The organism is Akkermansia sp. KLE1798 (genome assembly GCF_001580195.1).
GTDB classification, from domain to species: Bacteria; Verrucomicrobiota; Verrucomicrobiia; order Verrucomicrobiales; family Akkermansiaceae; genus Akkermansia; species Akkermansia biwaensis.
Map to the genome: position 1 here is coordinate 1 of NZ_KQ971081.1, position 115,343 is coordinate 115,343.

Here is a 115,343-nt window from a genome sequence, read left to right on the forward strand (position 1 = left end):
TGCTGTTGGCAAGAAGCGTGTCACGGGAGATCAGCTTCCTGACTTCCGACATGTCGCCACCGGACCCCGACGGCATCAATGAAGTCATATTGAGGGTGTCCAGATCCGGGCCGGGGGTGTCCCAGGTGGAACGCAGCACGGTCAGCGGGTCGGTGCTTTCCTGGGAAGCATGAGGCATCAGATTGATGCGCGCCTTCTGGTTTTCCGGCGTAATCCACCAGGCAATGTACTTGCGGGTGTTGGCATTCTTTTTCAGCCCCGTATTCTTTGAAGAATCGTCCACGCGTACAGGGCGGACATGGATTTCCTTTTTATCCTGGTTCCGGGCCCCCGCCGGGGTTCCTACGGTGCCGGGGCCCAGCAGGCAGACGCTGCGGAAACTGCGGTTGGAAGCAGACTTTTGCCCCAGAAGGTTTTTTCCGGCTTCCAGGGTGCTGAGCCTGCGCAGGTCGGGGTCGGAAATCAGCCAGCGGCGGAACATGGAGCTTCTGCCCGTATCGTAGGTGGAAGCGATGTCCATGCCTGAGGAATTATTCCTGTTGAGCCAGGTGTCCCAGCTGTTCCAGGCGCCCAGAATATAGGGGGAACTTCCTTCGCTGGTGCCGGAAGAAAGAATGCCGGAGTTGGCGGAAACGCGCTGGTCGGGTCCCAGCTCGCACTGGAGCTGTCCCAGGGAAACTTCCAGGGAGAATCTGGCCAGGGACTTGGCCTCAGCAGCGAAGAGCTGTTTCTCAGAGATGCGCACCTGTGATGATGCGATGGTAAGAAGGCCGACGCTCAGGAGGGCCAGGAGCATCATCAAGGTGATGGTGGCAATGAGTGCGAATCCCTTGCTGACGTGTCGGACAGAGCGTTTCGTAGAAGGTTTTGTGTTCATGGATATTGGTGGAAGATTGGAAAATCCTCGGGAAAAAATGCCATGCACGGCTTCTGGCAACTCCCCTGTTTTTACCAGTCTAGGGCTGCCATATAGGGAAACAAGGAATAACCCTATCTCTGTTGAAAAGACCAAATAATTTATTTTTAGTCTGTTGTATTAATTTACTCTGTTGATTGAAAACCAACGGATTCCAAATCCGGTGAACGTTGCGGGAAATGGGCCAAGAAGGCCAGGTTAAGAAATCGTCACAATCCCTGGATGGTCATTGCGGGGGGAATTTGCGATACCATGCGGGCAGCGGTGATGAGCCGCGCCATGGTCAGAGATATGAGCCTACCGCCTGCAATACCCGATCAAACCGCCGTGGAGGTGGATTCCCTGGATTTCTGTTACGGCAGCAAACAGTCGCTTTTTAACGTCAACATATTGATTCCGAAAAACCGTGTCACGGCGTTTATCGGGCCGTCCGGCTGCGGAAAATCCACACTGTTGCGCTGCATCAACCGGATGAATGACCGCATTCCGGAGGCCCGCGTCACGGGGGGGGCCATCCGCATTGACGGGGTGGACGTGACTTCCCCCACCCTGGACCCGATCCGCCTGCGCCGGGAAGTGGGCATGGTTTTCCAGAAGTCCAATCCCTTCCCCATGAGCATTTACGAGAATGTTTCCTACGGCTTGAAGCTGGCGGGAGTAAGGGACAGGGCCGTTCTGGATGAAGCCGTGGAGGAGAGCCTGAGCCATGCCGCCCTGTGGGACGAAGTGAAGGACAGGCTCCACACTTCCGCCAACGGACTTTCCGGCGGCCAGCAGCAGCGCCTCTGCATCGCCCGTTCCATCGCCGTCAAGCCGCGTATTTTACTGATGGATGAACCTTGTTCCGCCCTGGACCCCATCGCCACGGTGCGCGTGGAGGAATTGATGCACCGCCTCAAGGAGAAATTCACCATCGTCGTGGTGACGCACAACATGCAGCAGGCCACCCGCGTTTCCGACCTGACGGGGTTTTTCATGCTGGGAAGGCTGGTGGAGTTTGATTCCACGGAGAAGATTTTTTCCCATCCGTCCATGAAGGAGACGGAAGATTATATTACGGGAAGATTCAGTTAACAATAGAAGACGATTTATGATTCCATCAATATGTTCAGGCAGGGCCGGTTCCCGCCGCTTTTCCGGAGTCTCCTGTTCCGCTCGGCGTTTTGCCGCTTCCGCGAGGAAGACCGGCGGCCTGCGCAGGCTGCATATTTTTTACCATGCCGCCAGGGCGGCTTCCTCCGACAATCGAACCAACATTTCCGACCATGAACCACGACGCCCACACCCTGCGGGAATTTGATGCCGCCCTCACTTCCCTGAACACGTATTTGCTGCAAATGGCTTACAAGGCGCAGAGCGCCCTTGATCTGGCCGTTGCCGGTCTGCTCCAGCAGGACGAGGATCCCGCCAACCAGGCCATTGCCGATGACGAGGAACTGGACGAACTGGAAATGGCCGTGGACCGGGAAGGGATGCATCTCCTGGCGTTTTTCAGCCCGGTGGCATCTGACTTGAGGGTGGTGCTGGCTTCCATCCGCCTGTCCGCCATTTATGAACGCATGGGGGATGAGTCCGTCACCATCGCCAAGAGGGCCAACAAGCTGAATAAAAGGCCCCGCCTCCGGGAAGCCGGATTGGTGGAACCCGTGTACCGGGAGCTGGCCGAACAGTTCAGGGCCGTCAACAAGGCCGTCTCTTCATGGGATGCCCCGGCCCTGGCTTCCCTGGCGCCGGGACTGGCGTCCCTGGCGGAGAAAACCGGGACCTTGACGGAAACATTCGCCCGTCTGCCGGAACATTACCGGGACAATCTCGCCTCCGTGGCGGATTTGATATTCATCGGCCGTTCGCTGGAACGCGTCGCGGAAGGATTGCAGAAAGTGGCTGCGGAAGCTCTTTACGGAGTCGGGCCCCGGCAATCCTGAACGGAGGGACCGCCGGCGTTCGGACAAATGCTTGCCTGTTCCGTGATTTTTATATAAGACATGGAACATGAAAGGACAACAGAAGGATACCTTTTGCAATCTGGCCGGATGGTCCTGGGGGCTCCTGCTGGTGATGGCCGCTTGCGCCCTGCCTGATTTATGGAAGGTTATCCGCGTTTACCGGGGATTGGAAGAGATAGGGTGGGAGAACCTGCTGTGGGCGGCATTCTTCCTGCTGGCAGGCGTTCTTTGCTTTTTCTCCATGCGGCAATTCCAGGTGAAGGTTGGCGAGGACGGGATAACCGTTACCCGCTTTTTACGGCCTCCCCTGTTCATGGATTGGCGCTGCATCAAGAGCGCCTCCTGCGGCAGTATGGGGGCGAACGAATGGCTGGTGTTGAAATCGAATGATAACATGGTGAAGATCGGAAGGGTGGAATTGGGGAAAGGCAGGTATGATTTATTGTGCGGGATGGTGAAGGAAAAATTGCGGCAGGTCCATCAGGAAGCCCTGCGTGAAGACGGGGAGTTTCTGCCTCTGGACAAGCGGAAATTAATGTACAGGAATATCTTGTATATAATTCCCGTTGCTCTTTGGGCAGTTGGATCGGGGGGGGCCGCTCCTCCGGCACGGATGCGCCCGGACGCGAGGATATGGGGCTGATCCTGTACTGCGGCATCCGGCATGAACGGAATGTGGAAAAAGCCCGCGATTATCTGGATGGGGACACCATTGAATTTCTGGAACGGGCATTAAAACATCCGGATCTGGTCAAACCGTATGGCCGCATTCTTTACGGGGATTCCTCCCGTTATCTGGAACGGTATGGCCGGGAAGTCTATCTGGTGGGCTGCCTGAAGGCGGGCGGCCTGCTGAAAGACGTTCCCGGAACGGCTGAAGACTGGCTGAAGAAGGTAGAATTTTACCGCCCGGCCCATGTTATTCTGCGGCGGCTGGAACGCTAACCGCCATGGCTCCCCCCCATGTACGGCAGGTATTATTGTGCACGGTGGGGTGACGGTGGGCCGGATGATGGAATCCGCCTTTACCTGATTGTCCAGGAAATGCTGCGCGTGACGGATTGACCGGGGCGCAGGAGAACACTGGGGAAGTGGGGCACGTTGACGGCATTCGGGAAGCCCTGGGCTTCCAGAGCAATCCCCTGGCGCGCCTTGGGAAGGTATTCTCCCGTGTAAACCTGGAGCCCGGGGGCGTCCGTCGCCACGATCAGGCGGTGGCCTGAAGAGGGATCAAGGAGGATGGCCGCGATCTTGTCGCCTGGTTCGGAATCCAGCACGTAGTTGTGGTCCAGTCCGGCGGCGGTGTCCGGGTGGGCGGCGGAGTTGCGTTCCCCAAGAAGGGCCGCCCTGCGCAGGTCAAAGTCCGTGCCTTCCACGGGCAGGATACGCCCGTCCGGGATGTTGGTTTCATCCACGGGGGTGTAGGCGGAGGCCCGGACTTCCAGCGTCATGGAATTGATGTCGGGCTTTCCGGAAAGGTTCCAGTAGGCGTGGTTGGTGAGGTTGACGATGGTGGCCGCGTCCGAGTACGCTTCCATGCGCAGGTGGAGGGTCTCCTCCATGAGTGTGTAGGTAGCCACCACTTCAAGATTGCCGGGGTAGTTTTCCTCCCCGTCCGGAGAATGGAGCGTCAGCACCAGCGTGTTGCGCGCGGCTTCCTGAACCTGCCATATTTTGCTGTCAAAACCCTGGAGGCCGCCGTGCAGGTGGTTGGGGCCGTTGTTAACAGCTACGGAGTGGGCGTCCCCGTCAATGGAAAACCTGCCTTTGGCGATGCGATTTGCGACCCGGCCGCAAATCGCACCGCAGTAACAGGTGTCTTTCAGCATGTCTTCAAAGCTCTTGGGCCCTACGATCATGTCCATGCCGTCCTTGACGACGGAGATGATGCGCCCCCCGTAGTTGCTGATCCGCACTGTCATCCTGTCGGAGGACAATTCAAAGATTTCAACAGGAGCGCCGCCGGGTAAGGTGCCGAAAATCATGCCGGAGATATGGCTGGATAGCTGAATGGCTTCTTAGTAGGCCAGAACGCGGGAACCGGTGTTGCCGATGATGACGCGAACCTGCTGTCCGACATAGATGGGGTTGTTTTTGCCGACGGGCTGGACGACGGTGTAGTTCCGGGTGCCGTTTCTCGTCTGGTTCAGGCGCACGGTGATGCGCTGGCCGGTCGTGTTGTTCACGGCCTTGTCAATCTGGTTGCCGGCGATGGCTCCAATGATGGCTCCGCCTGCCGCCGTAGCGTACTTGGCGTTGCCGCCGCCGAACATGGCTCCGGTAAGACCGCCCGCCACGGCGCCCACGCCGGTGCCGGCATTGGCGTTATTGGCCTGGATCTTGACGGTTTCCACGCTGGTGACCGTACCGTAATAGGTTTCCTGAACACCGCCGATTTCATTCATGTTGTAAGTGTTCGGGGAGCCGAAGTTGGTGCAGGATGTAACGGAGAGCGCGATGGCTGCGCAGCCGATGGTGAGGATGGAGGTGGCTTTCATGATTTTCTTATAAAATGGGTTGAAGGTTGAAATCAAGTATTTTAATGGTCACCGGGAAGAGTCTGTTCACTCCGTCCGGCGGAGAAAACCCCTGCCGGAAACGTTCCGGCAAGGGTTCATATGCATGGGAGTGGCTTCCGTGGGATCAGGCCTTGGGAGCTTCCGCCTTTTTGGAGCAGTCGCAGGGCTTTTCTCCCTTGCTGCAGGGCTTGTCGCATTTCTGGGCGCACTTGCCGTCCTTGTCGCACGTGGCGTCCTTGCTGCATTTCTTGTCGTTGCAGCAGGATTTCTGGGCGGCGGGGGCGGAGGAGTCCGCCGGGGCGGCTTCCTGGGCGTAGCCATTGATGCTGAATGCGAATGCGAAAGCTGCTACAGCGAGTATCTTCTTCATATGGTTTATTTCTTTATGGTTGGTTTATTTAATGAGGACAGCGCGTTAACTGTCGTTCTACGACAGCATAGAGTTGCGGACTTTAAGATTTGTTCAAAAAAAGATGGCTGGAACATGTTTTTTACAGGGTGTTTTTGTATTCATTTGTGCCCGCGCAGGACATAAGAAGTCTGACAGTGCCGGAGTGCGGACAGAGCGGCGGCTTGCACCGTCCTCCGTCTTGAGGCACGGTAAGAGATATGAGTTCAGTTAAGGAACCTGTGATGCACCGTTTTGGGAACGGTTTGACGGTTTTGATCAAGGAGGACAAGTCCCATCCCGTGGTATCTCTTCAATATTGGGTGGGGACGGGCTCCATGAATGAGGGGCATTTGCAGGGCAGCGGGATTTCCCATTTGCTGGAGCATCTGGTATTCAAGGGAACGGAGAATTACTCCGGGCAGGATCTGGCCCGCAAGGTGCAGGAGCGGGGAGGCCATTGGAATGCCTATACGAGCGTCAACCGCACCGTTTTCTATATAGACGGTCCGGCGGAGTCCTGGCAGGTTTTCCTGAATCTGCTGACGGAACTGGTGTTTTCCCCCACCTTCCCGGAAGGAGAGCTGGAGCGGGAGAAGGAAGTGGTGCGCCGGGAAATGGCCATGTACGCGGATGAACCGGATTCCGTGGCTTACCAGCTTTTAATGCAGACGCTGTATCTCAAACACCCCCGCCGTTGGCCCGTACTGGGCCAACCGGCGGTGTTCGATACCCTGACCAGGGAGGACGTGCTGGAGTATCACGCCTCCCGCTATGTTCCCAACAATGTGGTGCTTTCAATCGCCGGGGATGTGGATGCCAGGGAGGTGCTGTCCCACCTGGAACTGCTGGTGGAGGATTTGAAGGCGCGACCTCTGAACCGGGAACCGCTGCCGCACGAGCCCCATCAGTTCGGTTCCCGGACGGTGCGGAAGGAGTTTGCGGTGCCTTATTCCAAATTGAGCCTGGCGTGGCGTCTGCCCTGTTCCGCGCATCCGGATACTCCGGCGCTGTCCGCCCTGGCCAGCATTTTGGGCGGCGGCCGTTCCGCGCGGTTTTATGAGAAATTCCATGACCGGCTGGGGCTGGTGTACAGCATTGAGGTGCATTCCAACCAGTCCGAGTCCGATGAAGGAGCGTTCACCATCACCATGGATGTGGACCGCGCCCAGCGGGACAAGGTGCGGGACCTCGTTCTTCAGGAACTCCGGGACCTGGAACGGGAAGATTTTACGGAAGACCTCAAGAGAGTCTGCAAGCAGACAAGAGTTAGCCGTTTGAGCCGAAAAAGCTCGGCTTCCGGCATGGCCTCGGAAATGGGTGCTGACTGGTTCGGCGCGCGCAACTTGAACTTGTCCTCCGAATGGCAGGAGGCCATTGAACGCGTGACCTCGGAAGACCTGCACCGGGTGTGCGCCGGGTGGCTGTCCTCCCCGAATGTGACGGAAGTCAGCCTGGACCCGCTGGGCAGCAATGCGGAGGAGGTTCCCTCCGGCAGTGAGAAGACGGATACCGTCCTGAGCGAGCTTGTGCTTTCCAACGGATTGAAAGTTGTTGTCCGGGAAGACCACCGGCTGCCGCTGGCGCATGTCTGCCTGGTGTTCAAAGCCGGATGCCCTGCGGAAAATGAACAGAATGCGGGTGTGACGGATTTGATGTCGGAATGCCTGCTTAAGGGGACTTCCACGCGGTCCGCGTCGGACATTGCCCGGTTTCTGGAAGACATCGGCGGTGCGATCAATACCTCTACGGGCAACAATTCCCTGAGCGTGGGCTGCCAGACGCTGGCGGAAGACCTGGATTCCGCCCTGGAACTGATGGCGGACGTCGTGATGAATCCTTCCTTCCCGGAGGACGCCTTCCTGAAGGAAAAGGAAACCTTTGTGGCGGATGCGGAGGAAGACATGGAAGACCCCCTTTCCGTGGCGTTCAGACAGGAGCGGCACGTGGCCTACGGCAACGTTTCCTACGGCAATTCCCCGGCGGGAACGGCGCAGAGCCTTTCCTCCCTGACGGTGGAGGACATCCGGAAGCAGTACGGGCGCATCGTCTGCGCGTCCAATGCCGTGTTGTGCATTTCCGGGGATGTGACGAAGGATGAAGTGCTTCCCCTGCTGGAAAAACATCTGGGCGCCATGAGAAAAGGTAGTCCGCCCGCTCTTGCCCCTACCCCCGCGCTGAAGCCGGGAAGGGAAGTGACCGTGCTGGACAAGCAGCAGGCCGTTCTGGTGGTGGGCGTGCCGGGAGTGGACGTGGTTTCCCCCGACATGGCGATGGCCCTGATATTCCAAGCCTGGTGCGGAGACATGGCGGGCCCTGTGTTCACGAACATCCGGGAAGAAGCGGGCCTGGCCTATTATGCCAGTTCCTCCCTGTTCATCGGCATGGATGCCGGAGGCATCTGCTTTTACCTGGGGACGTCTCCGGAACAGCTGGAGGAAGCCGAAAGGCGTCTGGGGGAAACGCTGTCCATGATCTATGAACAAGGCATGACGGAAGAGGAACTGGAGCGTACGAAGGCTTCTGCCCTCTCCTCCCGCCTGCTGGCCATGCAGTCCAACGGCACGCTGTGCCAGATGCTGGCTCTGGATATCCTGTTCGGGCTGCCTCTGGACGCCTTTGAAAAACAGACCCGGGCCATCAAAAACATGACTGTGGAGCAGGTGAATGGCTTTATCAAAAAGATTCTGGACCCGTCCCAGCCCCGTTCCTGGTCCATCGTGCGTCCGGAGAATCCGTAAATGGACGCCCGGAAGGCTGCGTTTGCCGTAGTTCCGCGGCACCGGTTTCCGGAAACGGAAGCGTTCCTTCTTTTACGGCTGAAGCTTTTCCCGAATGCGGCGGAAGGAAATATCCGCTCCGGTTCCGGCCATGAAAAAAGCCGTCCCTCCTTCCGGGGGAACGGCTTGAAGATGGGGTTTTCCGGGCCTTAACCGATTTCCGTGCGGCCCAGCAGATGGGCGCCTTCTTCCATGGCCAGGCTGCGGGTCTTCATGTCTCCGACGACGCGGGCCTGCTGCTTGAGTTCGCAGCGGTCGGAAGTGACCTTGCCTTCCACGTTGCCGTAGATGCGCACGTCTCCGGCGGTGATGTCGCCCTTGATCTGGGCCGTTTCACCGATGGTGACTTTCCCCTTGTCGGAAATGATTTCGCCTTCAATTTTTCCGTCGATGTGCATGTCGTTCTGGAAACGGATGGTTCCCTTGATTTCGATGCCGGAGGCGAGGAAGTTCGTTACATTGTCTGTCATTGTCGTGAAGTGGTTGGGTGGTGAAGGGTGCTGGCTCAGATGGTCATGATGTCCTTTTCCTTGGCGGCTACCAGATCGTCAATCTCCTTGACGTACTTGTCCGTGAGCTTCTGGATCTGCGTTTCCAGGTCCCGCTGGCCGTCTTCCGTGACGATGTTGTCCGTCTTGAGCTTTTTGGCGGAGTCCATGCCATTCTTGCGGGCGCCGCGCACGCGCACGCGGGCTTCCTCCGCCTGGGATTTGACGAGCTTCACCAGGTCCTTGCGGCGTTCTTCCGTCAAGGCGGGGATGGGCAGGCGGATGGAGCGTCCTTCCACGATCGGATTGAGGTTCAGCTTGCTTTCGTTGATGGCGCGGCCGATGTCGTGGGCCGTGCTGGGGTCGAAGGGCTGGATGAGGATGAGGCGGGGTTCCGGCGTGCTGATGACGGCCAAGCCCTTCAGCTTCATGACGGAGCCGTAGCTGGATACGTGCACGTCCAGGTTTTCCACAAGGCCGGGAGAGGCTTTGCCCGTGCGTACGCCGGAGAATTCCTGCCTGGCGAAGTCCACGGCCTTGAGCATGGCTTCCTCCGTCTCCAATAGTAATGTTTCTGCGTCCATATGATGGTTGATGCTAAGTGTTTTTTTTGTATGGTTGAAAGGTTTTTTCGCCGGGTTCAGCAAATCGTGGTGCCGATAGGCTCCCCGAGCAGGGCGCGGGTGATGTTGCCCGGAGTGTGCATGTCGAATACGATGATGGGCTTTTTGTTGTCCATGCAGAGGGTGAAGGCCGTGGAGTCCATGACCTTGAGCTGGCGTTCCAGGCATTCCTGGTAGGAGATGGAGTCAAAGCGCTTGGCCCCGGAAACTTTCTTGGGGTCCGCATCATACACGCCGTCCACGGAGGTGGCTTTCATCACGACTTCCGCGTTGATCTCGCTGGCGCGCAAGGCGGCCGTGGTGTCCGTGGAGAAGAAGGGGTTGCCCGTGCCGGCGCCGAAGATGACGATTTTGTCGTTGTCCAGGTAGGAGCGGGCTTTCAGGCGGATGAAGGATTCCGCCACGTTTTTCATTTCAATGGCGGACTGGACCACGCAGGGCACTCCGGCGCGTTCCAGGGCGCTTTGCAGGGCCAGGGCGTTCATGACTGTGGCGAGCATGCCCACGTAGTCCGCCGTGGCGCGGTCCATGCCGCGCACGCTGGCCTTGGCGCCGCGCCAGAAGTTGCCGCCGCCCACTACCAGCCCGATCTGGACGCCCGCGCGGTGCGCCTGTGCGATTTCTTCAGCGATGCGGGCGACGATTTCCGGAGAGATATTGTCCATGCTTCCGGGGCTTCGCAGGGCTTCTCCGCTGAGTTTCAGAAGTATTCTTTTAAAAACAGGTGCTGGTGTGTCAGACATAAATGCGGCTTTTACGCAGACAAGATTGAAATTTCACGGGGGAAAAAGAAAGCAAAAAGAACAGCTTTACTGATTTTTCTCTGGCGTGCCGGTGATTTCCACTCTGATGGGGGTTCTGCTCTCCACGCTGCGGGTGGGGAAGGGGAAGGAAATGCCCTCCGCCGCAAAACGGTGCTTGATATCGTGCGCCAGGGTTTTCTGACAGTCCAGGAAGTTGTCCTTCAGGCACCAGGCCCCTACCGTGAAACCCAGGGAAGAGTCCTGAAAACCTGAAAACATGATGAGTGGCGCCGGGTCGTCCAGGCAGAGCTTGTTTTCCTTGACTACTTCTTGAAGGACGCTTACGACGTGCTCAATATCGCAGTTATAATCCACGCCCAAAGTCAAATCGCAGCGGCGCGTGGAAAAACGGGTGATGTTGCTGACCGGATTCTTGATGATCATTTCATTGGGAATGCGCACCATGGTATTGTTCGGCAGCCGGAGCTGGACGGACATGAGGTTGATGGAGTCCACGTTGCCGGTAATTCCGTCCACTTCAATCATGTCTCCCAGGTTGATCTGCTTTTCCCCTACCAGGAAAAGGCCGCTGATGATGTTGGACAGGGAGGTCTGGGAGGCGAAGCCCACGGCCACGCCGATGATGCTGGCCGCACCCAGCAGAGTGAGGATGTCAAACCCCATCAGGGCGAAGGCCTCCACGCCGATGATGATATAACCCGCGTTTTTGACGATTTTCACCGTCAGGCGGGACGCCTGCGGAGACATTTTCATGGAGGTGATTTTGCGGAGCACCTGGCAAAACAGTTTCAAAAGAATCCAGCTGATGACCAGCCAGATGATCACATGCACGATTTTTGCCCCGGCGGACTGCACCATCTCCAGCTTGAGCCAGTCCGGCATGTTCAGAAAGTCCATGGTTTTTGTCCATATGTCTTCCGTGGGGCCTGCTGCCATGAAATCCGCATTCATGCCAAGTGTGTAGCAAAGGCGTTCATGCGGCTCAAGGGGCGTGCGCGTATTCTCCCCGTTTTATGACGGGAACATTTTCCTGGAAAAGATGCGGAAATGTACTTGAAAATAGACAAAAATGCGGGTATGAGCCGTTTCCCTGGTGGAAAATGTGTTGGATCAACATGAATAAAAACTACCTTGTTATTGGATGTGCTGGATTTACTGTTCTTGCCGTTTCGGCTGGCGCCGGACCTTCACGCTCTTTGGAAACCGGACGTGCCGCCGGTTATTATACCCATTCCGGGGACGGCTCCAGAAGCGCCAAGGCCCGGTTTGAACGCTTCAAGGAGCGTCATTCCCCCTCCGGAAGCACGGCTTCCGTTTCCGTGACGGGTGAGGACGGGAAAAAGTACGAGGTGGATATTGAAGACCCCGAAGCGAAGGCCAGGGCCGCGCGCAAGGCCTGGGAGAAAAGGCAGGGGGCCAAGGCCAGAACCTTTGTCAACCAGGCGGAGCAGGATGCGCGCGCCAAGATTTCTTCACGGGAAGTGGAGCAAAAGGCTCTGCTGGGAGCCATGCAGAAACTGAAACTGGCCGTGGAAGCTAAAAAGGTGGACGATATTCTCGCCGGAAAGCTGGTGGAGGTACTGTCCCGGCGGGTGAAACAGGGGACCATGAGCAGGATGCAGGCGGCGGAGGCCATCAAGTATTTGATTGCCAACAACAAGGTAAACGTAACTCTGGAATAGGGGCGACGGCGTTGTCGCGATTCTTCCCGCGTGCGTGGAAAATCAAAAAGGCCGCTCCGCAACATGCGGAACGGCCTTGAAATTGCTTAAAACGCGGTTTACTTGCTGAGGTAGCTGGCCACGCCTTCGTGAGACGGAGTCATGGCGGCTTCACCCTTGTGCCAGCCGAGCGGGCAGACTTCTCCGTACAGCTCGAAGTGCTGGAGGGCGTCCACGACGCGGATGGCTTCTTCAATGGAGCGGCCCAGCGGGAAGTCATTGATGAGCTGGTGGCGGACGATGCCGTCCTTGTCAATCAGGAAAAGGCCGCGGTAGGCGATCATTTCCCCGGAGACTTCGATGTTGCCGTCTTCGTCGATTTCCTCGTTGCCGGCCAAAACGCCGTAGTCGGAGGAAATGGTCTTGTTGATGTCGGCCACGATGGGGTAGCTGACGCCCTGGATGCCGCCCTGTTCGCGGGGGGTGTTCACCCACGCCCAGTGGGAGAATTCGCTGTCCGTGGAGCAGCCGACGACGGCTACGTCACGCTTGTCGAATTCGCCGAGCGCCTCCTGGAACCCGATCAGTTCCGTGGGGCACACGAATGTGAAGTCCTTCGGATAGAAGAAAAGGATCACATATTTTTTACCCTTGAACTGGTCAAGGCTGAAGTCCGGGACGATGGTACCGTTGACGACTGCGTTTGCACTGAAATGAGGTGCTGGTTTTCCGATGAGGAGCATGATATGTTTTTTGGTTTGGTTCTAAAAGAATGATTCCAAAAAACGAGAGGAAGTCAAGTGGCAATGACGTTCCGCAAGTGGCAAAAGGGCCTGTTTTCTCTTGAAAACGAGACTTGTTTTGTCAGTATTGCCTGCATGTCATCCCTGAAGGCGCAGCAGGACCAATGGTCTGGAAAGATAGGAGTGATTCTTGCCGTGGCCGGAAGCGCCGTGGGGCTGGGCAATTTTTTGCGTTTTCCCGGCCTGGCCGCCCAGTACGGCGGCGGGGCGTTCATGGTGGCTTACGGCATGATGCTGGTTCTGGTGGGCGTGCCCGTGGCGTGGGCGGAATGGTCCATCGGGCGCAGAGGCGGCCAGCAGGGCGCCCATTGCGCCCCCGGCGTATTCTGGTACCTGACGAAAGGGTCCAGGCTGTGGAAGTTCCTGGGCGTGCTGGCGGTGCTGGGGCCGTCTTCCGTGGCTTTTTATTATATGGTGGTGGAGGCGTGGTGCTTTGGCTACTTCTGGAAAATGCTGACGCAGCCGGAGCTGTTTGTTACGGCGGAGAGCACGGCGCAGACGTTCTTCAGCTTCACTGGCATGGCCGGAGACGGAAGCGCCCTGTTGTCGGACAACGGAATGCTCTGGATCGTGGGCGGCGTTATTCTGATCAATCTGGGCATTATCTACCGGGGCATCAGCAAGGGGATTGAGATGTTTTCCCGCTGGTTCATGCCCGTGCTGCTTCTGGTCTCCGTGATATTGCTGGTGCGCATCCTCTGCATCGGCACCCCTGATCCGAATTATCCCGACCGCAGCATTGAACAGGGGCTGGGGTATATGTGGAATCCCAGCAAGGTTTTGGTGGAGGAAAAAACGCCGGAAAGCGGGGAGTGGAAAACGGTTTCCATGGTTTCCGCCTCCAGGCCGGGAGCGATGGAGGAGGCCGGACGCCAGGTGGAGATGTCCAACGGAACGCTGAGGCTCACGAAGGTGACGCTTTGGGATGGACTGCGGAATATCGAATTGTGGGTGGCCGCCGCCGGGCAGGTGTTTTTAAGCCTTTCCGTGGGGACGGGGCTGATTCTGACGTATGCCAGCTACGTGCGGAAGAAGGAGGACATCGCCCTCAGCGCCTTGTCGGCCTCCGCCTCCAACGAGGTGTGCGAGGTAGGGCTGGCCGGCATGATGACCGTGCCGGCGGCCGTGGCGTTTCTGGGAGTGGCCGGGGCGGCCGGGCAGGGCACCTTTGCGCTGGGGTTCATGGTTCTTCCCCAGGCTTTTGCCAAGATGGGGTCAAGCGTGGTATTCGGCAGCCTGTTTTTCCTGCTGCTTTCCGTGGCGGCGGTGACCAGCTCCATTTCCATGATGCAGGTGGGGCTGGCGTTTATTGAGGAGTTCATGGGGTTGAAGCGCAAGCTGGCCGTGGTGGTGCAGGGGTTTTTCGCTTCTACGGGAACACTGGTCGTGGCGTGGTTCAGCAAGGACCTGCTGGCGATGGATACGTATGACTTTTTCCTCGGCACCCTCTGCTTTTTCATGAGCGGCATGGTGATGATGATTCTGTTTTCCTGGAAACTGGGGGTAGATTCCGGCCTGAGGGACCTGGAGGACGGTTCCGCCATCCGGATTCCCAGGATTTACCGTTTCATCATGAAGTATGTGACGCCTACCCTGCTGCTGGTTATTTTCCTGGTCTGGCTGGCGGAAAACATCTGGGTGAAGCAGGCGGCGCCCGTAGCCGCCCTGGGACGCGGGGAGCATGGCGCCGTGATCCCGATGGGGTTCCTGGCGGCCTACGTGCTGTTCCTGGTTTTCATCACCATGGCTTCCGGCAGGCACAAGATCTACCATGGTCCCCAGTAGGCGGCGGGGAACGGGCGTGCGGCTTCTGGACGCAGGCGGCCATGTACGGGGAGAAGCTTCCGTTTTATCTGCACGCCGCAAGGGTTTGGGGCTTCTTCCGGGGGAATTCGCAGGCTTGACCGTGCGCGGATTTGCTATAGTCTGATACCATGCCCAGAACGAGGAGGATACGCAGAAAAAAGGCCCGGACCGGAGGACTTTGGAAGAAGTTGCTGCTGTGGGGCGTTCTTGGTGCGGCCGTTCTGGCGGTTGCGGGGGTGACGGGGTCCTATCTGTACGTGAGGTCCTACCTGAAAAGCGACTCTTTCCTGTCCATGCTGCGCCAGTCGGCCATTGACGACATGAATGTGGATGACGCCCGGATCGAACCCCTGGAGTGGGACGGCTCCGGAATACGGTGCGGCGGGGTGACCATGCAGGGGCACGAATTCCTGACCAGCCTCCAGGCCAGGTCCATTGAAACGGAGTTCAGCCGCTGGGACCTGCTGAAACGCGCTTTTGTCATTAATTCCGCCAGTATTGCGGAGCTGAAGCTTCAGTTGTCTCCCGTACCCTTCCGCTTCAAGGAGAAGGAGGACGAACCCAAAAGCTGGGTGGAAGAAAATATTCTGCCGGATACGTTCCGGCTGGAAAAGGGAAGCATCAATTCCTTTTCCGTTTCCTACGGAACTCCGGGCCATCTGTATACCCTGGACGGGACGGGTGTGGAGTGCACGCATGACGCCGGCTCCAGCCAGTACAGGTTTGACTTGCGCGGCGGAAAACTGATGGTTCCCTTCAAGCTTTGTCCGGAATTTTCCCTCATGTCCGGGACGGTGCAGTTCAACCACTCCAGCGGACGGCTGAACATTCCCACCTGCCGCCTGACGACCGGGGCGGGCGGGTACCTGGACATCAAAGGCGACTGGGACAAAATGTCCTCGTCCTGGACTGCCAACGTCGTGATCAACAGCATTCCCGCTTCTTCCATATTGGCTGACGACTGGAAGAAGCACGTCCAGGGAGAAGTGAGCGGCGGAGTGGATTTGCGCGGGGAACAGGGCAGGCTGACTCATGTGGCCGGCCTGGTCCGCCTGCAGAACGGCATGCTGTCCGGGCTGCCCGTTCTGGACAGGCTGGCCCTGTTCTGCGATTCCTCCAGATTCCGCCAATTGGCTCTGCACAAGGCTTCCGCCCAGTTCCGCTATATCAAAGGCGTTTGGCATGTGTCCGATGTAGTGATAGAGAGCGAGAACCTGATGCGGGTGGAAGGCTGGCTGGAAATAGGGGATGACGGCTCTTTGAAGGGGCGTTTTCAGGTTGGCTTGCGGGCCGATGGCATGTGGAATTCCCTTCCGGGATTTTCCGACGTGTTTTCCGCTTCCCGCCAGGGCGGGGGGGGCGGACTCGTCTGGGCGAATGTGAATATTGGCGGCACATGGGACAATCCTTCGGAGGATCTGTCCGCGCGTCTGCTCAAGGCGGCCGGAGAACGTTTGAAGGAAATCGGCATGGAGAAAGTGGCGGAGGCGGCGGACGTAGCCTCGCGCCTGTTTAACAAGGCGGCGGGGAACGGCAGGGACAAGGATGGGAAGAGGGAGGACGGATTCAGGATTCCTGCCGCGGACAAGGTTCCTGTTCCGGTGATGCCCAATCTGCGGGATGCCGTGGAAGAAGGACTCAAGACCGGAAGCGGTTTGATGGACGGCTTGATGAATCTCTAGACGGAGCTTGCTGATGAAACCTTATCCTTTCCATACGGTGCAGACGGTGGCTGTTATTATGGAACGCATTGCCGATACAGCATTCCGCGCCACTCTGCCTAATGGCAAGACGACTGTGGCTTTCGTGGAGAAGAAGAATGCCTCGTTAAGGGATGTTCTCCGACCGGGCGACCGGGTGAACGTAACTATTTGTCCGGCGGATTTTGACCGGGCCCGCGTGGACGGACTCGCGGATTGACGGATTTGCCGGTCAAATTTTCCTGATGCGGAGAACAAACCCCGTCCGGCCCGTACGTACGTTCATCCTTTCCGCACATAGCTATAGATGAAACGCTGAATGAAGTGGGAAGGGAGTGACTCATGCCCTTCGTCGTGATGGCAATAATGATTGCCCATCAGAAAGGATGTGCAGGTGGGAAAAATCCGCAGTCAACACAGATATTTGAATTAGAATAAAAAATAGTAAATATCAGGCGGCGATAAAGTCCTTTTTCCAGTCGGAAAAGCCCGGAAATCAGTATTGCTGCTATATGCAATGCAATCCTGCAAAGAGTAAAAGGACGCCCAAGCGAACAAACAGGGTTATAAGCAGCAGCGGAAAGTAATGAAACGAAATGGGCTGTTTGACATTTCCATGCGCTGATATTAAAATAAGGAAAGTGGGTTATGTGTTTTCTCCTTAGACGGATAAGGCACAGAACGACAAATCGAAAATTGTGAAGGAAGAATATTTATGGTTGTTGTTCGTGATGCGACAATGGAAGATGCGGAGCGTATCTTGGAAATATACGACTACTATGTAAGGAACACGGCAATAACCTTTGAATACGATACGCCGTCCCTTGACGAATTTAAGAGACGGATGAAAAAGACCATGCAACGTTATCCGTATCTGGTCATTTTGAAAGATGGCCGTATTGAAGGATACGCATATGCAGGTGTTTTTATCGGCAGAGCTGCCTATGACTGGTCCTGCGAAATGACAATTTATCTTGACCATAACGCACGGAAATGCGGAATGGGGGGGGCTATTTATGAGGCGTTGGAAAAGGCTCTGCGTGATATGGGTATTCTCAACCTATACGCTTGTATCGGTTCTCCAGAATGTGATGATGAATACTTGACAGCTAACAGTGCCGATTTCCACGCGCATCTGGGTTTTGTAAAAGTTGGAGAGTTTCATCAATGCGGGTATAAATTTGGTCGTTGGTATAACATGATTTGGATGGAAAAGGTTATTGGGGGTCATGAAACGAAACAGTCCCTGATTATCCCCTATCCAGAATTGAAGCAAGGCTGACAAATTCCAGTTTATCAGGATGATTTAAGTATGTCTTATTGGTATGATGCGTTCTTCTTTTTTAGCCGTTCTTAATAATGGCAAGCAGTATTTCGTGGTGTACACGAAACGATTTTGCACTTTTTCACCTCCGCGAAAACCTGTAAAATTTGTTTGTTGAGCCGCTTCCAATCCCCCGGCAAGGTTCGTATCTAGAGGATTTCTCCACGATGTGGAGGTGGGGCTCTCTCCGTTATTCAGAAGGGGGAATGGAGCAGGCGAGGTCGTTTACACAGTGACATAGGTAGCGGGAGACGCTTTTTCACATTCAGTGGGACGATATTCATGGTTTGCTCTCCAATACATGAAGGAAGCCGCTGCCTTGTTCTCCATTCCGGCGACAGGGCGCGGCATGCTGTGCCACCCTGCCGAATGCCCCTTTGTTTTAGCTTTTTGGAAAATAATGTTTCCTTGAGAAGCCGTTCAAGCAAGAGAATGGCTGAACGTGGCGATTTGCGCGAAGAATGGTTGTCGTACCAGAGTGGCCGCAGGAAAAGGGTCGAACTTTTCAGGCAATTGGCGGGAGCGGGCTGCACAGTGGTTAAGACTGGAGAAAATTGATGAATTTGATCGACACTGGGAGAATGCAAACATCCCAAAACACTTAATGGCATTGTTTTTCGTCATTATAATTATGTCTGGTTTGGAACCTATCCACGGATTAGGAATTCGGAGTCAATGGAAAAAGTTGGAAATAGAGTATTTTAACGCTATCCGGCCTGATCGCTCTTGAAGAAAAATAGCTTTTACTTTTTCTTGAACATTTTTATAATCGATTAATATATAATTTTTTATATATTTCTGAATGAAAAAAACACATTCCGAATTCCTAATCCGTTATTCGTAGCGTGTTACCATCCATGGGGAATTGGTGCAAAAAAACACTATTTAACACAGTTAACTATACTTGAAGATGAAGCCTTCCTTATTTTTTGCCACCTCGCTCATCGCGCTTGCAGGCACGGCCCAGGCAGCGATTATCTTTGATTACCAAGCCAATCCCGGAACGACGGCCGCCCTGTACAACCCTTCCGTCAGTGACGGAGTTTCTATCACAGGCCAAACGGTTACCAATGCTTCCGGCGGTGCGCTGGGACAGAAAACGGGTACCAATTATGTTAATTCCTTTTTGAGTCCCAACGTGAATGTGGGGACTGGAGGTACATGGACCCTGACTTTGTCCTTCACCGTAACGGAAGATGTAACCATTGATTCAATAGCTCTGAATCTTTTTACGTTTAACGGTTCCAATCAGATTCAGAACGGCAACCGCAAAGGTGCGTATATGTTTAATTTGAAATTGGGAGATACGGTTCTGGCCAGTTGTGCTGATTCCTCCCTGACTTATGCGGGAACGGGGGATGTCACTCCTTCCGGTGCACAGAAGGCCAGCGTGGAGACGCTGGGGCAACGGGGCGGTTCTTCCGGAGTAAGGGAAGAGTCTTCTCTGGACAAGGCCGTTACCTTGACGGCGGGAGAGACTTATTCCATGGAACTTTCCCTGTCCCGGGGGGCGGAGACCAATGGATATTTTGTCGGGCTGGGGGCCATTGAGTTGAATACTGTTCCCGAACCGGCAACGGCTTCCCTGGGATTGGCTGGACTCGCCGTGTTGCTGCTGAGACGCCGCAAAAGATGATATTTCCCGCAGGGTACTTGTTTCTTCAAGCCGCTCCTGCAAGTAAAGGGAGCGGCTTTTTCATTGTCTGAACAGGTGAATTGGCGGTGATGAAGAGGCAGATGATTTCCAGGCAGCCTTCCGCAAAGCCGCATGGAATAGGCGTTTTCTCATTTAAAAAGGGGATGCGGATGAAAGGTGCATGATGCGGGCAGTGGGGACATCAATCGACTCGGTTCGCACGGGAATATCGTAAAGACCGGGACACCAGGGAAGATGGCTTGGATGTCCTGCTATAAAGCGGGCTATGTGTCAAATACCTCAAAATCCAGTGTTCCACGTTCAGTGCCGTTTACAATAAGCGTAAGCGAATGGGTGCCGGGGTAATGCTTCTGTGTGCTTGCATTCGCAAAGGAATGGGTTTTTGTGTAAGACCTTTTCCCGTTTTCCTTTAAAGAGAGCTCGGATATCTGGAATATCTTACGGTTTCTTTTGCCGTTCGCCTTGACGTAATCAATGCCATATTCCAGCCGTACCCTGGCCGCTTTTTTTGCCTCAATGTTGAAGGAAAAGGCCATTTCCTTCCCAATGGAAGCGGACGCGGCGCCCAGCGCAAAGCCGTCCACATCCACACAACCGGCATCCGCGAATCCAAGGATGTCCAGCACATCCCTGTTGCCCTTTTTAAGAAGTGTCCTGCACCCGTGTTTTACAATCCAGTCCGTATGGCTGTTTTTTCCGTACCAATCCCTTGCGATTTTTGCAACGAGGTCCGGATGTGTTTTGGAAATATCGTTCAGGCTGTTGGCCACGCTTTTACGGACATACGGGGACGGGTCGGCTTTAAGCTGTTCTAAAATACCGAGAACCGGCGACGGGTCTTTTTTGAAGCTGCCCAACACCTGTCCCCACGGCAGTTGAGGGCGGCAGCCCTCGCTGGCAAGCCGCCGGACATGCTCGTTGCCATGCCGGGCCCAGGCGGCCATCTGCCGCATCATGCGTTCTTCATGGTTGATGATAAAGGGCCTTACGGCAAATTCGGAAGACGAGGACGAGGTATACCTTTCCAACGCGGCCATGGACAAATTCCAATGGCGCTCCTCCTGCCCATAGACTTCCACAAAATCCGGGAAGCACATTAACGTAAAGTCATTAAATCCTTCGGGATAACCCGCAACAATCTTGTCGATGACGCCAAGCGCCTGTTCATAATCGTCCGGCAAATATCTTCCCAGATTGATGGTAATTTGCCGCATGCGGGCTTTCAGCTCCAATCCGTCCCAGGTTTCGTCCATGATGCCGTTGACAAAATCGTCAACCTGAAACGGAGGATATACGGTGTTAATACTCAGAGCCAGCGCGCGGAGAGATTCGTCATTGTATCTGTTTTTTAGTAGTTCCGGCATATGCTTCCTCTGGAGATTTGGGGTGCGCGGCTTGGTAGGATATGTTTCAGACGGCAGAAAAAACTCTCCGGCCGGTTTCCTTCAGAGTGTCCGTATTTCCGGAAATACGTGGATTGCCGGAAGGGAGCGGTTAAAGCACGGTTCTGCCTTCCAGCGCTTTCATCAGGGTCAGCGTGTCCGCGTGGCTGAGGCCGGACCCGGCGGGCAGACCCTGGGCGGGGCGGGAGATTTTGCAGTCCAGGGCTTTCAACAAGTGGTGCAGGTAGGTGGCCGTGGCTTCCCCTTCCACATCGGACCCCGTTGCGAGAATGACTTCGCACCCCGGCTGGCCGGCCACCCGTTCCACCAGGGAGCGGATGTTCAGGTCTTCCGGCTCCACGTCGTCCAGCGGCGAGAGTTTGCCCCCCAGGCAATGGTACAATCCGCGGTAGGCGCTGCTGCGTTCAATGGGGATGACGTCCGTGGCCTGTTCCACCACGCAGATGGTCCGGGCGTCCCTTTCCTCGTCCCGGCAGGCTTCGCAGGGGGCTTCCGCCGTGCTGAAAAAGCCGCAGACCGGGCAGGGCGTGACGCTGTCCGCCGCCTGGCCGATGGTCCGGGCGATGGATTCCGCCTCTCCCATGTGCCCCTGGAGCATCCACAGGGCCATGCGTTCCGCGCCGCGCGTGCCGATGCCCGGCAATTGCTTGAGGGCGGCGACCAGTTCAAGCACAGGCAGGGGATAATCCAGATTATTCATGAGATGGAGATGGTTCCTGTTCCCGCTCCGCCGGGAGGGGCCACAGGATGGCCAGCAGGCCCGCAGTTCCGGCGGAAAGCAGGCAGGGCACGAAGTTGAAGAAAACGCCCCAGAGGCCCAGAGCCGGAGTGAAGCAGGCCAGCAGGAGCAGGAAGGCGGCGAGAACGGCCGATTTCCGGAGAAGCCCGCGCATCAGCAGCAGATTGCAGGCCACGGCGAGGGTGAGCAGTATGCACAGCAGGAATCCGGCGCCGGGGGACAGGGCGGGCGCGTCCGGAGGCAGCAAGAACGGAGCCTGGGTCATGGCTTCTCTCAGGGCAAATGCCCAGGAAGGCGTTACCCCCACCGAGTAGAGCACCACGATGAGGACGATCCCCGTTACGGAAAACAGGGCCCAGCGCATGAGCAGAATGTCCTGATGTGTTTTGGCGGCCATGGTTGTAAAAAATGCAGAAGGCGGAAGCGCGATGATTGCGGTGAAACACAAGCATCGGCACTTCCGCCGGGAAGATTCCGGGTTCCGGAAGGAATCAGGCGAATTTCTTCACGATGACGGAAGAGTTGTGGCCGCCGAACCCGAAGGAGTTGCTCAGTGCGGCGTCCACCCTGGCTTCACGCGCCTTGTTGGGCACGCAGTCCAGGTCGCATTCCGGGTCCTGGTTGTCCACGTTGATGGTGGGCGGAATAATGCCGTCCTGCATGGCCATGAGGCAGGCCGCCAGTTCCACGCCGCCTGCGGCGCCGAGAAGGTGCCCGGTCATGGATTTGGTGGAGCTGATCAGCAGGCCATTTTTGGCGTGGTCGCCGAAGACGGCCTTGATGGCCTTCGTTTCGCAGATGTCGCCCAGCGGCGTGGAGGTGCCGTGCGTGTTGATGTAGTCGATGTCTTCCGGCTTCATGCCCGCGTGGTCCAGGGCCATCTGCATGCAACGTGCGGCTCCGCGGCCTTCGGGGTCCGGAGCGGTGAGGTGGTAGGCGTCTGCGGAGATGCCGTAGCCGACGAGTTCCGCATAGATTTTGGCGCCGCGTTTTTGGGCGTGTTCCAGCGTTTCCAGAATGACGACGCCCGCGCCTTCACCCATCACGAAGCCGTCGCGGTCCACATCATACGGGCGGGAAGCGCGCTGGGGTTCGTCGTTGCGTGAGCTGAGGGCCTTCATGTTGCTGAAGCCCGCTACGCCCGTAGGCAGGATGGTGGCTTCCGCCCCGCCGCAGACCATGACGTCCGCATCGCCGAATTTCATGATGCGCCATGCTTCCCCGATGTTGTGGTTGGAGGTGGCGCAGGCCGTAACGATGGACATGTTGGGACCGCCGAAACCGTATTCCATGGAAATGAGGCCGGAGGCGATGTTGCTGATCATGTACGGGATCATGAAGGGGGACACGCGGGCCGGTCCCTTGGAAATAAGAGTGGCGTGCTGGCTTTCCAGCGTGCCCAGGCCGCCGATGCCGCTCCCGACCATGACGCCGATGCGCGTCTTGTCCACGGCTTCCAAATCCATGCCGGAGTCCTTCAGAGCCATTCCGGCCGCACCCATGGCAAAGTGCGTGAAGCGGTCCACGCGGCGGGCGTCCTTCGGAGTCTTGAAGTAGGGGGTGGGGTCGAAATCCTTGACTTCACCGGCGATCTTCGTGGAATAATCGGAGACGTCCATGGATTTGATGGTGTCAATCCCACTGCGTCCGGCCTTCATGGCTTCCCAGGTGCTTGCAAGATCATTGCCCAGGGGGCTGATCACTCCGATGCCGGTGATAACAATTCTGCGGTCGGTCATAATAAGTGTGAGTGGTTGCAAATAATGCTCGAACCAAAGTAAACGACATTCCGGTAAAGGTCAAGCTAATCCCCCTGCGGTCCTGAAGGCCGGAAGCATGGTCTGAAAGAGGTTCTTTCAAGAAGCCTTTTCCGGTCCCGTGCGTGCGGGCTCCTTGTTCTCCCGGAGCATGGAAGCGCCCGTTTTCCGGAGGGCATCCAGGATGAAGTCCACGACGGGGACCGTATTTTTCAGGTTGCGGGAGTGAGGGTCCGCCCCGGGTTCTGGGGCTGTCTTGGTCCAGACATCTTCCGCGATGCGGGGCAGTTCGGCGATGGGGACGCCGGCGGGAATACCGGGACGCTTATGGCCCGTTTCCGACAGCCAGGCCAGTTTGAAGAGGTTGTGCCGTTCCAGGATTTTGTTGAAGGCATCTCCTTCCGCGAAACGGACGTTCGGGGAAAGATTCAGGAAAGAAGCTATTGCGGGCCAGACGGACCGGGCAATCATCAAATGGCCTTCCGGGCCGGGATGGACGCCGTCCGGGGCATACATGAATCGGGGGTTCTTTTCTTTGGCCGCCCTGATTTGGCGGGAAAGTCCGGGACGCATGTCCGCTACCAGCCAGCCTTTCTTTTTCTGCCCGTTCAGCCATTCGGCATAAATGTCCAGAACCGCGTTGTAGCGGGCGGAATCTTTTTCCGGCGTGTCCGCCATGTAAAGGGGTGGCGTCACGGCGATGAACCGGGCTCCGGCGGACTCCGTCTTCGCTTTCAGCCGTTCCATGCCTTGCTGGTAGGCTTGAAAGTTGGCCTCGGAAAAAGGCTGCATCATGCCGTCGTTCATGCCGTAGCAGGCGATGACCAGGGTAGGTTTGTACCGGGAAAGGATGGCGTCCAGCCGGTCGTGGATGCAGGGGCGGGGAAAGGCTCCTGCCGCATGGCCCGGCTCGGAAAGTCCGGAGGCCGTTTCACTGGGGAGGGAAAAGTTGACGATTTCCGCGTTTCTATAGGCGGAATTCCGCCGCAGGCCGGATTCCAGGAGAGCCGGCCAGTAGCCGGCGTAAGGGATGCTGTCCCCCAGAATGGCGATTCTGGGAACTGCCGCCGGCAATGGGGCAGGGAAGAGCGCCAGCAGGACCGGAATGATGCGTATGATGGACATTCCCATGATACGTCATTACGCGGGAGGGAGAATAGATGTTTCAGCGAAACGCCTGCCCGGAAACCGGAATGCGGCAGGAGTACCCTGACGGCACTCCCGGCGTGCGTCCCGGCCGCTCCTTTTCCCGTTCTCAGGACATGTGCCCGGCGATGACCGGTTGCGGCGCGGGCTGGAAATCCAGGGAAAGGGAATTGACGCAATAGCGCATGTTTTTCGGAGTCATCCGTTCGCCGCTGAAGAGGTGCCCCAGGTGGCCGCCGCAGTGGGCGCAGGTGATTTCCGTGCGCTGTCCGGAGTTCTGGCGGATGCTCCGGACGGCGTCCGGCAGGGAGTCGTCAAAGCAGGGCCATCCGCAGCCGGCATCGAATTTGTCTTCTGACCGGAACAGGGGTTCCCCGCATTTGCGGCAGACATAGGTGCCCTGCTCGAAAAAGCTGACGAATCTCCCGGAAAAGGGAGGTTCCGTTCCCTGATGCTCAATGATGCGCTTTTCCGTTTCAGTCAGCGGATGCCGCCTGCGGGAGGGGCCGGGGTCAGGCACGCTCTGGGAGGCGGGAACTCCCCCTTCCACGGCCATGACGCCCGCCACGCCTTCCGCGATCGTCGCCATCCATGATATCCAGTGTTTCCGTTCTTCCGTATTCATACGGGGGTAAGACCGGAGCAGATGCGGTTTCGCTCATTCATGGCACGATATCTTGTGTATAAGGTTCTTTTTTAGGGAAGAAACCAGAAAATATGGGAGTCTGTGGAGGTATTAGTATTCCAAATCCAGCCAAAGCTGTTCCCAGACGCCCGGAGGATGTTCTTCCAAAGGGTTGGAGACGGACAGGCCCAGAAGGCGGAAGGTGCTGTCTCCGGAATCCAGTTCTTCCATCATCGTGCGCGCCAGGGGCAGGATGTCTTCCATGTCCGTCAGGCAGTCCGGAACGGTGATGCTCCGGGATTTCTGGACGAAGTCCGGGAATTTGATTTTCAGGGTCAGGGTATTGCCCCGGAATCCGGAGCGCGCCAGGCGCCCCGCCAGTTCTTCCGCCAGAATGGGGAGGCTGTTTTCCAGGGCCTGGGTCTTGGTGACGTCTTCACGGTAGGTTTGCTCGCAGCCCACGGATTTGCGGATGCGGGATGATTCCACGGGGCGCTCGTCAATGCCGCGGGCGAAGTTGTAGAACAGGATGCCGATTTTTCCAAAGTGGCGGACCAGGAATTCCTGGTCCCGTTCCCTGAGCTGGGCTCCGTTGGTGATGGACAGGGAGTGCATGCGTGCGGCGGTGGCTTGCCCCACGCCCCAGAAGGATTCGATGGGCAGGCGGGCGATGAATTCCGCGGCGCGGGAGGGGTGAATAGTGAACAGGCCGTCCGGCTTGCGGTAGTCGGAAGCGATTTTGGCGAGGAATTTATTGTAGGATACCCCCGCGGAGGCCGTCAGGCGCAGTTCCTGCCGAATTTCATTTTTGATGCGCCGGGCGATTTCCACGGCCAGCGGGATTCCCGGCTTGTTTTCCGTGACATCCAGAAAGGCTTCGTCCAGGGAAAGAGGCTCCACCAGGTCCGTGTAGCGGTGGAAAATCTCGTGGATTTGGGCGGAAACGGCTTTATACACGTCCATGCGGTTGCGGGTGAAGATAAGCTTGGGGCAAAGTTTGATCGCCTTCATGGAAGGCATGGCGGACCGGACCCCGAAGCGGCGCGCTTCATAACTGGCCGCCGCCACCACTCCGCGCATTTCCGCACGCCCTACGGCAATGGGCTTGCCGCGGTATTCCGGATGGTCCCGCTGTTCGATGGATGCGTAAAAGGCGTCCATGTCCACATGGATGATTTTTCTCTGTTTCATGGGGAATGTCCGTGTTCCGGCCGGGGACGGATGGGTGGACGGAGAAGACGGCCCACGATACCACGGTTTCCCTTTCCAGTCCAGTTGGACGGGGAAAAAGGGGATGTTGCCGGAATTTATGTTTCCAGTGGGAAATGGATGCTTCAAAAGGAGGAATCACGCATGCAACACAGAAGAAAACCAGGAACCGGGAATCCGGATGAAGGGAGGTGCTGTTCACTATTCCGGAAGGTGCGGTTTTCATCCGTCTTTAAGGGAATGTGCGGATTCCTTTTTTATGGGCGTCCTCCTTCTTCCGGTTTGAACCGGGAATGCCGGTAAACGGAGAAGGAAATTCAGGGGAGGGGATTAATTGGGATTAGGCGTTTGTACGGAATATGGTACATTGCGGGCATGTCCAACTGGAAGAGGGGAAGCCTGGGGCGCCTGCTGCGAAGGGTCTTGAATGTGGATGGGGCCGAGCTGCCCGCCGCTGCCGGAGGCATTCTGCTGTTTTTTCTGCTGTTCCTGGCGTATTCCATGCTGCGCCCGGTCCGGGAAATGATGGGCATTGCGGGCGGAGTCCGGAATTTGCAGTGGCTGTTTACGGCTACGTTTGGGGCGTCCCTCCTGTTCCAGATGTTGTTCGGGTGGATTGCCTGCCGCGTGCCGAGAAGGTCCATCCTTCCGTGGACGTACGGATTCTTCATCCTCAATCTGGGAGTATTTGCCGCGCTGATGCTGGCGTGTCCGGACAGTGCCTGGACGGCACGGGCGTTTTACGTGTGGCTGTCCGTTTTCAACCTGCTGGCCGTATCCGTGGCATGGAGCGTGCTGGCGGATGTGATGAGGGGCGGCCAGGTAAAACGCCTGTTCGCGCTGGTGGCCAGCGGCAGCAGCCTGGGAGCCGTGCTGGGGCCTGCCGTGACGGCAACTCTGGCCGGAGCAGTGGAGAGCGTGTGGCTGTTTGCCGCGGCGGCCGTTCTTCTGGGGCTGGCGGTTCTGGCGGGAATGTATCTGCACCGCTGGCGGGACGGGAATCCGGCCAGCGGAGGGGATGCAGGCGCGCCTTTTCCGGAGGATTGCCGGGCGCGCCCCCTTGGCGGCAACCCGTTTACCGGGGCTTCCGCCGTGTTCCGTTCCCCCTTTCTGATGGGGATCGGGCTGTTCATCGTTCTTCTGGCCAGCACCAACACCTTCCTGTATTTTGAACTGATGCGGGCTGTGGCTTCCGCCTTTCCCGATCCTGTCCGGCAGACCCGGGTGTTCGGAATCCTTGATGTCATTGTTCAGGGAAGTACCATGCTGCTGCAGGTGTTTTTTGCCGGGCGCATTGTCCGGAGGTTTGGACTGTCCGCACTGCTGGCGGCGGTTCCGGTCCTCATTTCCGTGGGATTTGTCTGGATGGCTTTTTCTCCGGTCTTTGCCGTGGCGGCCATCGTGATGGTAGCGCGCCGCATTGGAGAATACGGCTTGGTGCGGCCTGGACGCGAAATGCTGAATTCCGTGCTGTCTCCGGAGGAAAAGTACAAGGCCAAAAGCTTTATAGATACGGTGCTATACCGCGGCGGGGACGCCGCGAGCGCATGGCTGAAACGTTCACTTGACGTGCTGGGCGGCCATTCTCCGCTTGCCATGCTGGGCGGGGCCGCCATTTCCGCCCTGTGGGCGGCCACCGGATTTTTTCTGGCCCGCAGACACCGCGAGATGGCCGGAAGGCAGGATGAGGACTGAAGCATTGTTCCGGAAGAGGAAAATAAAAGGGGAAACGGGAGAAAGGGAGGCCGGATATTCGGACGGGGAGGAGAAATGCGGAAGGTATGCTCTTGATTTCTCCTGTTTTTGGGGTTATTGGTACATAACCTGTTCTTTACGGAATGATTATATGTCTGTCCGGCATATGGTCGAACTCCGTCTTCGGTTAAAAAAGTCCGGTAGTTCCTATGATGTCTGGTTATTTCAATTCATGTTGCAGGCGCGTTTTTGCTTTGGCGTCCTGCGGTCGGAGGCTGCGGTTATCCAGGTTTGCCGTCAAATTCACGGCCGCGCTGATGCTGCTTGTTCCTTCGGCGCCTGCTTCCGGGACGCTTCCCTCCCTTCCTCCCGTTGAAGAGGGGAAGGGACCGTCTTTCTTTCTTTTCCGCAGCATGGCGGATTCCGTTATGGCATCAGCCCGGCAGGGGAATGCCAGGGCACAGTTCCTGACCGGAGTTTGTTATTATATCGGGAGAGGGGTGGGGAAAGATCTGAAAGAAGCGTTTCAATGGTTTTCCCGTGCCGCGCAGCAGGGGGATCCGGAAAGCCAGTTTTATCTTGGGGTGATGCATGAATGCGGGGAAGGGGTGGAACAGGATGCACAAAAGGCTTTTGAATGGTACCTGCTGGCAGCCCGGCAGGAATATGCGCCGGCCCAGCACAATGTGGGGAATTTCTATTATAAGGGAGTGGGGACGGAGAAGGATTTAAAGAAGGCGGTCAAATGGCTGACTCTGGCGGCTATGCGCGGAATACCCCAGTCGCAGAACCTGCTTGGCCTCTGTTGTACGGAAGGGCTGGGCATGGAACAGGATTTCAAGGAGGCTTCCAGGTGGTATACCTTGTCCGCCCAGCAGGGACTTGCCGATGCCCAGAACAATCTGGGGATTCTCTATGAGCGGGGGCTTGGGGTTCCCCAGGATTTCAAGGAAGCCTTCAAATGGTTCTCCGCCGCTGCCCGGCAGGGATATTTTGCTGCTCAAAATAATCTGGGAACCCTGTATGACCGGGGTCTCGGAGTCCGGCAGGATTTGAAGAAGGCGTTTGAATTATATTCCCTGGCTGCGGCGCAGGGGTATGGAATGGCCCAGAGCAACCTCGGAAAGATGTATAAGACGGGAAGAGGAGTTCGGCAGGATTTAAAAAAGGCATTCGATCTGTATTTGTCCGCCGCGCAGCAGGGAGAGGCCGACGGCCAAAACAACGTGGGAGTCATGTATGAGAGGGGAATGGGAATCCCGCAGAATTTGAAAGAAGCGTTCAAGTGGTTTTCCGCCGCCGCCCGGCAGGAAAACGCATGGGCGCAAAACAATCTAGGAGCCATGTATTATTACGGTCGTGGCGTTCCGCAGGATCCAAAGGAGGCGTTCCAATGGTTTTCTCTTTCCGCCGCGCAAGGCAATTCTTCCGCTCAGAAAAATCTGGGACTCCTGTATGAATATGGACAAGGTGCGGAAAAGGATCTGAAAAAGGCGTTCCAATGGTTTTCCCTGGCTGCCGTCCAGGGAGAGAATGACGCCCGGTATCGGCTGGGGCTTCTGTATGAGAATGGCAAGGGTGTTGATAAGGATGTAAAGGAAGCGTGCAAATGGTATGCCCTTGCGGCGGAACAGGGGCATCCCGCGGCTCAAAACAATCTGGGGACCATGTATGAGGCGGGAGACGGGGTGCAGAAGGATTTGAAGGAAGCGTGCAAATGGTACGTCCTTGCGGCGGAACAGGGATATGCCACGGCTCAAGACAATCTCGGGACCATGTATGAAGGGGGGCAGGGAGTGGAGAAGGATTTGAAAGAGTCCTTCAAATGGTATCTGGCGTCCGCCCGGCAGGGAAATTCAAACGCCCAGTATCATTTGGCGCGGATGTACCTGAAAGGTACAGGCGTGGAGCAGGATTACCGTGAAGCTGTGAAATGGTACGGGAAAGCGGCGGAACAGAACGTTCCGGCTGCCCAGTTCGGGCTGGGGCTGCTTTACCTGACAGGGAACGGAACTGAGCAGGATGAGGCAGAAGGCAGAAAATGGATTGCCAAGGCGGCGGAACAAGGCCTGGAGGACGCCCGGGATATGCTCAAATTGCTTGATGACCTGTTTCCGAAACAGAACGGGGAGGATTGATTCCGGCCAGCACAGGCTCAAAACGGGCTGCTTCATTTCTGCCGCATCCCGGAGGAAGGGAGGAGATTCGCCGAGGGTACATGGATCACGGATAGCCGCAGAAGTTGCGGCAAATGGTCAGTCTATCACCAGTTCCATTTGAATATCGACTCTTTCGTAGGCCGGATGGCTTTTCGGAATTTCCTTGAACCCCAGTTTTCTGTAGAGCCGTATGGCCGGGCGCAGAAGCGTGTTGCTTTCCAGAAAGATTTTTTTGCATCCCAGTTCTTTTGCCTTGCCGATGACGGTCCGGCACAGCAATACACCGATTCCTTTTCCCTGCACCCCGGGACTGACTGCGAGCTTGGCCAGTTCATATTCATGTTCCGGATCGTCTTTTTTGCACAGAGCGCATACGCCGACAGGTTCATTCCTGTACAGGGCAATGAAAATATGGCCTCCCTTGTCCAGAATGTATTCCTGCGGGTGGTCCAGCGCCTTGTGGTCGGGTTCTTCCATTTCCCAGTGGGCGGTGATCCATTCTTCATTGAGAGCCTTGAAAGCGGATTGGTAGCGGGGCTCATAGGGAATGATGGCGATGTCTTTTCCCTCCCTCTCCTTTTTGGCTTCTTTTACCCGTTCGAATAATGTTTTTTCCGACAGCAGGTCTTCCCATTCTTCAATGGCCCGCCACAGGTCGTTCCGGGCCTGCCGGGCGATTTGTTCCACGGCGGCCTCAACGTCGGGATAGCATTCGGCCATGATTCCGGCCATTTTTTTTCCTTTGGAGGACAACGTGACCATGTTTCTTCTTCCGTCCGATTTGTCCCTCGTTTCTTTCACCAGCCCCCTTGCGCCCATTTCTTTTACGATGTTGCTGACGGACGGATGCGAATGTCCTATTTCCCTGGCGATCGCGGTAATGGTCTTCGCCCCGCCGCGGGACAGCACAAAGAAGACGGAAAACCATTTCGGGCGGATGTCCACGCCGTACATGCCGTAAATCAGTTCGGCGTCATTTGTTATCTTGTCCGTCAGCATGCGCAGTCTGCTTCCAATGGCCATTTTGCCCGTCTGGTTGAAAAAATCCATATGCGGTTTTTATGTTGTTAAAAACGTAATTGATTACGCAATTAGTTACGGAATGATCTTATGGATGTCAAAGATTTTTTTACCATGTTGGGAAATACCGTTCATTTCGCCCGTGTTTGCAAGATGGCGGCACCGGTATTTTTGTCCCATAGTACCCGGCGTTCAGATTTTTCGACGATCGGGCCGGAATGCCACGCCGGCTTTTTCAACGCACGGCTATTCGTGGTTATTGAGGAAGAATAGGGAAAAGAAGTAAAAGATATATGGCATCAAAGACCCAACAAAAGCGTTTCGTGAAATAGAATTCGATATAATACACATTTTGATATTATTATTTATGAATACATAATATTTTGTAATCGTTATCATATTTGTTGGATATATTGTTTGACTTTCTATATTCTAAAAATTATTGTTTTTTAGAGAATATACCAGTATTCGCTAAAATGATCTACATAGGACCATGGAAACATTTTGTCGTTTATATCTCTCTAATATGAATTACGCATACCTTCTTTTTTGAAGCTTCAATCGGGATTTTGGCTTATAGATAAAATTGAGTTTATGAAAATTTACAACTCCATTTATATTTCTTTTATTATTATTTGTTGTTTTTTTCTTGTATCATATGGATTTTCGGGAAATTCCATTAATGATGTAAAATTAATCGAGAAACCTCGCGTTATAATTGATATTCAAGAAGAAATCAATGGGATAAAAGATGAGAAATCTGCTTCCAATTGGGTTAAGGAAAGATCTGCCAACTACGGGATTCGAGTTGTTGAAGCAGAAAGAGCTGGTGCGCTTGCTGCCAAGAGAGCAGATCTTTTAGGGAGAAATAATGAGGCTAGTTTGCGAAAGGAAGGGATTATCTCCAATTATGATTATTTTATTCAAGGAAAAGTATCGGGCCATCAGGAAAAGGAAAAAGGGTTATACGATAGTAAGGATGGAATCAGGTTTTCTTTAGGAATGGATATGTCTGTTATTGAAGCAGCCACTGGCGAGGTGATCGCTACCACCGTGATTCCTCCTCAGGATATACTAGTCAGGAATGTTGTTTCCGAACAGGCAGCCACGAGAGAAGCGATCAACCGTTTGATGAAGGGCAGTGAGGAATCAATTGGAGCTGACGAACTTTTTCGGAAGATGGAATCCCACTGGATCTCAGAAAAGCATTTGGGAGAACTATATCGTATGGAATTTGTAGGACTTGATCTTGAAAAAGCGAATTTATTGAAGAACGCATTGTCTTCCTTTTCCGGCATCAATGAGCCAAGGGTCTGTAGTGTGGATGCCGCAGGGATTTCCGTACTGGAATGCCAGACCAAACTCAAATCTCTTGATCTAGCTTCTCTGGTTCAAAAAACAATAACAGGATTCAAATTGGATCGATCAGATGCTCATTATCTTTCTTTTCGGGAGAATGGGGAAGAAGTTAAGGTGTTGAATATTCCAAATAAAATTACTTCTGTAAATTTTTCTCAAGAAAATTTTTTTGAAAAATATTGGCAAGCAGTTTTGATTGCTTTACTTACGCCATCTACTCTTTCTGTGAGAAGAATAAGGGTAAGTGTATGGAATTTTTTAAAAATTCTTCCAATTACTATTTCAGGATTAATAAGAATAATAATTAAAAAAATTAAACGAAATGAAGATGTTTAATTCATTTTTTTTGTTTATAGTATGTGGTGTTAGTTGTTGCTCGGCGGCTGTGCAGGTGGATCCCTTTCCCAAACTTATAGAAGATTTAAATTTATCCATTTCTTCCGAGAAGGAACCTATCAGATTGGGAGTTGGTAATTTTCTATATCAGGATACGGAGATGATGTCGCCTTTTTCTTCCAAACTCAGAGAAGAAATAGAGATGAAATTATCTCAATGCAATGGCATCGAAGTTGTTGCACGCAACCGGTTATCCGATCTAGAAGAGGAGGCGCAATTTCAAAAAGAATATGACTTTATTGAACCGGGCACCAAAGTAGATCACCTGAAAATAAACGGTATTGAAGGGATTGTACGAGGGCGTTTTTATGTAGAGGGTGATCATGTTGTAATTTATACGGAAGTGGCTTGGCTGCAAGGAGGAAAAGTTGACAAAACAAAAACCGTTTGTCCATTGAAGGACTTTGCAAGTGTTGTTTATCCCCAAGGAAAAAAGAATGAGAATCATCTCAAGTCGGAGTGGATTATGCCTCAAAATGTAGAGACTTCTCAACAGGGGATTGAAGAGGTCTGTCAAAAAAATTTGTTGAAAACCAAACATGAAATCGCGCTGAAATTAAGAACGAACGACGGCGAAAGGATTTACAAAGAAGGAGATACTGTATCGTTCCGTCTCAAAGCCGACCGGAACTGCCATATCGCCGTGATTTGCCATCAAAGTGACGGAACAAGTGTCGTATTATTCCCGAACCAGTGGCACAAGGATACACTGATTCAAGCCGATAAGACGATAGAGGTTCCCGGTGCGCAGAAATCCGGATTCGAAATTGAAATAGGTGAACCTTTTGGATCAGATGTTGTGCAGGTGGTAGCCTGTACTGATGAAAACGCTTTGCACCGCGAAATCAAGGATATGGTGTCACATACTACTGATGAGGATCCTTATGCCGCAACAACTCGCGGGATGTTCGTCAAGAAAGCCAATGCCGCCATTCAAAAATCGCAGACAGGTAAAACCCAATGGGGAGAAGCGCATATCATAGTAAGTACGTATCCAAAACAATGATGTTTTTGCAAATAAAAAATACGAGGAGATTTTTATGAAGAGTTATATTCATTTATTATATTGCGTATGTTTTATTTTGTTTCTTTGTTTGTGCAAAGTAGATGCTGTTGTTATAAAAGATGATGCCATAGATCCTCTTGATAATAATTTTGGAAACGAAACAAAAGATTTTTTGAATATTCAATTGTTCAGTGATTTGGACATGAAGAAGGATATTTCCGTTTCTTCCAATTTATTGAGAAATGGTAGAGGAAACTTACTTTACGCAGACGAACGGTATATTATCATATCGGAAAGTATTAGTGAAAGGAGCTCTGCCTCGGAGGAAAATTTAAAGAAAAATGAATTTAATGATGAATTTAATATTTCGAAAATTAATAATTATCGCACAGTATTCTATGATTCTAGAACATTAAATCCTATTTTTTATATGTCGTCTGCTCCGAATCAGATTGAACTGAATAAGAATGCTGATTTATTTGCTTTTTCTTATGACGATATTGCTCCAAATAATAGTTATCGAGAGATTTATATTGCTCTACTGGATGCAAATACTTTTCAAGGATGCTCAATGTCCTTTGTGAGTGCTTGGTTGACAGGAAAGGAAATGTCATGGAACGGGGACGTATTGGAACTACGTTTGGGATGGGGGCCGATGCGAAAAACATTTGATGTTTTTACATTTAATAAACCTTTTCTGAAGTCGCCTGTGGTAGTTCGATCAATCAATACGAACAAGGAACATTTAAAGGTTGGATATTGGGAAGAAATGGAGCGTGAGATTATTAGAAAACATGAAGAATACAAAAAAATCTGGAATCCAAAAAATTTGTTTGCAAGTCGTAAAATTTCGATAGGGAATGGCAGAACTGCATCCAGTATTGCATTCTCGGATGGGAGTAATGTTGTTAATCATCTGGACTTTAGTAATTTAAAATATGAAACATTGGAGGTGCCGGGAAAATCAATTATCGGGTTTGGAGCTGCCCCGGCAAGTACCATGTGGGTAATTTCGAAAGGGACAAATTCTTTATTTTCTATTATTGGAAAAGACGAGAACTATCTTTCCTTTCCATGCCCCCAAAGTATTGGCTGTTCGTCTTCGGGAAAAGAAGCTTGGGCTGGAAACTATGTTTTTGACATTACACCAGAAGGATTGACAAGAAAATTTGAAGTGCCTCAAGGCAAAGTTATCATGGGTGTTGATTTTGAGAATAGGGAAATTTTTGTTCAAGATAATGATGTGCATCAGGGGAAGGATGATATTGATTCATGGATCTTACGTATGAAGCCTTCTGTTTACGATTTGGATACAGGGGAATTGAAGATTAAAAAAAGTTTGTGGGTTGATGTAGGTGAACCAATGAGCGGTGCTGTTTTGAATGGCGGAGGTAGTATTGGAATTGCCCCAAAAGGATGGAGAATTGGTATTCATCATAATGACTATAGGAGAGTGAACGGCCTAGTCAGTACAATCAGCATCCATTTTCCATCTGGAAAGACAGTGTATTACGGAGATGGAGAAAAAGGAGAAGTTATTCCCAAATGTGGTGAAGCCAAAAGAAGGGAAATGACTGCCGATGATTTGGCCGCTTTATATCCTTGCGGAAAAAATGAAAAATCAATGTTGCTCTTGTACAGCGGTTTCAAGGGGGGGCAAGCAGTAATATTCGATGCAAAAACATTGAAATCGCATGAAATAGCCTATTGGCGCGAGGGTTCTCCTTTATGGCTAGAAGCCAAGCGATGGCTGTTTGTTCCTCGTATGGGTTATTATGAGGTCATCCAGATTAATGAGAAAGGAGAAGGGAAGCATATGTTTTCCTTTTATTATGCAAAGCGTGGGTATGCTATCGTTTTGCCTAATGGGCTATATACTGGTTCTCCTGGATGTGAAAGCCTACTGCAATACCGTAACGAAACGGGCGGTATGGAACGCCTTTCCCGTTGGCGGAATAGGCCGGGAGAAGTGTTGGAGGCATTAGGAGGAGAACCAGATAGCGTCAAATTGCTGAAAGAAGCAACGGCGAGATGGCATCGGAAAATTCATTTTGATCCATCTACTTCAGAGCCTTCGTCTTCAGAACTTCCTGTGCTGGAAGTAAAACAACTTCCATCTCTTTTTGCATCTTCTCCTTCTGTTTCTCTTCCCATATCCATGACGGCAACAGCGAGGCCCATCAATCAATATGCTCTTAAAATTAATGGTGTGGTTACAAATGTTCCACTTAAACATCCCGTCGCAACAGGACAATCCAGTTTAATCAATTGTGAGCTGGAGATTACAGACGGTACCAACTGGATTGAAATACGTGCAATTGATACAAATGGCATCATGGGTAACGCTGCCAGATTTCGCCTCATCGGACAGGGAATCTCTCCCCAGAAAACATTGTATCTGGTCTCCCTGGGAGTCTCCTCCTATAAGGATAGCTCATTGAATTTACGCTATGCCGCCAAGGATGCCGTTGATTTTACTTCAACAATGAAAGCGCTGTATGGAAACAATATACGTGTTTTGACTCTGACCGATGCAGCCGTTACACGAAACTCCTTGGAACAGGTCAGGGAGTTTTTGTCGAATGGCCCGAAAACTGGGGATTCCGTCATTCTCTATTGTGCGGGACATGGTGTGCTCGACGATCAATGGCAGTATGTTTTTGCCAGCCATGAATTTGATCCCGAACATCCCGCGGAGACGGGCATCTTGATAGACGATCTTAAAGGATGCCTTACTGCGAGCAACGCTCGGAATCGCCTTTTACTGATGGATACTTGCCACGCAGGAATGATCGGAGAGGAAGATGAAGCCAAGCTTGCACGGTTGGGAGCGGAGCTTCCGAATGGGAGCAGTTTGGTTATGACCCGCGGAATGAAAGTAAAAGCAATTCCCCAGCCGGATGCCGAACAGAAGAAAAGGTATATAGAAGAGATGTTTTCGCTTTCTTCCGGAACGGAGGGACTGGCAATTCTGGGTGCTTCCGGAGGTGGTGAATTTGCTCAGGAATCGGGTGAATGGAATAATGGTGTCTTTACGAGATGCCTGATTGAAGGGTTGCGTGATGAATTAGCCGACGACAATGCGGACGGAATCGTCAACATTGGAGAACTGAAGAATTATATTGCCCGGAAGGTTCCGGAAATGACGAGGGGTCAACAGAAGCCAAGCCTTGTTTCTTATGACCCCGATCAGGAGTTTGCGGTTGCTCGAAGTGCAAATCCCAAACAGAAAAAATTAACATGGGTTCTCGATATGAGTGATGACGGGATTAATCCTGCGAACTATATTGCGGCAAGAAAGGAGGCTGATAGCAGTGGGGGTATTGACAATGTAGATGTTCTGAAAAGCATGTTTGCCGATGAAGTGGATTACCAGTATATCAAGGGCAGGAGTGCTTCTCGCTCTGAAGTTATCGCTGACATCGAGGATGGCTGGAGCAAGTGGCCGATGAGGTCTTATGATTTATTGGCCGCAGGGAGAAAAGGGAAAACGGTTGAGGTCGTTTATTCGTATAGTCTGTCCAATTACGAGACAAAGAAGGAAGCCAAGGGATTTACTAAAGAAACATGGACTTTGGATGATCATGGAAAAATTGCCGTATGGCGCGAACAAGTGTCCAGAAAGAAAGTTCCGGCTCTGTCTCCCATGATTCTGAATGCAGTCAATCATTCAGGCAGGAAATATTCACCACTTGAATATCTCGAATGCCGCCAGAATGGGTATGTGAATATTCTGGCAGGATTTTTTGCGGATGAGGTGGACTATCAGTATATCAAAGGAAAAAAGGTATCCAGAGAAGATATTGTGAAGGATATTGCCAAAGGATTCCAGAAATGGGTTCAGAGAAGATACGAGATGGTAGCTGCCGGAAGAAAAGGAAATACGGTGGAAGTGATTTATTCCTTTTCATTGCTCAGTCCAAACGGACCCAAAGGAAAATATGGCTCAATCGAACCTATTTCCGGCTATACGAAAGAAACATGGACTTTGGATGATGATGGAAAAATTATTAAATGGAGGGAATCCATTTCCAAGAAAGGAGTTCCCTCTCTGAGTCCGGGACTTTTCGTTATCTGTTTATAATCGAATTCTTTTTACGACGATAAAATCCTGAAACATGCTTTCATGTGCGGGAAGTATTACAGAAGGTAAAGAATATTTCCTACTTCGGTAATCCGACAAGGCGGTTGATTTCGTGGAAGTGGGGGGCCTGCACGATGTGGTAGTCGGGGTGGGTGGAGTCGGTGAGCATGCGATGGGCTTTCGTGACCGGATCGAGGATAGGGGCGGTAGCACCTTTAACATAGTTTCCTTTTCCGACGGTTTTCATGAGGATATAGAGGAGGCCGTAGCCCTCCGGGCTTTGCTGTGGGGGCCAGGTCTTCCGGGGTGAGGCCGGATTCCGCCATGAGTTTGACGGAGAATTGTTTGCCGGCCTGCATGTTTGCTTGGACGACACGTATGAGCCGGAGACCATGGAGGTGAAGAGCGAGTTGTCGTTCTTCGTGTTGCTGCGGAAGTTGAACGGTTCGGAGCTGGTCAGGAAGCGGAAGGAAGGGGAGGAGAAGAAGGGGTATCTGTTTTTCCCGAAGGCAGGGAATTACATGTTCTGAACGGGGCTTCCTTGTGTTATATAAAGTGCTCCATTTCTCACGATGCGCTATTTTGGTAATATTGGCTTTATACCCTGACTATCAACTTTCAAGCCTTGTCTTGCAGAATATCTTGCACTAGGCTGTTTTTTTGAAAGTTTAATACTTAATAATAAACCAATTGCAATCAAAAATAAGTGGTAGGCCCGGTAGGAATCGAACCTACATCGTCGGTACCGGAAACCGATGTCCTATCCATTGAACGACGAGCCCATGTTCCAGTTGGAACGAGAGAGATAGAATAGAAAAAACGGGCCGGATGCAAGTATTTTTATGCGGGTGACGGGATTGGGGAAAGGGAGGATGCCCCAGATGAAGGGCTGGCCGTCAGAGTTGCCCGGGGCAGGGGCCATTCAGGGATGGGCGGCGGGAGCAGCCTGGGTTTCCGTCAGGAGATTTTGCGGTGGAAGGAGAAGATGGCGGCCGCGGCGGTTCCGATGGTAACGAGCGTGATGGCCCCGAAGAGGGGCCAGAGGTCCATGAATCCCGCGCCTTCCAGGAAGATGCGCTGGATGAGTTCCAGCCCGTACCGCATGGGGTTGAGCAGGGTGAGGTCCTGGAAGAATTCCGGCATGCTGGAGATGGGCGTGGCGAAGCCGGAGAGCATGACCGTGGGGACGACGAGCAGGAAGGTTCCCACAATGGCCTGCTGCAGGGATTGGGAGAAGGAGGAGATGCACAGGCCGATGGCCGCTCCCGTAATGATGAAGAGAAGAATGGCGCCGGAGAGCAGCCAGATGGAGCCTTGGAAGGGGATGCGGAACCAGAACATGGCCACCAGCACGATGAAGAAGGTCTGCATGATGGAGGTGATGACGGTGGATATTCCCTTGCCCAGCAGGATTTCCCGGGGGGTGTAGGGAGCCACCAGGAGCTGGTCGAAGGTGCCTTCCTCCCGTTCCCGGGCGATGGAGAGGGCCCCGGACAGCACGGACCCGATGAGGGCGAGCACGGCGATCAGGCCGGGAACGATGAACCAGCGGGTGATGAGGTTGGGATTGAACCAGGCGCGGGATTCTATTTCAACCGGGGAGGCGGCTGCGTTTTTGGCGAGGAGTTCCGCCCCGAAGCTGGAGGCGATTTGCTGGGCGTAGCTAAGGGCGATGGCCGCCGTGTTCGTGTTGCGCCCGTCTCCAATGAGCTGGAGTGAGGCGGGCCGCCCCGTTTGCAGGTTGCGGGAGAAGTCCGCCGGAATGGTCAGGCCCAGGACGATGTCCCGGCTGTCGATCAGGCGGTCGATGTCTTTTTCCGTGGCCGCCGTGGCCTGCCTCCGGAAGATGCCCGTTCCCTCCAGGTCCGCGATGTATTGGGCGGCCAGTTCCCCTCCGTCCTTGTCCAGCACGGCGTAGGGAACGCGGGTGACGTTCATGGTGGCTGCGTAGCCGAAGATGCAGATTTGGAGGACGGGAGGGATGATGAGGGCCAGCCGGCTTTTTTTGTCCCTGAGCACGGCCAGCAGTTCCTTTTTGATGAGGGAGGTTAACCGGATGAAGAAGTCCATGGCGTTATTCGAGGGATTTGGGGGCTTTCAGGCGCGCGATGCTCATCAGGACCACGGCAAAGACGCCCAGCGTGATGCAGCACGGAATGATGACGGAGGGGATGTCCCCGGCCAGGAACAGGGTCTGGAGCAGGGTGACGTAGTAGCGCGCGGGGATGATGTAGGTGGCGGCCCGGACGGCGGGAGGCATGTTGAGGATGTCGTACAGGAAGCCGGAGAGCATCAGGGCGGGCATGAAGGTGCCCATGATGGCGAACTGGCAGGCCAGGAACTGGTTTTTCGTGGCCGTGGAGATGACCAGCCCCAGGCCCAGCGCCACGATGAGGAACAGGGCGGACACGGCCAGCAGCAGGAGGAGGGAGCCGCGGATGGGGATGTCAAAGACGAAGGCGGCGAAGACCATGGAGATGGCCAGGCTGACCATGCCCAGCAGGAAGTTGGTGGCCGCCTTGGCGGTGAGGATTTCCCCGCTGCCCACGGGTGTGACGAAGAGGCTTTCCAGCGTGCCCCGTTCATATTCCCGCGCCATGACCAGGGAGGTGAGCAGCGCGCCGATCATGGTCATGATGGTGACGATGACCCCGGGCACCAGGTAGTAGTGGCTGTCGTTGGCTTCGTTGAAGCGGGTGCGCGCCTGCACTTCCAGGGCGGGGGCGGTTTGCCCGGCCAGCTCTGCGGCCCAGGAGCCGACAACCGCCTGAAGGTAGCTACGGATGAGGGTGGCCTGGTTGGCATTGACGCCGTTGACGACGATCTGGATTTTGGTGATGCCGCCGTTGAGGGTGTCCGGGGCGTTGCTTTGCAGGGCGATGAAGGCGTCCACTTCATGGGTGCGCAGCAGTTCTTCCGCCTCGCGGGAGGAGAAGACGCGCCGGGTCTGGAAGTATTTGGAGAGGGTGAGCCGCGTTTCCAGGCTGGTGGACTGGCCGGAAGCTGGCACCGCGAGGTACGCGATGCGCACGTTTTTGATGTCCATGCTCATGCCGTAGCCGAAGAGGAGCAGGAGCACGGCGGGAAGGATGACGGCGATCCCCACGTTGCCGGGGTCTCGGACTACCTGGTGGAGTTCCTTGACGATGAGCGCGCCGATGCGTTTGAGGGAGGCGATCATGAGTTTTCCCCTCCCTTCTTCATGTATTGTTCCGTGATGGCCAGAAAAGCGTCTTCCAGGGAGGCGGGCGCGCCGTCCTCCCGGGGCGGCGCGTGTTTGCGTATTTCATCCGGGGAGCCTTCCGCCAGCGTGGTGCCGTCCATCATAATGAGCATGTTGTCGCAGAATTCCGCCTCTCCCAGGAAGTGGGTGGTGATGATGATGGTGACGCCTTTTTCCGCCAGCGAGTTGATGCGCAGCCAGAAGTCGCGCCGCGCCAGCGGGTCCGCGCCGGAGGTGGGTTCGTCCAGAAAGAGGATGTCCGGGGAGTGGAGCAGCCCGCACGCCATGCTGAGGCGCTGCTTGTAGCCGCCGGGCAGGTGGGCGGCGGGAGAGTCCATATAGGGAGTGAGGTGGAATTCCTCTTCCATGGCCTGGATGGCGTCCTTCCGCTCCTTCCCGGCCATGCCGTACGCCCCGGCGAAGAATTCCAGGTTCTGCCGCGTGGTGAGCATGCCGTACATGGAGAATTTCTGGGCTACGTACCCTACTTTCCTCCGTGCCCGGGCCGCGGCCGTCCGCAGGTCCGCCCCGGCTACGTTGAGCGTGCCGCTGGTGGCGGGCAGCAGCCCGCAGAGCATGCGGAAGGTGGTGCTTTTCCCGGCTCCGTTCGGTCCCAGCAGGCCGAAGACCTGCCCTTTCCGGACGGAGAAGCTGACGTGGTTGACGGCGGTGAAATTCCCGAATCGGCGCACGAGGTCCGTGACCCGGATGACGACGTCTCCTTCCGCCGCCTGTTCCGGGAGCGGTTTTCCTTCCGGAACGGGAATGTCTTCGGGCGCCGGGTCCGTTTGTTCCGCCAGCAGGGTCATGAAGCCGTCGGAGAAGTCCGGGCTGCCCGGCTGCGGATGGTATTCCTCCAGTTTTTGCCGCGTGGGGTGGTCCGGTGGCAGGATGATGCGGACCGTTCCTCCCTGGGGCGTGGCGTTGATGATGCCGGGCATGGAGGCCAGCCTGCTCTGGAACTGGCGGGTGTTGATTTTTTCCGGGGTCTGCACCGTGACGCACATGCCTTCCGCGCGCGCGATGACGTCCGCGGGCAGCGCGTCCACGAGCAGCCGCCCCTGATACATGATGAGGGTTCTGTTGCAGTAGGCGGATTCATCCATGTACGAGGTGCTGACGAGCACCCCCACGCCTTCCTCATGGGAGAATTGCCCGAGGATGTTCCACAGTTCCCGGCGGGAGAGGGGGTCCACGCCCACCGTAGGTTCGTCCAGCAGGATGAGGGGCGGGGAGGAGATCAGCGAGCAACACAGCCCCAGCTTCTGCTTCATGCCGCCGGAGAGTTTGCCCGCCAGGCGTCCGGTGAAGCGTTCCAGACTGGTCATGGAGAGGAGGCTGCGGAAGCGTTTTTCCCGGTCCTGACCGGAGACGCCGTGCATCCGGGCGTAAAGCTCCATGTTTTCCCGGACGGTGAGGTCCTCGTACAGGCCGAATTTCTGCGGCATGTAGCCGATAGAGGATTGAATGGCCCGGCTTTTTTTCACGGAGTCCAGATTCAGGACGGAGATGGAGCCCTCATGCGGTTTCATCAGCCCCGTAATCAGGCGGATGAGGGTGGTTTTTCCCGCGCCGTCCGGCCCCAGCAGCCCCACGATTTCCCCGGAGGAGAGGCGGAAGGAGACGCCGTCCACCGCCGCAAAGGGGACGCCTGCCGGGTCCGGAAACATTTTGCGGACGTTCCGGCAGTCGATCAGGAGGCGGGAGTCTGCATTCATGGCCTGGGGTGTTCCGGAGCGGGCCTGCCGCTTTCCTGGTCCAGGGGGATGATGACCGTGGCCGGGGCGCCCAGGCGCAGCCGGTTGTCCGGATCGTCCACGATGATGCGCACTTCATAGACCAGGGCCGTTCTGAGGTCCGGCGTTTCCACGTTTTTAGGCGTGAATTCCGCAACGGAGGAGATGAATCCCACCGTTCCCTTGAAGTCCGTGCCGGGGAAGCTGTCGTTATGGACGGTGGCGGAGAAGCCGGGCTTGACTTTCCCCAGCTGGGATTCCGTAAGGTATGCCCTCACCCATTTGGTGTGGGTCAGGGAGAGGTTGTAAACGGGTTTCTGGGGGGAGGCCATGTCCCCCTTTTCCAGAATGCGGTTGCGCACCACGGCGTCGCTCGGAGCGTAGAGAACGGCGTCTTTCAGGTTTTGCTCCCTGATGGTGAGGTTGGCCTTGGCCTGGTTGTACTGGGCGAGGGCCTGGGCTATGTCTTCCACGCGGGAGCCGGCCAGCAGCAGTTCCAGCTGTTTCTGCGCTACGTCCAGATTGGCGGAGGCCACCTGCTGGGAGGCTACGGCGTCGTCCGCCTCCTGCCGGGAGATGGATTTGCTTTCCGCCAGCGCCACGAGCCTTTTGCTGCGCAGGGCGGCGTTGTTCAGCGTGGCCTGGGCGGATTCCACATTCGCCCGCGCCTGGGCTATTTCCTCCCGGCGGGGGCCGTTTTTCACGCGCAGGTAGTTCTGGCGGGCGGCTTCCGCCGTCTGGCGCGCCTCATCCGCGGCCTGCTCCAGGCGCACCGTTTCCAGCGTGGCGAGTTTCTGCCCGGCGGTGACGGTGTCTCCTTCGTCCACCAGAACGGAGTCGATCCGCTCGGAGATCAGGAAGGCCAGGTCCACCTGCCGCAGGTCCACGTTGCCGTAGAGTACGGCTTCCTGCTCGGGTCCGGCGGGAACCTCCCGGTAAATGAACCAGGCCGCCGCGCCTGCGGCACACAGCAGGATCAGGATGACCACCAGCTTTTTCATGTCTATGTTTATACGCATGTATAATATTTCTTTGCAAACAAAAACGCAGTCATCATGACGGGGAAGGAATTAGCGGTTTACTAAGGGGGGGAGAACGGGCATAATCCGGCGACTTTTACTTTTCCAATCGATATGATGACCGCCACCGAGATACGCCAAAGCTTTCTGGACTTTTTCCGCGAAAAACAGCACACGGTCGTGCCTTCTGCCTCTTTGATGCCCCAAAGCCCCGGACTGTTGTTCACGAATGCCGGCATGAACCAGTTTGTTCCGTATTTCCTGGGCGTATGGACGCCGCCGTGGAAGCCCGCCCGCGCCACGGACACCCAGAAGTGCATCCGCGCCGGGGGCAAGCACAACGACCTGGAGGATGTGGGTTACGATTCCTACCACCACACGTTTTTCGAGATGCTGGGCAACTGGTCCTTCGGCGATTATTTCAAGAAGGAAGCCATCCACTGGGCCTGGGAGCTGGTCGTGGAACGCTGGGGTTTTCCGGCGGAACGGCTGTACGCCACGGTGTACGCTCCGGACAAGAGCAAGGGGGATCCCGGCGAGTTTGACCAGGAGGCCTGGAATTACTGGGCGGAGCTGTTCCGTTCCCGCGGGCTGGACCCGGACGTTCACATCGTGCACGGCAACGTGAAGGACAATTTCTGGATGATGGGAGAGACCGGCCCCTGCGGCCCCTGTTCCGAACTGCACGTGGACCTGACGCCGAACGGCGATACGCACGGCAGGCTGGTGAACAAGGATTCCGATTTGTGCATCGAGATCTGGAACCTGGTGTTCATCCAGTACAATGCGGAGAGCGACGGCTCCATGCGCAACCTGCCCGCCTGCCATGTGGATACGGGCATGGGCTTTGAACGCGCCTGCTCCATCATGCAGTGCACGGACGGGTTCAAGGATTTTTCCCGCAAGCCTTCCAATTACGCCACGGACGTGTTCCGCCCCCTGTTTGACAGGCTGGAAGCCCTGAGCGGCCGGAAGTACACGGACGTTTATCCGGCCCCCGGCTCCAAGCTGGTGGCCGCCGGGGACGACGTTCTCCAGGAGGCGATCGCCTTCCGCGTGATTGCCGACCACCTGCGCACCCTGAGTTTTTCCATTGCGGACGGAATTCTGCCGGGCAACAACGGCCGAAATTACGTGCTGCGCCGCATTTTGCGCCGCGCCGTGCGCTATGGACGCCGCCTGGGGTTCACCCAGCCGTTCCTGGCCGAATTGGTGGATACGCTGGTGGCCTCCTTCGGCCAGGTGTTTCCGGAACTGGCTTCCCGCGCCGATACGGTGAAGGAGGTGCTGACCCGTGAAGAGGCCAGCTTCAATGAAACGCTGGACCGCGGCCTGGAGTTGTTTGACGCGGAAACGGCTTCCGCCGGGAAGGTGACCGGCGAGTTTGCCTTCAAGCTTTACGATACCTACGGATTCCCGGTGGACCTGACCGCCCTGCTTGCGGAGGAACGCGGGCTGGACATCGACATGGAACGCTTCAACCGCCTGATGGAGGAACAGCGCGACCGGGCCCGCGCAGCACGGAAGAGCGAGGTGGTGCGCGCCCTGGATTTGAAGACGGACGCCGTAACGGATTTCACGGGCTACGATGTGGACGAGTGCGCCGCCACCGTGCTGGAAGTGAGCCGCCAGGGGGATTCCCTGTTTATTATTACGGACAAGACGCCGTTTTACGCGGAGATGGGCGGCCAGGTGTCCGATGCCGGACTGATCGAGATCGGCGGGGACAGCTACCACGTGGCGGCTGTCCAGCAGATCGGCGGAGCGCGCGCCCATGTGGTGGAGTACCAGGAAGGGCTGAACGTGAAGCCCGGGGACCGCGTGCATTTGAGCATTGACGCGGAACGCCGCCGCCGGGTGGAGGCCCACCATACCGCCACCCACCTCCTGCACTGCGCCCTGCACCAGGTGGTGAGTCCGGACGCGGCCCAGCAAGGGTCCTTCGTTTCGGAAGACCGTCTGCGCTTTGACTTCAACAGCGGAGCCGTTACGCCGGACCAGCTGCGGAAGATCGAAGAGAAGGTAAACGGCTGGATTGACGCCGGATTGCCGGTGTATTGCACGGAACGCGCCTATGCGGAGGTGAAGGGGAATTCCGCCATCGCCCAGTTTTTTGGGGACAAGTACGGGGATTTGGTGCGCGTCGTCCAGGTGGGTGGCTGCGAGAACGCTTTGGACGGCGTTTCCATGGAGTTCTGCGGGGGTACCCACATCGCGAATACGAAGGATATCGGCCTGTTCAAGATCAAAAGTGAAGGGGCCATCGCCTCCGGCGTGCGCCGCATTGAGGCCATGACGGGGGATGCCGCCCTGGAGATGATCCGTCAGCACGTCGTTGCCAAGAGCTTGGAGATTGCCAAGGCGGTGGAAAAGATCAAGGAGGTGAATTATGCCCTGGAAGACATGGGGATGGCGCAGGTTCCGGTTCCCACGATTGAGGGCAAGCCCGGCTTGTCCGCCATCGGCGCTTCCGACATCCGCACGGTGAATGAGTCTCTGGAACGGTTTGACGCCAGCGTGGAACATTTCAAGCAGACGGCCCTGGATGCGGAGAAGAAGCTGAAGAAGGCCCGCGCCGGGCAGTCCGCCGCCAGGGCTGACGCCCTGCTGAACGAATGGCTTTCCGGTGATCCCGCTTCTTTGATTCAGGTGGCGGAAGGGTCGGGAGAGCTTCTCCAGGAACTGCTCAACGGCCTGAAAAAACGCCAGTATGCGGGCGCGGCCTTCCTGCTGTGCGTGGATAGTTCTTCCTTGCTCCTGGGAGCGTATTGTGGCAAAGATGCCATTGCGGACGGCCTGTCCGCCGGGGACCTGGTCCGCGAGGTGTCGTCCCTGGCCGGCGGCAAGGGCGGCGGCCGTGCCGACCAGGCCCGCGGTTCCGCCCCGCAGGATGCGGACCCCCAGACACTGGCCGCCGCGGCGCGCAAGATTATCAACGGATAGGCCCTGAGGGGCCGCTCCAGTAAAGAAGCCGATCATGGACAAGAAGATTTTTCCGGACGAACCCGAGATTCCCATTCTGCCGAACCTGTTCACGGCAGGGAATCTGGTGTGCGGATTTTTCGCCATTCTGACGATTTTTGAGGGGATCAACCAGGCGGATAGCGACGCCGTGGCGGCCTTTGCCTATTATCAGAATGCCACGTTCCTGATTTTCGCGGCGTGCCTGTTCGACTTGTTTGACGGCCGGATTGCGCGCATGCGCGGGCAGGACGGCCCGTTCGGCAGGGAATTCGATTCCCTGGCGGACATCGTCTCCTTCGGCATCGCTCCGGCCCTGCTGGTGGCCAAGGCGGTGTTGTTCCAGCTTTCCCCGCCGGAAGTGGGCTGGGGCATCGGCATCCTGTACCTGCTGTGCGCCGCCCTGCGGCTGGCGCGTTTCAACTGCATGGCTTCGGCCCCCCGCAAGGAGGGGCAGAGCAGCGATTTTGTGGGGCTTCCCGTTCCGATGGCGGCCGGGGCCGTGGTTTCCACCATGTACCTGGTGATGTATCTGGCGGGAAGGGCTCCGGACGGGTCCATGGACCTGGGAGCGTTCAAGTACGTGATCGCCCTGGCGATGGCGGGCGTTTCCGTGCTGATGATGAGCCGGGTGATTTATCCCAGCTTCAAGCATATCAACATGCGCACCCGCGGCACGATGTACGCGATCGTGCTCATTGTTCTGACGGTGATCTGCATTTTCAAGTTTCCGTGGGTGATGCCCGCGGTGATTTTCTCCATTTACCTGCTGTACGGGCTTGTCCGCCCCTGGATAGACCGCCGTTGGCGGCGCAGGCTGGAAGCCAATGACGAGGAGTAAAGGCGGGAGTTTTCCCGTGAAAAGAAAACCGGCCGCGCATCGCAGAGACGGGCGGCCGGAATGAGGAGGGAATGTTTTCCCGCTGATGGGAAGTCCGGGTTATCTGTTCCGCGGCTTGAAATCGTCGGCAAAGGGGTCTTTTTCCGGAGCGGAAGGGCCACTGTGGATTTCAAGGTTCTTGTTCTTGACCAGCGTGATGCAGATGGGCTTGCTCCGGTTTCCCTGGGCGTCGTACCTGTACAGGAAGCGGCGGACAAGTTCCTTGGTTTTGGAGTCGAACATGCGTTCCTCCACCAGCTCGGCGTATTGGTTGTAGCCGTAGCTTACGTTGAACAGTTCATTTTTCTTGCCGTCGTAGATCAGGCAGGACGTGAGCTGTCCGAATTTCCCGCGGGAATAGTAGGTGACGGAGACCAAGACGTTGTTGACGTTGTAGGTGCGCTTCCGCATGCCCTGGCCGTTGGAGGTTCTTTCAAAATAGCTGCGCGAACCGTCCTCATGCTTGACCAGGCGGGAGGAAGAGGGTTCCCGTATCTTGAATTCGTCCGGCGCGGCCTGAAGGACGGAAGCCGCCAGGGCCAGCGGGACGATGAAAAGCAGGGGCGATGTTTTCATGATGAAAAAAGTGTTTCTGACTTATTAAAGTGATGTATAGTGCCTTTGACAAGAACGTAATTAAATGAATTGGCTCGTAAGGCGACATGAGTTGAACGTAGAGCGCGGCGGCGTGCTGATGGGGATTGTGAATGTTACTCCGGATTCCTTTTCCGACGGAGGCCGTTTTTATGCGCTGGAAGAGGCCCTTGGCCATGCGGAGGAGCTGGAACGGCAGGGCGCCGTTATTCTGGACATAGGGGGCGAGTCCACCCGTCCGGGAGCGGCGGAGGTTTCCGCGGATGAGGAGGTGGCCCGTGTGTTGCCCGTGGTGCGGGAGCTCCGGAAGCGGTCGGAGGCCGTGATTTCCGTGGATACGCGCCATGCCGCCGTGGCGGCCGCGGTGCTGGAGGCGGGGGCGGACGTGATCAATGATATTTCCGGACTGTCGGACCCCGGCATGGCGGAGTTGTGCGCGCAGGCGCGCTGCGGCGTGGTGGTGATGCACATGCAGGGGCGCCCGGAGACGATGCAGGACGCGCCCGCGTACGGGGATGTTCTGGAGGAGGTGAGCCGCTATTTTGAGGAACGGTATGATTTTCTGCTGGAAAAGGGGCTTTTGCCGGAACAGGTCTGCTGGGACCCCGGCATCGGCTTCGGCAAGACGCTGGACCATAACCTGACTCTTCTTTCCAATATGGACCAGCTGCATGTGGCGGGGCGTCCGGTGCTGCTGGGCCTTTCCCGCAAGCGCATGCTGGGCGCCATTCTGGGAGGAACGGATGCGGGGCGTGAGCCTCTGAGCACGGCGGTGATGACGGTATGGGGGCATTTGCACGGCGCGCAAATCCACCGCGTTCATGATGTGGAAGAGAGCGCCCGCGCCCTCCGGCTGATTCAGGCCGCCGAACCGTTTGTACGCTGAACATTCCATGGTTTCCGCCTCTTCACGTCCGGTATTGACGTCGCTGGCGTCCGTAGGGTTCGCCCTTCTGGCGGCGTGCCTGTTTCTGGCCCTCCGGGGCGTCTGGCCGTTCGGCAGCCATTTTCTGGAGTACATGGACAACGGGCAGATGGTGTATCCGGCCCTGAAGTATTATGCCTCCGCCCTGATGTCCGGAGCGTGTGACGGCTCTTTTTTCTATGATATCAATGCGGGGTGCGGCATCCGGGTGAGCCCCTCCCTGCCTCATCAGCTTTTGGTGCCCTCCTCCTGGATTGCCGTGGCGATGGGGGATTCCTTCCTGTTGAGGGACATGGTCTGGGTGATGCTGGCGGACGTGGCCTGCATTTGCCTGACGGCTTCCTGGTTCCTGAGGCGCGTGTTTCCGTCCCTGTCCGTGGGATGGACCGTGCTTTTGACCGCAGGGTATGCCCTGGGGGGATTTTTCCAGACCAAGTACGGCTTCATGCAGTTTCTGGACCATGCCGCCATGTTTCCGCTGTTTGCGCTGGGGCTGTACCGGCTGGTGAATGGCGGCCGGGGCTGGCTGTATGCCGTGGGGCTGTTCCTGCTGGCTACTTCCCTGTACAGCGCTTTCATGGCCGTGGTGGCCGGGTGGCTGTTTGCGTGGGCTTATACGCTGCCGTTGAAGGGGACGGAAGAGCGGCGCATGATTCTGGCCCGCGTTTTTTGGTACACGGCGGCGGTGACGCTGGTTACCAGTTATTACTGGCTGCCGATGATGGAGATGAGCCGGGATTCCATGAGGTCCCTGTTCATGACGGCTCCCTTGTTTTCCGAGCTGCTGTGGCCGTTTGATCCTCCCAAGTTCCTGGAACGCCTGTATTCCTGCCTGCCGGGGATGGCCCCGGCCGCCCTGGCGGTCCTGTTCCTGGCGCGGAGGCGCAGGGAGCACGCGCCGCCGGACGGGGGAGTGCGCCTGTTTGTCCTTCTTTTGGCGGCTTCCATTCTTCCGGCGTTCGTGGAGCCTTTCCACCGAGCCGCCCATTTGTGGAGCTACGTGGATTTTCCCGTCCGGTTCGGCTTTATTCCCGGACTGGTTGTGGCGGCGTTCTGCGCCTGGATTCTGGCAGGAGACCGGCTGTCCGCACCGCAGGGGAGAAGGTTCGGGTGGCCGCTTTGCCTGGGATTGCCCGCCGCGGCGTTTACCGTTTCCGCAGTTGTTCTGCACGTGGTGGAGATGGACATTGTCGTGCGTCTGCTTCCCCTGCTGTTTTTCCTGTGCGCCTGGTTGATCTGGAAGCATGCGGAAGGCAGGAGGCTGATGGGCGGCATTGCCGCCGTGCTGCTGCTGGGGCTGCCCGTGGGGGCTGCCGCTTTCTGGAAGAAGGGGGATGAGGAGAAGGCCGCCGTGCAGTGCCTGAATGCGGAGTGGCTGGCGCGGCAGATGCACGGGTACCAGGGGCTTTTGCGCGTGAAGGACCGGGACAGGGTGATGGTGGATAATGCCGCCTGCCTGGGGAACATTCCCTCCATCAGCAATTTCCGGCACACGACGAGCATCGCCCATTTCCGTTTTCTGAAGAACCTGGGATACCGGGACGAGTTTACGCGCACTTATGGACAGGGGGGAACCCTGTTTTCCGACCTTTTGCTGGGGCACGGGTTCATGCTGGCGTCCCGTCCTATGGAAGGCATGGAAGATGTCCTGTCCCGCGACGGCATGTATTTGTACCGCCTGCCGGGCGCGCAATGGGGGTGGGTGGTTCCTGAAAGCGCCCTGGGACTGGAGCTTGACGACAAGGCTTCCGTTTTCGAGAATCTCAACGTATTGTACGCGCGGCTGTTCCCCTCCGGCAAGAGTCCGCTGTACGTTCCTGCGGAGGCGCGGACGGAAGTATGCGGGAATGCCTACAGCATGAGGATTCCGGAGCAGGCCGGGGCCGTGTACGGCTTTCCCCTGACGGATACGGATGAATTGAAGGTGGACGGACGGGAGGTCCCCGTGATGGCGGAAGCGCAGAAGAAGCCCGGCTGGAAAGGGAGGACTTACAACGGAACTCTGGAATTGAAATCCGCCGTAACCGGCGGGGAAACCCTGGTGACCGGGGTGATGCGGCGGCTGGTGGAGTGCCCCATGATGGTGGCCGCCGCACAGGCGGAGGAATGGGATTGGCCTGCATTTCCGGAAGGTTCCGCCCCGCGCAGGATGGAGGAACGGGGGAGAGGCGGCCACGTGGAGGTGGACCTTGCCGCCGGGGCGGGGGAGGCCCTGATGATTCCGGTGGTATATGACAGGGGATGGAGCGCCGTCCGCAACGGGGTTTCCGTGCCTGTCGAGAAGGTTGGGGAGTTGATGGCGGTGCGTTTGGAACCGGGACGGAACCGGGTGGTATTTGATTATTTTCCCCCTCTTCTGAAGGAAACGTTGGCGGTATCCGCCGTGGCGGCCCTGTTCCTGTTGCTGTATGCCGGGTGGGCGCGGCGGCATCCGGAAGCGCCGTTGAGAAGGGCTGTTCTGGCTTGCGGTTACCGCCTGTTCCTGTTTTGCGGCGCCTGTCTGATGCTGGTCGTTTATGTCGGGTCCATGGTTTTGTTCGCCGTGCAGTCCCTGCTGTGACGGGGCGGGTGTGCGGTGGTTTCCGGAAGTTTTTTCCAAAAGGGGAAGCAGGAAAATGAGAAGGGATTTTTTTGTCTTGCGTATTTTCTGAAATTACAGAAAATAAAGTCATGGTTTTGGATGACGTGCAGAGAGCTTTTGTGGAACAATGGGGGGAGATGGGCGCCAGATGGGGCGTCAGCCGGTCCGTGGCGGCGGTTCATGCGTTTTTGTATTTAAGCGAGGAGGCCCTGAGCGCCGATGATTTATGCGAGGCTTTATCCATGGCGCGTTCCAATGTTTCCACGGCGCTGAAGGAGCTGGAGGGGTGGGAGCTGGTGTTCCGGGAAAGCAGGATGGGGGACAGGAAGTCCTATTACCGCGTGCAGGCCGATGTGTGGGAGATGGCCAGAGCCATCATGAAGGAGCGTAAGAGGAGGGAGGCCGAGGGCGCCTTGAGAACGGTCGGCGAATGCCTGGAAAAAGCCCGGAAAGCCCGGAACGAGTTTCAGGAAGGCAGATTGGAGGCCATGCAGGAGATATTGCAATTGGGCTGTTCTTTTGCGGACAAGGCCGCTTCATGCCCGCCTTCCCTGATTAAGAAAGCGCTGAAGATGGGAGGAAAAGTTCTGGATTGGGTAGCCAGGAAGTAAGAGGAAAATTGCCCGGAGATATGGTGGAAGAAGGTGTAAAAGGCGTCATGGTGTTCTGAAATTTCTGTAATCATGGAAAATAGAGAAATAAAATGAAAACGAACGTGTGCGAATGTCCGGACAGGGTTGCCGTGACCGGGGTTTTGGGGTACAGCGGGCGCTATATGGCCCGGAAGCTTGCGGAGCGGGGCGCGCGGTTTGTCGGGCTGACCAATTCTCCGGAGAAGCCCAATCCGCATGGCTGGCGGCTGGCCCCCCTGTGCTGGGATGATCCCGGCACTTTGGCGGAGAGCATGCGGGGATGCCGCGCCCTGATCAATACGTACTGGGTGCGGTTTAATTCCCGGTGGTTTTCCCATGCGGAGGCTGTGGAGCATACAAGAGTGTTGTTCGAGGCCGCCGCCAGGGCCGGAGTGGAAAGGATCGTGCATATCAGCATCACCCATCCCGACAGGGACAGCAGCCTGAGCTATTTCCGAGGGAAGGCGGAGCTGGAACGCATGCTGGAGAGCCAGGATATTCCGTATTCCGTCTTGCGTCCGGCCGTCTTGTTCGGCGAACGGCCTGGGGAAGATATCCTGATTAATAATATGGCCTGGGTTCTGAGGAATTTCCCGGTAGTAGGCGTTCCGGGGGATGGGGAGTACCGCCTTCAGCCAATCCACGTGGAGGACCTGGCGGCCCTGGCCGTCCGGGAGGCGATGGCGGAAGACGGGGAAAACAGGGTTATTGAGGCGGCAGGGCCGGAGGCCTATACGTTCCGCGGCCTGTTTGCCATGCTGGGGGAGGCGATAGGCGTCAAAAGGCCGGTTGTGTCCGTTCCTCCGTGGTGCGCCTTTGCCGCCGCCCGGGTGATGGGAGTGTTCCATCGCGATGTGATGCTGACAAGGGATGAGATACGCGGGTTGATGGAGGACAGATTGTATGTTGAAGGAGCCGTTCCGGCCGGTTTTTCCCGGCTTTCCTCCTGGGCCCGGAAACATGCGCAGGAGTTGGGAAGGGCTTATGCCTGTGAAATGGCCAGGAGGAGAGTTGAAGGCTAGCTTTTTCAGGAAACGGGGCGTCCCGCGCCGGGGGGAGGCAGGCGCAGGACGCCGTAACGTTTGCCCTGCCGCGTGACGTGAAAAGGCTTTGCGCTTTTGAAGGATGGTTGACAGCGGAGCGTGGCCGGGTAGAGTGGCGGTATGCAGTCTTCCTATTGTCCGAGTCCCTATCGATACACGCGCCGCGTGACCCGCGAAGTCATGGTGGGCAATGTGGGGGTTGGCGGCGCCAATCCCATCCGCGTCCAGTCCATGCTGACGTCCGACACGCGGGATACGGATGCCTGCGTGAAGGAGGCCCTGGAGCTGGCCGCCGCCGGCTGCGAGATTATCCGGCTGACCGCCCAGACGAAGGCATACGCGGCCAATCTGGAGAATATTTCCCGCGAATTGCGAGCGGCGGGCTGCCATGTGCCGCTGGTGGCGGATATTCATTTCAAGCCGGACGCCGCGATGGAGGCCGCCAAATGGGTGGAGAAGATCCGCATTAATCCCGGCAATTTCATCGACAAGAAGAAGTTCGAGGTGCGCGAGTACACGGATGCCGAGTACCAGGAGGAACTGGACCGCGTGCGGGAGGAGTTTACGCCCCTGGTGTTGTTCTGCAAGGAACACGGGCGCGCCATGCGCATCGGTTCCAACCACGGTTCCCTGTCCGACCGCATTTTGAACCGTTTTGGCGATACGCCGGAGGGGATGGTGGAGAGCGCCATTGAGTTTGCGCAGATTGCCCGCGACCTGGATTACCATTCCCTGGTGTTTTCCATGAAGGCGTCCAGCGTGAAGGTGATGATCGCCGCGTACCGCCTGCTGGTGGAGCGCATGAACGCGCTGGGGCCGGACTGGAATTATCCCATCCATCTGGGGGTGACCGAGGCGGGAGGCGGGGAAGACGGCCGCATCAAGAGTGCGGTGGGCATCGGGTCCCTGCTGATGGACGGCATTGGCGATACCCTGCGCGTGTCCCTGACGGAAGACGCCGTGCGCGAGGTGCCCGTGGCCTACCGGCTTTCCAATCCGTTCCAGCCGTCCGAAAGGCCGGACGATCCCCCCTCCGCGTTTCCGGAGCCGGAGTTGTGCTATGATCCCCTGCAGTTTTCCAAGCGGCAGGGCGGCCTGGCCATGTGCTACGGCGTTCGCCTGGGCTGGGAACAGCCCGTGCGCGTGGTGGTTCCCGATGCCGGTTTTTACGCCCTGCAGGATGAGCGCGGCGCCATGGGCGACATGATGCCGGAACTGGCCCTGGGCCAGTTGGACGCCATTGAAGTGGACCCCCGCAGCGATGCCGGCCTGGAGCCGCTGAAAGAGCTGGCGGAGCCGTCCATCGTGACCGTGAAGAACGGGCTGGACATGGAGCCGGTGCACGCGTTCCGCCTGCTGGCTTCCCGCATTGAGGACAGGCATTTGATTTTGCTGAAGGATACGCTGGCGCCCGGTTCCGTTTCCGGAGAAGACGTGCCGCTGGTGGCCGCCCGGAATGTGGGCTCCCTGCTGTGCGACGGGATTGGGGACGCGCTGCTGGTGCAGGGAGAGTCCGATCCGCGGCTGGCTTCCTTCCTGGCGTTTAATATCCTGCAGGCCACCGGGATGCGGCTGACGCGCGCGGATTACGTTTCCTGCCCGTCCTGCGGGCGCACCCTGTACAATATTCAGGAGGCGACGGACCGCATCCGCAAGGCCACGGAACATTTGAAGGGGGTGAGGATTGCCGTGATGGGGTGCATCGTGAACGGACCGGGAGAGATGGCGGACGCCGATTTCGGGTACGTGGGGGGGGCTCCGAACAAGATCAACCTGTATGTGAAGCATACTCCCGTCAAGTTCAATATTCCCGAGGAAGAGGCGGTGGAGAGGCTGGTGGACCTGATCAAGGAGTACGGGCGCTGGGTGGAGCCGAAACAGGAAAGTTTTTAATACGGAAGACCGCACGGCATGGGAAGGGTGTTTATCAGCGGCGGAAAAGGGGGACTGGCCCGCGCCGTGGCGGCGCATTTTTCCGCTGCCGGGTGGACTGTGGACGCCCCCTCCCGTGCGGAGCTGGACGTGGGGGACTGCTCCGCCGTGGAAGAGTGGTTTGCGGGGCGGCCTGCGTATGATCTGGCGGTGTGTGCCGCCGGAGTGACGAAGGACCGCCCTTTTTTGAAACAGACGGAGGATGAATGGGACGCCGTGATGGGCGTGAATGCCAGGGGGGGCGCCTGGTGCGCCCGCTGCGCCGCGGCCGGCATGCTGCGGGAGGGCAGAGAGGGGCAGGTCGTGATGATCGGTTCCTATGCCGCGTACAGGCCCGCGCCGTCCCAGGCGGCGTATGCCGCTTCCAAGTCAGCTCTGGAAGGCCTTGTCAAGAGCCTGGCCCGGGAGTGGGGGAAGAAGGGAATCCGCGTGAATCTGGTTTTGCCGGGGTTCATGCTTACGGATATGACGGAGGGATTGCGCGGGAGCGTGAAGGAGGCGGCTTTGTCCCGGCACGTTCTGGGCAGGTTCAATACGCCGGAGCAGACGGCGGCGTTTCTCCTGTTTCTGCAGGAGGTGCTGACGGCCGCCTCCGGGCAGGTTTTTGATCTGGACAGCCGGATTCTTTAGGGGGTGGCCGGGGATTCCGAGGCTACCGCCGGTTGTTGTGAATCTGCGGGGCGTTCAGCGGTTTGTTCCGCGTTCAGGAGGCTTTTGATCCACGGGATGACGGCGTCTTTTTTGAAGAAGTGGTTGCGCGGATCGACGTTGGCCAGGCGGAAGAATTCGGTTCTGTCCAGCCCGGAGGGGAGGCGTTCCCCCTGCCAGCGTTTGGCGGGATCCGCAAAGCGCGGCTGGTGCAGGAAGCGGAAGGCGTCTTCCCTGCCCGCCATGCGGTAGGCCTGCGCGATGAAGCCGAAGTCCCGGTCCAGCCCCCCTTCCGTACAGATGACGGGGCGCGGAGCCAGGGAGGCGACGATGTCCGGGAAGTCGAATTGCTGCCAGAAGCCGGGTATCAGGTGGCGGATGGAGTTGGGCGCAGGGCGGGAGCCGTTGGAGGACGGTTTGGTCATGGTTTGCGCCCGTTCCAGCGTACGGCACAGAAAGTCGTTGTACACGAAGGCATAGATATCCGGGTTGAGGACTCCCAGAACCATCATGGGTTCCGTGCCCAAGGAGAAGCCGCTGAGGATGATATGGTTTTTTTGTATGAAGGGGAGTTTTTTCACCCAGTCCAGGATGCATTGGTCCGTGTAGGACGTGTAGCCCAGCCAGCTCCAGTCCATTTCCAGCAGGAGGCGCGCCAGGTTGTCGTAGTCGTTGGAGGCGCGTCCGGCCGCACGTTCCGCGTCCCCCTGTTCTCCGGCGCCCGCGTTGTCCACCACGACGGCCACCCAGCCTTCCCGGACATAGTGCCAGGCCATGGCGTTGGGACCCGGCCGGGGAAGGGGGGCGTTTTCCAGTTCCGCGGATGTCTCCGCCGCCAGTTCCTCCTTGGTCTGGTCCGACCCGGGAATGCAGAAGAGGACGGGGACGGGGCGCTGCGGTGTGGCGGAGTCCGGCACGAGTACCAGAAACGGTACGGCGGCGTTCGGGAAAGGATAGCTTTCCCATTTTTCCACCCTGTATCCCTGCCGTGGAACGGTTTTGACGAGCCTGGGGGGCTGTATTTCCTGCGAGGCCGGGAATTTCATCAGCTTTTTCATGGCCTGGCGCACCTGTTCCCGCCATGAAGGGAAGTTTTCAGGGGGCATGCCGGGTTGAAAGGCGCATGCCGGACGCACTTGTTCCAGCATGGTTTGGACAATGCCGCGTGAGGAGGTATGGCGACGGTCCGCGCGCGGCGATTGGAGGGCAGCCCATTCGGAAGGCTGGAAGGCCGCCGGGGAAGGGGAGGCCGTCCATGCCGGCAGGCAGCAGGCGAGAAGAAGAAGGGTGCTGCGGAAGAGTGTTTGCAAGGGCATGGAGGAGAGTTTGCCACGGTTTTTCCGGTTTTTCAAGAAGGCGGGGCTGGTCTGTTTTTCATCCGCTGTGAATGGGAAAGCGGAGAAGGCTGATGCCTTCCGTGAAATGTTCCCGCATTGGGGGAAGAATGCCTTCCTCCCAGTGTTTCCCGCTTTTTGCGGCTGATTATTCTTCCCCTGTCCGGCGGAGGGGTGTCAAGATGAGTGACGAAGAGGGGGGGGGAAAGCTGAGGCTTTTCAGCCCCCCTGGTTATGCCGAAGGGAGATGTTCCGCAAGAGCAGACAGACGCCGCCGTAAAGTTTCCGTAGTGTCCATAAGTTCGGCTTTTCGCCTTGCCGTAGATATTTATGGATTGCCTTTTATTCCCGACGTATTCGGGGCTTGTTTCCGGGGCGGCGGAGGGGTACTTTTCCCGGGTCATGATTTCGGAGGGGAACAGCTGTGCGGAACCGCGGGTTTGCGGGCTTGGCCTGGCTTCCGCATTCGGGCTGGGCGCGGAGGCTCATGTCAGCGGCGTCCGGCAAGGACTCCAGGTGTTGAAGCCGTTGAAGGAGTTGTGGGGTGCGGGGCATCCCTGGGGTGATGTCCGCAGCGGCTGGATTCCGGAGCGGGGCATGTTGTGCAGCCGCCGGAACGGTCCGGCGTCCCAGCTGGCCCTTCTTCTGGCCCGCCAGGCCGTGGAGGAAGCCGGATGGGGACCGCACGAGCTGGAGGACGCCGCGCTGGTTGTAGGCAGTTCCCGCGGGAACGCCTCCGGCTGGCTGAGTCCGTGGCCCGGCAGGCGGCCCATGAAGATTCTGGCCGTGCCCAATTCCCTGCACAGCGAGCTGGCCTCCTGCGTGAGCATTGAGCTGGGCATTCACGGTCCCTACCATGTGCTGGCAAGCGGCTGCGCCGCCGGGCTGGATGCCGTGGGGATGGCGGCCATGCTGATGCGGCAGGGCGTCGTGAAGCGGGCCCTGGCTGTGGGGCTGGACCTTCCCCTGTGCCGGGAGCTGCTGGGGACGTACTGGGCTTCCGGCATGCTGTCCCGGAATGGCGTGAATGATCCCTACGGTTCCGGGGCGGACGGGATGTGCATTTCCGAGGGAGGGGCGGCTGTGGTTCTGGAGATGTCCGCGGAGCCGGGCATTCATTTGAAGGATTATGTGGTGAATTCCGACGCGTTCAGCCCCCTGGGCATGCCGCCCGACGGGAAGCGCCTTGCGGAGCTGCTTGAAAGGGTTCTGAAGGGATGGGATGGAAGGGTGCCCCTGACCGTGTGTCCCCATGCCAGCGGTACGGCGGGGAATGCCCTGTCCGAACGGAATGCCCTGGAGCTTGTTTTTGGCCGGGACAGCCTGCCGGACCTGAGGATGATGAAGCCGTGGACGGGCCATGCGATCGGCGGCAGCGGCATTCTGGAGTTGGCGCTGATGCTGGCTTTTGTGCGTGAAGGGAGTCTGCCGCCCAATCCCGGCTGGGTGAGCTCCCCGTGCGGAGGGGCCGTCCCGGCGGCGGAAACGGCTCTGGAAGGAGAGCGCCTGCTGGTCAAGTCCGCCGCGTCCATGGGCGGCCATAACGTGGTGCTGAGTTTGTCCGTGAATGCCTGATTGCTGTCTCCGATATGACTGAGTATGAAAAGTCCTGAACAGTTTTTATCCGAGTTGAAGTCCGCCGGGCTGCTGCGTTCCCTGCGGAATGTGGAGTGTCTGCCCGGCGGGATGGCCCGCATGGAAGACGGCCGTGAAGTGGTGAATCTGGCCAGCAACGATTATCTGGGGCTGGCGCATCATCCGGCGCTGGTGGAAGCTTTTGCCAGAGGCGCGCGCGACGGCGGGGCTGGCGCGACGGCCTCCCGCCTGGTAACGGGGACGCGCCGGGTCCATTCCGGACTGGAGGAGGCCCTGGCGGAGCTGAAGGGAACGGAGGCTGCCGTGAGTTTTTCCTCCGGTTATGCCACGTCCGTGGGGGTGATCGCCTCCATTGCGGACGGAAATGATACGGTGGTGATGGACAAGCTGTCCCACGCCAGCCTGATTGACGGAGCGCGGCTTTCCGGGGCGCGGCTGGCCACGTTCCTTCATAACGACATGGATTCCCTGCGGAGGAAGCTGGAGCATGTCCGGCGCGTCAACCCTGCCGGGGGAATTCTGGTGGTGACGGAGTCCGTGTTCAGCATGGACGGAGACAGGGCTCCCCTCCGGGATCTTGTGCGCCTGAAGGATGAGTTCGGCGCCCTGCTGCTGGTGGACGAGGCCCACGGATTCGGCGTACTGGGCGAACATGGCGCCGGGCTGGCGGAAGAACTGGGGGTTTCCTCCGGAGTGGATTTTCAGATGGGGACGCTGAGCAAGGCGGCCGGACTGAGCGGGGGATATGTGGCCTGTTCCCGGGCGTGGGCTGACGTGATGATCAATTCCGCCCGCTCCCTGATTTATTCTACGGCTCCGCCTCCCGCGCTGGCCGCCGCCGCGCTGGCTGCGGTACGGATTATCAGCGGAGAGGAGGGGAAGGCGCTGCGCCGGCATGTTTCCGCTCTGGCGGAAGCCCTTTCCGCAGCGTTGGGGACGCCGGGGAGGCCCGTTTCTTCCATTTTTCCGGTCGTGATCGGCGAGAACGAGGCGGCCCTTTCCGCAGCGCAGAGGCTACTGGAACAGGGTTTTCTGGCTCCCGCCATACGCTATCCCACCGTGCCGCGCGGAACGGCCCGGCTGCGCATCACGGTGACGGCGGCCCACCAGCCCGAACAGATAGAAGCGCTGGGGAAAAGACTGGCGGATTTGCTGGGGCGCGTGTATTAAAGTTTTTCATCACTTATTATGAATGTTTTTTCCTGCCGTTCCCTGCATTTGGTGCTGAGCCTGTTTTTTCTTCCCATGGTGGTGGTGTATGCCGTCACCGGCTTGCTTTATCTGGCCGGTACGGATGAGAATTTTACCTCCACCGTGACGGTGCATGAGCTGGACGGCACCGACCGTCCTCCGTACCAAGCCTCTCTCCGGGAGCTGGAACGGCGCGGAGCCACGCTGCCGGAAGGGAAAGTGCGCCCGTTCAAGGGGAATTACGTGCTGGGTCCGTTGACGAGTGACCATGTGCTGTTTATCAGGAAGGGGGACGCGCTCCGCGCGGAGGTGGTGTCTCCGGGCATGTATCCCAAGTTGCTGCTGGTGCACAAGGGGAAGGCCGGATGGTGGTTTGCTTTTCTGGGATGGGGCGCCGCCTTTTCCCTGCTGGCGGCTTATGTGACGGGCATCGCCCTGATGTGGAAAAGCCCCGGCAGGCGCAGATTGATGCTGTTCACCGCCGCACTGGGCGTTGGCGCCGTTGTGGCGGGTTATCTGCTGCTTTGAGCGGTGTCATGGGGGCATCCGGTCGGGAGGGCGATATGTCTGCATGGATGTTTTGCGGGTTCTTTTTCAAGTCAGGCGCGCCGGGATGCCAGAGCTTGCATCTTGACAGGAGATGGATATTCCAGTAGGACGGACACAACGATTCCAAGAAGGAATTTCAACAACCCCATATAGGAATAATACGATGATGAACGATCCCGCTTCCCCCCAAAATCCGTCTTGTTGCAGTGGTTCCCCTTCCTGCACGGCCGCCCTGGTCCTCGGCATTATTGCCCTGGTTCTTGCATTGATAGGCTTTTTCCCGTGCCTGGGCTGGGTAGCCCTGATTCCCGCCGGTCTTCTTGCCATTATCGCGTTGATCATGAGCATTGTGGCCGTGAGCAAGGGGTCTCCCAAGGGCGCGCTTGTCGTTTCCATTATTGCCATCGTGCTGACGTTGGCGGCCTGCGGAGCCCAGGTATGGATGTTCAGCTCCGCTTCCGCCTTCGCGGAAGAACACAGGATGGAAATTCAGAAGTGTGTGGATGACGGGGCCCAGGAAATGCCGAAGAGAGGGGAATCCCGCCGGATGCGGCAGGTTCCCGCCCCCGCCGCTCCCGTTGCGCCTGCCGCCGAAAGGGAAGAAACGTACGATACTCTTTAAAGGCCGGGAAGGAGGTTTTTTCCCCGGATCATTTTTATGTTACATGGCGGGGATGCCAGGCATTCCCGCCATGATTTGTTCGGCATGATCAGGAAAGTATGGCTCCCCGTGTGGGCGGGATTATCCCTTATGCTGCTGATCCCTTCCGTCATGGCTTTGCTGATTAGTCCGGGAGGGATGAATTCCATAGCCGCTGCCGTTGCCGTGCCCCATCAGGAATGTCCCCTGTGCGGCATGACCCGCGGTTATGCAGAAATGGCGAACGGCCATGTACGCGAGGCGTGGGAATGGAACAAGGGAGCCCCGTTCTGGTTTTCCATTGGCCTGCTCAACGGCGGAGCCGCCGTGATTTACGTGTTGTGGGTGTTGATGAAGAGGTACAGAGAAAAGGATATGGATTCAGGCCAGCGGGAGCGGTGAAGGGGGACATTTCAGGGATTTTCCTTGTTTGCCGGGCTGTGACGTCCTGTTCTTTCATTTAATTCCCGTCATGAAGAGAGGGAGTTCATAAGGCAGGAAAATCTGATTTCCAACATTTCTTAAATTTCAATAATTGTTTTTGTTTCCCGGTGTTGCGGTATCATCCGGCGGAGGCGTGCGGGGGACCTGATGTCCCTGGAAGCAACCATGGCGTTTTATGCGTAACGGAAAGGCACCTTGACAGTTTTTGTCCGAATTCTTTAATTTCAAGAACGTTTCCCGGATGGGAAATGCCAATGAAAAAATGAATTATGGACAAGTCAAATGATTCGGACGGAATTCGTCCTGTTCGCGAGCCTGTTTCGCCGATTGCGGCGCTGGTGCTAGGTATTATCGGATTGGTACTCGCCCTCCTCGCCTTTCTTCCGTGTCTGGGCTGGGTGGCGGTTATTCCCGGGCTGCTTTGTGCCATTTTGTCCGTGGTTTTAGGAGTCGTCGCGGTGAGGCGGAATGACAATAGAACCTACTGCATGGCCAAAGGGGCGTTGACTTGCGGTTGTATTGCCCTGGTAGTCATCATCGGTGCGGTTATTTACCAGGGGATGATTCTGGCCCCGGTCATGAAGCAGGCGGATGTGCATACGCACGAATTCCAGCGTACTGCCCTTCGTGCCGTGAATGAGGCCAAGAAGGAGATGTGCCCGGATTCCTGTGAAGCGGTGGATCGTGTCGTCTCCGTCGTGATCAAACCGGACGATTCGTCGGAAACCGTGACTGAAACATTTCTGGAGGTGGCTCCGCCTCCGGAACGGGGAGCTACCGCCGAGCTGGAAGGCCCCGGTCCGGAACATTCCAACGAGCAGGATAAGTGATTTTTCGGGAAAAGAGAAGGCGGCCCCTTTTCCCGTTTTTGAGTGCGTCCGTTCCGGATTCCCGGTATTACGGCGGATGGCGGTCGTATATGTTCCGGGGAGCAGGCGAGGTTTGTTCTGCGGCTGTGTCCCATGAGCGCGAGCGTTTTTTATGAACCATGGAGAAAGGGCTCGCCGGAGGGCTGGTGAATGAATTGAAGTGATGGAGCAGGCAATTCCTGAAATGTTTATTCTGTCCGACGGGGGATGGAGTAGTTGGAGGGAATGCTTAAGCAGGGGTGATGATTGAAAACGTAAACGGCGTTGAGATGGAGATATGGGAAGATTCCTGCTCGGTTGGGATGCGGATGGAATAGTCATGCCGCGCCGTGTTCCGGTTTTGCGGGGGGAAGAGCCTGCCGCGGAGGGCTCATGCCACTTGATGATTGTTTCAATAGTTTTGGAATCAACGGACTAGGCCCTGAGGAACAAGGTGCGTTTTCAACAGATGATGGGAGAAATGGAGCCGATGCGAGGCATCATTTCAATTGAACCATCATCCATATGAATCAGTCCATATCAGAATCTGCGCAGGGTATGCCTGCGGAACAGCCGGGAATGACGTTTTTCATTCCCTGTAAAGCGAATAATGCCCCTCTGCTGGTGGAGGCGGTCCAATGCATCCGCTGGAGCACTCCGGAAGCGGGCATTGTTGTTCTGGACGACGAGCGGGCTCCGTGCCCCCAAACCGTGAAGGAAGTACTGCGGCCCCTGTCCGTGGGATGGAAGCTTTTGAAAGAAACGCGCACGTCTTCAGACCATGCGGTCTCCATCCTTTCCCTGATGGCCCAGTCCATACGGCATCCGGAGGATGTGCTGGTGCGCACCAAGCCGGACAATCTGGTCCTGTGCGCCGATTTCCTGAGGAATTTCGGACGCTCCGGCTCCGGACTCTGCGGTACCTGCCTGCGCTCCGGTCTGCTGAGCAATGAACTGTATGCTTTGAAACCCGCGGTTTTGCAAGCCATCCTCCAGCATTTGGAACAGTCTTCCTCCACGATGAAATGTCCGGAAGGCGCTGTGGTTCTGGGGGCGTTTACCGCCTTGTTCCCGGATGGAGCGCCGCTGCTTGCCAAGGCATGGACGCGCGGCTCCGGGGGGCCCCTGTGGGGGCATTACAACTGGATGACTTTCCCGTCTGCGGAATCACTGGCGGACATGGATGTGGTTTCCATGAGCCGGCGCTACCAGGACAAGGTGGCGCGCTCTGCACGGATTTCCGTCATGAGGTGCCTGCGCCGCACGCTTGGTGTTCCCCGCACTTCCGATAATTCCGAGGCCGCCGCTGAAGAACAATAACCGTATTCTCCGGGAATGGGTTCAGGGAAAGGCCCGGCGGCGTTTTTCCCCTTTTCCCGGCGGATGTAAACATTCAACGAAAAACAAGATGAACAAAAACGATAATTACCTGCCAGTTCCGCAACAGTCCGGAGACTTTCAACATTATCCTGCTGCCATGGCCTCTGATGATGATTTTTCCCCCATGCCGTGGCCCAACACCTGGTACCCCGTCAGCCCCGTGGGGCCGGAAACGGAATATCCGTGCCCTTGCGGGGAAGGCGATTCGGGAACGGCCAGTACGGATAACAACAGTGTGGATTTTTCCATTGAATTCGGACGGTTTCCCAAATGGGCCGAATTGAGCGGAGGACGTCTGATGCTGAACCTGAATATGATGGATGCCAGCTTGTGCTGGGGCAGGGCGTTCCAGTACCAGCATGTCTCCCAGCGGCGGCTGGAAGTGGTGGAGGCTCCAAATGTCTCCGGCGGCAGTCCGGAGCCGGACGATGTTTCCCAGGCAGTGGTAAAGACGGAACGAGGTTTCCCCCGTTATTATGATTTTGCCTCGGCAAGTGTCTCCGGGGGTGCTGCCGTGCCGTACGGGAGTTCCGGGCAGTTTAACGACAGGATGCGGCGCGTCACGGTGGATGGCACGGCCTATCTGGAGGAAGTGCTGGGAGACGGGACCATCATCCGGTTCCGTCCCAATTTTCCCTTGTTGCAACATATCATCACACCGCTGGGCGTGAAAATTACCGCTGCGGAATTGGCTGCGGAACTGCAGGTGGTCTGGTCGGAAAATGACTCAAGGCCTTCTTCCGAAGTTGAATCCTTCAACGCTCTTTCCTGGTACAGCCTGAAACAGGTCTGGAATAAAACGGACGGCCTGCTGGACCTGAGCGACGTCCAGCGCATCAACTGGTATGCTCCGGAGGATGTGACAGGGCGCCGCAACGACGGTACCTACACCGTCCGCAATAACGCCGTTCCCATCAAGACATGGAAGCTTTCCTGGTCTTTCCTGGAAGAGGATACTCTGGTGGCCCGCGGCGTTGATGAAGACCATCCGGAAGTGGCCCAGAGGATGCTGCAGACGTTCCGCATTGAAGAACCTGGCGGCTTCGTCAGCGAGTGGCGTGGCGGTCTTTATCCGGACGACCTTACGCTGATCAAGGGGGAAGGGGATGATGCCATCAGCATTGTGACCCAGTGCCGTCCGGCCCCGGGAAGTGAATACGTGGTGGCCAAGGAACCCAACGGGCAGGCCATGGTAGCCGGCGGCTACTACACGGACACAAAGGAAAAATTCAAGTACGTTTACACCGGCGTGGCCGGAACGGATAATGCCGTGCTGTGCTCCGCGGAAAAAGAGGTGTACCAGCGCCGTATGTATGGGGATGTGCTTGTCTCCCGGACGGAAGGGTACGGAACACCGCTGGAAAGAACCTGGACGTATGAATACGGCAGTGACGCTTCTTCCTCCAATTATGGCAAACGTATCAGGGAAACGCACCCGGACGGCTCCGTGGTGGAGATGGAGTATGATTCCAGCGGAAATGTGACTCAGCGAACGGAACCGTGGTGTGGAGATATCCAGATGAGAACTTCCTATTCATATGCAGAGGAATTATTCAATGACAGAAGGCTGACGTTCAAAACCGTGAGTTTGGTAAACGGAACGAAGGCAGAGAAAATACATGATATCTCGTATACTTATACAAATTCCACGGGTATTTATTCTAAGATAGCCGTGCAAACTTGTGCAGGGCCATTTGCTGATCCTAATCCAACCAAAACAGAATGGTATGTAGACCATCCATCCTGCATTTATGCAAAAGGAAGACTTAAAAGGCAAGTGAACATGGATGGTTCTGAGCGGCTTTATGAATATGCCCTGTGTTCTGAATATGGCGCATCATGGAAATGTACGGAAACATTGGGAGCCGAACATGTAATAGTGTCCGGCAACTCCACAAGAACTGTTCATTACTATGCGGAAAACGGGGATGAAATTGCTACGGATCATTTGGTCCACGTATCTTCCGATTTCGTGTCTGTTGATTTTCAACAGATGACTTATGATCATTCCCACCGGGTAATTCGGACGGATTACGCCAATGGTCTGCATTCCTCGGCGGAATGGAGTTGTGCCGGTCCTCGGTGGGAAACGGATGTACGAGGCTTGCAGACTCGTTATATTTATGACGGAGCCAAACGTTTGGTATGTATAAAACGGGATTCCGCTGTCCCGGTGGAAAATTGGAACGGGATGGAAATGACATCCACCTGTCCGGACTCCATTACGGAAATGACCTATGATGGGGCAGGCAATACTCTGTCCGTAAAAAATTCTACGGGAGATAAAGCAACCGCTGTCTTTACGACTTATGATCTATTAGGACGTGTTGTATCACGTACGGATGAATTGGGAAGGATAACCTTGTATTCTTATTCTCCGGATGGCTTGACAACAACGGAAACCTTGCCTACGGGGGCTACGCTGGTTACCAGGCTTTTACCGTCAGGCCTGGTAGCTGAAGAATCCGGTACCGGACGTGAGGCGCGTTATTATGAGTATGAAGGAAGCCTTACCTCAGCAATTAGAAAGTATATTTATTTGGATTCTTCCCATCGGAGGCAAATAGGAAGTATTATATATGATGGAATGGGGCGTCTTATTATGGATGAAAAAACAGTTTCCTCAACCGACCTTTACACCAGTACAAGGCTTCTTCTTGTTCGCAATGCAAGGGGATTGATAGAAAGCGGGACTATGCAGGATGGGATCGAGTTCAGGTGCCAATATGATCAATTGGGAAATCTGAGAGGCAGAAAAAAAGGTTTTTTTGTGGATGACCCTTCTCTGTATGTGGGTCGCTATTTTAGTACGTGCTTCAGGAAGTTGCCTATGGTTCCTTCCGGAATTCCTCAGGAAACTGCGCAATTGGTTTTTAAGGAACACTGTGAGATACTTGAAAGACCGGGGATGGTAGATTGGACGGAGTGTACCTACGAACTCGTTTCTCGGAAGGAGGCTGTTTTGTCTTCCCTTGATTCACTGACACTTTATAAGGATAAATATGGTCGCTGGTCTTGGGAAAAAGTTTATAACGAAAACGGCAACATCCGTGTTTTACGCGGAAAAGATGGTTGTGAGAGTGAGGAAGAAGAGGTGATTTTAAACAACGATCTTATACGTTCAACGGATATGAATGGAGCCGTGACCAAATACAGCCGTATTTACAGTACTGTGGGAGATACGCTAACGGTTCGGGATGCGCGCGGAAAAGATGTAGTCATTGCCAGTGATATTGGAGGAAGGGAAATACATAGGAAGGACGAAGATGGGAAAATAACCACGACTGTGTATGATTTCGCAACGGGATTGCCGGAGTGTGTTACGGCGCCGGATGGAAAACAAACATGGTCCTCTTATGATCTGCGGGGCCGGTTGACTTGCCGGTACGGTACGGCTGTTTATCCCATGAAATGGGAATATGATGACAGAGACCGTATTATAGCCTTGCATACATACCGTTCCCCCAGTGCCACACTTGATACGATTCCTTCTTCCACTGCGGATGTAATGCGTTGGAATTATGATTCAATCTCGGACATATTGTTGAATCAAACGTATGCCGATGGATCCTTTACTTCCTATACTTATGATGAGTGGGGACGAGTGGTGACCCGGAGGCAGTCCCGAGGAGTAGTGTCTACATATGAGTACGATAACATAACAGGAAAGTTGAGTTCCGTTACGCATAGCGATGGAACGCCTTCCGTATTTATCACCTATGATAGAAGGGAGCGTATTTCTACTATTCAGGATGCTTCCGGTTCCCGGAGTGTGGAATATGCCGGATTTGAAGAAGTGGCGTCGGAGGTAACTTCCGGTTTAATAGAAAGCGTGCTTGACTATCAGCGTGATTCCTTGGGGCGTTTATCCGGGTATACACTTTCTCTCCATGGTACAATGGTGCAACAGGTCCTAATGGAGTATGATTCTACAGACCGTCTTTCTGCCGTGTCGTTCAATGGTTCATCCTTTATTTATGAGTATGATGAGGTCACGGGCTGGCTCAATAGTTTGACCTATCCGAACGGCTTGGTCAGGAACACGGCTTATCATGCCAATCTTCCACTACCGATCTCCATGGCCTATGTGAAAGGGGCCCCTGCCACACCTGCACTCAAGCATGCCTATACCTGGGACAATATGAGGCGTCCCTCTGTACGGGAGGATTATGTGGGTTCCACGGTCATTGCACGCCGTCATTCGTACGCCTATAACAGTCGTGGCGAATTGATAGGAGACACGATGAATGCGGACGGCTCCTTCGGTTATGCCTATGACAACATCGGCAATCGTCGGACTGCGGCGGAACAGGGGATTTCCAGCTCCTACCAGAGCAATAACCTGAACCAATATACTTTCGTGACACGTTCCGGAACGCCCTTCACGCCTGAGTATGACGCCGATGGCAACCAGACCGGCGTGAACACTTCCACGGGAACCTGGTCTGTCCAGTATAATGCGGATAATCGGCCGGTTGTCTTTACGCAGGGAAGCAAAAGAGTGGAATGCGTGTACGACTACCTTGGGCGCCGTGTGGAAAAAGTGGAATACAATGGAAATACCTTGACCAAGCGCACAAGGTTTGCCTATATGGGATATCTGATGATAGCGAGCATGGACTGTACGCAAAACACGACTAATCCTCCCTTGCTGGGAACGTGGTTCTGGGATCCGTCAGAACCGGTGGCGACGCGCGTACTGGCCATGTGTACGCACAACGCAGACAAGAGTGTAGCGGAGACGCGCTATGTGGCGCATGACCTGCTCAAAAGTGTGAGCGCCCTGTACGATGCGTCGGGAATAAGACAGGCAAGGTTTGAGTACACTCCCTACGGAGAAACCTTGACAGAGGAAGGTTCCTGGGCTTCATCAATGCCGTTCCGTTATTCCAGCGAATACCGAGACGATGAGCTGGGGCTGATCTATTACAATTACCGCCATTACAATCCGCAGGATGGAAGATGGATTTCTAGGGATCTGGTTGGAGAAGAAGGAGGGGAATGTCTATATGGATTTGTAGGAAATCAAGTATCTCTCTATTTTGATGCTTTAGGTTTGAAAGCAAGTCTCCAAAAATGTATTTTTAAAGTAGAAGCCGGGCATCTTGGAGAAATAAATCAAAGGAAAAATGATTTTGAAAATAATCGTTTACCTTCGGCCTCGACTCCTTGTGATAAATATTATCCAATAAGTTGTGGGAGAACTCCGAATGGAGGTATGTTGTGGGGTTCTGAAGAAGCAAAAAAAAGACGCTCTGTACCCACAAGAGATAAGGATGGGTATTTGAAAGAAATGTCTAAGCCAGGTGATTCAATTCTATCAGATGAATTTAAACGTAAGATTCCTCAAGCTGAAAAAGACGCTGTCAAGGAGTGTGAGAACAAGAAAACATGTTGTTCATCAATTGAAATAGTTGTTTCTTGTCGTCCTAGCAGGTCCATGAAGGGAGCAAAGGAAAAAGATAAAATTGTAAGATTAGCATGTTCATATAGAAATACTTATACATGTAAAAGAAGTAAAAAACAACCAGCAAAATGGAAAGAAAAATTATTTTTAGAAAGAATACAATAATTTTATTGATGCAATGAAATTTTTATCATATATTTTAACGTTTATATTTTGCAATATTTCTCATATTCATGCAGATCAATACAATGTGTATGAACTTGAAAGAAAATATGTAGAAAGCAATTGCTTATCAACTCTCATTACATTAAATCATGATAGAGAATATTCTGGTGAATTTAAGGAGACGGAAAGTAATGAAGATGATTTACTTTCTTCAGGTTCCATTATTTTTTATATAAAAAAATCTAACATGGTTTTGAAATATAGTTCAAAAGCAAATTTTGATAAAATTTATAACAATTATAATATTTCTGAAGACTATGATGAACCTTTTTTAGCCAATGGGGGTTTATATCTTTTTTCTAATGAGCAGAAGCAGAAATATTATGCCTGTTTTATAGAATGGGATATAAAAGTTCTACGGAGAAATAAAACTGTTTATCCCCGTGTTGCTCTGATACCACTGTCTAATATTAAGGATTCTGTTTTTATTGCAACGGATTGTGAAGTTATATTTAGTGGGCGGGCACTGGGAATACGCTCGTGGTTTCCATTCAATATTTCCTTATTAGAGTAATTGATCCGTTTTTATTTATTCATCTCGTTCAAGACTATGGTTAGAGATGCGAAAAATTTCTCTAAGATTTGCTTACTTAAGAGAGAGTATTTTTGTACGAAGAGTCACGAACTCGGCAGGTGAAGTTTGAGTATGGGCTTCATGGAGGAGTCTAACGAGGGAAGGAGCATAGGTCTCATTAATATTGTTCCTCTGTTTCAAATAATTAATTTTTTATAAATTATTGAATTAGTATGAAAAGATATTTCGTGTATATATTTATTATTTTTTCTGGCGCAATATCTGTATTATTCATTTTAATAAAATTTAAAGATATTTCTGTTCCTAGTGAACCATTTATACATTCAAGTGTATTTGAAAGAAAGGGGGGATTAACGAAATCTTATGTAGCATATGCAAGACATTCCTTGCCGGAAAGCGAAGAGCGTCGTACTGTCGTATTGCCGGATGATGCTACTACATCTGATCTTTACAATATTTTTTGTCAAATGGGTTCTAATCCCAAGTGTGTAGAATTAGATATTGTTCAAACTAATAATCCCGGAAGTATTTATTTTGTAAATTATGCAGTAGGGAATAATTTAGTTGTTTCTACAGTTGCGGATTATTTGTCTGAACCAGCCTATACGGAAAAGGAAGATTCTGCATTGAAGGTTTACAGGATACGTTGTTATGAGGACCATTATGTTTCCAAGGACGGGATGACAGATCATTCCACTATTTTGGAGGAGTTGCAGAATTTGTATGAGCGGCATATCCCTTTTTGTGTCCTCATATCCTTTGAGGATGTAATTCCGTTGAAGAAGATATGGAGTTTACTACTTGATGTTTATTGTTATTCTGATAGCCGTGTATATTTTTTATTACCGCATAATGATGGTGAAAAGGATGGAGCACTGAATAATGAAAAGATTTTTTGATTAACCACTCTATTCTTATGCATGCCTGCGAATGGCTATATTTTTTTCACTTTCGAAAGAGAATGTGTTGCAGGATTCAATTGAAGGGATTTTTTTGCAAGTTGTTTAAGGTACCAAGATCGAGATTCATTCATGGTGAGGGATAATTTTGTTTTGTAAAATTAGAAGTTCCATATGATGAAATTTACTGATCAAACATGCGAAGTTTGAGTATATGGATATTGATGGTAGCAAATAGGGATGCTGCACAACATCACCGATGCACCTATTTCCAGAAATAGTAAGGGAAGGACAACAAGGAGTGTTTTTGTTTCCAATAAGGGAGACAAGAGAAATAGTTGTAAACGGAGAAAAAAGAAAAAGCGAATGAAATCCAGTGTAATATATATACTCTTTTGTGGTATTTTTCTTTTCGGTACTTTTTTATCTCATGGAGAAGAAAAAGTATCAGGAAAGAAGGAGGAGGAGAATGTAGTAGAGCAAAACAAGGAGATCGTATTAGCAATAGCCAGGAGTCAGGCTATATTCAAATTCTTGTTGGTAGATATGCTTCCTAAAACGGAATCTCACCCCCTCTATCTGGAGGGTTCCGAATATTCTGTTTCTGGTGATGTGGGTCAATTTAATGCACGGGACAGTATTGGCATTGTGCATTGCAACCCGAAGAGTGAGAATACAACCTATATTGGGGTCAGAAAGTATAAGGCGTATTTGATCATTGTGGATTATCCCGGTGAGTACTTCAGTTACTTTGACCGGAAGCACACCAATTGGTCTGTAGGTTCTATTTTGGAAGGCCAGTTGGAAGATGTGATTGAACATTCCATTCCTCGAACTTCTGGCGGAGTTTCCTGTAACGACAAGTTGTCTGTTTATTGGTGGAAACGTGGGGTGGATGCTTCCATCCTCAAAAGCCCTGAACAATTTTCTACGCTTGTAGCAAAATATTTGTTATTTCTGAAAGAGCGTGAGTGTACTCCGTTTCAAAGAAGGGTGGAATGCGATTTATCTCCCAAGTTATATGAAACCCTGATCCGGCTATTTGAAACGTTGAGGATCCGGGAGAACAATAATCCTAAAATTCCCGATGTAGGAAGTGACGTATTTTTAGAGAATATGAAGTTATTAGAGGGTGTGTACAGGGAGATGGAATTTTATGAACTCATCAGGAATGGCAAGAGTTTTTGTTTTACATTGGGATATCGTGATTATGATGAAAATTCCCTGCCTTTTTATATAGATATGCTATGCAATTCTTTGAGTATTTATATTAAATATAGTAATAATGGTGTGATAAAGTGCACAGCGGAATGTTGTATGTTCTGTATTACTAGAGAAATAAATGAAATTTTTAAAAATCGTATTTATTAAAGTAGCTATTCCCAAAGATAAGAATTAGATATTAAAGCCGGGATTTTTTGAGAACTCCCGGCTTTTTTATGAGAGTCGTGATTCTTACGAAAAGAAATAAAAGGGGAATATGAAGAAACCTCCTTGACGAAACATACTCGAAATTCTATTTGTTATATGGAATCAGAGTCTGATGATATATGAGTGCCGTGATTGACGCCATGCCTGATATGTTATGAGGATAGAGGGGATTCATGGTACACCGGAGAGCTTGATATCATGGGATTCATTGAAATTTGAAACTGAAAAAAATCTTTAAAATGATTAGAAGTATTGTCACTTTATCACTGCTTCTTTTTGGAGGAGGCGAAGTGGTTGCGGATTCTCAAAGTTATGCAGAACAGGAGAGGGAGTATGTGTGGCTGTTTGATATGAAAATCAAGCTGTTGAATAGTCATGAAGATATGTTGAAAAGTTCCGTTAATTCTTACATACCTTACCATGAAGAAAACCGCCTGATCAAAGAACCGAGGTGGATGTATAATACTTATCTCAGCATGCAGGAAAAGCAGGGGAAGAAATATGATGTATTTTATGCGTGTATTTCCAAGTTGGAGAGGTGTGACTTTCTGTTCATTAAAGATAATATGGCAGTGGTATGTTCTCCTTATTTGAAGATACCTGGATCAGATGAGAAGATTTATAATTCGGGGGAGTTGGAATATTTGATCAACGAAGTAGAGGAAGAACTTTTTGCGGAGGAAAAGCCGGAGAAGGTGATGGAGCTGGTGAGCCGGCTTCATGCTTTAAAAGAAGCCTGCTGTAGCGAAGAAATTTGTTCGCGGTCACTTCCTCCGGAAGTTGCTCAATCGCTTGTAAAAATCATGAAAAATTTTAGGGGGTTACAGCCGGAGGGAACATGGCTGAATGGTTATGAATTAGAAGCGATACATGATTACATGCAGGACGAGGAACCGCCGGAATTCTGTTTTTACGGACTTGGTTCCTCCTTGTTTGGCGCATCCATATGGCATCGTACTGTGCCGGGGGCTCCGACAGTCTATGTGGTATCGATTTTCAATGACGTGATCAAGTATGTTAGAAGCGAGCCTGCCAATGCGCAAGGTGAATTGGATTGGTTGAAAGAGGAAATGGAAGAATTGCCGTTTGTAAGAGACTGTCATTAAGGATGGGGTGATCCGTCTCCAGGAATAGATCCACCAGATAAGTTAAGTTTGATAACCTGACCAACGAATATGAAGCTTATTGGAATAATAAAAGGATCAGATGAATAATAGATTTATCATTAAGAAATGACTATTTTCTCTGCTTGTTGCCTTTTTCCTGTTGCAGCCGTTATCGGCCAGTTTGGCAACGGAGCGTGAAGGCGTTTTTCTGGAATGGATTGATCAGCATATTAAGTTGATTGAAGATCATTCAGAAGTATTAAGAAAGTCTGTATATTCCTATTTACCTTGTTGTGACCAGGACATATTACTTGGTGAGTGGGCGTATCTTTATCATCATGTTTTAAAACAAAACGGAAATAAATATGATGTATTTTTTGTATACGTTGGTGAAGATGTCGAAGGGAAATTTATTTTCATTAAAGAAAATCAGGTGTTTTTATGGATACCTTACATGAAAGTGCCTGATTCTCCTAAAAAATGGACTTTTGCAGAATGGAATTCTGAGATTTGTCTCCTGGAACAAGATTTGGTGATGAGAGCGGAATCTCAGGATGCAGATCCCGATGTTATTCTAGAAATTGGTAGAAAATTAAAGAAGTTAAAGGATGCATCTTTGGAAATGGAGGAATATTTCAATCCTATCCGGTCAGAAATTGTTGCATCTATTCGCAAGGTTATGAACCAGTTTTGGAAATTACAAGTATCCGTGAAAGGGTTTAATACGTTCGATTTTTACACACTGAGCGATTATCTTCATTTCATGGGGCCTTCCCACGAATTTTTCTTTTATGGCATGAATACAAATATCTTTGGTGCATCAATCGTTGGGCTGACAGGCTCCGGAACGCCTTCATCGGAAATTCAATATCTCATGAGAAGGTTGGCGAGTTATGCAATGAATCCTGTAGTGAAAAAGGACGTTCCTACCATATTATTTGACGCAGAAGACGTGGATGAAAATCCGTTTATTAAAAAATATTGGTAGTTCTTGAGAATAGTTCTTCTGTTGAAATCCGGAGGATGAAAGGAGTATCTCCATCGGTACTTGGAAAATTACCGGATTGAGTGCAGAGTACTTAGTTTACCATAGTATTTCCAGTGTGTTTGACTTAGTGCGGCTGGATTCATGGAGTCCGCGTAAACATTTGTGTATCTTGATTTACAAGATGGAAGTATTGATAAGGTTCAAGAATAAGACGAAGAGGGGGACAGGAGATAGCGGAGACCGTGATGATGCAGGTGGTTTGAAGGCTTCCATTGGAATATGTACTATCAATGATCACCCATTCATGACCGGGTGAATATCCCTGCTGCAAGGGGCTCTTTTTGCGAGTGGGACTAGGTATCCTGGGAGAGATGTTTTAGTTATGGAATGGCCATGATTAGTTGGTCAAAGTTTGAATGGATGATGGAGGAACCGGAACGCTTCATTCAAAGTTGATTTTAATGGTGGCTTATTCATCTCATTGTAAGGCTGTTTTGCGGGTGATTGTTTTTTCGTGACGGTTTAATCAGCCAGAAGCTTTTCATTTTAAGTCGATTTTTCCTATGGAGAAGACATTTGGGATTCCGCTTGCTTGTGAGAAGAGAAGATGGGACTTTTTGGTACTTATGAAAAGACAATGACGATTGGTGGTGGCTTTCTCCTTCTTCTGTAATATTGTGAATTTTCCATATATTTAGGAACTATTGTTGCAGGAAGCCGTGGATATTTGAGCAAAGGCTTAGGCTGTGAGATTCCGTTTGGATGCAAGGTGTTTGCAAGGGAGTTTTACAGGATTCTTGGCGTAATGCCTTCGCTCTTTTCAGGATAGAAGTTTCAATGAAGCAGGAATTCTGCTGGGCAGAGAGGTTCCGAGTAGATGAAAGGAACGGTTTTACGTTCCGGAAATGTTGAGTCTGAAACCTGATTTTTTGCCGGGAATTATAGCTTTTTGATTGGGAACAAGAGGTCCTATTTTTTCATGTCATCATTTTTTGATTTTTTTTGGAAGTTACGATTTTTTAATATATGTTCGTTTTATTTGCGTTGCGTGTGGTTTCTAACATTTTTTGCTAGGCCCACTTGATTTTATATATATAGTTTTTGGATATTGTATGAATATTTGAATGTCCATCTCTAGATCAATCGAATTAAGAAAGAATACATCAGGAAGTTACAAGGTTAGACTGACCATTGACCGGGGAAACAAATATTGTGGAGCCAGAAAGTCTCTCGGCCTGGGAACTCACCACGAAGAGTGTGCGTTAAGACGCGCTTATCTGATACGGTGTCTACTTTTCCATATGGGATGGTTTCCCGGAGGAAAGATTGCCGTAAAGAGACAGTCCGGCAAAGATGGCAAGAGGATTTTCTGGTCGGGAGTAGAGCGTTCCCAGGATCAAGAGATTCTGAGAATAGGAGGGAGGAAGGGCCGCTTGGATGAGGGCGGGACCATGATGATTTGGTATCAGGTTAACGGTCATGGAGAGATTCGATGTCATCGGCTGCGCATTTCCGGCTGGAAGACGGATGACCAGGAAGGCGATTTGAAGGTTCTAACCCATGGATTGCAGCATTGCGCGACGGAACAGCGGCAGCATCCCTGCCGGATTTTGGGTATTCAGATTGCTTCGGATCCGGATGTTGCGGAAGAGGAGGGGCCTCAGACGAAGTTAACTAAGGGATGTAGAACAGAGTAGCATTGGAGATAGGTATTTGGTTTCCTGGTATGCAGTTCAGCCATAACGGAAATGACCGCGGATTTTGAAGGTTCTTTTGAGCAAAGAGGGCGTGTTCTACTTCAGGAACTGGAGAACCTGCCGGGGGAGGAAGCCTTGTATGGTTTTCTAATCCGGCAGGGGAATGTTCTGGTTCCGTTGGCCGAGGAATGGAAGACTGATGTCCAGTTGCTGCAGGGATGCCAGTACCGGGTCTGGCTTCATCTGGAGTTGAAAGATGGCGTCGTCCAGATTCATGCCGATAGTGATTCCCTCATCAGCCGCGGATTGATGACCTTGTGGGTCCGGTTGTTTTCCGGGTTGACTCCCGGGGAGGTGATGGCAGCAGATGAGAGTTTGCTTCATCGAAGCGTTTTAAGCACCTGGCTGGTTCCATCCCGTTCAAATGCCTTGGGGAATATGGCGTCCAGAATCAAGCTGGGGGTATTGAAGTTGAGGAAGGGGGCATAGGGTGGGAAGGGAGGCGAGGTATCTCTTGAGAGGAAGGGGTCATTGGTTTTCGGCAAGGAGGAGGCAAGGCCCGGGGAAAGGGATGGTCTTTTTCCGGCGGACCGCACATGATGTCGGAGATTCTATGAAGAGGGAGAAAGTAAAAGGATTTTTATTATGAATGAGGAGTTGAAGATTTACGTTCATTTGTTTGTGTATGCGGGAGATGCGGATCTTGTCAGGGAAAATTTGCTGTGCATCCGTCATGCAGTGCCGGAAGCGGGGCTGGTGGTGGTTGACGACGGGAGGCATCCATGCCCGAATGGAGTCCGAATCCAGGCGGAGGAACTGGGCGCCGAGTGGCGGGTGTCCACATGGGAGCGCGGCGGTAATCTGAGGGGGAAGGAATGCATTGAGGGAATGCTTGACGAGATGATACGGAGTGCGCGCCATGAAGAGGATTCTTTGGTGAAGATTGATGCGGATACCGTGATGATGTCCGGAGACGAGCTACGGTGTTTTGCGGGCCGGAAGGATTTGATTTTCTGGGGCAGTGGTTCCGTGGAGCAGCGTATTTACGGGTGTCTGTATGGCATGAAGGCGCATGCCGCCAAACGGGTCCGGGAGTATGTGCAGGAACTGGAACTGTTGCCGGATGCTCCGGAAGATATCGTGATCGGCACCAGCGCTTTTAATTTGTATCCTGGGGAGGAGAGGCACCTGGTTACCCCTCCCTATGGGCCGGAGGCTCCGGATAGCGGATGGACGGCCTATTATTGGGGGCGTTATCCGGACGTGAAGGGATACCAGCGTTTTACGATGGTAACGACGGGGAATCCTCCCCCTGCACCTCTGGGCAAGCGCCACCGCCTGCCCGTGATGAAGGAGCTGCGCCGGATTGCAGATCTCCGCCGCCGACTGGCATGAGGAAAGCGGATGGTGGTTTCTTTTGCAGGAAGAGGGCTATGAAGCCGATTGTGGAACGAATGGTGGATACGGTGCTGTCTGTGTGTCAGGGACCGTGTTTTTAGGGGTGATAGGGGTGGGGCGCCGGGGATGGATGGCAGGTTTGACTGTTTTATTTTTTGTTCTGTGTTTATGGAAAGACCCCGGAGGAAATAGAGTTTTCCTTCCGGGGCCTGAAGAGGGGGAATAAGGTATGTTATTTTTTAGCGGGCAGTTTCACCTGGATGTGAATGTCGCGCAGTTGGCGTTCTTCCGCCGGAGCGGGGGAGTCGCTCATGAGGTCCGCGCCGCGGTTGTTTTTCGGGAAGGCGATGACTTCACGAATGGATTCCGCATCACAGATCATCATGACCAGGCGGTCCAGGCCCAGAGCCAGGCCGCCGTGCGGGGGTGCTCCGAAGCTGAAGGCGTCCAAGATGTGCCCGAATTGTTCGCGAGCCTGTTCTTCCGTGATGCTAAGGGCTTTGAACATGGCGGATTGCAGGTCGCGTTCGTGGATTCGGATGGAGCCGCCGCCGAGTTCCGTGCCGTTGAGCACCACGTCGTAGGCTTGGGCGCGGAGGTCGGCGGAGAGTTCTCCCTTGAGCAGTTTTTCTTCGTCTTCCTTGACGGGACGGGTGAACGGATGGTGGATGGCCGCCCAGCGTTGTTCTTCCTCATCCCAGCCGAGCAGGGGGAATTCAATGACCCACAGGAAGTCGCGCTCCTTGTTGCCCTTGAGGAGTTCCATGAATTCGGCGCATTGCAGGCGCACGCGGCCCAGGATGTCGCAGGAGGGTTCCCACGGACCGGCGGCAAAGAGAACGAGGTCTCCAGTTTCAATGTCCAGGGCTTCCGTGAGTTTCTGCTTTTCTTCTTCAGAAAGGAATTTGGAGATGGGGCTTCTCCAGTCGTCTTCACGCACCTTGATGTAGGCCAGACCCTTGGCTCCGGCTTCCACGGCGGTTTTCGTGAGGGTGTCTATCTGACCGACGGAGGCGGTTCCGAAGCCTTTGGCGTTGATGGCCTTGACCACGCCGCCATTTTGCACGGCGGAGGCGAATACCTTGAAGCCGCTGTTTTCAAAGATGGAGGAGACGTCCGTGAGTTTCATGCCGAAGCGGCGTTCCGGCTTGTCAGAGCCGTACTGGTCCATGGCTTCCTTCCAGGTCATGCGCGGAAAGGGGGTGGGGATGTCCACGTCCAGGGCTTCCTTGTATACGCGCTTGAGCAGTCCTTCCACCAGGTTGTAGATGTTTTCCGGCGTGATGAAGGAGGCTTCAATGTCCACCTGCGTGAATTCCGGCTGGCGGTCCGCGCGCAGGTCTTCGTCACGGAAGCAGCGGGCAATCTGGAAGTAGCGTTCCATGCCGGCCACCATGAGCAGCTGCTTGTATTGCTGCGGCGCTTGGGGGAGGGCATAGAATTTGCCGGGGGCCAGACGGGAGGGGACCAGGAAGTCGCGCGCGCCTTCCGGCGTGGATTTGGAGAGGATGGGCGTTTCAATTTCCAGGAAGCCGTGTTCATCCAGATAGTCCCGTGTGGTTTTGGTTACGCGATGGCGGATCTGCATGTTGCGGGCCATGGAGGGACGGCGCAGGTCCAGAAAACGGTATTTGAGGCGCAGGTCTTCGTTGGAGAGGGCCCGGTCCAGCTGGAAGGGGAGCACGTCCGCCTTGTTGATGACGTTGAGAGCATTGGCGGAGACTTCGATTTCCCCAGTGGGGAGGTCCGCATTGGTGGTGTCCACCGTGTCCGTTTTTAAGCGGGCTTCCACCGTGCCGGAGATTTGGATCATGTCCTCGGAGCGGAGCTGCTGGGACGCTCTGGCCACGTCCTGGCTGACTTCCGGGTGGAAGACTGCCTGGGTGATGCCGGTGCGGTCGCGCAAGTCGATAAATATGACGCCGCCGTGGTCGCGGACGGAGTCTACCCAGCCGATGAGGGTGGTCGGCTTGCCAATGTCTGCAGCGCGCAATTCGCTGCAGGTATGAGTGCGGTATGAGTTCATCTTTGTTTGAAATGGATGGTGGTGAATGCTGGATCAGGCACGGTTCGCCGCGGTTGCAATGGAGTCGAACAGGTCTTCCATGGCTATTTGGGCGGAGGTGCGTGCCGTCAGGTCGCGCAGTTCCAGGGTGGGGAATTCATCGCCGACCACCAAGGCCAGACGTGCCCCGGATTTGACGGCTTTCTGCATCTGTCCGTTGAATTTGGTGAAGGTCAGGGGGATGTCCACGCTGTAGCCCTGGTCACGAAGGGCCGAGGCGATGGAGAGTACTTCCGCACGGCGGTTTTCGGACGCCTGTATGATGAAGACGTCACATCCCGCAGCCGCCAGCGCCGCTTCTTTCAGTGCCCTGGCGCGGGGCGTCTGGTCGATGAGATGGCCGATGACGGCGTCTCCCATGGCGAAGCCTGTTGCGGGCATGTCCACCGCATTGCCGGAGAGGGCGGCCACGAGGGTGTCGTACCGGCCTCCGCCGGCTACGGCGCGCAGACTTCTTTGCGTGTCAAAGATTTCAAAGACCAGGCCGGTGTAGTACGCCAAGCCGCGGACCACGGAGAGGTCCAGCTTTACGTAGGTTTCCAGACCGCGGGCTGTCAGGTCTTTTAGCAGGGTTTCGTAGCGTTCGGAGGCTCCGGCAGGCGGGTTTTCAATGAAGTCCACGAGGTCGTTGCGGCTGATGCCGAAGGCATCCAGCTTGCGCTGGCATTCTTCCGGACGGTCGCGTTCGAATTTGTCCACGATGCCAAGAAAAACGGGGATGTCCTGTTCCTGCACGCCGTGTTCCGCAGCGAACCTGATCCAGGCTTCACGGTCGGAGACGCGGACGATGAAGTCATTCTGCGTAAAGCCCAGTTCCCTCATGCAGTCGATAGCCAGGGCAATGAGTTCGGAGTCCGCCCAGGCGGAACTTTCCCCCAGAATGTCCGCGTTGAATTGGTAGAATTCGCGCAGGCGCCCTTTTTGCGGTTTTTCGTAACGGAAGCAGGAGCCGATTTCAAACCACTTGAGCGGCTTGGTGTATTCCCGCTGGTATGCGGCAGCGATGCGTCCCAGGGAAGCCGTCAGTTCCGGGCGGATGGTGATGTCCCGTTCCCCCTGGTCCATGAAGCGGAAGAGCTGGGTGGGCAGTTCGCCTCCGCTTTTTTTCAGGTACAGTTCCGTGGCTTCCACTGTGGGGCCTTCCCATTCCAGGAATCCGTAGCGGTGCGCCACCCTTTTCCATGCGTCAAAGAGGTAGTTGCGTACGGCGCAGTCCGCCGGGGAGAAGTCGCGGAATCCGGGAAGTGGTTGAAAGCGAGCGTCTGGCATAACCTGAGTAAAGGAATGTTAACTGAGGACGGAACAGTTTACAGGATTTTAATGCCTTGGCAAGCCCACATACTTATGATGAAGGAATTTCAAAGGAAAAGACATGGGCGGCCATGGCCGGAGCGGGTGATGAAGAAAGATGCTGATGCAGAAGGGGAACAGCGTGAATTTGAGTTGTGTTTCATGGCAATAAGATTATTCTTTGGAAATAATTGCCTTATTCCAATGATGGTACGTGTTTTTCCCATTGCCTGTGTTCTGGTTGCCGCCTGCATGCCTGAGGCTGTACTGGGCAGGGAGATGGGCCCCGATCCTTTGAGGGATTTGCAGTATGATTTGAAGGAGGGCAACAAGATTGCCGAGAAGATGATTTACTTATTGAAAAGTGTGAGAGAAAGGCAGAGTCTGAAATCCGATATACGGAATGAGTTTGATAAAGCCACTGTAACGGTTCTTAAAATAGATGCCCGTAATGTCATGATGGTTACAGGCAGGACAAGGTATTCTCCCGAATTATTGCGTTCCCGGGAAGCGGTGGAAGCAAAGGAGCTTGCATGTGTCCAAAGAGGAATTCTGGATGAAACTGTGGACAGCTTTTTTCGGGACGGATTAATGGATGATGTGATTTGTAACGGAATCATGGATGTGTACCAAATCATGGAAAGATGTTTTTGGGGAAAGACCGTTTTTCATGAGGATGGACGGAAGGGTGCCTTTTCCCTCTTGCCTCCCTGCCTCTTTGAGTATTTGGCCGTGAGCGTTTCCAGGCATGTGGAGGAGGTTAGGTCTATTCTGAAGAAGGCCGGGGCAGGGGAAGGAGACCAGGAGGCTGTGAAGGAGTTGTGGAAAAAGAGTTCTTCCTTACGAGATATTCAGAATTTAGCTGTATTGGCAAATGACATGGTTATACAGGAAGATATAGGGATACCGTGGGCGCATGAGATAAGAATGGCGTCCGGAAGGCTTGACGCCGCCGTGAAGGAGCTGGAGGAAGGCGGGTATATGACGGAGCGCCTTGCCCGGGCCGTCGATCTGGTGTACATGCGGCTGGCCCTTCCCCGGCAGAGATATGCCAGAGCGGGAAATTCCCAATAAGGCCCTTTTGTTTATTGGGAAACGCGGCGTTTTTATTTGACCGGGAGACGGTATGACATAGGATAAGTGAGAAAGATTCACTTTTTCTGAATCAAATATCAGTATTGATTATGTGTAAAGATTGCGGATGCGGAGGTGAACACACCCATGAAGGACACGCCCACGGCATGGACGTCCATGTTCCCGTGCTGGATGCCAATGACCGTTTGGCGGAACGCAACAGAGGTTTTTTTGAAGCAAAGAAGCTGTTGGTCATCAATGTATTTTCCTCTCCCGGCTCCGGCAAGACATCCCTGCTGCAGAAGACGGCGGAGATGTTGAGGAACCGTGTCAGAATGGGGGTGATTGTTGGAGACCTGGCTACGGATCATGACGCCGAACGCCTGAGCCGTGCGGATATTCCCGTAGTGCAGATTACCACCGGCACGATGTGCCATCTGGATGCCCGCATGATTGCGGAGGCGATGAAGCGGATGCCGCTTGATGACCTGGATGTGCTGGTGATTGAGAATGTGGGGAACCTGGTGTGTCCCGCTTCCTATGATTTGGGGGAAGGGATGCGCGTGGTTCTGCTTTCCGTCACGGAAGGGGAGGACAAGCCTTTGAAGTATCCCCCCATGTTCCATTCCGCAGACGTGGCCCTGGTGACCAAGTCGGATCTGGCGGATGCCGTGGATTTTGACCGGGATGCCGCGCTGGCGGCTCTGAACAAGGTGGCCCATCACGCGCGCGTGATTGAGTTGTCTTCCAAGACAGGGGAGGGAATGGATATTTGGTGCGGGGAGATTGAGGAACGGGTGCGCCGCATTCGTTCAGGAAGAGTTCAGGAGCATGTCCACCATCACCATTGAACAGGCTGTTTCAGCCTTGAAGATCGACATTACCGGCATGGTTCAGGGGGTCGGCTTCCGGCCCCACGTGTATCGTCTGGCCTCGCGTTTCGGCCTGAAAGGCTTCGTGCGCAATACGGAGTCCGGCGTGGAGATCCGCGTGGAGGGAGATGCCGGGGATGCCGAACGTTTTTTTGCGGAATTGATGGAAAGCCTGCCGGAGCATGCCCGCGTTTACGGAACGGAACAGACCGTTTGCGAGCCTGCCGGGTATGAAGAGTTCCTGATTTTGGAGAGCGATCCCGCTTCCGGCGGCGTGCCGATCATGCTGCCGGACCTGGCTCCGTGCCCGGAGTGCCTCCGGGAGATGCGCGACCCGTCTTCCCGGCGCTATCATTATCCTTTTACCAACTGTACCCATTGCGGTCCCCGTTATTCCATTATCGAGTCCATGCCGTATGACCGCTCCGGAACCAGCATGAAGGGGTTCCGGATGTGTCCGGAATGCATGAAGGAGTACCAGGACGTGGGGGACCGGCGTTTCCATGCCCAGCCCATCGCCTGCCCGGAATGCGGGCCTTCCATGAAGGTGTTGTTTTCAGATGGTTCCGAGCTGGGCTTCGGCCACGGTTTTGATACCCCTGCGGCTCAGGTGGCCTGGGTGCTGGCGGACGGCCTGATTGTGGCTCTCATGGGGGTGGGCGGTTTCCAGTTGCTGGCAGATGCCGCGTCCGAAGGAGCCGTCAGACGGCTGAGGAAGCTGAAGGGGAGGGATGCCAAGCCGTTTGCCGTGATGGTGCCGGACATGACTGCGGCGGAGGCTCTATGTCATTTGACGGAGGAGGAGAAACGGCTGCTGGCGTCTCCCGAGGCTCCCATCGTGCTGGCGGTCAAGAGGAAGAATGTGGATTTGGCGCCTTCCGTATGCATGTTCAGCCGTTTTGCCGGGATTATGCTGCCGTCTTCCCCGGTGCATGCGCTGCTGATGGATATGTGGAGAAAGCCTCTCGTGGTGACCAGCGGCAATTTGAGCGGGGAGCCTTTGTGCATTTCCGTGGAAGAGGCGTTGCAGAAGCTGGAGAACGCGGCGGACGTATTTTTCGTGCACGACCGGCCGATCGTGCGTCCGGTGGATGATTCCGTGGTGCGCGTGGCGGGCGGCAGAACCATGATGGTGCGCCGGGCCCGCGGTTATGCGCCCCGGCCTGTATGGCGCACCGCGCCGGAGGCGCCTAAGGTGCTGGCTCTCGGCTCCGGGTTGAAGAATACCGTTTGCTGGCTGAAGGATGGCGTGGCCGTGATGAGCCAGCATCTGGGGGATTTGGACAGCGCCGCCGCCCTGCACGCTTTTGAGCGAACGGTGGAAGTTCTGGGAAGTACCTTGAAGGCCGTGCCGGATGTGATTGCCGTGGACGCCCATCCGGATAACCCGACGGCAACCCTCGCCCGGCGTTTGGCCAGGGAATGGGGTGTTTCCGTTTTTCCCGTACAGCATCATCAGGCGCATGTGCTTGCCTGCGCCGCAGAGAATGGAACTCCTTTCCCCGCCCTGGGCGTAGCCTGGGACGGAACGGGGTTCGGCACGGATGGAACGGTGTGGGGTGGTGAGTTTTTTATCATGGAGGAGCAGGGTGCTCCCAAACGGGTGGCGCGGATCAGGCCGTTTCTGCTGCCCGGCGGGGATGAAGCGGTGAAGGAGCCAGCCCGCTGCGCCTGCGCCCTGGCCCGGCAAATGGCTGAGTGGCGGCCGGATGGACTGCTCCGGCGTCTGGAGCATGGAATTCCTCCCCGGAAGCGGCAGGCTCTGGAAACGATGATGGAGCGGCATGTTCATTGCCCGGCAACGTCTTCCATGGGGAGGCTGTTTGATGCGGTGGCGTTCTGGTGCGGTTTTGACGGTGCGGCGGGATGCGAAGGCCATGCCGCCATGGTGCTGGAGTCATGGGCAGCCTCTCTTCCCGAAGACGGCCCGGAGGGCGATTCGTACGAATGGGTGATGCATGAGGAAGGCGGCCTGCTGGAGCTGGACTGGAGACCCGTTCTGAAGGCCTTGAATGATGATTTGCTGGCCGGTGTTTCCCGTTGCCGGATAGCCCGGAAGTTCCATGAAAGCCTCGTGAACCTGGTGTTTAATGTGGCGGAGCGTTTTTCCCAGGACAGGCTGGTGCTGGGAGGAGGCTGTTTTCAAAATGCGTTTTTGCTTGAAGGCCTGATGGGCATGGCGCAGTCTAGGGCGTGCGTTTTGTCGCTGCCGCAGCGCGTCCCCTGCAATGACGGAGGGATTTCCCTGGGGCAGGCGGCGGCCGCCGTTCGTCAATGGAAAGGATAAAGTATGTGTTTGGCCGTTCCCGGAAAAATCGTAAGCGTTCATGAAAAAGATCCCCTGTTCCGCCTGGGCGTGGTGGATTTCGGCGGAGTGACGCGGGAAGTGAATCTGGCCTGCGTGCCGGAAGCGGAGGTGGGGAGTTACGTTATTGTGCATGTGGGAATGGCCCTGAGCGTGCTGGATGAGGAAACCGCCCTTGAGACGCGGAGGGAGATGCGCGAGATCGTGGAGAATTCCGAACCCGTGTGAGGGCCGTTTATCCGGCTGACAGGAAGATTTGCTCGCCGAGTTTATGCAGGAGGAAGTTTATCAACTGCTTGATGATCTGCATCACACCGTTACGCGCCCGTGGGCGGTGATGGAGGTGTGCGGCGGTCAGACTCATGCGATCGCTTCCCTGGGGCTGGAGGAACTGCTTCCACCGGGGCTGCGCCTGATTCACGGGCCCGGCTGCCCTGTCTGTGTCACTTCCGTGGATTTGATTGACAGGGCCGTGGAGCTGAGTCTCATGCCGGGTGTGGTTTTGTGCAGTTACGGTGACATGATGAGGGTGCCGGGCTCCCGCGGGGATTTACTGTCCGCCAAAGCGCGCGGCGGGGATGTCCGGCTGATGTATTCTCCTCTGGAGGCCGTTGCGCTGGCGGGGGACAATCCCGGTCTGGACGTGGTGTTTTTTGCCGTGGGTTTTGAGACTACCGCTCCGGCCACGGCGCTGGCCATGCAGCAGGCGCGTTCCCTGGGGCATGCCAATTTTTCCGTTCTTTGCGCCCATGTGCAGGTTCCTCCCGCCCTGGAATGGCTGATGGACCAGCAGGAAGGAAGGCCGGACGGCTTTCTGGCTCCCGGCCATGTGTGCGCCGTGACGGGGGAGGGGGATTACAGGCGTCTTGCCGAACGCTACCGGGTGCCGATGACGGTTACCGGATTTGAAGGAACGGACCTGCTCCGCGGTATTCTGATGTGTGTCCGCCAGCTTGAGGCCGGGGAGCATGACGTCCGGAACGCCTACCAGCGTTACGTCAAGCCGGAAGGGAACGCGGCCGCCAGGAAGCGGATGGAAGAGGTTTTTGAAACGGAGGACCGTCATTGGCGCGGGCTGGGGCTGATACCGGGCGGCGGCATGAAGGTGCGACCGGAATGGCGGGATATGGATGCTTCCGCCCGTTTTGACTGCGGCGCCTGTGACGGCACGGCGGATGAGGCTTCCGGCTGCATGGCCGGGCAGGTGCTGCGCGGTTTGCTGAGGCCGGTGGAATGCCCGCATTTCGGTTCTTCCTGTACGCCGCTGACTCCATTGGGGGCTCCCATGGTGTCCGGGGAAGGGGCCTGTGCGGCCTATTACCGCTATAAAAGAAGCTGATTTTTATTTCTTATGTTTGAGTGTCCCGTTCCAGAATCCGTTTCCGACCGCATCCAGATGGCTCACGGCGGCGGTGGCCGCCTGATGAATGACCTGATCCGCTCCGTGTTTCTGGAAGCCTTCGGTTCTCCGTCCGGCAACGTGCAGAATGATTCCGCCGTCCTGTCTTCTCCCGCAGGGCACCTGGCGGTGACGACGGACAGCTTCGTGGTGCAGCCCCTGGAGTTTCCGGGCGGCAACATCGGTTCCCTGGCGGTTCACGGCACGGTGAATGATTTGGCCATGAGCGGTGCGGAACCGCTGTACCTGACGGCGGGGTTCATTCTGGAGGAGGGGCTTCCGCTGGACGTTCTGAACAGAGTGGTACATTCCATGGCTGAGGCTGCCCGTTTGGCGGGCGTGCGCATCGTCACAGGGGATACGAAGGTGGTGGAACGGGGAAAAGGAGACGGTATTTATATCAATACCGCCGGAGTGGGAGCGGTGCCGCATGATTTGGAGATCAGCCCTTCTTCCGTGCGTCCGGGGGATTCCATCCTGCTCAGCGGGGATTTGGGCAGGCATGGCATGACGATCATGAGCCTGAGGGCGGGATTGTCCTTTGGTGAAGATTTGTGCAGTGATTCGGCTCCCCTTCACGAGTCCGTGGCTGCGTTGATCCGGGCCGGGATTCCCGTGCATTGCCTGCGTGACGTGACCCGTGGCGGCTTGACGGCCACTCTTTCAGAGATTGCGGAGACTTCCGGGCTGACAGTGAGGCTGGATGAGATGTCCATTCCAGTCCGGGATGACGTGAGGGCCGCGTGCGGTTTGCTGGGGCTGGATCCGCTGCAAGTAGCGTGCGAAGGGCGTTATCTCGCGATTTTGCCAGGAGAATATGAAGATGAGGCATTGCGCCTGATGCGCGGTTGCGGCGTTTCCTCCGGGGCCTGTCTGGTTGGCCGGGTGGAAGAGTTCAGGACGGCTCCCCTGCTGATGAAGGGCAGACTGGGCGTGGAGCGGGTACTTGGCATGCCGTCCGGCATGCAGCTGCCGAGGATTTGCTGAGAGCGGGACGGTGGAAAACGCCGTCCCTGGCGGCAATTTCCCATTCCGGACTTTGGCAGGGAAGCGGATAACCCGCTTCCCTGCCAGTTCCGTGGTTTTCATAGGGAATTGCCGGAGCGACTGCATAAGCCGTTAATGATGCGGCAGCCGGCTTTTCTGGGTGTGTTTGTTGGGAAAGGGTTAGATTAACAATGGTTCTCCTGCCGGAGCTTCCGGAAGTTTTTCCAATGCCGCCTGTGCCTGAACATGGCCCTGGTCCGCCGCTTTCTGCAGCCATTCCCTTGCCGTGTCCAGGTTGCGTTCCACACCGAATCCGTGCTGGTACATGATTCCCATGTTGTATTGCTCGGAGGCATAGCCGGCTCTGGCGGCCCGCTTGTTCCGGTTGATCCATTCCGTGGCTTCCGCTTCATTGAAGTCGAGAGCCTTGCAGGCTTTTTCCCACGTGTTTCCATATTTCATGGCGGCACGGGCAAATCCTGCCAGGGCAGCTTTTCTAGTGTATTCTTCAGCCAGCTGCGTATTTTTTTCCACTCCGTCCGTCCCCACCCGGTAAAGATGGGCCAGTCCCCAGTAACCGTTGGGACTGCCGAGGTCGGCGGCTTTCTGGAAATGCTGCAGGGCTTCCGGATGCTTTTTGTGGGACATGGCGAAGACGGCATTGGAGAGGAATCTCTCGGCTTTCGCGAATTCGTAGAATTCCGGAATGGCTGCCCATTCGGATTTCAGTTTGTCCCGGTCCTTTTTGGATTTGGGCGGCATGCCGGAAGGCGGGGAAAAGCGGAAGATGGGCATGTAGCCGGAGGCTCCCGCGTTTGCCAGGCCGGACATCAGGAAACAGCCCGGCTGGATGCGCCACATGTGCATGTACATGACCCGATCCGCCGGGAGAGAATCCTTTTCAATCCAGTCCGGCATGTTCATGGGCGGTCCGTAAAGCCCCGTCAGTCCGTTCAGCATGCGCTTATACAGGGATTTTAGGCGCGTATCGTATTCATCCTTGCTCACTTTTGAGTTGGAATAGAAGGAAACGGATCTCAGTGCCCCTTCTTTGTCGTAGTCAAAGTGAAGGGAAAAGTAGAGTCCGCCGATAGGCTTTTTCGTCTTGAAGGCTCCGTTGAGCCCGGTCCGGCTCAAGTAGGCGTCCGTACCGGGGCCTTCAAGGGATTTGCAGGATTTCAAGGAACCCAGTAATTGGGATTCCTGCATTCCTGTTTCCAAAGGGCCGTAAAGCGGCGAGGCATGGCAGCAGAAAACTGTGCACAATGCGGCTGCATAGCTGTAATAGGCTATAGGTTTCATTGGGGGGGGTGTGGGGGTTGGGATTGTTGGTCATTTCAATAGCGAATTAGTAATCCGGCTGAAATGGACAACAGAGGTAAAATAAGACAAACCATGATTATGTTCAAGAAATTATGTGATCATCTAACAGATATGTTCTCGTTGTCATTCGTTCGGGATAATAATGGATTGAATGGGAGAAAGGCACTTGATATGAAAAACTAGTATTGACGCCGGATTACTAATCCGAAACCTTTGGATTTTTTTGTTATGGATGATTGAAATAGTATTATATACAGTAAGTTGTTTGTTTTGTTAGAGAGGCTGTCAGGGCATTTGCAGAGAAGGGAGGTTTTTCATTCTTGCATGAAAACACCCTATCCTGCAATTGGCGGCAGTTACTTTTTTGTTGAAATATTGCCTAATATTCATGTATTCCGTTTTTCACGGTGTAGCATGTAGCGGAAGCTTGACGGATTCTAAATCCGCAACCCGTTCACAATGGTGGAATGATATCCATATATGTTACATTGTCAGCAGGTAATAGCTGAATCGGTTGGAGGTATGCCGACCGTTGTTGATGAAGGTTCGTGTTCTTTTTTTGCACAGGAAATCGTTTTTTCTTAAAAATTTTTGATTGACTGCGGATTTAGAATGCGCGGCTTTAGCAGACGATTGTTTATGTGGTTTGTTGTCAGTTATCAATATGGTTGAGAGTGACTGAATCGTGTGGGAAACCGGGGGGAGGCGGCTGTTATCAGGTTGTTTTTCAGTCCGGCAGCCACGCCGGCTAACGATGGCCGGTGACGATTTTGTTTCGCTGCCCGGCTTGTTTGACCAGATGCTCCGGTTCATGCTACCGGGGCATGAGAATTGATTTAGTGACGGATACCTATGCACCGGACGTGAATGGCGTGGCCATGACTCTTGGCCGTCTGGTGCAGGGACTTAAGGCCCGGGGCCATTTGGTGCATGTTTTGAGGGCATCCGAACGTGGGGGAGCATGCGTGCCGGGCGAAACAGCCATGCCGTCCCTGTCCCTTCCCATTTACCATGAAGTGAAGATAGGGCTGCCTTCCGTGGATAGGTTCCGCTCCCGGTGGATGAGGAAAAGGCCGGACGTGGTGTACATTGCTACGGAAAGCCCCATGGGTGCATCTGCGGCCAAGGCGGCGCGGGCGCTGGAGATTCCCGTGGTGATGGGGTTCCACACCAATTTTCACCAGTATATGAAGAATTACAATTTTTCAGGTCTGGAGAATGCCGCCGTGAATTATCTGCGCAAATTGCACAATCAGGTCCGATTGACCGTAGTACCTACGGAAGAAATGCTTATTTCCCTGGGTGAGCTTGGTTTTGAACGGCTGGCCGTCATGGGGCGCGGTGTGGATGCCGTTCTGTTTGATCCCGGAAAGAGGGATGTTTCCCTGCGCCAGTCCTGGGGCGTCTGGCGGGATGAAATCGTATTCGGAGTGGTGGGGCGCCTGGCCCGGGAAAAGAACCTGATTACGGTTCTGAGCCTTTATACCCGCCTGCAGCGGGAGTTCCCGGATTGCGGCATGAAAATGGTTGTGGTGGGGGACGGCCCCATGATGAACGGCTTGCGCAGCGAGTTTCCGGATGCCGTGTTTTGCGGCGCCCGAAGCGGGGAGGATTTGGCGCGTCATTATGCGGGAATGGATGTGCTATTGTTCGCCAGTGAGACGGAAACCTTCGGCAACGTGCTTCTGGAAGGGATGGCCAGCGGGCTGGCAACAGTGAGCTACCGTTATGCTGCGTCCGCAGACGTGGTGCTCAACGGTGTGAACGGCCTGCAGGCGGAGAAGGGAGATATAGAGGGCTTTTATGCGGCCATGTGCCGGCTGCTTCAGAATGCGGAGCTGGTCCGCAGGCTGGGAGAACAGGGGCGGCAGGCCGTCCGTTTCAGAACCTGGGACGCCGTCTGCGACCGGTTTGAGGAAATTCTTGCTTCCGTAGCCTGTGAGGAGAATGGCGCGGGATGCGCACGTCCCCCATGCGGTGCGGTGCTGGAGTGCCGCACGGTGTTTCTTTCCGATATTCACCTGGGGACCAAGGATTCCAAGGCGGACGAATGCCGCAGGTTCCTGAAGCATATCCGGGCGGAAAAGATCGTGCTGGTGGGGGACATTGTGGATGCGTGGGCTCTTTCCCGCGGCAGCCGCTGGCGCAGGCGGCATACGCGCTTTATCCGCACCCTGTTGAAAAAGATGGAGCAGGAGGACGTGGAAGTGCTGTACCTGCGCGGGAATCACGACGACGTTCTGGAACGGTTTCTTCCCTTTGCCCTGGGGCGGCTGCACATTGCCAAGGAATATGTCCACGGGGCGGCGGACGGCCGCCGTTACCTGTGCGTGCATGGCGACGGGTTTGACGCCATTTCCACCAATCACCGCTGGCTGGCGGTGCTCGGCTCCCTGGGCTACGACGTGCTGCTGATGGTCAACCGTTTGTACAACAGGTACCGTGCCTGGCGCGGCAAGGAGTATTATTCCGTTTCCCGCGCCATCAAGGGAAAGGTGAAATCCGCCGTCAATTTCATCGGCAAGTATGAGGAACAGCTTCAGAATCTGGCGGTCAAAAGACAGTGCGAAGGGATCATCGCCGGGCATGTGCACCATCCGGCGGACGCCATGGTGGGGGATATACGCTATCTGAATTGCGGAGACTGGGTGGAAACCATGAGTGCGGTGGTGGAATATGCCGACGGCCGGATGGAAACGCTGCTTTACAAGGATTTCATGAAACGCCTGGCCTATGGGGAGTGCTGCGGTTCCGGAATCACTGGAAAAAACGCGGAGCCGGAAGCCGCCGCACGTGTCCCGGCAGATGGGACAAAGTGACCAGGTGAGACATTTTGTCACTATTTTGGTGTGACAAAATGTCTCTTTTGGATGTGCCAGGAAAATTAGTGGAGAAGTTATGGAATCCATTCATTTTTGATATACAGAGGATTATTATGTTTATGTCCTATTTGAACGGGGCTGGCATGGCATTTGCACCAAGTAGGGCATGAACATGAGTTTGCCTGTATGACACTTCAGGTCATAGGGAGATCAAATCTCAACGGAATCCATTCAAAACAATCTAACATAACGATATGGCTAAAATATTAGGAATTGACTTGGGCACGACCAACTCGTGCATGGCTGTGATGGAAGGCGGTCAGGCGACCGTTCTTGAAAACAGCGAAGGTGCGCGCACCACTCCCTCCATTGTGGCCTTCACCAAAAGCGGTGAACGTCTCGTGGGGCAGGCCGCCAAACGCCAGGCGGTGACCAATCCGAAGAACACCGTGTTTTCCTCCAAGCGCCTGATCGGCCGCAAGTACAGCGAGCTGACGGATGAGGATAAAAAGGTTCCTTATGAAATCGTGGAAGCTCCCAACGGGGATGCTTACATCCGCGTGGAAGTGGGCGGTGAAAAGAAGACTTTCTCACCCCAGGAAATCGCTTCCATGGTGCTGGCCAAGCTGAAATCCGACGCTGAATCGAAACTGGGCGAAACCATCACGGAAGCCGTGATTACCGTTCCCGCCTATTTCAACGACGCCCAGCGCAACGCGACCAAGGCCGCCGGTGAAATCGCCGGCCTGAAAGTGCGCCGCATCATCAACGAACCGACCGCTGCGGCCCTGGCCTACGGCCTGGACAAGAAGTCCAATGAAAACATCGCCGTGTATGACCTTGGCGGCGGCACCTTCGATATTTCCGTGCTGGAAATCGGCGACGGCGTGTTTGAAGTGAAAGCTTCCGACGGCGACACCCACCTGGGCGGCGACGACTGGGACAACGCGATCATTTCCTGGATCATGGACGAGTTCAAGAAGGATTCCGGCATGGACCTTTCCAATCAGCCGGACGCCATCCAGCGCATCAAGGAAGAAGCCGAAAAGGCCAAGATTGCCCTTTCCTCCACACAGAGTTACGATATCAGCCTGCCGTTCATCACGGCGGACGCTTCCGGCCCCAAGCATATTCAGCTGACGCTGAGCCGTCCCAAGCTGGAACAGCTTACGGAAGACCTGCTGGACCGCACCCGCAAGCCCGTGCTGGACTGCATTTCCGCCTCCGGCCTGAAAACCGGCGACATTGACGAACTGGTGCTGGTGGGCGGCATGACCCGCATGCCCGCCGTTCAGGAAATGGCCCATACGCTGGCCGGCAAGGAACCCCACAAGGGTGTGAACCCGGACGAAGTAGTGGCCGTGGGCGCCGCTATTCAGGGCGGCGTGCTTCAGGGCGACGTGAACGACGTTCTGCTGCTGGACGTGACTCCCCTGACGCTGTCCATTGAAACGATGGGCGGCATCGCCACTCCGATGATCGACCGCAATACGACCATCCCCGTGCGCAAGAGCCAGGTGTTCTCCACCGCCGCGGACAATCAGCCCGCCGTGGATATCCGCGTGTGCCAGGGCGAACGCAAGATGTTTGAGGACAACAAGCTTCTCGGCAACTTCAAGCTGGACGGCATTTCCCCGGCTCCCCGCGGCGTGCCTCAGATTGAAGTCACCTTCGACATTGACGCCAACGGCATTCTGCACGTTTCCGCCAAGGACAAGGGTACCGGCAAGGAACAGAAGATTTCCATTCAGGGTTCCAGCGGCCTGTCCAAGGATGAAATCGAACGCGCCAAGCGCGATGCGGAAGCCCATGCGGAAGAAGACAAGAAGCGCGCCGAAGAGATTGACACCGTCAACCAGGCCGACTCCCTCTGCTTCTCCGTGGAACGCCAGCTCAAGGACATGGGCGACAAGCTGCCCGCGGACCTCAAGAGCGACATCGAAGGCAAGGTGGCCAAGTTGAAGGAAGCCATTTCCAGGAAGGACTATGAGGCTATCAAGTCCGGCAAGAGCGACCTGGAAGCCAAATTGGAAGCCCTTTACAAGGCTGCGGAAGCCGCCCAGCAGTCCGCCGGTGCGTCCGGCCCCATGCCGGGAGCCGCTCCTGAGGAAGAAGCTTCCGACGGCCCCCGCAAGGCGAAAGGCCGCGTGGTGGACGCCGAAATCGTCGACGACGACAAATAAAACTTTTCCGGAGGGTGGGGGAAACCTTCCTCCTCCCTCCGGAACATTACATCCATATATTCATCTACAATAAAACAAACACAACATACTATGGCTAACATCAAACCCCTCGGACAACGTGTGCTGGTCAAGCGCATTGAAGCTGAAACCAAAACCGCCGGCGGCCTGTTCCTGCCGGACACCGCCAAGGAAAAACCGCAGGAAGCGGAAGTGATCTCCGTAGGCACCGGAGGCCGCGACGACAAGGGAGCCCTGATCGAATTCACCGTCAAGCCCGGCGACCGGGTTCTCATCTCCAAGTACGGCGGCACGGAAATCAAGCTGGACGGAGAAGACTACCTGATCCTGTCTGAAAACGACATTCTGGCCATCATCGGCTAAAACCAACCTCATTTATTCACACACATTTTAAAAATCTGATATTATGGCTAAACAAATCCAATTTGACGAAACCGCGCGCCAGGCGCTGCTCCGCGGCGTGGAACAGATCGCCAAGGCTGTTAAAAGCACGCTGGGCCCTGCCGGCCGCAACGTGGTGATCGACAAGAAATTCGGCTCCCCCCTCATCACCAAGGACGGTGTGACCGTGGCCAAGGAAATCGAACTGGAAGACCCGTTTGAAAACATGGGCGCCCAGCTTGTCCGCGAAGTCTCCTCCAAGACCAACGACGTGGCCGGCGACGGCACCACCACCGCCACCGTACTGGCTGAAAGCATTTACCGCGAAGGCCTGCGCAATGTCACAGCCGGCGCCAACCCGATCTCCCTGCAGAGGGGCATCATGAAAGCCTCCGACGCCGTGGTGGAAGAACTCAAGAAGATCAGCAAGCCCGTTGACTCCAGCAAGGAAGTGGCCCAGGTCGCTACCGTTTCCGCCAACTGGGACGACGAAATCGGCAACATCATTGCCGAAGCCATGGACAAGGTGGGCAAGGACGGCACCATCACCGTGGAAGAAGCCAAGGGCATCGAAACCACGCTGGACGTGGTGGAAGGCATGCAGTTTGACAAGGGCTACCTGTCCCCCTACTTCGTGACCAACGCGGAAACGATGGAAGCGGTGTTGGAAAACCCCTACATCCTGATTCACGAGAAGAAGATCAACAACCTGAAGGATTTCCTTCCGCTGCTTGAAAAAGTGGCCAAGAGCGGCCGTCCCTTCCTGGTCATCGCTGAAGACATTGAAGGCGAAGCCCTCGCCACCCTCGTGGTCAACCGCCTGCGCGGCGTGCTGAACATCTGCGCCGTGAAGGCCCCCGGCTTTGGCGACCGCCGCAAGGCCATGATGGAAGACATTGCCATCCTGACGGGCGGCAAATGCATCACGGAAGACCTCGGCATCAAGCTGGAAAACGTGGGTATTGAAGACCTCGGCCAGGCCAAGCGCGTCACCGTCTCCAAGGATGAAACCGTCATCGTGGAAGGCGCCGGGAAGTCCGCGGATATTGAAGCCCGCATTTCCCAGATCCGCCACCAGATCAAGGACACCACGTCCGACTACGACCGTGAAAAACTCCAGGAACGCCTGGCCAAGCTGGCCGGCGGCGTGGCCGTCATCCATGTGGGTGCCGCTACGGAAACGGAAATGAAGGAAAAGAAGGCCCGTGTGGACGACGCCCTGCATGCGACCCGCGCGGCCGTGGAAGAAGGCATCGTACCCGGCGGCGGCGTGGCCCTGATCCGCGCCCAGAAGGCCATTGACAGCCTGAAGCTGGAAGGGGACGAACACACCGGCGCGGAAATCGTGTACCGTGCGGTGGAAGCTCCGCTCCGCCAGCTTGCCTGCAATGCCGGCCGCGAAGGCGCCCTCATCGTTGCCAAGGTGAAAGGCATGAAGAAGGCTGCCGAAGGCTACAACGTGGCCACGGACAAGTACGAAGACCTGCTTTCCGCCGGTGTGGTGGACCCGACGAAGGTGACCCGTTCCGCCCTGCAGAACGCGGCTTCCATCGCCGGCCTCCTGCTTACCACGGAATGCGTCATTGCCGACAAGCCCGAGAAGAAGGGCTGCGGATGCGGCAGCGGCGCTCCCGACATGGGCGGCATGGGAGGAATGGGCGGCATGGGCATGATGTAAGCCCTCCCCGTTTCTTCGGGACAATGCGACAAATCATTCAGGCTCTCCGGTTTTCCGGAGAGCCTTTTTTGTTTGGAAAAGAAATGGTCTTCCGGGCTGGCGCGGCGACCGCCTCTTTCCATTTGGCCGGAAAGAACTGCTGTTTTTCGGACCTTCCGCTGTTTGCCGACTCATGCCGGATGAAGATCAGGAGGTGACGGACATCGGAACTGTTTCCAACAGGAAGGGAGAGGAAGCAGGACGGCAACGCTTTTTTCCTTTGGATGAAAAAATACCTCCATGACGTTCTACCGCAGGCTGACGATTTGAAGAAGGAAATGGTTGATGACTGTGAGGTTCAGGGGGCTGCGTAGGGGGCTGCCCCATGTGGGGGACAAGCTCCCGCGTATCGGCATCAATTTCTCCCGGCAGAGGGAGAAAAAGCCCCCAGGACAGCAGAAAAGGAGGGCAAGATTTCATCAGGGGAGGGAACGAACCCGTTCACGATGCGGTTTTACGGCAAATGTGACGAATTCTTCACGCTTTAAAACGGGAGTGCCGGAAAGGGTTCGGGTAATAGAAGGCCGTTTATTACACATATGGACCCTATTTATTACTTCATCATAGGCTTGCTGCTGGTACTCTCCTGCTTTGACCTCGTGGTTGGCGTCTCTAATGACGCCGCCAATTTCCTGAACTCCGCCGTCGGCTCCAAGGCCGCTCCCCGCCGGACCATCGTCCTGGTGGCCGCTCTGGGTATTATCATTGGCTCCCTGTTTTCCAGCGGCATGATGGAAATTGCCAGGAGCGGCGTGTTCATGCCGGCACAATTTACCTTCCATGATATCATGCTGATCTTTCTGGCGGTGATGCTGACGGATGTGATTCTGCTGGACGTGTTCAACACTTTCGGCCTTCCTACGTCCACGACGGTTTCCATCGTGTTTGAATTGCTGGGGGGCGCGGTGGCCGTGGCGCTGTTCAAGATTTGGTCCGGAGAGCCCGGCGCAGCGCAGGACCTGGCCAGCTATATCAACTCCTCCAAGGCCCTGGCGATCATTTCCGGCATCTTCTCCTCCGTCTTTGTGGCGTTTATCTGCGGCGTAGTGGTCATGTGGATTTCCCGCCTCATCTTCTCCTTCAACTACAGGAAATCCTTCAAGTATCTGGGCGCCGTCTGGTGCGGCGTAGCCCTGACGGCCATCACTTACTTTGCCGTATTCAAGGGGCTGAAAGGCAGTACGCTGGTCACGAAGGACATGATCCGCCACCTGGACGCGCACATCTGGCTGTACGTATGCTACAGCTTTGTTTTCTGGACCGTTCTGATGGCCGTACTCCAGAATGTTTGCAAAGTCAATATCCTGAAAATAGCGGTACTTGCCGGTACGATGGCCCTGGCCCTCTCCTTTGCCGGGAATGACCTCGTTAACTTCATTGGCGTCTTCATGGCGGGGCAGTCTTCCATGGAAATCGCTTCCGCTGCCGTGGCGCAGGGCATGGACCTTTCCACGCTGACCATGGGCGGCCTGACGGCCCCCGTGACGGCGGATTGGCGTTACCTGCTGGGTGCTGGCCTCATCATGGTGCTGGCCCTGATGTTCTCCAAAAAGGCGCAGACCGTGACGGATACGGAAGTCAACCTGGCCCGGCAGGGCGGGGGAGTGGAAAGATTCGGTTCCGTTCCTCCGGCGCGGATGATGGTGCGCTATGCGTTGAACGCTTCCCGCGTGGTGGAAAAAATCATGCCCGCAAGCGTGGGCAGATTTATCGAAAAACGGTTCCAGCCCGTTCCGGAAGGGCCGGACAACGGAGCCTCCTTTGACCTGATCCGTGCGTCCGTGAACCTGACCGTGGCCGCCCTTCTGATCTCCCTGGCCACCTCGCTCAAGCTTCCTCTCTCCACCACATATGTCACCTTCATGGTGGCCATGGGTTCCTCCCTGGCGGACAAGGCCTGGGGGAGGGATAGCGCCGTGTACCGCATCACCGGGGTGATCACGGTCATTTCCGGCTGGTTCTTTACGGCATTTGCCGCATTTACCATGTGCTGCATGGTGGCGGCCTGTATTGTGTACGGCGGTATCTTCGGGATCATCGCCATGTGCGCCCTGGCGGCATTCCTGCTCCTGAAAAGCGCCCGCCTGCACAGAAGACGCACGCAGGCGGCGGAATTGGTGAAAGGCAGGAATTATGCAGACGCTTCCTCCCTGAGCCGTTATAACGAAGAAATCATTGAGCTGATGAAGCGCATGGCGGAAATCTATGAGATGAATCTGGAAGCCCTGAATGTGGAGGACCGGAAACGGTTGAAAAAACTCCGCAAGGAATCCCGTGGCATCCGCCGTTCCCTGGGCGACAAGATGGCGATGGAAGTCATGCCCGTTGTCCGGGAACTGAGGGACGGGGAGGCTGACCGCGGCAAGCGCCATGTGCAGATGGTGGAATACGCCACTTCCGTCTTTGAATCCCTCTCCAACATCACTACGGCCAGCCATGCCTACATTGACAACAACCATGAGGGGCTGGACATGGAGCACATAGAAGACTTGCGGAAAATGAACAACCGGGTTTCCTCCCTGTATCCCCGCTTCCGGGACATGATGGAGACCAATGATTACAGCGGCCTGGACGAGTGCCTGGACAGCATTGATGCCCTGGACGAGGAATTCGCGGAAGCGGTCAAACGGCAGATCATTCTGCGTGCGGAGAATGTTTCCGACATGAGAAGAACCCTGTTGTATCTCAACCTTCTCAATGAAACCCGCACCATGATCCGCAAGGTGCTCCTCCTTGCGAAGGTTCAGAAGAAGTTCGTACTGGGTTGCTGACGGCCTCTCCGCATGCCATTCCGGCGGTGGTTTTCCATCCCGGAACGGCAGGCGGATTTTTCTGCCGTTCCGCTTGTAAATTCCCTCTGTTCCGCGCTTTCAAGAAAACAAAAGCCGCAAGCGATGATGGACAAAAACTTGCGGTATGAAAAGTTTGGTACGGGCGATGGGAATCGAACCCACGTCTCAAGCTTGGGAAGCTCGCGTCCTACCATTGAACGACGCCCGCACAATATGTGCGGCGTTTATTTACCGGGAGAAGCGGGGAATGTCAAGGCAACAGAATAAACTGCGTCTTATTTTTTTAAATTTGATTCCTCAATGAAAAAAAACTTGTCTTATCTCCGACTCCTGAACATAATGCGGGCGTTGTGCGGGTATAGCTTAATGGTAAAGCTCCAGCCTTCCAAGCTGATCATACGGGTTCGATTCCCGTTACCCGCTCCATTTTTTAACCACCTGCTACAATATTCTTCCAATGAAGGCCAGGTCCATTACGAAGACGGCACTTTCTGTGCTGGTACTTGCATTTGCGGGCACACTTTCCGGTGTGGCTCAGCAAGCTGCTTCTCCGTCAGCCGCTCCGGCTGTTGATGATGTTAAGGCCTCTGCGGCTGAAAAGGTTTTTATCCAGAAGATGGCTGCTACCGTTGAAGCGGGTCGCAGGTCCGGAGCCCTGGATATGAAGGCTGTATCCGCCTTGCTGGACAGCGCTGTCAAGGCAGGTGTGTCCGACGCAGTCATGGCACAGATGGTTTCCATGGCAGCCGGAGCTTTTCCGGTTAATGCCCCCCAGGTGGCTTCCGCTGCCGTCAAGAGTTACGGAACCAAGGTTACGGAAGCCAATGTGCGCAATATCGTATCTGCCGCCGTTTCCGTGCAGCCCAAGCCTTACGCTTCCGTTTCTCCGATTTGTGCAGCGGTGACCAGGGCTCTCGGTAATTCCACCGTGGCAATGACGGTGCCTTCCATCGCTGTAGAAGTAGCCGCCGAGACTCCCGACAATCCCTTGCAGGGTGTAACTACGCAGACGCACGGGCTTATTGTGAATCCCGGTGAAGACGCCGCCACCGGCGCTCTTGTCATGCCCGGCGGTGTTCCCGTGGGCGGCACGCCTACGAGTCCTGCCCCCGTATCCAATCCTTCCGGCAACTAAATAACTCCTATACCTAAAACGGATTAAAATTTATGAAGAGTCTTTTTTATCTCTCTTTGCTCGCTTCCGGCCTGGTTGGAGCTCACGCTTACGGGCAGTCCCTGTACACGCTTGCCGGTCCTGTAGGGCTGGAAGAATCCCTTCCCCTGAAATGGACATTCAACGTAGCCGGCGGCTATGATGATAACGTGAATGCTACCAACTCCAATCAGCAGGAAAGCGCATTCATCAGCACGGACATTGGCGCCTCCCTCGCCAATTATGATGCCGTTACCCAGTATGCCTTCTCTGCCAAGCTCGGCGGCATTTTCTACTTGAAAGACCTGGAAGGCGATACGAATGAATCTCTTTCCAACTCCACGCTGAACGCCAGCCTTTCCCACAGTTTTGACCAGACGCTGCGTTACAACGGTAGCCTTTCCTTTGCCTGGCAGCCGGAACCCAATTACTCAAACGGCATCGCCAACTCCCGGCGTGACGGCGACTACATTTACGTGTATGTTTCCAGTTCCCTGAGCAAAGCATGGACCACCCGTTATTCCACGACGGTAGGCGCCAGCTATTCCATGATCGATTATCAGGAAGATTCCGCCAAAACTGATAACCGTCAGTACTTCAACCTGAATCTGAATAATCGGTACAAGTGGACGGAACGCCTGGCTTTGTCCATTAACTGGAATGGTTCCTACTGTGACCGCGAATACGGCAATAACGAATTCTCCAACTTCGTCATGGCCGGTGCCGAATATGCCGTAGCTCAGAACACTTCCGCCACGCTGCGTGTCGGTCCCCAGTTCAAGCACGTGGACAATTACGGCACCAAGACCTACCCGTCAGCGGAATTTGGCCTGAACCACCGCATGAGCGACCGTTTCTCTTTGGGCATGTTCGTTCGCTACTCCAACGAAGCAACGAACACCTACGTTCCCCAAACGGGCGCCAGCTACTACTCCAACGAGACGTGGCGCGTTGGTCTGACCAGCACGATGAAGGTGACGCACCGGGTCAGCCTGAATGCCGGCGTGAACCTGATCTCCAGCGATTATTCCCGCCCGAGTTCCTCGAGTACTGATACGAAAACGCTGACGTTCAACGCGACGGCCGGTGTCAAGATGATGCTGACCAACGTGCTGGCCCTTACCGCCCAGTATTCCTATACGAATGGCTCCTACAGCGGATATAACTTCCCCATGCCGAGCTATAACCGGAATGTGTTTTCCTTCGGAATGAATTACAGCTTCTAAGCTTGATTGACAATTAATGTTTCTACTCCTCTAATTGCGAATGTTCATTCACAATTAGAGGAGTTTTATCTTACTACCGCACCGTCTCTTCATGAACGCTCCAGATCAGCAGAATGGCGATCCTATCGTACGCAATATTGATTATATACAAGTTCTGAAAAACCGCTGGAAAGAAGTCTTTCTTGTTTTCATGCTGGTTCTGGTCATTTCCCTGGTGGTGACGCTTCTGATGCCTCCTTCGTTCCGTGCGACGAGCAAGTTTCAGATCAAGCGTCCCAGGCCGGTGATGGGGATCGGTACGGGAGAGGATGTCGTGGCATCGTCCAATATCACGGACAACTACATCCCCATGCAGTATTCGGTGCTGACTTCGTCCGAAGTGCTGAAAGTGGTATCCAAAAAACTGAATCTGGCTGCGGAATGGGGCATGACGGATGATTTGGCTGCTACCAACCTGGCTGGAATGATCAAGGTATCCCCCCTCCGTGCAACGGACTTGGTGGATGTCATTGTCTCCGGGCCTGACCCCAAACTGGTTCAGAACATTGCCAAGGCAGTCCCGGAGGCGTACAAGCAGGACCGTGAAATGCGTGAAAACCGGTTGGTGGAAACGGCTATCAAGAGCCTTCAGGACGTTCTCCGGGAACAGGAGGACATTGTCAATGACAAGATGATGGCTCTCAAGAAGTTGATTGTGGAAAACGACTATTTGCCCTCCACCATGTACAGGAGTGGGGATAACCGCTCCGTGATGACCGGAGCCATGGAAGACGAGGATTTCCGGAATTCCAAGGCACAGCTCATGAAATTTGAGAAGGATGAGCAGGAACTGGCCGCCTATGTTGCGGAAGTCCAGCGTCTTCCGGACGACAAGCTGATGGATTATGTCACCAACTCCGATCTTTTGAATGCGGAAATTCTGGCGGCGGACTCCCTGCGCAAAACCTATCAGGAGTACATGGAGAAGGATAAGGAGAGGGAAAATCTCAAGGCCCAGAACCTGGGCCCCAAGCATCCCAAGATGGTGGCCCTCCAGGAAACGGCGAACATCTTGAAGGAAAAGCTGAACAAGGAACTTGTGGGCCTGCGCTCCTCTTTGAGAAGCAAGCTGGAAATGGTTACGGCAAGCCGTGTGAAGTGGGCGAAGATTGTAGCTCAAAAGGAAGAGGATCTCCGGAAACATGTGATGAAGATGCCCGTTTATGAACAGACCAGCCGCGAGTATGATACGGCCCTGGATCAGCTCAAAACCCTGGATGCCCGCTACAAGGATGAAATCGCCCGTCTGCGTGTTCCCCGTGAATCGGTTGAAATGTATGATAATCCCCTGTTGCCTACGGCTCCCTACAAGCCGGATGTAACGCTGAACCTGGCGGTGGGCGCCGTTGCCGGTTTGCTGCTGGGCATGGGCCTGGCTCTTCTGCTGGAATTCATGGATACTTCCGTCAAGACCATGGAGGATGTGGAACGGGCTCTGCAAGTGCCTGTTCTGGGCATCATTCCCAAAAACGTCCCCATCCTGCATTCCGCCGGTTCTCTGGGGCCGGATGCGGAAGCCTACCGTATTTTGCGGACGAATATAGAATTCAACAAAAAGGGGCTTGAGGAAATTTCCCTGACCTTTGTTTCCGGCAGTGCCGGGGAAGGTAAGACCACGACGTTGTGCAACCTGGCCTACATCTGCGCCCAGGGGGGGTATGCCACTTTGATGATTGATGCGGACCTTCGCCGCTCCAAGTTGCACAGATACTATGAACTGGACAATGAAGCAGGGCTGACGTCCTATCTACTGGAAGACTATCCGCTGGAGGAAGTGATCTTCCAGACGCCTGTGGAAAACCTGTACGTCATGCCTGCGGGGCCGGTTCCTTTTGACCCCTCGGGCGCCTTGAACTCACGCAAGTTCAGCGAACTGCTCCAGGAGGTGAAGCAGCGCTTCGATATCGTGCTGGTGGACTCTCCGCCCATCCTCGGTGTCAGTGACTCGGCCGTGATTGTGAGCGAGGTGGACATGACCTTGATGGTTGTCCAGCCGCGCAAGCTTCCGTTGAAGGCCCTGCTGAGGCAGAAGCAGGTCATTGAATCCGTCGGTGGCAATCTGGCGGGTGTGGTGATGAATAATGTGGACATTACTTCCGATCACCAGTATCAATATTACACAACCTACTACTCCTATTATTCTGCGGAAAGCGGCGCTTCCGGCGGGAACGCCGACGCTTCTTCCCTGAAGAAGGCCGAGCGTTCCGGCAAAGCCAAGGAATTGGCGGCTACGCAGTCCAATGATAATGAGGATCTGTATTAAGCGATAGTGCCATGAAAAAGTATCTGTATTCTATTGTTTGCCTCATCCTGGCTGCGGGAGGGTTTGCATTCTCGCAGTCCCCGGATGCCGTGCCCGCGCACGGAACCATTGAAATTCAGGTACGCGGTATCCCTGCCGACGACGCTGCCGCCATCTCCGGACAATATTTGCTGGATGGCAATGGAACCATCCGCATGCCCCAGCTTCCCGCCGGGCAGGATGTGCTGCGGGTAGTTGGCCGGACGGCGCGGCAGATTGAGGACATGCTTGCCGCTGCCTACAAGAAGGCGGAACTGTACACTTCTCCCACCTTTTTGGTGAAAGTGCAGAGTTCCGACGTGCAGCTCACCCAGCATATCGTTCTGGTGAGCGGAAACGTAGCCATGAAAAAGAACGTTCCATGGCGGCGCGGCATGACGCTGCTGGAAGCGATCGTCGGAGCCGGGGACGTGACGGAATGGGGATCCCGGTATGTCCAGGTGACGCGCGGCGGGAAGACCGTCACGTATGATTATTATTCCACCAGGGACAGGGCCATACCCATCCAGCCCAATGACCGTGTTTTCGTTCCGCAGCGCGGCATGTTTGAAACGCGGCCTTCCAAGCTTCTTCCCTGAAGAGTGGAACATGATTTTTCCTACCCGGCTTTCTGTGGGAAGCCGGGTTTCTTATTGTTCGTTCCGGGTACAAATGGACTGTTAGTTATTGTCCGGTTTTTTACTTGGGCTCCTTTCCGTAAAAGAGTTTTGAGCCTGTAATGTTGGAGCCGTCCGCCGGCGACTTCCGGTTTCCCTGTTTTGAGGTAAGGGGCTTGTTGAACCCGGAAAATACGGAGGTTTGAAGAATTGAGGAAGGCTTTTCCTCTTCCCGTAGTTGAATGGAATATTTCCTCTTATTCATGTAATTGATCATGAATTATTTGTAAATAAGGGGAAAGAGCCCGGAGGCAATTCGCGCATCCAACAGATTTTTTGATGATCTAATTGTTGATGTTAGGCCCTTTTGAAGTAATTGTATAATGTAGGAACAGGCATATATTGCGATGAAATGAGTTCAGTATAAGGACAAACAACAGAAAAACAAAGAAAGTTGTTGATTGTTTTTGGGCTCAGTGCATTTTTGGTATTTTCAAAAATGTTATAGTTTCATGCAGAATGCCTGTATGAAACCCTGTGTTATCAAAGTGAATTCACATTGCCATGATTTATCGTTTCAAAAAGACATTCATCGGAGTAGGTGGGCGGGAATATATCAATAATCCCAAACTGAGTTTTCCTGAACATGTAAAAATCCGCCGCAAGGGAACGGATCCCAAATCCGGGCAGCCTTATGCCAGCGCATCCGGCGCGTTCATGGAAACATCTTCCATAGCGGCGCGGCTGCGCTGCAGTCCTTCCGCCGCCCGGCAATATCTGCACCGTCATGGAGTACGCTTCCGCGTAGTCCGCAAAAGTACGGGTTCTCTCACACTCTGCTGGCGCCGTCTGGACGTGGAGCGTCTCCTGTCCGCGCGGGAGCCGGTCTGCCGCCGTGCTCCGCTGCATTATGTGAATATGGAAGAGGCCGTCCGCTATCTGGGCGTGGTCAGAAGCTACGTTTACAGGCTGGTTAAAAAAGGACTGCTGCGCGAATACAGGTGCCGCATCAAGACGGCCCGCGGATTCCGCGTACGGTGTTTCTACCACCGGGAAGATCTGGAGCATATCAAGCTTCACGTTCTCCACAAGAGATAGCGGACCGTACCCGGAAGGATGCGTTTTTGACTTGTCCGCCGCCGGGATTGTGTCACGTTATGGGCATGATAGCTTTTTTGCGCGGTACGGTAGCGGAGTCATACCCCCAGCGGCTGATTCTGGATGTTCACGGCGTGGGGTACGAGGTGATCGTGCCCCTGTCCACGTTTGACAAACTGAATCCTCTGCCGGGCAGGGAGCTGACGCTGAAAACCTACCTGCACGTACGGGAAAACATGCAGGTGCTGTACGGGTTTGCCACCGATGCGGAACGGGACATCTTCCTGCTGCTGATCGACCGGGTTTCCGGAATCGGCCCCGCTACGGCCATTGCCATTCTGGGGTCCTTGTCCGTGGAACAGTTCAAGCAGGCCGTGGTGAGCGGAGACGTATCCGGCATCGCCAGGGCCAAGGGAGTGGGCAAAAAAACGGCGGAACGCATTGTGCTTGAACTGAAGGACAAGGTGGGGCTGGCCGCCACCTGGGAGGCCCAGGCCCAGGGCTCCACCTCCCAGGCGGCGGGGGATGCGGAACTGGCGCTGATTGCGCTGGGCTTCAAGCAGGTGGAATCCCGCAAGGCCATTGCCGCCCACTTGAAAGAGAATCCGGACGCCGACGCGGACGAGTTGATCCGCGCCGCCCTGCGCTCCATGAACTGACCATTCCGCCGTGAGGGTGGAGACCGTGCAAGTTTTTGACAGCCATGCAGGAGCATGGCTGTTGCATTGGTGCCTTCCCGCGGGGCGGAGGGCCGGGGCATACTGCCATGATGGGGGAACAATAGTGTTGACGCCCGGCGGAATCGTTTCTAAACTTGCCCCGTCCATGGTACTTGAATAGGTCCGGGACTTGTAATTAATCAAATCTGAAGCCCTCAATCTTATGGCCAAATATGCTATTAACGGTTTTGGACGTATTGGTCGCAACGTGTTGCGCGCCATGTCCAAGGAAGAACGCAACAAGGTTGTTGCCATCAACGACCTGACCCCCATCGAAATGATCGCCCACCTGCTCAAGTATGACTCCACGCAGGGCAAGTTTGACGGCGAAGTTTCCATCGACGGCGAGTATCTGGTCATCGACGGTCACAAGATCCTCATCACGGTGGAACGCGACCCCGCCAACCTTCCCTGGAAGGACCTGGGCGTGGACGTCGTTCTGGAATCTACCGGCCTGTTCACCAAGCGTGATGCCGCCCAGAAGCACATTGACGCCGGCGCCAAGAAGGTGCTCATTTCCGCTCCCGCCACGGATCCGGACCTGACTTTCTGCCTGGGCATCAACGACAGCGAATACGATCCCGCCAAGCACAACATCGTTTCCAACGCTTCCTGCACCACCAACTGCCTTTCCCCGATGGTGAAGGTGCTGAACGACAAGTTCGGCATTGAAAAGGGCATGATGAGCACCATTCACTCCTACACGAATGACCAGCGCATTCTGGACCTGCCGCACAAGGATCCCCGCCGCGCCCGCGCCGCCGCGATCAACATCATCCCGACGACCACCGGAGCCGCCAAGGCCATCGGAGAAGTGATTCCCGAACTCAAGGGAGCCCTGAACGGCGCTTCCTTCCGCGTACCCACCCCGACCGGTTCCCTGACCGACTTCGTGGCCATCCTCAAGAAGAATGTGACCGTGGAAGAAGTGAACGCCGCCATGAAGGAAGCCGCTGAAGGTCCGCTGAAGGGCATTCTGGCTTACTCCGAAGAAGACCTGGTGCTTCAGGACATCGTTTCCGACCCCCACTCCTGCATCTTTGACTCCGGCTTCACCTACGTGGTCGGCGGCAACCTGGTGAAGGTCTGCGGCTGGTACGACAACGAATGGGGCTACTCCAACCGCGCCGCCGAAGCCATGAAGAAGCTGGGCGACAGCGTGAGCTCCTGCGGCTGCAGCTGCGGCAAGTAAGTTCATTCCTGAACAACGCTTGCTCTTCAGTAGTCACAAGACATTCTTTCCAGCCGCCTGAAACAGATTTCCGGTTCATGAACCGGGTTGGTGCGGGCGGCCGGGATTTTCCGGGAGGGCAGAAATGCCCTCCCTTTTTCATTCCATTGAACCAAACAACATAAACTGATATGGCTAAACTCACTGTTCGTGATCTTGACGTCAAGGGCAAGGAAGTCCTGATGCGCGTTGACTTCAACGTACCCCTCAAGGATGGGGAAATTACCAATGACGCCCGCATTGTGGCCGCCCTTCCCACCATCAAGTTCCTGCTTGACGGCGGCGCCCGTCTCGTCCTCTGTTCCCACCTGGGCCGTCCCAAGAATGAACCCGATTCCGCTTTTTCCCTGAAGCCCGTGGCCGCCCGCCTTTCCGAACTGCTCGGCAAGGAAGTGAAATTCGTTCCCGCCGCCATCGGACCGGAAGCTGAAGCCGCCCGCGCCGCCATGAAGGATGGCGACGTGGTCTTGCTGGAAAACGTCCGCTTCTATCCCGGTGAAAAGAAAAACGATCCGGAATTCGCCAAGGCTCTGCTGGGCAACGCCACCTTGTTCGTGAACGACGCGTTCGGCACCGCCCACCGCGCCCATGCTTCCACGGAAGGCGTTACCCATTTTGCGGAAAAGAGCGCGATGGGCTTCCTGATCGAGCGCGAGCTGGAATACCTGGAAGGCAAGCTGGAAAACCCGGAAAAACCCTTTGTGGTGATCATGGGCGGCGCCAAGGTGTCCGACAAAATCGAAGTACTTTCCAAGCTGATGGAAAAGGCTGACACGTTCCTGATCGGCGGAGCCATGGCCAACACGTTCCTGGCTGCCGAAGGCTATGACCTGGGCGCTTCCAAGATCGAAGGCGACAAGCTGGACCTGGCCCGCGAAATCCTGGCGAACGCCAAGGCCAAGGGTGTCAAGTTCGTGCTTCCGGCCGACGTTCGCGTGACTATGAAGTTTGAGGACGGTGCGGAAACATTCTGCACGGCTCCCTTCGCGGAAGGCGGCAAGGTGCCGGAAGGCGGCATGGCCATCGACATCGGCGACAAGGCCATTGAAGAATTCTCCGCTATCATCAAGGATGCCAAGACTGTTCTGTGGAACGGCCCCATGGGCGTCTTTGAAATGGACTGTTTTGCCAAGGGCACCAAGGAAATTGCGGAAGCCCTGGCCGATTCCTCCGCCATTTCCATTGTGGGCGGCGGTGATTCCGTAACGGCAGCCAAGAAATTCAAAGTTCAGGACAAGCTTTCCTTCTGCTCCACGGGCGGCGGCGCCTCCCTGGAACTTCTGGAAGGCAAGGTGCTGCCCGGCGTGGGCGCCCTGTCCGACAAATGCTGCTGCTGCAAACAGAAGTAAACCGTCATGTGGCGGTCGGCTTCCGGGGCGCCAGCCCTGGGCGGCTTGATTCTTCATCCTCCGTTCCCTTGCGGGAGCGGAGGATTTTTTGTGGCCTCCCGGTGTTCCGCAGTGCCTGTCCCGGCGGGATGGGGAGATGCCAAGGTGTTTGAGGAAGTTCTTTTTTGGCTTGCTCTGCGGATAATGGCCGCTAGGCTGGTGACGTATGAACATATTGCGCGGTATTTTGTCTGCCTTCATGCTGTGCTCTTCCGTACTTGCCGCCGTAGCCGACTCCGGCAGGAATGCGGAAAAATACGGCGGGTACCCGGCTACGTTTCTGAGGCTGGAGGCGGATTCCCCTGAACAGCAGGATTTGGCAACGCCCGTGGCTTCCTATGTGAATGACGGCGGACAGGAGGTGAGGCTGATCGGGGCGATGCATGTGGCTGAACCGGAGTATTACGACCGTTTGAACAAACTGTTCGGGCAATGTGATTTGCTGCTGTTTGAAATGATCGGCGGGGAAGGGCTCCAGCGGCGGGAGGAATTGCGGAGCAGGATTGACCGGAGCAAGCCGCTGGGCGGCTTGACGAAGGAAGAAGCCCGCGAATGGAACCGGCTGGAGGCATGGGAAAAGGAACAGAGGGAGGAAGAGTCTTCCTTCCTGCTGAACTGGCTGGGGGAAGCCTATAAAAGATTCAGCAAAGCCTTGAATTTGCAGGCCCAGATGGATGGAATCGATTATTCTCCGTCCCACTTCGTCCATGCGGACATGACCCTGGGGGAATTCAGGAAGGCGCAGGAAGAAAAGAAGGAGAGTTTTATGGGACTGATGGCGAAGGAGATCATGTCTTCCCTGAAGGAAGATTACTGCGGCTATCAGCCGAATCAAATCAAGATGGCGATGGATCTGATTACGGGAAATGTTTCCGGACTGAAAAATGAATTGATGCGTATGCTGGCCTATACCAGCCCTGATTATCTGGAGGATACGGTGATTCTGAAAGGCAGGAATGCCAAATGCATGGAGATATTCGACCAGTGGAAAGGCAAGGGTGCGCGCAAGATTGGCATCTTCTACGGGGCGGCGCATCTGCCCGGTTTGCATGCGGAGCTGCTGAAGCGCGGCTACCGCCTCAGGGAAGTCCGGTGGCTGACTGCCTGGAATACCCGGGAGCAGGCTGCCGGCAGGGAGGCGGACCAGAATTAGATCTTTTTAAGCATTTCCAGGGTTTCCTGAAGCTTTTCCGCCGGGGTGATTCCCGCCAGGCGCGGAAATTTGTTGGACAGGAGGATGAAATCCCCGTTCCGGGTAAGCATCAGGCGCTGGCCGCTGACTTCCACCATGGATATATTGGCCATGGTGGCCAGTATCTTGATTTTGTGCGCGGCAAGCAGATGATGCACCGTTTCCGGTGCAGGTCCGAATCGGTCTTCCCAGGTGCGGAGCAGGGCGTCCGTCTCCTTGATGGTGCGGGCCCCCGCCAAATCCTTGTAGGCGGCGATGCGCAGCGGGGCGTCGCTGATGTAGTCCCGCGGAATGAAGGCGCCCAGGTACTCCTTGCGGGATTTGGCCGCAAACTGCGTTTCACTGTTCACGATGAAATCCGCCCGGAGGGCGGCGTCCGCCCTGGGTGCGGAATGTTTGCCCTGCATGTGGGAGATGGACTGCTGGAGAAGTTGGCAGTACAGGTCAAAGCCGATGGCGGCGATGTGGCCGCTTTGCTGGGTGCCGAGCAGGTTGCCCGCGCCGCGGATTTCCAGGTCGCGCATGGCTATTTTGAATCCGGAACCCAGTTCCGTGTACTGCTTGATGGCGGAGACGCGCTTGCGGGCGTCTTCCGTAGTGGAGGAGGACCTGGGCAGCATGAGGTAGGCGTACGCGCGGTGCCCTGAGCGGCCCACGCGGCCGCGGAGCTGGTACAAGTCCGCCAGGCCGAAGCGGTCCGCCCTGTCAATAATGATGGTGTTGGCGTTGGGAATGTCTATGCCCGATTCAATGATGGTGGTGGCCAGCAGAATGTCCGCCTCTCCCCGCACGAAGGAGCTCATGACCTTTTCCAGCTCGTCCTTGGGCATTTGTCCGTGGCCGATGACGATGCGCGCCTTGGGGACCAGGGCCTGTATCCTGTCCCGGAACAGCTCGATGGTCTTGACGCGGTTGTGCAGCAGGAATATCTGGCCCCCGCGCTCCAGTTCGCGCTCCATGGCCTTTTTCATGATGCGTTCGTCATAGGGGCAGACGCTGGTCTGCACCGGCTGCCTGTTGACGGGCGGCGTGTCGATGGAACTCATGTCCCTGGCGCCCATCAGGGCAATGTACAGCGTGCGGGGAATGGGGGTGGCCGACAGGGTGAGCACGTCTATTCCCTTGAAGCGCTCCTTGAATTTTTCCTTGTGCTTGACGCCGAAGCGTTGTTCCTCGTCAATGACCACCAGGCCCAGGTTCTTGATGGAAACGTCTTCGGAAATGAGGCGGTGGGTACCGATGACGATGTCCACGGAGCCGTTTTTCAACCCTTCCAGCGTGGATTTGACTTCCGCCGCGCTGTTGAGGCGGCTCAGCATTTCAATGCGCACGGGGTATTCGCTCATGCGTGACTTGAAGGTGCGGAAGTGCTGCTCCGCCAGTACGGTGGTGGGCACCAGCACGGCCGCCTGGCGGCCGCCGGTCACGCATTTGAAAGCGGCGCGGATGGCTACCTCCGTCTTGCCGAAGCCCACGTCTCCGCAGATCAGGCGGTCCATGGGCCGGGTGGATTCCATGTCCGCCTTCGTCTGGGCGATGGCGCGGAGCTGGTCGGGCGTTTCACGGAACGGGAAGGAGCTTTCAAACTCCCACATCCATTTGCTGTCCGGCGGGTGGCTGTAGCCTTTGCCCGTCTGGCGTTCCGCCTGCACGTTCAGGAGCTGGGCGGCGTAGTCCGCCACGGAGCGTTCCGCGGATTTTTTGGCGCGCTGCCATTTGGAATCCCCCAGTTTGTTGAGTTCCGGCGTCCTGCTGCCCAGGCCGATGTAGCGGGAAACCAGGTGCGCCTGGCTGAGGGGGACGTGCAGGATGGTGTTGTCCCGGTAGAGGATGTTCATTTCCTCGTCTCCGGAATCCGGAGAGGTGGAGATGTTGATGAACTTCCCGATGCCGTAGCTGGTGTGGACCACCAGGTCTCCCGGATTGATATCTTTCAGGGAGGCCTGGGCGCGTGCCTTGCGCGCCTTGTCTTCCCGGCTGGCGCGCCGCCGCGCCGTGGCGGACTGGTACCTGCCGAACAGCTCGGAGGAGGAGAGGACTGCCGTCTTCGCTCCGGGAATGCTGAAGCCGCCGGGCAGGTCCCCCCGCAGGCAGGTGATGGAGAGCAGGGCCGGGGTGCCGGCGCAGATGTCCTTGAACCGTTCTTCTTCCGCCTGGTTCGGGAAAAACATGCTGACGTTCCATTTCCGGTCCAGCCATTCCCGTATCTGGCGTTCGGCCAGTTCGCGGCGCATTTCCTGCATCACGAAGTCGCCCGCGTCAAAGCTGCCCAGGGGATTGTCATGGATGGCCAGGGAAAAATCCTCCTCTCCCTCCGCATCTTCCGGAGGGGCGGCCAGGATGCACACGTGCCCGCGTTCCTTGCAGAAGGGGGTGGTGATGACCAGGTCTCCCGGCCTGATCCAGTCGCGCAGGGTTTCCACGGATGCCGCCTCCTGCAGGACGAGGTTGACGTGCTCCACCTTCCGGAAGGAGACCTGGGTATCCACGTCGAATTCCCGGATGGATTCGATTTCATCGTCAAAGAATTCCAGACGTACGGGATTGGCGGATTGCAGGGGGAAAACGTCCAGAATGCCGCCGCGGCGGGACCACTGCCCGCGGGAAATGACCTGCGGAACGCCCTCGAATCCGGCTTCCGTGAACGACTTTTCCAGTTCGTCCGGCGGACGCGTTTCCCCCGCCTTCAGGATCATGCCCTGGTTCTTCATGCCCCTGGTGGAGGGAACCTCGTCATTCAGGGAATTTTCCGTCAGAACGACGGTCTGCCTGCCTATTTGTCCGGAGGCAATGCGGTGCAGCACGTTCAGCCGTTCGGCGGTGAGTTCCGGGTCTCCCACTTCTTCACCCAGCGCCACTTCCTTTTCCGGGACGAACAGGATGTTGTGCACGCCCCATGTCTCCAGCTGGGAGGCTACGGATTCCTGGGCTCGCAGATGGGGAGTCACCACCCAGGTGCGGCACGTTTCCGGAACGCTGTTGATGCACAGGGCCGCCACAAACGGCACGCCGGGCAACGCGGTGTGGTCGAAAACGGCCTGTTCCTCCGTGCCCAGCTTCGCCAGTTCCCTGCGGAAGGGGGCGGTGCGGGCCACCCGGTCCAGCAGGGAGGATATGGAAGCGTCTTCTGCCATACGTGTCTGAAAGCCCCTGTTGAGGGGAGTTTGCCGCCTTTCCCCGCCATGTCAACGGTTTTTCAGGGCACATGTGTCCTCCGTTCCCGGCAGGGAACAGGAAGATTGCAGAAAAAGAAAGTAATCAGGAAGAGGCGCGGAAGCGTATCTTGACGCCTGCCTTGCGCCATTTTTGCTCGATCTCCTTGGCCAGTTCCTCATAAGTCCTGCCGTCCAGGAGGAGCTTTTGCGCTTCCTTTTCACTGGTGCCGGACTGAATGGCCTTCATGTAATTCTTGATGCGCTGGGCGTCCCCTTTTCCGTCCATGTGGTAGAAGTAGTAGGCCATCAGCGCGGCCAGGCCGTAGTGAAGATTGGCGTTTTCATTCGTGAACTGGGTGTATGGCATGTTCATGAAGGCCTCCAGGCCGGGAGCCTCAAAATCGTCCCCCAGGGCGCGGCCCCCCGTGTTTTTCTTGCCGTACTCCGTAACGCGGGAAACGATGTGGGAGCGGTTGGAGCCGAAGTTGAAGCGGCCCCCGGCATAGGGCGTCATGGCCACGTATTCCGCGGAGCCCTCGCAGAACCAGCTGGCCTGCTTGGCCTGCGGGGACATGAGCTGGTGTGTCAGTTCGTGAATGAGGGTGGTGGCATCCTTGTCCCGGTCAATGATGTACGTGCTCCCCATGGACTTGACGCCCAGCGACTGGAAAGGCACCAGAATTCTGCCCCGGTCACCGGGCCGCGTGGTTCCCAGGAAAATGCCCGCCGTTCCTTCCAGTCCCCCGTTTTCCTGGTAGGTGCTGAACTTTTCATACAGGTAGGCCGGGAATTTGGCGGAATCGTCATGGGGCGGAATGTTGCCGATGGGCAATGTCTTGTTAGCCAGATGGGTGGCTTCAAACAGGAGGCCCAGGCGCTTGATCATGCCGGCGCCCAGCTTGGCGTCGCAAATAAAGCGGAAGTGGGGCGTCTCGTAAATGTATTCCCCCTTCTCCTCCTTGATGGTTTCCACCTTGAAATTGTCCGGGCATTTGACGGTTCTGGGCCAGGGTTGCTTGTAATTGTCCGCCGGGTTGGCGGGAGCCGCTGCCGTCCCCTGTCCTGCAATGAAATCCTGGTCCGCTTTGGAAAGCTGGTTCAGGGGAATGGTGACCGTCTGGCCGCCGGCGCGGGTCAGCACCGCTTTTTGGCCGTCCAGTTTGACGAATTCGGCCTCCAGGGTTTTTCCCTGGGTGTTGGTCCAGGTGCGGCCCTCTGCCGGAGAAAGCAGGGACAGGAAGCACAGGGCTCCCGCGGCCAGGTGGTTGCGTGCAGGTCTCTTCATGGAGGTAGGTAGTTGATGAGTTTGATATATCAGTGCCGGGGTCTCGGCAGCATCAGGAGCAAAAGCCCGCAGAACAGCATGAGGCATCCGGCTGCGGCCAGCGTGGTGGTCAGGGGAATGCCCTGGTCCTTGAACCAGCCGCCGAAGAAGGAGATGAGCGCGCCCACCCCGGCGGAGGTGAGGTTAAGCAGACCGTAGCCGGTGGCGGAGTAGCGCTCGTCAATATGGGAGCGTAGCACAGGCATGAGGGTGGCGTCCAGCGATCCTTGCGCCAGTCCTTGCGTGGCCACCAGTCCGAGCATGAGTACCAGCGGAACCGCAATGTCCCAGCCGAAGATGCCGGGCAGCAGTGCCAGGACGACCAGCGGGCCGGATACGCTGAAGGCGATGCCCGGTACCAGCGCGCGGGCGCGGGTGTTGCGCTTGTACCACATGTCCGCCAGGATCGCGCCCCCCAGAACCGCGATGTATTTGGCAATGGAGCTCCACAGTGTGGCGGCGGGGCCGGCCTCCGCGGAGGAAAGGTGGTACTGGTCATGCAGCAGGGTGGGGTACCACGTCAGCAGGAACCAGTTGCCCGCGCCCGCAAAAGCCACCACGCAAAGCAGCATCCACATGGGGCGGCCGCTCAGCAGGCTGGAAAGGACGGCCCCTGTGGAAAGCTTGGCCGCGGGAACCTTAACAGCCTGTTCGTCGTTGTCCACGTTGATCAGCACGGTTTCTTCCCCCGGCTTGTCCTTCTTCCGGGCAAGGGCCGTATCTGCGGGCGCCTTTCCTGGGTCTTTCAGGAACAGGATCAGGACGATGGCATAAGCCACGCCGATCAAACCGAACAGGGCGAAGGTCATGCGCCAGCCCGTCCAGGAAGCCATGGTGGCGCCGAACCCGGCGATGGCCATGCCCACGTAGATCCCGC

Annotated in this window: 91 protein-coding genes, 3 tRNA genes and 1 pseudogene (1 of these 95 running past the window's edge); 62 read left to right on the top strand and 33 right to left on the bottom strand. The window is 55.3% G+C overall.

What is annotated here, in order from left to right:
* Positions 1–877 (bottom strand): annotated as a pseudogene (locus tag HMPREF3039_RS04795) (hypothetical protein); the annotation flags it as partial.
* A gap of 330 nt (positions 878–1,207) precedes the next feature.
* Here HMPREF3039_RS04795 and pstB point away from each other — a divergent pair.
* The 4 genes from pstB to HMPREF3039_RS04815 all read left to right on the top strand — a co-directional run bounded on the left by pstB (position 1,208) and on the right by HMPREF3039_RS04815 (position 3,807).
* Complete coding sequence (gene pstB, locus HMPREF3039_RS04800) at positions 1,208–1,990, top strand: phosphate ABC transporter ATP-binding protein PstB (protein ID WP_067571686.1); 783 nt, start codon at positions 1,208–1,210, stop codon at positions 1,988–1,990.
* Positions 1,991–2,181: 191 nt separating this feature from the next.
* Complete coding sequence (locus HMPREF3039_RS04805) at positions 2,182–2,841, top strand: phosphate signaling complex PhoU family protein (RefSeq protein ID WP_067571064.1); 660 nt, start codon at positions 2,182–2,184, stop codon at positions 2,839–2,841.
* A 67-nt stretch (positions 2,842–2,908) separates the two neighbouring features.
* Positions 2,909–3,505: a hypothetical protein gene (locus tag HMPREF3039_RS04810; RefSeq protein ID WP_067571066.1), complete on the top strand. Its 597-nt coding sequence runs from the start codon at positions 2,909–2,911 to the stop codon at positions 3,503–3,505.
* On the top strand, positions 3,496–3,807 hold the full coding sequence (locus HMPREF3039_RS04815; RefSeq protein ID WP_067571068.1) for a hypothetical protein: 312 nt from the start codon (positions 3,496–3,498) through the stop codon (positions 3,805–3,807). The genes HMPREF3039_RS04810 and HMPREF3039_RS04815 overlap by 10 nt, the downstream gene beginning before the upstream one ends.
* 80 nt (positions 3,808–3,887) lie before the next feature.
* On the opposite strand, the gene HMPREF3039_RS04820 is transcribed toward HMPREF3039_RS04815, so the two are convergent.
* From HMPREF3039_RS04820 to HMPREF3039_RS04830, 3 genes are all read right to left on the bottom strand, one after another.
* Positions 3,888–4,847 (bottom strand): aldose epimerase family protein, encoded by a 960-nt coding sequence (locus tag HMPREF3039_RS04820; protein ID WP_067571071.1) that lies wholly within the window; start codon positions 4,845–4,847, stop codon positions 3,888–3,890.
* 33 nt (positions 4,848–4,880) lie between these two features.
* Positions 4,881–5,360, bottom strand: a complete 480-nt coding sequence (locus tag HMPREF3039_RS04825) for an outer membrane lipoprotein (protein ID WP_147549655.1) — start codon at positions 5,358–5,360, stop codon at positions 4,881–4,883.
* 145 nt (positions 5,361–5,505) lie between these two features.
* The gene (locus tag HMPREF3039_RS04830) at positions 5,506–5,751 is read right to left on the bottom strand and encodes a hypothetical protein (RefSeq protein ID WP_067571075.1); all 246 of its coding nucleotides are present in this window, start codon (positions 5,749–5,751) and stop codon (positions 5,506–5,508) included.
* A 239-nt stretch (positions 5,752–5,990) separates the two neighbouring features.
* Here HMPREF3039_RS04830 and HMPREF3039_RS04835 point away from each other — a divergent pair, with 239 nt between their 5' ends.
* The gene (locus tag HMPREF3039_RS04835) at positions 5,991–8,510 is read left to right on the top strand and encodes a M16 family metallopeptidase (protein WP_082770092.1); all 2,520 of its coding nucleotides are present in this window, start codon (positions 5,991–5,993) and stop codon (positions 8,508–8,510) included.
* A gap of 188 nt (positions 8,511–8,698) precedes the next feature.
* On the opposite strand, the gene HMPREF3039_RS04845 is transcribed toward HMPREF3039_RS04835, so the two are convergent.
* The 4 genes from HMPREF3039_RS04845 to HMPREF3039_RS04860 all read right to left on the bottom strand — a co-directional run bounded on the left by HMPREF3039_RS04845 (position 8,699) and on the right by HMPREF3039_RS04860 (position 11,375).
* Positions 8,699–9,019, bottom strand: a complete 321-nt coding sequence (locus HMPREF3039_RS04845; RefSeq protein ID WP_012420356.1) for a bactofilin family protein — start codon at positions 9,017–9,019, stop codon at positions 8,699–8,701.
* A gap of 35 nt (positions 9,020–9,054) precedes the next feature.
* Entirely contained in the window at positions 9,055–9,621 is a 567-nt protein-coding gene (gene frr, locus HMPREF3039_RS04850) for a ribosome recycling factor (RefSeq protein WP_067571688.1), read from the bottom strand.
* Positions 9,622–9,677: 56 nt separating this feature from the next.
* Positions 9,678–10,403, bottom strand: coding sequence for a UMP kinase (gene pyrH / locus HMPREF3039_RS04855; RefSeq protein WP_067571080.1), 726 nt, complete (start codon positions 10,401–10,403; stop codon positions 9,678–9,680).
* Between the two features lie 66 nt (positions 10,404–10,469).
* Positions 10,470–11,375: a mechanosensitive ion channel family protein gene (locus HMPREF3039_RS04860; protein ID WP_067951967.1), complete on the bottom strand. Its 906-nt coding sequence runs from the start codon at positions 11,373–11,375 to the stop codon at positions 10,470–10,472.
* Between the two features lie 245 nt (positions 11,376–11,620).
* Here HMPREF3039_RS04860 and HMPREF3039_RS04865 point away from each other — a divergent pair, with 245 nt between their 5' ends.
* Positions 11,621–12,106, top strand: a complete 486-nt coding sequence (locus tag HMPREF3039_RS04865; protein WP_067571082.1) for a hypothetical protein — start codon at positions 11,621–11,623, stop codon at positions 12,104–12,106.
* Positions 12,107–12,204: 98 nt separating this feature from the next.
* Here HMPREF3039_RS04865 and HMPREF3039_RS04870 read toward each other — a convergent pair whose 3' ends face one another.
* The gene (locus tag HMPREF3039_RS04870) at positions 12,205–12,831 is read right to left on the bottom strand and encodes a peroxiredoxin (protein ID WP_161981439.1); all 627 of its coding nucleotides are present in this window, start codon (positions 12,829–12,831) and stop codon (positions 12,205–12,207) included.
* Between the two features lie 132 nt (positions 12,832–12,963).
* On the opposite strand from HMPREF3039_RS04870, the gene HMPREF3039_RS04875 reads away from it, so the two are divergent.
* From HMPREF3039_RS04875 to HMPREF3039_RS04895, 5 genes are all read left to right on the top strand, one after another.
* Positions 12,964–14,673, top strand: a complete 1,710-nt coding sequence (locus HMPREF3039_RS04875; protein ID WP_067982006.1) for an SLC5/6 family protein — start codon at positions 12,964–12,966, stop codon at positions 14,671–14,673.
* A 149-nt stretch (positions 14,674–14,822) separates the two neighbouring features.
* Entirely contained in the window at positions 14,823–16,376 is a 1,554-nt protein-coding gene (locus HMPREF3039_RS04880; RefSeq protein ID WP_067571087.1) for a hypothetical protein, read from the top strand.
* Between the two features lie 13 nt (positions 16,377–16,389).
* Positions 16,390–16,614, top strand: a complete 225-nt coding sequence (locus HMPREF3039_RS04885; RefSeq protein ID WP_067982001.1) for a hypothetical protein — start codon at positions 16,390–16,392, stop codon at positions 16,612–16,614.
* A gap of 495 nt (positions 16,615–17,109) precedes the next feature.
* On the top strand, positions 17,110–17,676 hold the full coding sequence (locus HMPREF3039_RS04890; protein WP_067571089.1) for a GNAT family N-acetyltransferase: 567 nt from the start codon (positions 17,110–17,112) through the stop codon (positions 17,674–17,676).
* Positions 17,677–18,628: 952 nt separating this feature from the next.
* On the top strand, positions 18,629–19,354 hold the full coding sequence (locus HMPREF3039_RS04895) for a PEP-CTERM sorting domain-containing protein (RefSeq protein ID WP_067571092.1): 726 nt from the start codon (positions 18,629–18,631) through the stop codon (positions 19,352–19,354).
* A gap of 284 nt (positions 19,355–19,638) precedes the next feature.
* On the opposite strand, the gene HMPREF3039_RS04900 is transcribed toward HMPREF3039_RS04895, so the two are convergent.
* From HMPREF3039_RS04900 to dinB, 7 genes are all read right to left on the bottom strand, one after another.
* Positions 19,639–20,739 carry a DNA alkylation repair protein gene (locus HMPREF3039_RS04900; RefSeq protein ID WP_067571094.1) on the bottom strand — a complete coding sequence of 367 codons (1,101 nt, stop codon included), beginning with the start codon at positions 20,737–20,739 and terminating at the stop codon, positions 19,639–19,641.
* 130 nt (positions 20,740–20,869) lie between these two features.
* A complete protein-coding gene (gene recR / locus HMPREF3039_RS04905; RefSeq protein ID WP_067571096.1) occupies positions 20,870–21,478 on the bottom strand; it encodes a recombination mediator RecR in 609 nt (202 codons plus the stop codon).
* The gene (locus HMPREF3039_RS04910; protein ID WP_067571098.1) at positions 21,471–21,914 is read right to left on the bottom strand and encodes a hypothetical protein; all 444 of its coding nucleotides are present in this window, start codon (positions 21,912–21,914) and stop codon (positions 21,471–21,473) included. The genes recR and HMPREF3039_RS04910 overlap by 8 nt, the downstream gene beginning before the upstream one ends.
* Before the next feature lie 94 nt (positions 21,915–22,008).
* Positions 22,009–23,256, bottom strand: coding sequence for a beta-ketoacyl-ACP synthase II (gene fabF / locus HMPREF3039_RS04915; RefSeq protein ID WP_067571100.1), 1,248 nt, complete (start codon positions 23,254–23,256; stop codon positions 22,009–22,011).
* 117 nt (positions 23,257–23,373) lie between these two features.
* Positions 23,374–24,405, bottom strand: a complete 1,032-nt coding sequence (locus tag HMPREF3039_RS04920; protein ID WP_067571102.1) for a DUF459 domain-containing protein — start codon at positions 24,403–24,405, stop codon at positions 23,374–23,376.
* A gap of 124 nt (positions 24,406–24,529) precedes the next feature.
* The gene (gene msrB / locus HMPREF3039_RS04925; RefSeq protein WP_231863849.1) at positions 24,530–25,045 is read right to left on the bottom strand and encodes a peptide-methionine (R)-S-oxide reductase MsrB; all 516 of its coding nucleotides are present in this window, start codon (positions 25,043–25,045) and stop codon (positions 24,530–24,532) included.
* 111 nt (positions 25,046–25,156) lie between these two features.
* On the bottom strand, positions 25,157–26,236 hold the full coding sequence (gene dinB, locus HMPREF3039_RS04930; RefSeq protein WP_067571104.1) for a DNA polymerase IV: 1,080 nt from the start codon (positions 26,234–26,236) through the stop codon (positions 25,157–25,159).
* 393 nt (positions 26,237–26,629) lie between these two features.
* Here dinB and HMPREF3039_RS04940 point away from each other — a divergent pair, with 393 nt between their 5' ends.
* Together HMPREF3039_RS04940 and HMPREF3039_RS04950 are read left to right on the top strand one after the other, a co-directional pair.
* Positions 26,630–27,949, top strand: coding sequence for an NTP/NDP exchange transporter (locus HMPREF3039_RS04940; protein WP_067571694.1), 1,320 nt, complete (start codon positions 26,630–26,632; stop codon positions 27,947–27,949).
* Positions 27,950–28,362: 413 nt separating this feature from the next.
* Complete coding sequence (locus HMPREF3039_RS04950) at positions 28,363–30,087, top strand: SEL1-like repeat protein (RefSeq protein WP_067571109.1); 1,725 nt, start codon at positions 28,363–28,365, stop codon at positions 30,085–30,087.
* Positions 30,088–30,204: 117 nt separating this feature from the next.
* Here the strand turns inward: HMPREF3039_RS04950 and HMPREF3039_RS04955 are convergent, their stop codons facing one another.
* Positions 30,205–31,158 (bottom strand): bifunctional helix-turn-helix transcriptional regulator/GNAT family N-acetyltransferase, encoded by a 954-nt coding sequence (locus HMPREF3039_RS04955; protein WP_067571112.1) that lies wholly within the window; start codon positions 31,156–31,158, stop codon positions 30,205–30,207.
* 564 nt (positions 31,159–31,722) lie between these two features.
* On the opposite strand from HMPREF3039_RS04955, the gene HMPREF3039_RS04960 reads away from it, so the two are divergent.
* Genes HMPREF3039_RS04960 through HMPREF3039_RS04970 form a run of 3 tightly spaced genes read left to right on the top strand, consistent with a single transcriptional unit; the run spans position 31,723 to position 37,973 of the window.
* Positions 31,723–32,823: a hypothetical protein gene (locus tag HMPREF3039_RS04960; protein ID WP_147549651.1), complete on the top strand. Its 1,101-nt coding sequence runs from the start codon at positions 31,723–31,725 to the stop codon at positions 32,821–32,823.
* Entirely contained in the window at positions 32,816–33,889 is a 1,074-nt protein-coding gene (locus tag HMPREF3039_RS04965) for a DUF4384 domain-containing protein (RefSeq protein WP_167506736.1), read from the top strand. Before HMPREF3039_RS04960 ends, HMPREF3039_RS04965 begins: the two co-directional genes overlap by 8 nt.
* A gap of 34 nt (positions 33,890–33,923) precedes the next feature.
* Entirely contained in the window at positions 33,924–37,973 is a 4,050-nt protein-coding gene (locus HMPREF3039_RS04970) for a caspase family protein (protein ID WP_082770090.1), read from the top strand.
* Between the two features lie 79 nt (positions 37,974–38,052).
* Here the strand turns inward: HMPREF3039_RS04970 and HMPREF3039_RS13635 are convergent, their stop codons facing one another.
* Entirely contained in the window at positions 38,053–38,220 is a 168-nt protein-coding gene (locus HMPREF3039_RS13635) for a hypothetical protein (RefSeq protein WP_156469849.1), read from the bottom strand.
* A gap of 118 nt (positions 38,221–38,338) precedes the next feature.
* On the opposite strand from HMPREF3039_RS13635, the gene HMPREF3039_RS04980 reads away from it, so the two are divergent.
* Positions 38,339–38,503: a hypothetical protein gene (locus HMPREF3039_RS04980; RefSeq protein WP_156469848.1), complete on the top strand. Its 165-nt coding sequence runs from the start codon at positions 38,339–38,341 to the stop codon at positions 38,501–38,503.
* A gap of 177 nt (positions 38,504–38,680) precedes the next feature.
* Here the strand turns inward: HMPREF3039_RS04980 and HMPREF3039_RS04985 are convergent.
* From HMPREF3039_RS04985 to HMPREF3039_RS05005, 5 genes are all read right to left on the bottom strand, one after another.
* Positions 38,681–38,755: transfer RNA gene (locus HMPREF3039_RS04985), tRNA-Arg, on the bottom strand.
* 175 nt (positions 38,756–38,930) lie between these two features.
* Positions 38,931–40,043 carry an ABC transporter permease gene (locus HMPREF3039_RS04990; protein ID WP_067571122.1) on the bottom strand — a complete coding sequence of 371 codons (1,113 nt, stop codon included), beginning with the start codon at positions 40,041–40,043 and terminating at the stop codon, positions 38,931–38,933.
* Positions 40,044–40,047: 4 nt separating this feature from the next.
* Positions 40,048–41,154: an ABC transporter permease gene (locus tag HMPREF3039_RS04995; protein WP_067571124.1), complete on the bottom strand. Its 1,107-nt coding sequence runs from the start codon at positions 41,152–41,154 to the stop codon at positions 40,048–40,050.
* Positions 41,151–42,914: an ATP-binding cassette domain-containing protein gene (locus HMPREF3039_RS05000; protein WP_067571126.1), complete on the bottom strand. Its 1,764-nt coding sequence runs from the start codon at positions 42,912–42,914 to the stop codon at positions 41,151–41,153. The genes HMPREF3039_RS04995 and HMPREF3039_RS05000 overlap by 4 nt, the downstream gene beginning before the upstream one ends.
* Complete coding sequence (locus tag HMPREF3039_RS05005; RefSeq protein ID WP_067571128.1) at positions 42,911–43,951, bottom strand: HlyD family secretion protein; 1,041 nt, start codon at positions 43,949–43,951, stop codon at positions 42,911–42,913. The genes HMPREF3039_RS05000 and HMPREF3039_RS05005 overlap by 4 nt, the downstream gene beginning before the upstream one ends.
* A 114-nt stretch (positions 43,952–44,065) precedes the next feature.
* Here HMPREF3039_RS05005 and alaS point away from each other — a divergent pair, with 114 nt between their 5' ends.
* A complete protein-coding gene (gene alaS / locus HMPREF3039_RS05010; protein ID WP_067571130.1) occupies positions 44,066–46,894 on the top strand; it encodes an alanine--tRNA ligase in 2,829 nt (942 codons plus the stop codon).
* Positions 46,895–46,928: 34 nt separating this feature from the next.
* Complete coding sequence (gene pssA / locus HMPREF3039_RS05015) at positions 46,929–47,753, top strand: CDP-diacylglycerol--serine O-phosphatidyltransferase (protein WP_067571132.1); 825 nt, start codon at positions 46,929–46,931, stop codon at positions 47,751–47,753.
* Between the two features lie 99 nt (positions 47,754–47,852).
* Here pssA and HMPREF3039_RS05020 read toward each other — a convergent pair whose 3' ends face one another.
* A complete protein-coding gene (locus HMPREF3039_RS05020; protein ID WP_067571134.1) occupies positions 47,853–48,368 on the bottom strand; it encodes a hypothetical protein in 516 nt (171 codons plus the stop codon).
* Positions 48,369–48,432: 64 nt separating this feature from the next.
* Here HMPREF3039_RS05020 and folP point away from each other — a divergent pair, with 64 nt between their 5' ends.
* From folP to HMPREF3039_RS05050, 6 genes are all read left to right on the top strand, one after another.
* Positions 48,433–49,272 (top strand): dihydropteroate synthase, encoded by an 840-nt coding sequence (gene folP, locus HMPREF3039_RS05025; RefSeq protein ID WP_067571136.1) that lies wholly within the window; start codon positions 48,433–48,435, stop codon positions 49,270–49,272.
* A 7-nt stretch (positions 49,273–49,279) separates the two neighbouring features.
* Entirely contained in the window at positions 49,280–51,871 is a 2,592-nt protein-coding gene (locus HMPREF3039_RS05030; protein WP_067571137.1) for a YfhO family protein, read from the top strand.
* Between the two features lie 110 nt (positions 51,872–51,981).
* Positions 51,982–52,503 (top strand): GbsR/MarR family transcriptional regulator, encoded by a 522-nt coding sequence (locus tag HMPREF3039_RS05035; RefSeq protein ID WP_067571139.1) that lies wholly within the window; start codon positions 51,982–51,984, stop codon positions 52,501–52,503.
* A 92-nt stretch (positions 52,504–52,595) separates the two neighbouring features.
* Positions 52,596–53,546 (top strand): SDR family oxidoreductase, encoded by a 951-nt coding sequence (locus tag HMPREF3039_RS05040; protein WP_067571141.1) that lies wholly within the window; start codon positions 52,596–52,598, stop codon positions 53,544–53,546.
* 141 nt (positions 53,547–53,687) lie between these two features.
* Complete coding sequence (ispG, locus tag HMPREF3039_RS05045) at positions 53,688–55,460, top strand: (E)-4-hydroxy-3-methylbut-2-enyl-diphosphate synthase (RefSeq protein WP_067571143.1); 1,773 nt, start codon at positions 53,688–53,690, stop codon at positions 55,458–55,460.
* 18 nt (positions 55,461–55,478) lie between these two features.
* Positions 55,479–56,129, top strand: coding sequence for an SDR family NAD(P)-dependent oxidoreductase (locus HMPREF3039_RS05050; protein WP_067571145.1), 651 nt, complete (start codon positions 55,479–55,481; stop codon positions 56,127–56,129).
* On the opposite strand, the gene HMPREF3039_RS05055 is transcribed toward HMPREF3039_RS05050, so the two are convergent.
* Positions 56,126–57,463 carry an alpha/beta hydrolase family protein gene (locus HMPREF3039_RS05055; RefSeq protein ID WP_082770089.1) on the bottom strand — a complete coding sequence of 446 codons (1,338 nt, stop codon included), beginning with the start codon at positions 57,461–57,463 and terminating at the stop codon, positions 56,126–56,128. The two genes, HMPREF3039_RS05050 and HMPREF3039_RS05055, sit on opposite strands and share 4 nt — an antisense overlap.
* A gap of 420 nt (positions 57,464–57,883) precedes the next feature.
* Between HMPREF3039_RS05055 and HMPREF3039_RS05060 the strand changes: the two genes are divergently transcribed.
* The 16 genes from HMPREF3039_RS05060 (at position 57,884) to HMPREF3039_RS05135 (ending at position 77,812) form a co-directional block, all read left to right on the top strand.
* Positions 57,884–59,056, top strand: coding sequence for a beta-ketoacyl synthase N-terminal-like domain-containing protein (locus HMPREF3039_RS05060; RefSeq protein WP_067571147.1), 1,173 nt, complete (start codon positions 57,884–57,886; stop codon positions 59,054–59,056).
* A 24-nt stretch (positions 59,057–59,080) separates the two neighbouring features.
* Positions 59,081–60,247, top strand: coding sequence for an aminotransferase class I/II-fold pyridoxal phosphate-dependent enzyme (locus HMPREF3039_RS05065; protein ID WP_067571149.1), 1,167 nt, complete (start codon positions 59,081–59,083; stop codon positions 60,245–60,247).
* Positions 60,248–60,265: 18 nt separating this feature from the next.
* Positions 60,266–60,796 (top strand): hypothetical protein, encoded by a 531-nt coding sequence (locus HMPREF3039_RS05070; protein WP_067571151.1) that lies wholly within the window; start codon positions 60,266–60,268, stop codon positions 60,794–60,796.
* A 184-nt stretch (positions 60,797–60,980) separates the two neighbouring features.
* Positions 60,981–61,439: an SUR7/PalI family protein gene (locus HMPREF3039_RS05075; RefSeq protein WP_067571153.1), complete on the top strand. Its 459-nt coding sequence runs from the start codon at positions 60,981–60,983 to the stop codon at positions 61,437–61,439.
* A gap of 36 nt (positions 61,440–61,475) precedes the next feature.
* A complete protein-coding gene (locus HMPREF3039_RS13290) occupies positions 61,476–61,859 on the top strand; it encodes a DUF2752 domain-containing protein (protein ID WP_082770088.1) in 384 nt (127 codons plus the stop codon).
* Between the two features lie 311 nt (positions 61,860–62,170).
* Complete coding sequence (locus HMPREF3039_RS13640) at positions 62,171–62,731, top strand: DUF4190 domain-containing protein (RefSeq protein WP_147549648.1); 561 nt, start codon at positions 62,171–62,173, stop codon at positions 62,729–62,731.
* Between the two features lie 543 nt (positions 62,732–63,274).
* Complete coding sequence (locus HMPREF3039_RS05095; RefSeq protein WP_147549645.1) at positions 63,275–64,069, top strand: hypothetical protein; 795 nt, start codon at positions 63,275–63,277, stop codon at positions 64,067–64,069.
* 88 nt (positions 64,070–64,157) lie between these two features.
* Complete coding sequence (locus HMPREF3039_RS05100) at positions 64,158–69,701, top strand: RHS repeat domain-containing protein (RefSeq protein ID WP_067571163.1); 5,544 nt, start codon at positions 64,158–64,160, stop codon at positions 69,699–69,701.
* 13 nt (positions 69,702–69,714) lie between these two features.
* A complete protein-coding gene (locus HMPREF3039_RS13645; RefSeq protein ID WP_147549642.1) occupies positions 69,715–70,275 on the top strand; it encodes a hypothetical protein in 561 nt (186 codons plus the stop codon).
* 233 nt (positions 70,276–70,508) lie between these two features.
* Positions 70,509–71,195 (top strand): hypothetical protein, encoded by a 687-nt coding sequence (locus HMPREF3039_RS13650; RefSeq protein WP_147549639.1) that lies wholly within the window; start codon positions 70,509–70,511, stop codon positions 71,193–71,195.
* Between the two features lie 240 nt (positions 71,196–71,435).
* Positions 71,436–72,566: a hypothetical protein gene (locus tag HMPREF3039_RS05110; protein ID WP_147549636.1), complete on the top strand. Its 1,131-nt coding sequence runs from the start codon at positions 71,436–71,438 to the stop codon at positions 72,564–72,566.
* A 275-nt stretch (positions 72,567–72,841) separates the two neighbouring features.
* On the top strand, positions 72,842–73,732 hold the full coding sequence (locus HMPREF3039_RS05115) for a hypothetical protein (protein ID WP_067571170.1): 891 nt from the start codon (positions 72,842–72,844) through the stop codon (positions 73,730–73,732).
* 160 nt (positions 73,733–73,892) lie between these two features.
* Entirely contained in the window at positions 73,893–74,720 is an 828-nt protein-coding gene (locus HMPREF3039_RS05120; protein WP_067981982.1) for a hypothetical protein, read from the top strand.
* 1,451 nt (positions 74,721–76,171) lie between these two features.
* Positions 76,172–76,417, top strand: coding sequence for a hypothetical protein (locus HMPREF3039_RS14330; protein WP_231863850.1), 246 nt, complete (start codon positions 76,172–76,174; stop codon positions 76,415–76,417).
* Between the two features lie 51 nt (positions 76,418–76,468).
* Positions 76,469–76,906 (top strand): SufE family protein, encoded by a 438-nt coding sequence (locus HMPREF3039_RS05130; RefSeq protein ID WP_067571176.1) that lies wholly within the window; start codon positions 76,469–76,471, stop codon positions 76,904–76,906.
* A 156-nt stretch (positions 76,907–77,062) separates the two neighbouring features.
* The gene (locus HMPREF3039_RS05135; RefSeq protein ID WP_067571178.1) at positions 77,063–77,812 is read left to right on the top strand and encodes a hypothetical protein; all 750 of its coding nucleotides are present in this window, start codon (positions 77,063–77,065) and stop codon (positions 77,810–77,812) included.
* Positions 77,813–78,047: 235 nt separating this feature from the next.
* Here the strand turns inward: HMPREF3039_RS05135 and aspS are convergent, their stop codons facing one another.
* Together aspS and hisS are read right to left on the bottom strand one after the other, a co-directional pair.
* Positions 78,048–79,841 (bottom strand): aspartate--tRNA ligase, encoded by a 1,794-nt coding sequence (aspS, locus tag HMPREF3039_RS05140; RefSeq protein WP_067571180.1) that lies wholly within the window; start codon positions 79,839–79,841, stop codon positions 78,048–78,050.
* A gap of 33 nt (positions 79,842–79,874) precedes the next feature.
* A complete protein-coding gene (gene hisS, locus HMPREF3039_RS05145) occupies positions 79,875–81,149 on the bottom strand; it encodes a histidine--tRNA ligase (protein ID WP_067571182.1) in 1,275 nt (424 codons plus the stop codon).
* 15 nt (positions 81,150–81,164) lie between these two features.
* Between hisS and HMPREF3039_RS05150 the strand changes: the two genes are divergently transcribed.
* The 6 genes from HMPREF3039_RS05150 (at position 81,165) to hypE (ending at position 87,807) form a co-directional block, all read left to right on the top strand.
* On the top strand, positions 81,165–82,244 hold the full coding sequence (locus HMPREF3039_RS05150; RefSeq protein ID WP_067981979.1) for a hypothetical protein: 1,080 nt from the start codon (positions 81,165–81,167) through the stop codon (positions 82,242–82,244).
* 110 nt (positions 82,245–82,354) lie between these two features.
* Positions 82,355–83,095 (top strand): hydrogenase nickel incorporation protein HypB, encoded by a 741-nt coding sequence (hypB, locus tag HMPREF3039_RS05155; protein WP_067571186.1) that lies wholly within the window; start codon positions 82,355–82,357, stop codon positions 83,093–83,095.
* Positions 83,076–85,403: a carbamoyltransferase HypF gene (gene hypF, locus HMPREF3039_RS05160; protein WP_067571188.1), complete on the top strand. Its 2,328-nt coding sequence runs from the start codon at positions 83,076–83,078 to the stop codon at positions 85,401–85,403. The genes hypB and hypF overlap by 20 nt, the downstream gene beginning before the upstream one ends.
* Positions 85,404–85,406: 3 nt before the next feature.
* Positions 85,407–85,649 carry a HypC/HybG/HupF family hydrogenase formation chaperone gene (locus HMPREF3039_RS05165; RefSeq protein ID WP_067571190.1) on the top strand — a complete coding sequence of 81 codons (243 nt, stop codon included), beginning with the start codon at positions 85,407–85,409 and terminating at the stop codon, positions 85,647–85,649.
* A gap of 43 nt (positions 85,650–85,692) precedes the next feature.
* Positions 85,693–86,760, top strand: coding sequence for a hydrogenase formation protein HypD (gene hypD / locus HMPREF3039_RS05170; RefSeq protein ID WP_067571192.1), 1,068 nt, complete (start codon positions 85,693–85,695; stop codon positions 86,758–86,760).
* A 12-nt stretch (positions 86,761–86,772) separates the two neighbouring features.
* Positions 86,773–87,807, top strand: coding sequence for a hydrogenase expression/formation protein HypE (gene hypE, locus HMPREF3039_RS05175; RefSeq protein WP_067571194.1), 1,035 nt, complete (start codon positions 86,773–86,775; stop codon positions 87,805–87,807).
* Between the two features lie 180 nt (positions 87,808–87,987).
* Here the strand turns inward: hypE and HMPREF3039_RS05180 are convergent, their stop codons facing one another.
* Positions 87,988–88,989 carry a tetratricopeptide repeat protein gene (locus HMPREF3039_RS05180; RefSeq protein WP_231863852.1) on the bottom strand — a complete coding sequence of 334 codons (1,002 nt, stop codon included), beginning with the start codon at positions 88,987–88,989 and terminating at the stop codon, positions 87,988–87,990.
* Between the two features lie 624 nt (positions 88,990–89,613).
* Positions 89,614–89,943 carry a hypothetical protein gene (locus HMPREF3039_RS13655; protein ID WP_147549633.1) on the bottom strand — a complete coding sequence of 110 codons (330 nt, stop codon included), beginning with the start codon at positions 89,941–89,943 and terminating at the stop codon, positions 89,614–89,616.
* A gap of 11 nt (positions 89,944–89,954) precedes the next feature.
* Between HMPREF3039_RS13655 and HMPREF3039_RS05185 the strand changes: the two genes are divergently transcribed.
* From HMPREF3039_RS05185 to HMPREF3039_RS05210, 5 genes are all read left to right on the top strand, one after another.
* The gene (locus tag HMPREF3039_RS05185; RefSeq protein ID WP_067571197.1) at positions 89,955–91,949 is read left to right on the top strand and encodes a glycosyltransferase; all 1,995 of its coding nucleotides are present in this window, start codon (positions 89,955–89,957) and stop codon (positions 91,947–91,949) included.
* Between the two features lie 257 nt (positions 91,950–92,206).
* The gene (dnaK, locus tag HMPREF3039_RS05190; protein ID WP_067951974.1) at positions 92,207–94,135 is read left to right on the top strand and encodes a molecular chaperone DnaK; all 1,929 of its coding nucleotides are present in this window, start codon (positions 92,207–92,209) and stop codon (positions 94,133–94,135) included.
* A gap of 90 nt (positions 94,136–94,225) precedes the next feature.
* On the top strand, positions 94,226–94,516 hold the full coding sequence (gene groES / locus HMPREF3039_RS05195) for a co-chaperone GroES (protein WP_067571201.1): 291 nt from the start codon (positions 94,226–94,228) through the stop codon (positions 94,514–94,516).
* Positions 94,517–94,556: 40 nt separating this feature from the next.
* Complete coding sequence (gene groL / locus HMPREF3039_RS05200; protein WP_067571203.1) at positions 94,557–96,212, top strand: chaperonin GroEL; 1,656 nt, start codon at positions 94,557–94,559, stop codon at positions 96,210–96,212.
* Between the two features lie 578 nt (positions 96,213–96,790).
* Positions 96,791–99,022, top strand: coding sequence for an inorganic phosphate transporter (locus HMPREF3039_RS05210; protein ID WP_067571207.1), 2,232 nt, complete (start codon positions 96,791–96,793; stop codon positions 99,020–99,022).
* Positions 99,023–99,177: 155 nt separating this feature from the next.
* Here the strand turns inward: HMPREF3039_RS05210 and HMPREF3039_RS05215 are convergent.
* A tRNA-Gly gene (locus tag HMPREF3039_RS05215) sits at positions 99,178–99,251 on the bottom strand.
* Between the two features lie 144 nt (positions 99,252–99,395).
* Between HMPREF3039_RS05215 and HMPREF3039_RS05220 the strand changes: the two genes are divergently transcribed.
* The 10 genes from HMPREF3039_RS05220 (at position 99,396) to HMPREF3039_RS05270 (ending at position 109,948) form a co-directional block, all read left to right on the top strand.
* Positions 99,396–99,469: transfer RNA gene (locus tag HMPREF3039_RS05220), tRNA-Gly, on the top strand.
* Positions 99,470–99,659: 190 nt separating this feature from the next.
* On the top strand, positions 99,660–100,178 hold the full coding sequence (locus HMPREF3039_RS05225) for a hypothetical protein (protein WP_067981975.1): 519 nt from the start codon (positions 99,660–99,662) through the stop codon (positions 100,176–100,178).
* A 32-nt stretch (positions 100,179–100,210) separates the two neighbouring features.
* Positions 100,211–101,422, top strand: a complete 1,212-nt coding sequence (locus HMPREF3039_RS05230) for an outer membrane beta-barrel protein (RefSeq protein WP_082770086.1) — start codon at positions 100,211–100,213, stop codon at positions 101,420–101,422.
* Between the two features lie 91 nt (positions 101,423–101,513).
* Positions 101,514–103,724: a polysaccharide biosynthesis tyrosine autokinase gene (locus HMPREF3039_RS05235; RefSeq protein WP_067571213.1), complete on the top strand. Its 2,211-nt coding sequence runs from the start codon at positions 101,514–101,516 to the stop codon at positions 103,722–103,724.
* A gap of 11 nt (positions 103,725–103,735) precedes the next feature.
* Positions 103,736–104,341: a polysaccharide biosynthesis/export family protein gene (locus HMPREF3039_RS05240; RefSeq protein WP_067571215.1), complete on the top strand. Its 606-nt coding sequence runs from the start codon at positions 103,736–103,738 to the stop codon at positions 104,339–104,341.
* 582 nt (positions 104,342–104,923) lie between these two features.
* A complete protein-coding gene (locus HMPREF3039_RS05250) occupies positions 104,924–105,457 on the top strand; it encodes a MerR family transcriptional regulator (protein WP_067571219.1) in 534 nt (177 codons plus the stop codon).
* A 65-nt stretch (positions 105,458–105,522) separates the two neighbouring features.
* Positions 105,523–106,116 carry a Holliday junction branch migration protein RuvA gene (gene ruvA / locus HMPREF3039_RS05255; RefSeq protein WP_067571696.1) on the top strand — a complete coding sequence of 198 codons (594 nt, stop codon included), beginning with the start codon at positions 105,523–105,525 and terminating at the stop codon, positions 106,114–106,116.
* Positions 106,117–106,339: 223 nt separating this feature from the next.
* Positions 106,340–107,368 (top strand): type I glyceraldehyde-3-phosphate dehydrogenase, encoded by a 1,029-nt coding sequence (gap, locus tag HMPREF3039_RS05260; protein ID WP_067571221.1) that lies wholly within the window; start codon positions 106,340–106,342, stop codon positions 107,366–107,368.
* Between the two features lie 170 nt (positions 107,369–107,538).
* The gene (locus tag HMPREF3039_RS05265; RefSeq protein ID WP_067571223.1) at positions 107,539–108,756 is read left to right on the top strand and encodes a phosphoglycerate kinase; all 1,218 of its coding nucleotides are present in this window, start codon (positions 107,539–107,541) and stop codon (positions 108,754–108,756) included.
* A 205-nt stretch (positions 108,757–108,961) separates the two neighbouring features.
* Positions 108,962–109,948, top strand: a complete 987-nt coding sequence (locus tag HMPREF3039_RS05270; protein WP_067571225.1) for a TraB/GumN family protein — start codon at positions 108,962–108,964, stop codon at positions 109,946–109,948.
* Here the strand turns inward: HMPREF3039_RS05270 and mfd are convergent.
* The 3 genes from mfd to HMPREF3039_RS05285 form a co-directional block, all read right to left on the bottom strand.
* A complete protein-coding gene (gene mfd, locus HMPREF3039_RS05275) occupies positions 109,945–113,121 on the bottom strand; it encodes a transcription-repair coupling factor (protein ID WP_067571227.1) in 3,177 nt (1,058 codons plus the stop codon). The genes HMPREF3039_RS05270 and mfd overlap by 4 nt on opposite strands.
* Before the next feature lie 124 nt (positions 113,122–113,245).
* A complete protein-coding gene (locus HMPREF3039_RS05280) occupies positions 113,246–114,427 on the bottom strand; it encodes an SHD1 domain-containing protein (protein WP_067571229.1) in 1,182 nt (393 codons plus the stop codon).
* Between the two features lie 29 nt (positions 114,428–114,456).
* Positions 114,457–115,343, bottom strand: the end of a protein-coding gene (locus HMPREF3039_RS05285; RefSeq protein WP_067571231.1) for an MFS transporter. It continues 1,666 nt past the right edge of the window; the window shows 887 of its 2,553 coding nt (coding positions 1,667–2,553); the start codon falls outside the window, past its right edge; it ends in the stop codon at positions 114,457–114,459.

Excerpts from the sequence above, each read along its gene's own strand:
- pstB (WP_067571686.1), top strand. The coding sequence starts at position 1,208 with ATGAGCCTACCGCCTGCAATACCCGATCAAACCGCCGTGGAGGTGGAT.
- HMPREF3039_RS04805 (WP_067571064.1), top strand. The coding sequence starts at position 2,182 with ATGAACCACGACGCCCACACCCTGCGGGAATTTGATGCCGCCCTCACT.
- HMPREF3039_RS04810 (WP_067571066.1), top strand. The coding sequence starts at position 2,909 with ATGAAAGGACAACAGAAGGATACCTTTTGCAATCTGGCCGGATGGTCC.
- HMPREF3039_RS04815 (WP_067571068.1), top strand. The coding sequence starts at position 3,496 with ATGGGGCTGATCCTGTACTGCGGCATCCGGCATGAACGGAATGTGGAA.
- HMPREF3039_RS04820 (WP_067571071.1), bottom strand. The coding sequence starts at position 4,847 with ATGATTTTCGGCACCTTACCCGGCGGCGCTCCTGTTGAAATCTTTGAA.
- HMPREF3039_RS04825 (WP_147549655.1), bottom strand. The coding sequence starts at position 5,360 with ATGAAAGCCACCTCCATCCTCACCATCGGCTGCGCAGCCATCGCGCTC.
- HMPREF3039_RS04830 (WP_067571075.1), bottom strand. The coding sequence starts at position 5,751 with ATGAAGAAGATACTCGCTGTAGCAGCTTTCGCATTCGCATTCAGCATC.
- HMPREF3039_RS04835 (WP_082770092.1), top strand. The coding sequence starts at position 5,991 with ATGAGTTCAGTTAAGGAACCTGTGATGCACCGTTTTGGGAACGGTTTG.
- HMPREF3039_RS04845 (WP_012420356.1), bottom strand. The coding sequence starts at position 9,019 with ATGACAGACAATGTAACGAACTTCCTCGCCTCCGGCATCGAAATCAAG.
- frr (WP_067571688.1), bottom strand. The coding sequence starts at position 9,621 with ATGGACGCAGAAACATTACTATTGGAGACGGAGGAAGCCATGCTCAAG.
- pyrH (WP_067571080.1), bottom strand. The coding sequence starts at position 10,403 with ATGTCTGACACACCAGCACCTGTTTTTAAAAGAATACTTCTGAAACTC.
- HMPREF3039_RS04860 (WP_067951967.1), bottom strand. The coding sequence starts at position 11,375 with ATGAATGCGGATTTCATGGCAGCAGGCCCCACGGAAGACATATGGACA.
- HMPREF3039_RS04875 (WP_067982006.1), top strand. The coding sequence starts at position 12,964 with ATGTCATCCCTGAAGGCGCAGCAGGACCAATGGTCTGGAAAGATAGGA.
- HMPREF3039_RS04880 (WP_067571087.1), top strand. The coding sequence starts at position 14,823 with ATGCCCAGAACGAGGAGGATACGCAGAAAAAAGGCCCGGACCGGAGGA.
- HMPREF3039_RS04885 (WP_067982001.1), top strand. The coding sequence starts at position 16,390 with ATGAAACCTTATCCTTTCCATACGGTGCAGACGGTGGCTGTTATTATG.
- HMPREF3039_RS04890 (WP_067571089.1), top strand. The coding sequence starts at position 17,110 with ATGGTTGTTGTTCGTGATGCGACAATGGAAGATGCGGAGCGTATCTTG.
- HMPREF3039_RS04895 (WP_067571092.1), top strand. The coding sequence starts at position 18,629 with ATGAAGCCTTCCTTATTTTTTGCCACCTCGCTCATCGCGCTTGCAGGC.
- HMPREF3039_RS04900 (WP_067571094.1), bottom strand. The coding sequence starts at position 20,739 with ATGCCGGAACTACTAAAAAACAGATACAATGACGAATCTCTCCGCGCG.
- recR (WP_067571096.1), bottom strand. The coding sequence starts at position 21,478 with ATGAATAATCTGGATTATCCCCTGCCTGTGCTTGAACTGGTCGCCGCC.
- HMPREF3039_RS04910 (WP_067571098.1), bottom strand. The coding sequence starts at position 21,914 with ATGGCCGCCAAAACACATCAGGACATTCTGCTCATGCGCTGGGCCCTG.
- fabF (WP_067571100.1), bottom strand. The coding sequence starts at position 23,256 with ATGACCGACCGCAGAATTGTTATCACCGGCATCGGAGTGATCAGCCCC.
- HMPREF3039_RS04920 (WP_067571102.1), bottom strand. The coding sequence starts at position 24,405 with ATGGGAATGTCCATCATACGCATCATTCCGGTCCTGCTGGCGCTCTTC.
- msrB (WP_231863849.1), bottom strand. The coding sequence starts at position 25,045 with ATGAATACGGAAGAACGGAAACACTGGATATCATGGATGGCGACGATC.
- dinB (WP_067571104.1), bottom strand. The coding sequence starts at position 26,236 with ATGAAACAGAGAAAAATCATCCATGTGGACATGGACGCCTTTTACGCA.
- HMPREF3039_RS04940 (WP_067571694.1), top strand. The coding sequence starts at position 26,630 with ATGTCCAACTGGAAGAGGGGAAGCCTGGGGCGCCTGCTGCGAAGGGTC.
- HMPREF3039_RS04950 (WP_067571109.1), top strand. The coding sequence starts at position 28,363 with ATGGCGGATTCCGTTATGGCATCAGCCCGGCAGGGGAATGCCAGGGCA.
- HMPREF3039_RS04955 (WP_067571112.1), bottom strand. The coding sequence starts at position 31,158 with ATGGATTTTTTCAACCAGACGGGCAAAATGGCCATTGGAAGCAGACTG.
- HMPREF3039_RS04960 (WP_147549651.1), top strand. The coding sequence starts at position 31,723 with ATGAAAATTTACAACTCCATTTATATTTCTTTTATTATTATTTGTTGT.
- HMPREF3039_RS04965 (WP_167506736.1), top strand. The coding sequence starts at position 32,816 with ATGTTTAATTCATTTTTTTTGTTTATAGTATGTGGTGTTAGTTGTTGC.
- HMPREF3039_RS04970 (WP_082770090.1), top strand. The coding sequence starts at position 33,924 with ATGAAGAGTTATATTCATTTATTATATTGCGTATGTTTTATTTTGTTT.
- HMPREF3039_RS13635 (WP_156469849.1), bottom strand. The coding sequence starts at position 38,220 with ATGAAAACCGTCGGAAAAGGAAACTATGTTAAAGGTGCTACCGCCCCT.
- HMPREF3039_RS04990 (WP_067571122.1), bottom strand. The coding sequence starts at position 40,043 with ATGGACTTCTTCATCCGGTTAACCTCCCTCATCAAAAAGGAACTGCTG.
- HMPREF3039_RS04995 (WP_067571124.1), bottom strand. The coding sequence starts at position 41,154 with ATGATCGCCTCCCTCAAACGCATCGGCGCGCTCATCGTCAAGGAACTC.
- HMPREF3039_RS05000 (WP_067571126.1), bottom strand. The coding sequence starts at position 42,914 with ATGAATGCAGACTCCCGCCTCCTGATCGACTGCCGGAACGTCCGCAAA.
- HMPREF3039_RS05005 (WP_067571128.1), bottom strand. The coding sequence starts at position 43,951 with ATGCGTATAAACATAGACATGAAAAAGCTGGTGGTCATCCTGATCCTG.
- alaS (WP_067571130.1), top strand. The coding sequence starts at position 44,066 with ATGATGACCGCCACCGAGATACGCCAAAGCTTTCTGGACTTTTTCCGC.
- pssA (WP_067571132.1), top strand. The coding sequence starts at position 46,929 with ATGGACAAGAAGATTTTTCCGGACGAACCCGAGATTCCCATTCTGCCG.
- HMPREF3039_RS05020 (WP_067571134.1), bottom strand. The coding sequence starts at position 48,368 with ATGAAAACATCGCCCCTGCTTTTCATCGTCCCGCTGGCCCTGGCGGCT.
- folP (WP_067571136.1), top strand. The coding sequence starts at position 48,433 with ATGAATTGGCTCGTAAGGCGACATGAGTTGAACGTAGAGCGCGGCGGC.
- HMPREF3039_RS05030 (WP_067571137.1), top strand. The coding sequence starts at position 49,280 with ATGGTTTCCGCCTCTTCACGTCCGGTATTGACGTCGCTGGCGTCCGTA.
- HMPREF3039_RS05035 (WP_067571139.1), top strand. The coding sequence starts at position 51,982 with ATGGTTTTGGATGACGTGCAGAGAGCTTTTGTGGAACAATGGGGGGAG.
- HMPREF3039_RS05040 (WP_067571141.1), top strand. The coding sequence starts at position 52,596 with ATGAAAACGAACGTGTGCGAATGTCCGGACAGGGTTGCCGTGACCGGG.
- ispG (WP_067571143.1), top strand. The coding sequence starts at position 53,688 with ATGCAGTCTTCCTATTGTCCGAGTCCCTATCGATACACGCGCCGCGTG.
- HMPREF3039_RS05050 (WP_067571145.1), top strand. The coding sequence starts at position 55,479 with ATGGGAAGGGTGTTTATCAGCGGCGGAAAAGGGGGACTGGCCCGCGCC.
- HMPREF3039_RS05055 (WP_082770089.1), bottom strand. The coding sequence starts at position 57,463 with ATGCCCTTGCAAACACTCTTCCGCAGCACCCTTCTTCTTCTCGCCTGC.
- HMPREF3039_RS05060 (WP_067571147.1), top strand. The coding sequence starts at position 57,884 with ATGATTTCGGAGGGGAACAGCTGTGCGGAACCGCGGGTTTGCGGGCTT.
- HMPREF3039_RS05065 (WP_067571149.1), top strand. The coding sequence starts at position 59,081 with ATGAAAAGTCCTGAACAGTTTTTATCCGAGTTGAAGTCCGCCGGGCTG.
- HMPREF3039_RS05070 (WP_067571151.1), top strand. The coding sequence starts at position 60,266 with ATGAATGTTTTTTCCTGCCGTTCCCTGCATTTGGTGCTGAGCCTGTTT.
- HMPREF3039_RS05075 (WP_067571153.1), top strand. The coding sequence starts at position 60,981 with ATGATGAACGATCCCGCTTCCCCCCAAAATCCGTCTTGTTGCAGTGGT.
- HMPREF3039_RS13290 (WP_082770088.1), top strand. The coding sequence starts at position 61,476 with ATGTTACATGGCGGGGATGCCAGGCATTCCCGCCATGATTTGTTCGGC.
- HMPREF3039_RS13640 (WP_147549648.1), top strand. The coding sequence starts at position 62,171 with ATGGACAAGTCAAATGATTCGGACGGAATTCGTCCTGTTCGCGAGCCT.
- HMPREF3039_RS05095 (WP_147549645.1), top strand. The coding sequence starts at position 63,275 with ATGAATCAGTCCATATCAGAATCTGCGCAGGGTATGCCTGCGGAACAG.
- HMPREF3039_RS05100 (WP_067571163.1), top strand. The coding sequence starts at position 64,158 with ATGAACAAAAACGATAATTACCTGCCAGTTCCGCAACAGTCCGGAGAC.
- HMPREF3039_RS13645 (WP_147549642.1), top strand. The coding sequence starts at position 69,715 with ATGAAATTTTTATCATATATTTTAACGTTTATATTTTGCAATATTTCT.
- HMPREF3039_RS13650 (WP_147549639.1), top strand. The coding sequence starts at position 70,509 with ATGAAAAGATATTTCGTGTATATATTTATTATTTTTTCTGGCGCAATA.
- HMPREF3039_RS05110 (WP_147549636.1), top strand. The coding sequence starts at position 71,436 with ATGCTGCACAACATCACCGATGCACCTATTTCCAGAAATAGTAAGGGA.
- HMPREF3039_RS14330 (WP_231863850.1), top strand. The coding sequence starts at position 76,172 with ATGATGATTTGGTATCAGGTTAACGGTCATGGAGAGATTCGATGTCAT.
- HMPREF3039_RS05130 (WP_067571176.1), top strand. The coding sequence starts at position 76,469 with ATGACCGCGGATTTTGAAGGTTCTTTTGAGCAAAGAGGGCGTGTTCTA.
- HMPREF3039_RS05135 (WP_067571178.1), top strand. The coding sequence starts at position 77,063 with ATGAATGAGGAGTTGAAGATTTACGTTCATTTGTTTGTGTATGCGGGA.
- aspS (WP_067571180.1), bottom strand. The coding sequence starts at position 79,841 with ATGAACTCATACCGCACTCATACCTGCAGCGAATTGCGCGCTGCAGAC.
- hisS (WP_067571182.1), bottom strand. The coding sequence starts at position 81,149 with ATGCCAGACGCTCGCTTTCAACCACTTCCCGGATTCCGCGACTTCTCC.
- HMPREF3039_RS05150 (WP_067981979.1), top strand. The coding sequence starts at position 81,165 with ATGTTAACTGAGGACGGAACAGTTTACAGGATTTTAATGCCTTGGCAA.
- hypB (WP_067571186.1), top strand. The coding sequence starts at position 82,355 with ATGTGTAAAGATTGCGGATGCGGAGGTGAACACACCCATGAAGGACAC.
- hypF (WP_067571188.1), top strand. The coding sequence starts at position 83,076 with ATGTCCACCATCACCATTGAACAGGCTGTTTCAGCCTTGAAGATCGAC.
- HMPREF3039_RS05165 (WP_067571190.1), top strand. The coding sequence starts at position 85,407 with ATGTGTTTGGCCGTTCCCGGAAAAATCGTAAGCGTTCATGAAAAAGAT.
- hypD (WP_067571192.1), top strand. The coding sequence starts at position 85,693 with ATGCAGGAGGAAGTTTATCAACTGCTTGATGATCTGCATCACACCGTT.
- hypE (WP_067571194.1), top strand. The coding sequence starts at position 86,773 with ATGTTTGAGTGTCCCGTTCCAGAATCCGTTTCCGACCGCATCCAGATG.
- HMPREF3039_RS13655 (WP_147549633.1), bottom strand. The coding sequence starts at position 89,943 with ATGAACCGGAGCATCTGGTCAAACAAGCCGGGCAGCGAAACAAAATCG.
- HMPREF3039_RS05185 (WP_067571197.1), top strand. The coding sequence starts at position 89,955 with ATGAGAATTGATTTAGTGACGGATACCTATGCACCGGACGTGAATGGC.
- dnaK (WP_067951974.1), top strand. The coding sequence starts at position 92,207 with ATGGCTAAAATATTAGGAATTGACTTGGGCACGACCAACTCGTGCATG.
- groES (WP_067571201.1), top strand. The coding sequence starts at position 94,226 with ATGGCTAACATCAAACCCCTCGGACAACGTGTGCTGGTCAAGCGCATT.
- HMPREF3039_RS05210 (WP_067571207.1), top strand. The coding sequence starts at position 96,791 with ATGGACCCTATTTATTACTTCATCATAGGCTTGCTGCTGGTACTCTCC.
- HMPREF3039_RS05225 (WP_067981975.1), top strand. The coding sequence starts at position 99,660 with ATGGCTGCTACCGTTGAAGCGGGTCGCAGGTCCGGAGCCCTGGATATG.
- HMPREF3039_RS05230 (WP_082770086.1), top strand. The coding sequence starts at position 100,211 with ATGAAGAGTCTTTTTTATCTCTCTTTGCTCGCTTCCGGCCTGGTTGGA.
- HMPREF3039_RS05235 (WP_067571213.1), top strand. The coding sequence starts at position 101,514 with ATGAACGCTCCAGATCAGCAGAATGGCGATCCTATCGTACGCAATATT.
- HMPREF3039_RS05240 (WP_067571215.1), top strand. The coding sequence starts at position 103,736 with ATGAAAAAGTATCTGTATTCTATTGTTTGCCTCATCCTGGCTGCGGGA.
- HMPREF3039_RS05250 (WP_067571219.1), top strand. The coding sequence starts at position 104,924 with ATGATTTATCGTTTCAAAAAGACATTCATCGGAGTAGGTGGGCGGGAA.
- ruvA (WP_067571696.1), top strand. The coding sequence starts at position 105,523 with ATGATAGCTTTTTTGCGCGGTACGGTAGCGGAGTCATACCCCCAGCGG.
- gap (WP_067571221.1), top strand. The coding sequence starts at position 106,340 with ATGGCCAAATATGCTATTAACGGTTTTGGACGTATTGGTCGCAACGTG.
- HMPREF3039_RS05265 (WP_067571223.1), top strand. The coding sequence starts at position 107,539 with ATGGCTAAACTCACTGTTCGTGATCTTGACGTCAAGGGCAAGGAAGTC.
- HMPREF3039_RS05270 (WP_067571225.1), top strand. The coding sequence starts at position 108,962 with ATGAACATATTGCGCGGTATTTTGTCTGCCTTCATGCTGTGCTCTTCC.
- mfd (WP_067571227.1), bottom strand. The coding sequence starts at position 113,121 with ATGGCAGAAGACGCTTCCATATCCTCCCTGCTGGACCGGGTGGCCCGC.
- HMPREF3039_RS05280 (WP_067571229.1), bottom strand. The coding sequence starts at position 114,427 with ATGAAGAGACCTGCACGCAACCACCTGGCCGCGGGAGCCCTGTGCTTC.